The organism is Streptomyces kryoterrae (assembly GCF_054072135.1).
The window spans coordinates 1,603,102-1,718,444 of sequence record NZ_CM133358.1 but is presented as its reverse complement, the minus strand read 5'-3'; the positions used below and the strand labels follow the sequence as shown (position 1 = coordinate 1,718,444).

General features: G+C 70.6%; 97 protein-coding genes, 1 tRNA gene and 6 pseudogenes (2 of these 104 only partly in view). 68 read left to right on the top strand and 36 right to left on the bottom strand.

What is annotated here, in order from left to right; all coding sequences use genetic code 11:
• The 4 genes in view from ACW4TU_RS07105 to ACW4TU_RS07090 are tightly spaced (each overlapping or abutting the next) and all read left to right on the top strand, a layout consistent with a single transcriptional unit that may run on beyond the window.
• Positions 1-813 carry the 3' portion of an ABC transporter ATP-binding protein gene (locus tag ACW4TU_RS07105; RefSeq protein WP_457425727.1) on the top strand. Its footprint begins 3 nt before the window's first position, so 813 of the gene's 816 nt are visible here — the last part of the coding sequence; its start codon lies beyond the left edge, outside the window; it ends in the stop codon at positions 811-813.
• Complete coding sequence (locus ACW4TU_RS07100; protein WP_457425725.1) at positions 810-1,700, top strand: branched-chain amino acid ABC transporter permease; 891 nt, start codon at positions 810-812, stop codon at positions 1,698-1,700. The genes ACW4TU_RS07105 and ACW4TU_RS07100 overlap by 4 nt, the downstream gene beginning before the upstream one ends.
• Positions 1,693-2,799: a branched-chain amino acid ABC transporter permease gene (locus tag ACW4TU_RS07095; protein ID WP_457425723.1), complete on the top strand. Its 1,107-nt coding sequence runs from the start codon at positions 1,693-1,695 to the stop codon at positions 2,797-2,799. Before ACW4TU_RS07100 ends, ACW4TU_RS07095 begins: the two co-directional genes overlap by 8 nt.
• Entirely contained in the window at positions 2,796-4,067 is a 1,272-nt protein-coding gene (locus ACW4TU_RS07090; protein WP_457425721.1) for an ABC transporter substrate-binding protein, read from the top strand. The genes ACW4TU_RS07095 and ACW4TU_RS07090 overlap by 4 nt, the downstream gene beginning before the upstream one ends.
• Positions 4,068-4,160: 93 nt before the next feature.
• On the opposite strand, the gene pssA is transcribed toward ACW4TU_RS07090, so the two are convergent.
• From pssA to ACW4TU_RS07045, 9 genes are all read right to left on the bottom strand, one after another.
• Positions 4,161-4,982: a CDP-diacylglycerol--serine O-phosphatidyltransferase gene (gene pssA, locus ACW4TU_RS07085; protein ID WP_164415860.1), complete on the bottom strand. Its 822-nt coding sequence runs from the start codon at positions 4,980-4,982 to the stop codon at positions 4,161-4,163.
• A gap of 16 nt (positions 4,983-4,998) precedes the next feature.
• A complete protein-coding gene (locus tag ACW4TU_RS07080) occupies positions 4,999-5,655 on the bottom strand; it encodes a phosphatidylserine decarboxylase (protein ID WP_457425719.1) in 657 nt (218 codons plus the stop codon).
• Positions 5,656-5,824: 169 nt separating this feature from the next.
• Positions 5,825-7,030 (bottom strand): acyl-CoA dehydrogenase family protein, encoded by a 1,206-nt coding sequence (locus ACW4TU_RS07075; RefSeq protein WP_457425717.1) that lies wholly within the window; start codon positions 7,028-7,030, stop codon positions 5,825-5,827.
• 2 nt (positions 7,031-7,032) lie between these two features.
• Positions 7,033-7,545: a MaoC family dehydratase gene (locus ACW4TU_RS07070; RefSeq protein ID WP_457425715.1), complete on the bottom strand. Its 513-nt coding sequence runs from the start codon at positions 7,543-7,545 to the stop codon at positions 7,033-7,035.
• A 5-nt stretch (positions 7,546-7,550) separates the two neighbouring features.
• Positions 7,551-8,516, bottom strand: coding sequence for an HpcH/HpaI aldolase/citrate lyase family protein (locus ACW4TU_RS07065; RefSeq protein WP_457425713.1), 966 nt, complete (start codon positions 8,514-8,516; stop codon positions 7,551-7,553).
• Positions 8,513-10,561, bottom strand: coding sequence for a protein meaA (locus tag ACW4TU_RS07060; protein ID WP_457425711.1), 2,049 nt, complete (start codon positions 10,559-10,561; stop codon positions 8,513-8,515). Before ACW4TU_RS07060 ends, ACW4TU_RS07065 begins: the two co-directional genes overlap by 4 nt.
• A 15-nt stretch (positions 10,562-10,576) precedes the next feature.
• Entirely contained in the window at positions 10,577-11,920 is a 1,344-nt protein-coding gene (gene ccrA, locus ACW4TU_RS07055; RefSeq protein ID WP_457425709.1) for a crotonyl-CoA carboxylase/reductase, read from the bottom strand.
• A gap of 415 nt (positions 11,921-12,335) precedes the next feature.
• Positions 12,336-13,148: a TetR/AcrR family transcriptional regulator gene (locus ACW4TU_RS07050; RefSeq protein ID WP_457429960.1), complete on the bottom strand. Its 813-nt coding sequence runs from the start codon at positions 13,146-13,148 to the stop codon at positions 12,336-12,338.
• Positions 13,149-13,320: 172 nt separating this feature from the next.
• On the bottom strand, positions 13,321-15,126 hold the full coding sequence (locus tag ACW4TU_RS07045; RefSeq protein WP_457425707.1) for a 3-hydroxyacyl-CoA dehydrogenase family protein: 1,806 nt from the start codon (positions 15,124-15,126) through the stop codon (positions 13,321-13,323).
• Positions 15,127-15,533: 407 nt separating this feature from the next.
• Between ACW4TU_RS07045 and ACW4TU_RS07040 the strand changes: the two genes are divergently transcribed.
• Positions 15,534-16,115, top strand: a complete 582-nt coding sequence (locus ACW4TU_RS07040) for an adenylosuccinate lyase (RefSeq protein WP_457425705.1) — start codon at positions 15,534-15,536, stop codon at positions 16,113-16,115.
• A 13-nt stretch (positions 16,116-16,128) separates the two neighbouring features.
• Here the strand turns inward: ACW4TU_RS07040 and ACW4TU_RS07035 are convergent, their stop codons facing one another.
• Together ACW4TU_RS07035 and ACW4TU_RS07030 are read right to left on the bottom strand one after the other, a co-directional pair.
• A complete protein-coding gene (locus tag ACW4TU_RS07035) occupies positions 16,129-16,656 on the bottom strand; it encodes a GNAT family N-acetyltransferase (protein WP_457425703.1) in 528 nt (175 codons plus the stop codon).
• Positions 16,657-16,668: 12 nt separating this feature from the next.
• The gene (locus tag ACW4TU_RS07030) at positions 16,669-17,721 is read right to left on the bottom strand and encodes an Rv2578c family radical SAM protein (protein WP_457425701.1); all 1,053 of its coding nucleotides are present in this window, start codon (positions 17,719-17,721) and stop codon (positions 16,669-16,671) included.
• Positions 17,722-17,892: 171 nt separating this feature from the next.
• Here ACW4TU_RS07030 and ACW4TU_RS07025 point away from each other — a divergent pair, with 171 nt between their 5' ends.
• The 11 genes from ACW4TU_RS07025 to ACW4TU_RS06975 all read left to right on the top strand — a co-directional run bounded on the left by ACW4TU_RS07025 (position 17,893) and on the right by ACW4TU_RS06975 (position 31,809).
• Positions 17,893-18,336 carry an SRPBCC family protein gene (locus ACW4TU_RS07025; RefSeq protein WP_457425699.1) on the top strand — a complete coding sequence of 148 codons (444 nt, stop codon included), beginning with the start codon at positions 17,893-17,895 and terminating at the stop codon, positions 18,334-18,336.
• A gap of 164 nt (positions 18,337-18,500) precedes the next feature.
• Entirely contained in the window at positions 18,501-20,918 is a 2,418-nt protein-coding gene (locus ACW4TU_RS07020; protein ID WP_457425697.1) for an MFS transporter, read from the top strand.
• A gap of 142 nt (positions 20,919-21,060) precedes the next feature.
• Positions 21,061-23,538 carry an ATP-binding SpoIIE family protein phosphatase gene (locus tag ACW4TU_RS07015; protein WP_457425695.1) on the top strand — a complete coding sequence of 826 codons (2,478 nt, stop codon included), beginning with the start codon at positions 21,061-21,063 and terminating at the stop codon, positions 23,536-23,538.
• A 203-nt stretch (positions 23,539-23,741) separates the two neighbouring features.
• Complete coding sequence (locus ACW4TU_RS07010) at positions 23,742-24,467, top strand: class I SAM-dependent methyltransferase (RefSeq protein ID WP_457425693.1); 726 nt, start codon at positions 23,742-23,744, stop codon at positions 24,465-24,467.
• Positions 24,468-24,705: 238 nt separating this feature from the next.
• Positions 24,706-25,626 carry a hypothetical protein gene (locus ACW4TU_RS07005; RefSeq protein WP_457425692.1) on the top strand — a complete coding sequence of 307 codons (921 nt, stop codon included), beginning with the start codon at positions 24,706-24,708 and terminating at the stop codon, positions 25,624-25,626.
• A gap of 220 nt (positions 25,627-25,846) precedes the next feature.
• Complete coding sequence (locus tag ACW4TU_RS07000) at positions 25,847-26,680, top strand: M55 family metallopeptidase (RefSeq protein WP_457425690.1); 834 nt, start codon at positions 25,847-25,849, stop codon at positions 26,678-26,680.
• Positions 26,673-27,977: a M20/M25/M40 family metallo-hydrolase gene (locus ACW4TU_RS06995; protein WP_457425688.1), complete on the top strand. Its 1,305-nt coding sequence runs from the start codon at positions 26,673-26,675 to the stop codon at positions 27,975-27,977. The genes ACW4TU_RS07000 and ACW4TU_RS06995 overlap by 8 nt, the downstream gene beginning before the upstream one ends.
• A 14-nt stretch (positions 27,978-27,991) precedes the next feature.
• A complete protein-coding gene (locus tag ACW4TU_RS06990) occupies positions 27,992-29,950 on the top strand; it encodes a dipeptidyl-peptidase 5 (protein WP_457425686.1) in 1,959 nt (652 codons plus the stop codon).
• Positions 29,947-30,873 carry a S66 peptidase family protein gene (locus tag ACW4TU_RS06985; protein WP_457425684.1) on the top strand — a complete coding sequence of 309 codons (927 nt, stop codon included), beginning with the start codon at positions 29,947-29,949 and terminating at the stop codon, positions 30,871-30,873. Before ACW4TU_RS06990 ends, ACW4TU_RS06985 begins: the two co-directional genes overlap by 4 nt.
• 88 nt (positions 30,874-30,961) lie before the next feature.
• Positions 30,962-31,216 carry a LapA family protein gene (locus ACW4TU_RS06980; RefSeq protein ID WP_457425682.1) on the top strand — a complete coding sequence of 85 codons (255 nt, stop codon included), beginning with the start codon at positions 30,962-30,964 and terminating at the stop codon, positions 31,214-31,216.
• A gap of 26 nt (positions 31,217-31,242) precedes the next feature.
• On the top strand, positions 31,243-31,809 hold the full coding sequence (locus ACW4TU_RS06975; RefSeq protein ID WP_457425680.1) for a GNAT family N-acetyltransferase: 567 nt from the start codon (positions 31,243-31,245) through the stop codon (positions 31,807-31,809).
• 22 nt (positions 31,810-31,831) lie between these two features.
• Here ACW4TU_RS06975 and ACW4TU_RS06970 read toward each other — a convergent pair whose 3' ends face one another.
• Entirely contained in the window at positions 31,832-32,791 is a 960-nt protein-coding gene (locus ACW4TU_RS06970; RefSeq protein WP_457425678.1) for an LLM class F420-dependent oxidoreductase, read from the bottom strand.
• Between the two features lie 224 nt (positions 32,792-33,015).
• Here ACW4TU_RS06970 and ACW4TU_RS06965 point away from each other — a divergent pair, with 224 nt between their 5' ends.
• The 5 genes from ACW4TU_RS06965 to ACW4TU_RS06945 all read left to right on the top strand — a co-directional run bounded on the left by ACW4TU_RS06965 (position 33,016) and on the right by ACW4TU_RS06945 (position 37,738).
• A complete protein-coding gene (locus ACW4TU_RS06965) occupies positions 33,016-34,410 on the top strand; it encodes an NAD(P)/FAD-dependent oxidoreductase (protein WP_457425676.1) in 1,395 nt (464 codons plus the stop codon).
• The gene (locus ACW4TU_RS06960; RefSeq protein WP_457425674.1) at positions 34,407-36,281 is read left to right on the top strand and encodes a transketolase; all 1,875 of its coding nucleotides are present in this window, start codon (positions 34,407-34,409) and stop codon (positions 36,279-36,281) included. Before ACW4TU_RS06965 ends, ACW4TU_RS06960 begins: the two co-directional genes overlap by 4 nt.
• Before the next feature lie 46 nt (positions 36,282-36,327).
• Positions 36,328-36,564, top strand: coding sequence for a hypothetical protein (locus tag ACW4TU_RS06955; protein WP_457425672.1), 237 nt, complete (start codon positions 36,328-36,330; stop codon positions 36,562-36,564).
• A 113-nt stretch (positions 36,565-36,677) separates the two neighbouring features.
• Positions 36,678-37,463: a GvpL/GvpF family gas vesicle protein gene (locus ACW4TU_RS06950; RefSeq protein ID WP_457429958.1), complete on the top strand. Its 786-nt coding sequence runs from the start codon at positions 36,678-36,680 to the stop codon at positions 37,461-37,463.
• Between the two features lie 5 nt (positions 37,464-37,468).
• On the top strand, positions 37,469-37,738 hold the full coding sequence (locus ACW4TU_RS06945) for a hypothetical protein (RefSeq protein ID WP_457425670.1): 270 nt from the start codon (positions 37,469-37,471) through the stop codon (positions 37,736-37,738).
• An 83-nt stretch (positions 37,739-37,821) separates the two neighbouring features.
• Here the strand turns inward: ACW4TU_RS06945 and ACW4TU_RS06940 are convergent, their stop codons facing one another.
• From ACW4TU_RS06940 to ACW4TU_RS06930, 3 genes and pseudogenes are all read right to left on the bottom strand, one after another.
• Complete coding sequence (locus tag ACW4TU_RS06940) at positions 37,822-37,992, bottom strand: hydrophobic protein (protein WP_164319181.1); 171 nt, start codon at positions 37,990-37,992, stop codon at positions 37,822-37,824.
• Positions 37,993-38,052: 60 nt separating this feature from the next.
• Positions 38,053-38,880 carry a methyltransferase domain-containing protein gene (locus ACW4TU_RS06935; RefSeq protein ID WP_457425668.1) on the bottom strand — a complete coding sequence of 276 codons (828 nt, stop codon included), beginning with the start codon at positions 38,878-38,880 and terminating at the stop codon, positions 38,053-38,055.
• A gap of 148 nt (positions 38,881-39,028) precedes the next feature.
• A pseudogene (locus tag ACW4TU_RS06930) lies at positions 39,029-39,631 on the bottom strand (phosphatase PAP2 family protein); the annotation flags it as partial.
• A 90-nt stretch (positions 39,632-39,721) separates the two neighbouring features.
• Here ACW4TU_RS06930 and ACW4TU_RS06925 point away from each other — a divergent pair.
• The 3 genes from ACW4TU_RS06925 to ACW4TU_RS06915 all read left to right on the top strand — a co-directional run bounded on the left by ACW4TU_RS06925 (position 39,722) and on the right by ACW4TU_RS06915 (position 42,372).
• On the top strand, positions 39,722-40,378 hold the full coding sequence (locus ACW4TU_RS06925) for a histidine phosphatase family protein (protein ID WP_457425666.1): 657 nt from the start codon (positions 39,722-39,724) through the stop codon (positions 40,376-40,378).
• Between the two features lie 69 nt (positions 40,379-40,447).
• Positions 40,448-42,067, top strand: a complete 1,620-nt coding sequence (locus tag ACW4TU_RS06920) for an ABC-F family ATP-binding cassette domain-containing protein (RefSeq protein WP_457425664.1) — start codon at positions 40,448-40,450, stop codon at positions 42,065-42,067.
• Positions 42,068-42,138: 71 nt separating this feature from the next.
• Positions 42,139-42,372 carry a DUF6158 family protein gene (locus tag ACW4TU_RS06915; RefSeq protein WP_457425662.1) on the top strand — a complete coding sequence of 78 codons (234 nt, stop codon included), beginning with the start codon at positions 42,139-42,141 and terminating at the stop codon, positions 42,370-42,372.
• A 172-nt stretch (positions 42,373-42,544) separates the two neighbouring features.
• Here ACW4TU_RS06915 and ACW4TU_RS06910 read toward each other — a convergent pair whose 3' ends face one another.
• Both ACW4TU_RS06910 and ACW4TU_RS06905 read right to left on the bottom strand, forming a co-directional pair.
• Positions 42,545-43,087, bottom strand: coding sequence for a type 1 glutamine amidotransferase domain-containing protein (locus tag ACW4TU_RS06910; protein WP_457425660.1), 543 nt, complete (start codon positions 43,085-43,087; stop codon positions 42,545-42,547).
• Positions 43,088-43,169: 82 nt separating this feature from the next.
• Positions 43,170-43,637 (bottom strand): winged helix-turn-helix transcriptional regulator, encoded by a 468-nt coding sequence (locus ACW4TU_RS06905; RefSeq protein ID WP_457425658.1) that lies wholly within the window; start codon positions 43,635-43,637, stop codon positions 43,170-43,172.
• 93 nt (positions 43,638-43,730) lie between these two features.
• On the opposite strand from ACW4TU_RS06905, the gene ACW4TU_RS06900 reads away from it, so the two are divergent.
• The 6 genes and pseudogenes from ACW4TU_RS06900 (at position 43,731) to ACW4TU_RS06875 (ending at position 49,442) form a co-directional block, all read left to right on the top strand.
• On the top strand, positions 43,731-44,231 hold the full coding sequence (locus ACW4TU_RS06900; protein ID WP_457425656.1) for a PaaI family thioesterase: 501 nt from the start codon (positions 43,731-43,733) through the stop codon (positions 44,229-44,231).
• 44 nt (positions 44,232-44,275) lie between these two features.
• Positions 44,276-44,590: pseudogene (locus tag ACW4TU_RS06895) on the top strand (DsbA family protein); the annotation flags it as partial.
• A gap of 442 nt (positions 44,591-45,032) precedes the next feature.
• Positions 45,033-45,827, top strand: a complete 795-nt coding sequence (locus ACW4TU_RS06890; protein WP_457425654.1) for an RNA polymerase sigma factor SigF — start codon at positions 45,033-45,035, stop codon at positions 45,825-45,827.
• A gap of 509 nt (positions 45,828-46,336) precedes the next feature.
• A complete protein-coding gene (locus tag ACW4TU_RS06885) occupies positions 46,337-47,023 on the top strand; it encodes a hypothetical protein (RefSeq protein WP_457425652.1) in 687 nt (228 codons plus the stop codon).
• 128 nt (positions 47,024-47,151) lie between these two features.
• A complete protein-coding gene (locus ACW4TU_RS06880; RefSeq protein ID WP_457425650.1) occupies positions 47,152-48,399 on the top strand; it encodes an aminotransferase class I/II-fold pyridoxal phosphate-dependent enzyme in 1,248 nt (415 codons plus the stop codon).
• Positions 48,396-49,442 (top strand): MBL fold metallo-hydrolase, encoded by a 1,047-nt coding sequence (locus ACW4TU_RS06875; protein WP_457425648.1) that lies wholly within the window; start codon positions 48,396-48,398, stop codon positions 49,440-49,442. Before ACW4TU_RS06880 ends, ACW4TU_RS06875 begins: the two co-directional genes overlap by 4 nt.
• 194 nt (positions 49,443-49,636) lie before the next feature.
• On the opposite strand, the gene ACW4TU_RS06870 is transcribed toward ACW4TU_RS06875, so the two are convergent.
• Positions 49,637-50,254, bottom strand: coding sequence for a DedA family protein (locus ACW4TU_RS06870; protein ID WP_457429956.1), 618 nt, complete (start codon positions 50,252-50,254; stop codon positions 49,637-49,639).
• On the bottom strand, positions 50,254-51,030 hold the full coding sequence (locus ACW4TU_RS06865) for an MBL fold metallo-hydrolase (protein WP_457425646.1): 777 nt from the start codon (positions 51,028-51,030) through the stop codon (positions 50,254-50,256). Before ACW4TU_RS06865 ends, ACW4TU_RS06870 begins: the two co-directional genes overlap by 1 nt.
• Positions 51,031-51,151: 121 nt before the next feature.
• On the opposite strand from ACW4TU_RS06865, the gene ACW4TU_RS06860 reads away from it, so the two are divergent.
• The 5 genes and pseudogenes from ACW4TU_RS06860 to dnaK all read left to right on the top strand — a co-directional run bounded on the left by ACW4TU_RS06860 (position 51,152) and on the right by dnaK (position 56,715).
• Positions 51,152-51,586, top strand: a complete 435-nt coding sequence (locus ACW4TU_RS06860) for a hypothetical protein (RefSeq protein WP_457425644.1) — start codon at positions 51,152-51,154, stop codon at positions 51,584-51,586.
• 87 nt (positions 51,587-51,673) lie between these two features.
• The gene (locus tag ACW4TU_RS06855) at positions 51,674-53,749 is read left to right on the top strand and encodes an alkaline phosphatase family protein (RefSeq protein ID WP_457425642.1); all 2,076 of its coding nucleotides are present in this window, start codon (positions 51,674-51,676) and stop codon (positions 53,747-53,749) included.
• 16 nt (positions 53,750-53,765) lie between these two features.
• Positions 53,766-54,179 (top strand): annotated as a pseudogene (locus tag ACW4TU_RS06850) (DUF2201 family putative metallopeptidase); the annotation flags it as partial.
• A 66-nt stretch (positions 54,180-54,245) separates the two neighbouring features.
• Positions 54,246-54,674, top strand: coding sequence for an OsmC family protein (locus ACW4TU_RS06845; RefSeq protein WP_457425640.1), 429 nt, complete (start codon positions 54,246-54,248; stop codon positions 54,672-54,674).
• 157 nt (positions 54,675-54,831) lie between these two features.
• Entirely contained in the window at positions 54,832-56,715 is a 1,884-nt protein-coding gene (dnaK, locus tag ACW4TU_RS06840) for a molecular chaperone DnaK (RefSeq protein WP_457425638.1), read from the top strand.
• A 123-nt stretch (positions 56,716-56,838) separates the two neighbouring features.
• On the opposite strand, the gene ACW4TU_RS06835 is transcribed toward dnaK, so the two are convergent.
• Both ACW4TU_RS06835 and ACW4TU_RS06830 read right to left on the bottom strand, forming a co-directional pair.
• Positions 56,839-57,654, bottom strand: a complete 816-nt coding sequence (locus ACW4TU_RS06835) for an SAM-dependent methyltransferase (protein ID WP_457425636.1) — start codon at positions 57,652-57,654, stop codon at positions 56,839-56,841.
• A gap of 77 nt (positions 57,655-57,731) precedes the next feature.
• Positions 57,732-58,595, bottom strand: coding sequence for a helix-turn-helix domain-containing protein (locus ACW4TU_RS06830; RefSeq protein WP_457425634.1), 864 nt, complete (start codon positions 58,593-58,595; stop codon positions 57,732-57,734).
• A gap of 233 nt (positions 58,596-58,828) precedes the next feature.
• Here ACW4TU_RS06830 and ACW4TU_RS06825 point away from each other — a divergent pair, with 233 nt between their 5' ends.
• Entirely contained in the window at positions 58,829-59,245 is a 417-nt protein-coding gene (locus ACW4TU_RS06825) for a hypothetical protein (protein WP_457425632.1), read from the top strand.
• A gap of 20 nt (positions 59,246-59,265) precedes the next feature.
• Here ACW4TU_RS06825 and ACW4TU_RS06820 read toward each other — a convergent pair whose 3' ends face one another.
• The gene (locus tag ACW4TU_RS06820) at positions 59,266-60,186 is read right to left on the bottom strand and encodes a helix-turn-helix domain-containing protein (RefSeq protein WP_457425630.1); all 921 of its coding nucleotides are present in this window, start codon (positions 60,184-60,186) and stop codon (positions 59,266-59,268) included.
• Between the two features lie 163 nt (positions 60,187-60,349).
• On the opposite strand from ACW4TU_RS06820, the gene ACW4TU_RS06815 reads away from it, so the two are divergent.
• The 3 genes from ACW4TU_RS06815 to ACW4TU_RS06805 all read left to right on the top strand — a co-directional run bounded on the left by ACW4TU_RS06815 (position 60,350) and on the right by ACW4TU_RS06805 (position 63,436).
• Entirely contained in the window at positions 60,350-60,655 is a 306-nt protein-coding gene (locus ACW4TU_RS06815) for a 4a-hydroxytetrahydrobiopterin dehydratase (protein WP_457425628.1), read from the top strand.
• Between the two features lie 21 nt (positions 60,656-60,676).
• Positions 60,677-61,426: a class I SAM-dependent methyltransferase gene (locus ACW4TU_RS06810; protein WP_457425626.1), complete on the top strand. Its 750-nt coding sequence runs from the start codon at positions 60,677-60,679 to the stop codon at positions 61,424-61,426.
• 117 nt (positions 61,427-61,543) lie between these two features.
• Positions 61,544-63,436 (top strand): rhamnogalacturonan lyase, encoded by a 1,893-nt coding sequence (locus ACW4TU_RS06805; RefSeq protein WP_457425624.1) that lies wholly within the window; start codon positions 61,544-61,546, stop codon positions 63,434-63,436.
• Between the two features lie 43 nt (positions 63,437-63,479).
• Here the strand turns inward: ACW4TU_RS06805 and ACW4TU_RS06800 are convergent, their stop codons facing one another.
• Both ACW4TU_RS06800 and ACW4TU_RS06795 read right to left on the bottom strand, forming a co-directional pair.
• Complete coding sequence (locus ACW4TU_RS06800) at positions 63,480-66,158, bottom strand: cellulose binding domain-containing protein (protein ID WP_457425622.1); 2,679 nt, start codon at positions 66,156-66,158, stop codon at positions 63,480-63,482.
• A gap of 144 nt (positions 66,159-66,302) precedes the next feature.
• Positions 66,303-69,218: a glycoside hydrolase family 48 protein gene (locus tag ACW4TU_RS06795; RefSeq protein WP_457425620.1), complete on the bottom strand. Its 2,916-nt coding sequence runs from the start codon at positions 69,216-69,218 to the stop codon at positions 66,303-66,305.
• Positions 69,219-69,494: 276 nt separating this feature from the next.
• Between ACW4TU_RS06795 and ACW4TU_RS06790 the strand changes: the two genes are divergently transcribed.
• A complete protein-coding gene (locus ACW4TU_RS06790; protein WP_457425618.1) occupies positions 69,495-70,979 on the top strand; it encodes a cellulase family glycosylhydrolase in 1,485 nt (494 codons plus the stop codon).
• A gap of 67 nt (positions 70,980-71,046) precedes the next feature.
• On the top strand, positions 71,047-72,756 hold the full coding sequence (locus ACW4TU_RS06785; protein ID WP_457425616.1) for a glycoside hydrolase family 6 protein: 1,710 nt from the start codon (positions 71,047-71,049) through the stop codon (positions 72,754-72,756).
• Positions 72,757-72,866: 110 nt separating this feature from the next.
• Here the strand turns inward: ACW4TU_RS06785 and ACW4TU_RS06780 are convergent, their stop codons facing one another.
• A complete protein-coding gene (locus tag ACW4TU_RS06780) occupies positions 72,867-73,637 on the bottom strand; it encodes a phytanoyl-CoA dioxygenase family protein (protein ID WP_457425614.1) in 771 nt (256 codons plus the stop codon).
• A 156-nt stretch (positions 73,638-73,793) separates the two neighbouring features.
• On the opposite strand from ACW4TU_RS06780, the gene ACW4TU_RS06775 reads away from it, so the two are divergent.
• Positions 73,794-74,714, top strand: a complete 921-nt coding sequence (locus ACW4TU_RS06775; RefSeq protein ID WP_457425612.1) for a class I SAM-dependent methyltransferase — start codon at positions 73,794-73,796, stop codon at positions 74,712-74,714.
• Positions 74,715-74,740: 26 nt separating this feature from the next.
• On the opposite strand, the gene ACW4TU_RS06770 is transcribed toward ACW4TU_RS06775, so the two are convergent.
• Positions 74,741-75,283, bottom strand: coding sequence for a hypothetical protein (locus ACW4TU_RS06770; protein ID WP_457425610.1), 543 nt, complete (start codon positions 75,281-75,283; stop codon positions 74,741-74,743).
• A 190-nt stretch (positions 75,284-75,473) separates the two neighbouring features.
• Here ACW4TU_RS06770 and ACW4TU_RS06765 point away from each other — a divergent pair, with 190 nt between their 5' ends.
• A complete protein-coding gene (locus tag ACW4TU_RS06765) occupies positions 75,474-76,175 on the top strand; it encodes an SDR family oxidoreductase (RefSeq protein ID WP_457425608.1) in 702 nt (233 codons plus the stop codon).
• A 119-nt stretch (positions 76,176-76,294) separates the two neighbouring features.
• On the opposite strand, the gene ACW4TU_RS06760 is transcribed toward ACW4TU_RS06765, so the two are convergent.
• Positions 76,295-76,990, bottom strand: coding sequence for a glycoside hydrolase family 75 protein (locus ACW4TU_RS06760; protein ID WP_457425606.1), 696 nt, complete (start codon positions 76,988-76,990; stop codon positions 76,295-76,297).
• 386 nt (positions 76,991-77,376) lie between these two features.
• Positions 77,377-78,213 carry an aldo/keto reductase gene (locus ACW4TU_RS06755; protein ID WP_457425604.1) on the bottom strand — a complete coding sequence of 279 codons (837 nt, stop codon included), beginning with the start codon at positions 78,211-78,213 and terminating at the stop codon, positions 77,377-77,379.
• A 397-nt stretch (positions 78,214-78,610) separates the two neighbouring features.
• On the opposite strand from ACW4TU_RS06755, the gene ACW4TU_RS06750 reads away from it, so the two are divergent.
• The 3 genes from ACW4TU_RS06750 (at position 78,611) to ACW4TU_RS06740 (ending at position 82,701) form a co-directional block, all read left to right on the top strand.
• A complete protein-coding gene (locus ACW4TU_RS06750) occupies positions 78,611-79,804 on the top strand; it encodes a glycoside hydrolase family 88/105 protein (RefSeq protein ID WP_457425602.1) in 1,194 nt (397 codons plus the stop codon).
• A 4-nt stretch (positions 79,805-79,808) separates the two neighbouring features.
• On the top strand, positions 79,809-80,600 hold the full coding sequence (locus ACW4TU_RS06745) for a Tat pathway signal sequence domain protein (RefSeq protein ID WP_457425600.1): 792 nt from the start codon (positions 79,809-79,811) through the stop codon (positions 80,598-80,600).
• 70 nt (positions 80,601-80,670) lie between these two features.
• Positions 80,671-82,701: a PQQ-dependent sugar dehydrogenase gene (locus tag ACW4TU_RS06740; RefSeq protein ID WP_457425598.1), complete on the top strand. Its 2,031-nt coding sequence runs from the start codon at positions 80,671-80,673 to the stop codon at positions 82,699-82,701.
• Positions 82,702-82,749: 48 nt separating this feature from the next.
• Here the strand turns inward: ACW4TU_RS06740 and ACW4TU_RS06735 are convergent, their stop codons facing one another.
• Positions 82,750-84,576, bottom strand: a complete 1,827-nt coding sequence (locus ACW4TU_RS06735; protein ID WP_457425596.1) for an AMP-dependent synthetase/ligase — start codon at positions 84,574-84,576, stop codon at positions 82,750-82,752.
• Between the two features lie 258 nt (positions 84,577-84,834).
• The gene (locus tag ACW4TU_RS06730) at positions 84,835-85,698 is read right to left on the bottom strand and encodes a LysR substrate-binding domain-containing protein (protein WP_457425594.1); all 864 of its coding nucleotides are present in this window, start codon (positions 85,696-85,698) and stop codon (positions 84,835-84,837) included.
• A 178-nt stretch (positions 85,699-85,876) separates the two neighbouring features.
• On the opposite strand from ACW4TU_RS06730, the gene ACW4TU_RS06725 reads away from it, so the two are divergent.
• Positions 85,877-86,896, top strand: a complete 1,020-nt coding sequence (locus tag ACW4TU_RS06725; RefSeq protein ID WP_457429954.1) for a bile acid:sodium symporter family protein — start codon at positions 85,877-85,879, stop codon at positions 86,894-86,896.
• 96 nt (positions 86,897-86,992) lie between these two features.
• Here ACW4TU_RS06725 and ACW4TU_RS06720 read toward each other — a convergent pair whose 3' ends face one another.
• Both ACW4TU_RS06720 and ACW4TU_RS06715 read right to left on the bottom strand, forming a co-directional pair.
• A complete protein-coding gene (locus ACW4TU_RS06720; protein ID WP_457425592.1) occupies positions 86,993-88,885 on the bottom strand; it encodes an exo-alpha-sialidase in 1,893 nt (630 codons plus the stop codon).
• Positions 88,886-89,057: 172 nt separating this feature from the next.
• Positions 89,058-89,984, bottom strand: a complete 927-nt coding sequence (locus tag ACW4TU_RS06715) for a quinone oxidoreductase family protein (protein WP_457425590.1) — start codon at positions 89,982-89,984, stop codon at positions 89,058-89,060.
• A gap of 100 nt (positions 89,985-90,084) precedes the next feature.
• On the opposite strand from ACW4TU_RS06715, the gene ACW4TU_RS06710 reads away from it, so the two are divergent.
• Positions 90,085-90,516, top strand: coding sequence for a MarR family winged helix-turn-helix transcriptional regulator (locus ACW4TU_RS06710; protein ID WP_457425588.1), 432 nt, complete (start codon positions 90,085-90,087; stop codon positions 90,514-90,516).
• 112 nt (positions 90,517-90,628) lie between these two features.
• Here the strand turns inward: ACW4TU_RS06710 and fdhD are convergent, their stop codons facing one another.
• Positions 90,629-91,522 carry a formate dehydrogenase accessory sulfurtransferase FdhD gene (gene fdhD, locus ACW4TU_RS06705; protein WP_457425586.1) on the bottom strand — a complete coding sequence of 298 codons (894 nt, stop codon included), beginning with the start codon at positions 91,520-91,522 and terminating at the stop codon, positions 90,629-90,631.
• A 339-nt stretch (positions 91,523-91,861) separates the two neighbouring features.
• Here fdhD and ACW4TU_RS06700 point away from each other — a divergent pair, with 339 nt between their 5' ends.
• The 18 genes and pseudogenes from ACW4TU_RS06700 (at position 91,862) to ACW4TU_RS06615 (ending at position 112,817) form a co-directional block, all read left to right on the top strand.
• Entirely contained in the window at positions 91,862-93,196 is a 1,335-nt protein-coding gene (locus ACW4TU_RS06700; RefSeq protein ID WP_457425584.1) for an OFA family MFS transporter, read from the top strand.
• Complete coding sequence (locus ACW4TU_RS06695) at positions 93,171-93,320, top strand: MFS transporter small subunit (RefSeq protein ID WP_457425582.1); 150 nt, start codon at positions 93,171-93,173, stop codon at positions 93,318-93,320. Before ACW4TU_RS06700 ends, ACW4TU_RS06695 begins: the two co-directional genes overlap by 26 nt.
• Positions 93,321-93,459: 139 nt before the next feature.
• Entirely contained in the window at positions 93,460-94,413 is a 954-nt protein-coding gene (locus ACW4TU_RS06690) for a beta-ketoacyl-ACP synthase III (protein WP_457425580.1), read from the top strand.
• A 197-nt stretch (positions 94,414-94,610) separates the two neighbouring features.
• Positions 94,611-95,792: an ROK family transcriptional regulator gene (locus ACW4TU_RS06685; protein WP_457425578.1), complete on the top strand. Its 1,182-nt coding sequence runs from the start codon at positions 94,611-94,613 to the stop codon at positions 95,790-95,792.
• Between the two features lie 130 nt (positions 95,793-95,922).
• Entirely contained in the window at positions 95,923-97,497 is a 1,575-nt protein-coding gene (locus ACW4TU_RS06680; protein WP_457425576.1) for a sugar ABC transporter ATP-binding protein, read from the top strand.
• Positions 97,494-98,513, top strand: coding sequence for an ABC transporter permease (locus ACW4TU_RS06675; RefSeq protein ID WP_457425574.1), 1,020 nt, complete (start codon positions 97,494-97,496; stop codon positions 98,511-98,513). The genes ACW4TU_RS06680 and ACW4TU_RS06675 overlap by 4 nt, the downstream gene beginning before the upstream one ends.
• 17 nt (positions 98,514-98,530) lie before the next feature.
• The gene (locus ACW4TU_RS06670) at positions 98,531-99,580 is read left to right on the top strand and encodes a substrate-binding domain-containing protein (RefSeq protein WP_457425572.1); all 1,050 of its coding nucleotides are present in this window, start codon (positions 98,531-98,533) and stop codon (positions 99,578-99,580) included.
• Positions 99,581-99,730: 150 nt separating this feature from the next.
• Positions 99,731-100,981 (top strand): Gfo/Idh/MocA family protein, encoded by a 1,251-nt coding sequence (locus ACW4TU_RS06665; RefSeq protein WP_457425570.1) that lies wholly within the window; start codon positions 99,731-99,733, stop codon positions 100,979-100,981.
• A gap of 15 nt (positions 100,982-100,996) precedes the next feature.
• On the top strand, positions 100,997-102,001 hold the full coding sequence (locus ACW4TU_RS06660; RefSeq protein WP_457425568.1) for a sugar phosphate isomerase/epimerase family protein: 1,005 nt from the start codon (positions 100,997-100,999) through the stop codon (positions 101,999-102,001).
• Positions 102,002-102,107: 106 nt separating this feature from the next.
• Positions 102,108-104,621 (top strand): PQQ-dependent sugar dehydrogenase, encoded by a 2,514-nt coding sequence (locus ACW4TU_RS06655; protein WP_457425566.1) that lies wholly within the window; start codon positions 102,108-102,110, stop codon positions 104,619-104,621.
• Positions 104,622-104,633: 12 nt separating this feature from the next.
• Positions 104,634-105,992, top strand: coding sequence for a ThuA domain-containing protein (locus ACW4TU_RS06650; RefSeq protein ID WP_457425564.1), 1,359 nt, complete (start codon positions 104,634-104,636; stop codon positions 105,990-105,992).
• A gap of 105 nt (positions 105,993-106,097) precedes the next feature.
• Positions 106,098-107,414: an inositol-3-phosphate synthase gene (locus ACW4TU_RS06645; protein ID WP_457425562.1), complete on the top strand. Its 1,317-nt coding sequence runs from the start codon at positions 106,098-106,100 to the stop codon at positions 107,412-107,414.
• Positions 107,415-107,482: 68 nt separating this feature from the next.
• A complete protein-coding gene (locus ACW4TU_RS06640; RefSeq protein WP_457429952.1) occupies positions 107,483-108,541 on the top strand; it encodes a sugar phosphate isomerase/epimerase family protein in 1,059 nt (352 codons plus the stop codon).
• Positions 108,538-109,206 (top strand): EboA domain-containing protein, encoded by a 669-nt coding sequence (locus ACW4TU_RS06635; RefSeq protein ID WP_457425560.1) that lies wholly within the window; start codon positions 108,538-108,540, stop codon positions 109,204-109,206. The genes ACW4TU_RS06640 and ACW4TU_RS06635 overlap by 4 nt, the downstream gene beginning before the upstream one ends.
• Entirely contained in the window at positions 109,206-110,054 is an 849-nt protein-coding gene (locus tag ACW4TU_RS06630) for a TatD family hydrolase (RefSeq protein ID WP_457425558.1), read from the top strand. Before ACW4TU_RS06635 ends, ACW4TU_RS06630 begins: the two co-directional genes overlap by 1 nt.
• Positions 110,055-110,057: 3 nt before the next feature.
• Complete coding sequence (eboE, locus tag ACW4TU_RS06625; protein ID WP_457425556.1) at positions 110,058-111,227, top strand: metabolite traffic protein EboE; 1,170 nt, start codon at positions 110,058-110,060, stop codon at positions 111,225-111,227.
• Positions 111,228-111,256: 29 nt separating this feature from the next.
• A pseudogene (locus tag ACW4TU_RS06620) lies at positions 111,257-111,701 on the top strand (alkaline phosphatase family protein); the annotation flags it as partial.
• A gap of 57 nt (positions 111,702-111,758) precedes the next feature.
• Positions 111,759-112,817: a sugar phosphate isomerase/epimerase family protein gene (locus ACW4TU_RS06615; protein WP_457425554.1), complete on the top strand. Its 1,059-nt coding sequence runs from the start codon at positions 111,759-111,761 to the stop codon at positions 112,815-112,817.
• Positions 112,818-112,914: 97 nt separating this feature from the next.
• On the opposite strand, the pseudogene ACW4TU_RS06610 reads toward ACW4TU_RS06615, so the two are convergent.
• Both ACW4TU_RS06610 and ACW4TU_RS06600 read right to left on the bottom strand, forming a co-directional pair.
• A pseudogene (locus ACW4TU_RS06610) lies at positions 112,915-113,166 on the bottom strand (MFS transporter); the annotation flags it as partial.
• Positions 113,167-113,369: 203 nt separating this feature from the next.
• A pseudogene (locus ACW4TU_RS06600) lies at positions 113,370-113,493 on the bottom strand (2-dehydropantoate 2-reductase N-terminal domain-containing protein); the annotation flags it as partial.
• 188 nt (positions 113,494-113,681) lie between these two features.
• On the opposite strand from ACW4TU_RS06600, the gene ACW4TU_RS06595 reads away from it, so the two are divergent.
• Entirely contained in the window at positions 113,682-114,359 is a 678-nt protein-coding gene (locus ACW4TU_RS06595; RefSeq protein ID WP_457425552.1) for a GntR family transcriptional regulator, read from the top strand.
• Between the two features lie 143 nt (positions 114,360-114,502).
• Positions 114,503-114,587, top strand: a tRNA-Leu gene (locus ACW4TU_RS06590).
• A 324-nt stretch (positions 114,588-114,911) separates the two neighbouring features.
• On the opposite strand, the gene sthA is transcribed toward ACW4TU_RS06590, so the two are convergent.
• A protein-coding gene (gene sthA, locus ACW4TU_RS06585) for a Si-specific NAD(P)(+) transhydrogenase (protein WP_457425550.1) crosses the window boundary here: on the bottom strand, positions 114,912-115,343 show its final stretch. The gene runs 972 nt beyond the window's last position; 432 of the gene's 1,404 nt are visible here — the last part of the coding sequence; the start codon falls outside the window, past its right edge; its stop codon occupies positions 114,912-114,914.

Genomic DNA, 115,343 nt, shown 5'->3' with positions numbered 1-115,343 from the left:
ACCAGAGTTGACAAACCGTCGTCCACCCTTGATGCCCACCCCGTACCGTCCCTCAACGTTGATCACCTCACCGTCCGTTTCGCCGGTCTCCTCGCCCTCGACGACGTCACCTTCACCGTCCGCCCCGGCACTGTCCACGCCCTGATCGGCCCCAACGGCGCGGGCAAGTCCACCTGCTTCAACGTCCTGTCCGGTGTCTACCGGGCCACCTCGGGCAGCGTCCGCTTCGGTGAGCACGAGCTGACCGGCATGCCCCCGCACCGCATCGCCGGCCTGGGCGTCGCCCGTATCTTCCAGAACCTCGCCCTGCCGCCCCACGCCACCGTCGAGGACAGTCTGCTGCTCGGCCGCCACCGGCTGACCAGGACCGGCTTCGTCGCCGCCGGACTCCGGCTGCCGTCGGCGGCACACGAGGAACGCCGGCACCGCGCGCGCGTGCGGGAGATCGCCGGGTTCGTCGGCCTGGAGGGGCACCTGGGACGCCCCGCCGGCTCCCTGCCCTACGGGCAGCAGAAGCTCGCGGAACTCGCCAGGGCCCTGTGCATGGAGCCACGGCTGCTGCTCCTCGACGAACCGGTGGCCGGGATGACCGCCGACGAACGGCGCCGGGTCGCGGCCGTCATCGCCGGGGTCCGCGACAGCCTCGGCATCTCGATCGTCCTGGTGGAGCACGACATGGGGGTGGTGATGAGACTCGCGGACACGGTCACGGTCCTGGACTTCGGCCGGCTGATCGCGGACGGGGCCCCGGCGGACGTACAGAACGACCCGGACGTCGTACGGGCCTATCTCGGTGCGGAGGCCACCCCGTGAGCACCTTCGCCGAACTCCTCCTCAACGGCATCTCCATGGGCTCCGTCTACGCCCTCATCGCCCTCGGTTTCGTCGTGATCTTCCGGGCCACGGAGGTCGTCAACTTCGCGCACGCCTCGCTGCTGCTCGCCGGGGGCTACGTCACCGCCTCCCTCCACGACGACGTCGGCTTCTGGCCGGCGCTGCTCGCGGGAATCGCCGGCGCCGCACTAGTCGGCGCGGCCGTCGAGTTCCTGGTGATGCGCCGCGCCCGGGGCGGCGACCACAGTGTGCTGGCCATCGTCACCATCGGCGTCGACATCCTGCTGACCACCGAACTCACCCGCCGCCTCGGTACGGACGTCCTCGCGCTCGGCGACCCCTGGGGCGACGCCGTCCTCACTCTCGGCCCGATCTCGCTCGCGCACACCCGGATCGCCGCCTTCGCCGCCGCGGCCCTGCTCATCACGGCCTTCCTGCTCGCCTTCCGCTACACCAGCTGGGGCGTGGCGATGCGGGCGGCGGCCGAGAGCCCGGAGACGGCCGCCCTGATGGGCGTCAGGCTGGGCCGGGTCTCGCTCGGCGCCTGGGCCGTCGCGGGCGGACTCGCGGCCGTCGCCGCCCTGTTCCTCACCGTCTTCCCGACCCCGGGTCTCGAACGGGCCACCTCGCTCGCCGCGTTCAAGGCGTTCCCGGCCGCCATCCTCGGCGGCCTCGACTCCACGACCGGCGCCCTCGTCGGCGGCCTGGTCGTCGGCGTCACGGAGTCCCTCGCCACCGGCTACCAGAGCGACCTGGCCTTCATGGGCCGGGGCCTCGGCGACCTCGCGCCCTATCTGGTCATGGTCGCGATCCTGCTCGTCCGGCCCGCCGGGCTCTTCGGCACGAAGGAGCCGGCCCGTGTCTGACGTCCTCGCCGACCCGGCCGCCAAGCCCCGAAGCGTGCTCCGCCGGCCGCACGCGTGTACGTACACGGCCGCCGCGGGCGCCCTTCTGCTGCTCGCCCTCCCGTTCTACCTGGACCGCTTCTGGCTCCAGGCCGGCCTGTTCGCCATGGCCGCAGGGATCGGCGCCATCGGGATCAACCTCCTCACCGGCGCCACCGGCCAGCTCTCCATGGGCCACGCCTTCTTCCTCGCGGTCGGCGCCTACGCCTACTGCGTGTTCGCCGCCGACGGGGGCGACGGGCTGACCGGGCTCGGGCTGCCCACCTGGCTCGCTGTCGTGCTGGCCACGCTCGTCGCGGGCGTCGCGGGCGGCCTGTTCAGCCCGATCGCGGGGCGCCTGCGCGGCCCCTACCTCGGTATCGCCACCATCGCCCTGATCTTCATCGGCCAGCACGTGCTGTTCAACGCCCGTGACCTCACCGGCGGCTTCAACGGCCGTGACGTACCGCCGCTGAGCCTCTTCGGCCTCACCTTCGACGACCGCGAACTCCTGGTCGCCAACGTGCCGTTCGGCTCCGCCGAGAAGCTCTGGTACGCCGGACTCGTCCTCCTGCTCGGGGGCGCCCTGTTCGCCCGTGGCGTCCTGCGCGGGCGGCCGGGGCGGGCCATGAACGCCGTCCGTGACCACCGCGTCGCCGCCGGGGTGATCGGCGTGCCCGTGGCCCGCTACCGTGCCGCCGTCTTCGTCCTGTCCTCGATGTACGCGGGGCTCGCCGGCGTCCTGCTCGCCCTCGTCTTCCAGCGGACCGTGCCCGACTACTACGGCATCACGCTCTCGCTGGAGTACCTCGCCATGATCGTCATCGGAGGGCTCGGCTCGGTCTCCGGGGCGGTGGTCGGCGCGGCGTTCGTCTCGCTGCTGCCGCAGCTGCTGACCCGCTACAGCGACGCCCTGCCCCTGGTCTCCGCCCCGGGCACGGGCGGGATCGCACCGGGCGAGGCGTCCCGGTACCTGTACGGCGCCGCCGTCGTGGCGGTGGTGCTCTTCCTGCCGGGCGGGCTGGTCGGACTGGGCGCCGCCCGGCGCCGCTTCGGACGTAATCCAGGGGAGGAACGATGACCACGAGATACGCGGCCCGAGCCGCCGCGGGCGCGCTCGCCGTGCTGCTCGCACTGGCCGGGTGCAGCTCGAAGACCAAGGACGACGACGGGGGCGGCAACGGCTCGGCGTCGGCGGGCGGTGTCAAGACCGACGTGGGTGTGTCGGCCAAGACGATCACGCTCGGCGCGCTCACGGACATGACCGGGGTCTACGCGACCCTCGGCAAGAGCGTCACCCAGGCCCAGCAGCTGTACGTGAAGCAGCTGAACGCGGCCGGAGGGGTCTGCGGCCGACAGGTGGCCCTGACCGTCCGTGACCACGGCTACGACCCGCAGAAGGCCGTCTCCGGCTACACGGAGCTGGCGCCGAAGGTGCTGGGCTTCGCCCAGTTCATCGGCTCGCCGTTCGTCGCGGCGGTGAAACAGCGCATCGACGGCCAGGACAAGGTCCTGGTGCTGCCACAGGCGTGGGCGGCCTCGCTGCTCGGCAGCCCATACATACGCGTGATCGGGTCAACGTACGACATTGAGACGATCAACGCGGTCGACTTCTTGATCAATGAGAAAGGGATCAAGAAGGGCGACAAGATCGGTCATGTCTACTTCGAGGGGGACTACGGGGAGAGTGCCCTGGCCGGTGCCAAGTACATGGCGGAGAAGTCGGGGCTGACGGTCGTCGAGCAGAAGATCAAGCCGACCGACAACGACATGACCGCCCAGGTCGCCGCGTTGAAACAGGCGGGCGTCAAGGCGATCGTGATCAGCGCGGGCCCGCGTCAGGCCGCCTCACTGGTCGGAGTGGCCGCGGCCGGCGGGTTCGACGTCCCCGTCATCGGCAACAACTCGGCCTTTGCCCCGCAGCTCCTGGCCACCCAGGCGGGGGCGGCCCTGTCCAAGAACTACTGGGTCGCCTCACCGGCTCTGCCCATCGGGGCGGACACCCCGCAGGCGCAGAAACTCGTGGCCGACTACCAGGCGGCGTACCCGAGTGACTCGCTGGACAACGGTGTGGTGGCCGGCTGGACGGCGGTCTCCGTCTTCGGCGAGGCACTGAAGAAGGCCTGCGCGAACAAGGACCTCACCCGCGCGGGCGTGGACAGGGCCCTGCTGACGATCAACGCGTTCGACGTCGGCTTCGGCAGCCCGCAGGACTTCACGGACCCCAAGGCACCCTCGTCCAAGGAGAGCGTGATCCTCCAGCCCGACAAGGGCGTGACCGGAGGCATGAAGGTCGTACGGGAGTCCGAGGCGTCGTCCGTCGCGGAGGGCTACTCGCCGGGCGCGTGAGCCCCGGCGTGGGCGCGGAGAACTCCGCACACAACGCGGAGGCCCCCGAACCGTCCGGTTCGGGGGCCTCCGTACAAGCGCGTCGCGCGACCGCTACGGCAGCTGTGCCGCGCGTGCCTCGCGGCGGGTGCCGCGGAAGTTGTTCACACGGCGGGCCGTGGCGAAGAGCGGGATCACCGCGCCCAGGACGAGCTGCAGGGCGCAGCCGGTCTGGAGGAGGAGCTGGCCACCGGGGGCGTCGAAGGCCCAGGCCGCCAGGAGGCCCATTCCGGAGACGATCCAGGCGATCATCGCGATCGCGAGCGGACCCCGCGGCTTCGGGTACTCGACCCGGCTCACCATCAGCCAGGCGGTGCCGACGATGGCCATGAGCGTGGCCACGAACGGCAGTTCCAGGAGCACGATCGAGACGACCGTCAGGGCGCCGAAGGGGCTCGGCATGCCCTGGAAGGTGCCGTCCTTCACCGTCACGCACGAGAATCTCGCGAGCCTCAGCACCACGGCGAGCAGGACGACGATCGCGCCGACCGCGGCCACCTTCTGGTAGGCGTCGTCCGCGACCATGCCGTACACCAGCACGAAGTACGCCGGTGCGAGACCGAAACTGATCAGGTCGGAGAGGTTGTCCAGCTCGGCGCCCATGGGGGAGGAGCGCAGCTTGCGGGCGACCAGACCGTCGAAGAGGTCGAAGACCGCCGCGCAGAGCATCAGGATCACCGCGGTCGCCGCCGAGTGACGGGCCATGCCCGACTCGTCACTGCCGGTGAGGTGCGGGATCAGGATGCCCGTGGTGGTGAAGTACACCGCCATGAAGCCACAGGTGGCGTTGCCGAGGGTGAGGGTGTCCGCTATTGAGAGGCGGAGAGAAAGAGGCATCTCCTCCTCGTCGTCACCCACCTCGTCGGCCTCCGGCACCCACTGGGTCTCGGGATCAATCACGGTCAATGCGAGTCACCCCTGCCACCGTCTTCTGGCCGACCTCGACCGCGACCTCGACACCCTCGGGGAGATAGATGTCGACGCGCGAGCCGAAACGGATCAGGCCGATCCGGTCGCCCTGCTCGACCTTCGTGCTCTGCGGGACGTACGGGACGATGCGGCGAGCGACCGCACCGGCGATCTGGATCATCTCGATGTCACCGAGCTCGGTGTCGAAGTGCCAGACAACTCTCTCGTTGTTCTCGCTCTCCTTGTTGAACGCCGGAACGAACCCGCCGGGGATGTGCTCCACGGACGTCACTGTGCCGGACAGGGGCGCGCGGTTGACGTGTACGTTGAGCGGGCTCATGAAGATCGCGACGCGGGTGCGGCCGTCCTTCCAGGGCATGATGCTCTGGACCACGCCGTCGGCGGGGGAGATGACCCGGCCCTGGGCGATCTCGCGCTCGGGGTCGCGGAAGAACCACAGCATGCCCGCCGCCAGTGCGGTGACGGGTACGGCCACGGCCTTGGCGGCGCCGGACTTGCGCGCGCGTACCAGGCTGAGGGCTGCGGTGGCGACGGTCGGGAGGAGCCACGGCGATGCTCCGCGCGCCAGGCGTACGCCTGCCAGGCTGTCGCGAGGTGCAGAGGTTTGGCTGTGGGGCATGGATGACCTTCGTAGCGGATGATGCCGCGCTGTATCAGGGGACGGCGGCTTTCCGTCGATCGTAGCGGCTCACGACCACAACTGGGTAAGCCAGGAAGCGGAGTCGGCGGCTGAGGAGTGCTGACGGGGTGTGACCTTCTTCTCCAAGAAAACACCCCGAAGCGGACAATCAGCCCTGGAATTTGTACTCTTCGAGCAACCTGCGCCCGATGATCATTTTCTGGATCTCGGCGGTCCCTTCGCCGATCAGCAGCATCGGGGCCTCCCGGTAGAGGCGCTCGATCTCGTACTCCTTGGAGAAGCCGTAGCCGCCGTGGATCCGGAAGGCGTCTTCCACGACCTCCTTGCAGTACTCGGAGGCGAGGTACTTCGCCATCCCTGCTTCGAGGTCGTTTCGCTCACCGGAGTCCTTTTTGCGTGCCGCGTTCACCATCATCGCATGGGCGGCCTCGACCTTGGTAGCCATCTCGGCCAGCTTGAACTGGATCGCCTGGTGCTGGGCGATCGGTTTGCCGAAGGTGTGCCGTTGCTGGGCATACGAGACGCCGAGTTCGAACGCACGCTGAGCGACACCGCAGCCACGCGCCGCCACATTGACGCGCCCCACCTCGACACCGTCCATCATTTGGTAAAAACCCCGGCCGGTGGTGCCACCGAGAACGCGATTGGCCGGAATCCGCAGTCCGTCCATGATGAGTTCGGTGGTATCGACGCCCTTGTAGCCCATCTTGTCGATCTTCCCCGGGATGGTGAGACCGGGCCGGACCTCACCGAAGCCCGGCTCCTTCTCGACCAGGAAGGTCGTCATCGACTTGTGGGGAGCGGTCCCCTCCGGGTGTCCTTCGTCACTTCGGACGAGCACGGCGACCAGGTTGGACGTTCCGCCGTTCGTCAGCCACATCTTCTGGCCGTTGAGGACGTACTCGTCGCCGTCCCGGACCGCCTTCGAGGTGATGGCCGACACGTCCGAGCCGAGCGCCGGCTCCGACATCGAGAAGGCGCCGCGGACGTCGCCGGCCGCCATCCTCGGCAGGAAGTGGTCCTTCTGCTCCTGCGTGCCGTGCTGCTTGAGCATGTACGCCACGATGAAGTGCGTGTTGATGATCCCGGAGACCGACATCCAGCCGCGCGCGATCTCCTCGACGCAGAGCGCGTACGTCAGGAGCGACTCGCCAAGGCCGCCGTACTCCTCGGGGATCATCAGGCCGAACAGACCCAACTCCTTGAGGCCGTCGACGATCGCTTGCGGATACTCGTCGCGGTGCTCCAGCCCGGTCGCGACCGGGATGATCTCCTTGTCCACGAAGTCCCGGACCGTGGACAGGATTTCCTGCTGGATGTCGGTCAGACCGGCGGTCTGGGCGAGTCGCGCCATGGCTACTTCTCCTGCTCCCTGAGCTGGGGGCGGCCGGGCTGCTCGCCGCCGCGCTCCTTGATGTACGTCTCGGTCGGCACCATCACCTTGCGGCGGAACACACAGACCAGCGTGCCGTCCTGCTTGTAGCCCTTGGTCTCCACGTAGACGATCCCGCGGTCGTTCTTCGACCGGGAGGGCGTCTTGTCGAGGACCGTCGTCTCGCCGTAGATCGTGTCGCCGTGGAAGGTCGGCGCCACGTGCTTGAGCGACTCGACCTCCAGGTTCGCGATCGCCTTGCCCGACACGTCCGGCACGGACATGCCCAGCAGGAGGGAGTAGATGTAGTTCCCCACGACGACGTTCTTGCCGAAGTCGGTCGTGTTCTCCGCGTAGTTGGCGTCCATGTGGAGCGGGTGGTGGTTCATCGTCAGGAGGCAGAACAGGTGGTCGTCGTACTCCGTGACGGTCTTTCCGGGCCAGTGCTTGTAGACCGCCCCGACCTCGAACTCCTCGTAGGTGCGTCCGAACTGCATGGTGCTCAGGCCTCCGGGGCTTCGAACTTGGAGGTGCGCCGCAGGCCGGCCGCGCGGCCCTTGCCCGAGATGACCAGGGCCATCTTGCGGCTCGCCTCGTCGATCATCTCGTCGCCGATCATCGCGGAGCCCTTCTTGCCGCCCGCCTCGGACGTGTAGTACTCGTACGCGTCCAGGATCAGCTCGGCATGGTCGAAGTCCTCCTGGGACGGCGAGAAGATCTCGTTGGACGCCTCGACCTGTCCCGGGTGCAGTACCCACTTGCCGTCGAAACCTAGGGCGGCGGCACGCCGGGCGACCTCCCGGTACCCGTCGACGTTGCGGATCTGCAGGTAGGGGCCGTCGATCGCCTGGAGGTTGTTGGCGCGGGCGGCCATCAGGATCTTCATCAGGATGTAGTGGTAGGCGTCCGCCGGGTAGCCGGGCGGCTGCTCACCCACGACAAGCGACTTCATGTTGATCGACGCCATGAAGTCGGCCGGGCCGAAGATGATCGTCTCGACGCGCGGGGAGGCCGTCGCGATCTCGTTGACGTTGTTGAGGCCCTGGGCGTTCTCGATCTGCGCCTCGATGCCGATCCTGCCGACCTCGAAGCCCATCGTCTTCTCGATCTGGGTGAGGAGGAGATCCAGCGCGACGACCTGCTGGGCGGTCTGCACCTTCGGCAGCATGATGCAGTCGAGATTCGGGCCCGCGCCCTCGACCACCGTCACGACATCGCGGTACGTCCACTCGGTCGTCCAGTCGTTGACGCGCACGACCCTGGTCTTGCCCGTCCAGTCACCCTCGTTGAGGAACTTGACGATGGTGTGCCGCGCCTCGGGTTTGGCCAGCGGGGCGCACGCGTCCTCCAGGTCCAGGAAGACCTGGTCGGCCGGCAGCCCCTGGGCCTTCTCCAGGAAACGGGGGTTGCTCCCGGGGACCGCGAGACAGGAGCGTCGCGGACGCAGTCGGTTGACGGGCGTGGTCATGCGGGGACCTCCAGGGGGTCGAGCTTGTTCGCTTTCCGGATCTCGTCGACGATGCGGCCGATGATTCCGGTGATGTCGAAGTCCTTCGGGGTGAAGACCGCGGCCACGCCCGCAGCCCTGAGCTTTTCGGCGTCACCATGGGGGATGATCCCACCGGCGATGACAGGTACGTCTGTGGCACCGGCCACACGGAGCCGTTCCACCACGTCCGGCACCAGCTGGGCGTGCGATCCGGACAGGATGGACAGGCCGACTCCGTGCACGTCCTCGGCGATCGCCGCGTCCACGATCTGCTCCGGGGTGAGCCGGATGCCCTGGTAGACCACCTCGAACCCGGCGTCCCGGGCCCGCACGGCGATCTGCTCGGCGCCGTTGGAGTGCCCGTCCAGACCCGGCTTGCCGACCAGGAAACGCAGCTTGCCGACGCCCATCTCCCGCGCGGTGATCTCCACCTTGCGGCGGACCAGCGCCAGCCCGGTGCCCTCGGCGGCGGCCATCGCGACCGGGGCGGACGAGACACCGGTCGGCGCCCGGAACTCCCCGAACACCTCACGCAGGGCCCCGGCCCACTCGCCGGTCGTGACGCCGGCGCGGGCGCACTCCAAGGTGGCCTCCATGAGGTTGTCGGTGCCCTTCGCGGCCTCCTTGAGCCGCTCCAGGGCCTTGCAGGGGCGCGGGTGGTTGAAGGGGGGCTGGTAGCGCGTGTCGCGCCAGCCCTGGAGCGCCGACGTCACCTGGGCCTCGACGGCCGGATCGACCGTCTGGATCGCCGCGTCGAGGTCGGCCGTGAGCGGGTTCGGCTCGGTCGACTCGAAGATGTTGACGCCCACGATCTTGTCCTGGCCGGACTCGATACGAGCCCGGCGCTCGGCGTGCGAGGCGACGAGGTTCGACTTCAGATAGCCCGACTCGACGGCGGCCATCGCGCCGCCCATCTCCTCGATACGGGCGATCTCGGCGAGCGACTCCTCGACCAGCTCGGCGACCTTCGCCTCGACGACGTGCGACCCGGCGAAGATGTCCTCGTACTCCAGCAGGTCGCTCTCGTAGGCGAGCACCTGCTGCATCCGCAGGGACCACTGCTGGTCCCAGGGCCGGGGCAGCCCCAGGGCCTCGTTCCACGCCGGGAGCTGAACGGCACGCGCGCGTGCGTCCTTCGAGAGCGTCACCGCCAGCATCTCGAGCACGATCCGCTGGACGTTGTTCTCCGGCTGCGCCTCGGTCAGCCCGAGGGAGTTGACCTGTACGCCGTACCGGAAGCGCCGCTGCTTGGGGTTCTCGATGCCGTACCGCTCGCGCGTGATCTGGTCCCAGATCCGCCCGAACGCCCGCAGCTTGCACATCTCCTCGATGAACCGGACACCCGCGTTGACGAAGAAGGAGATACGGGCGACGACGTCACCGAACTTCTCGGCGGGCACCTGCCCCGAGTCCCGTACGGCGTCCAGCACCGCGACGGCCGTCGACATGGCGTACGCGATCTCCTGGACCGGGGTCGCCCCCGCCTCCTGGAGGTGATAGCTGCATATGTTGATCGGGTTCCACTTGGGGATGTGGTTGACCGTGTAGCAGATCATGTCGGTCGTCAGCCGGAGCGAGGGTGTCGGCGGGAACACGTGGGTGCCCCGGGACAGGTACTCCTTGACGATGTCGTTCTGGGTCGTCCCCTGGAGCGTGGTGATGTCGACACCCTGCTCCTCGGCGACGACCTGGTAGAGCGCCAGCAGCCACATGGCGGTGGCGTTGATCGTCATCGAGGTGTTCATCTGGTCCAGGGGGATGTCCTGGAACAGCCGGCGCATGTCACCGAGGTGCGAGACGGGGACGCCGACCCGGCCGACCTCGCCGCGGGCGAGGATGTGGTCGGGGTCGTACCCGGTCTGGGTCGGCAGGTCGAAGGCCACCGACAGACCTGTCTGGCCCTTGGCGAGGTTGCGCCGGTACAGCTCGTTGGACGCCTCGGCCGTGGAGTGACCGGCGTACGTGCGCATGAGCCACGGCCGGTCCTTCTCCCGCTTGCCTTCGGCGGGCTGACGCTCAGTCATCGGTGACCTCCGGTCTCAGATGTTCCGGAAGCGGTTGATGGCGTCGATGTGCTGGGCGCGCTTCTCCTGGTCGCGCACACCGAGGCCTTCCTCGGGGGCGAGGCACAGGACGCCGACCTTGCCCTGGTGGGCGTTGCGGTGGACGTCGTGGGCGGCCTGCCCGGTCTCCTCCAGGGAGTACACCTTGGAGAGCGTCGGGTGGATCTTGCCCTTGGCGACCAGCCGGTTGGCCTCCCAGGCCTCGCGGTAGTTGGCGAAGTGCGAGCCGATGATGCGCTTGAGGGACATCCACAGGTAGCGGTTGTCGTACTCGTGGTTGAAGCCCGAGGTGGAGGCGCAGGTGACGATCGTGCCGCCCTTGCGGGTGACGTAGACGGACGCGCCGAAGGTCTCGCGGCCGGGGTGCTCGAAGACGATGTCGACGTCCTCGCCGCCGGTCAGCTCGCGGATGCGCTTGCCGAAGCGCTTCCACTCGCGCGGGTCCTGGTGGTGCTCGTCCGCCCAGAACCTGTAGTCCTCGGCGTTGCGGTCGATGATCGCGTCGGCGCCCATCGCCCGGCAGATGTCCGCCTTCTGCTCGCTGGAGACGACACAGATGGGGTTGGCGCCGCCGGCCAGCGCGAACTGCGTGGCGTACGAGCCCAGGCCGCCGCTCGCGCCCCAGATGAGGACGTTGTCGCCCTGCTTCATCCCGGCGCCGTTGCGCGACACCAGCTGGCGGTACGCGGTGGAGTTGACCAGCCCGGGTGCGGCGGCCTCCTCCCAGCTCAGGTGGTCCGGCTTGGGCATCAGCTGGTTGGACTTGACGAGGGCGATCTCCGCGAGGCCGCCGAAGTTCGTCTCGAAGCCCCAGATGCGCTGTTCCGGGTCGAGCATCGTGTCGTTGTGCCCGTCCGAGGACTCCAGCTCCACCGACAGGCAGTGCGCGACGACCTCGTCTCCGGGCTTCCAGGAGTTGACGCCGGGGCCGGTGCGCAGGACGACGCCCGCGAGGTCGGAGCCGATGATGTGGTACGGCAGGTCGTGGCGCTTGGTGAGCTCGCTGAGCCTGCCGTAACGCTCCAGGAAGCCGAAGGTCGACAGCGGCTCGAAGATCGACGTCCAGACCGAGTTGTAGTTGACCGAGGAGGCCATGACGGCCACCAGGGCCTCGCCCGGGCCGAGTTCCGGCACCGGGACGTCGTCCAGGTGGATCGACTTTCGGGGGTCCTTGTCGCGGGTTTCGAGGCCCGCGAACATGTCCGTCTCGTCTTTGTGCACGGTGATCGCACGGTACGACTCGGGGAGCGGGAGAGCGGCGAAATCGGCCGGAGTCGACTCCGGCGACTGGATCGCGTCCAGGATGTCCTTCACGGTCACGGTGTTGCCTCCGGCGAATGGCGTCCTGAGGGAGGACGCTGAGGGTTACGTCGGTGCTGCTGAGGGTTGGGTGTGAGACGTGCCGTCGGTTCGGCGGGTGGTGCTTCGGCAGCGCGTGGTGGCGCGGGAGGTTGCCTGTGACGCAGGCGTCCGGGCGCGCAAACACGTGGGTTTGCGGGGACAGCCGACGTACGAATGGTCTCTGCACGCCGGCCGCCCGGACACCTTCAAGGTATGACACCCCGTGTCAGGTGACAAGGCACTGAGTGCCAGAAAATGGCCTCAGATGAAATCTTTACGTAACAAATGAGCGATGATCGATCAAAGGCTACTGAGGAGTAGCCCTCGCCGGACGCAGAAGAGGCGGGCCGCAGCAACTGCGACCCGCCTGTTCCGTACGTACGGCTCCTATGTCCTACGACCGTTCCTTCAGCGCCTGTTCGATGGTGCGCATCACCTCGTCGAGCGGCGCGTCGGTCCGCGCCACCGCCACCAGCACCTCGCCCTGTGAGGCCACCGAGGCCGGAACGCTCCGGGCGGCGGTGTCACGCCCGGCCACGATGCCCGTGACGAAGGTCTTCCGTACGATCCCGAACGCGTGGTCGAGCTGTGCCTCGACGTCGCCCTGGCCGCCCGCCCGCAGCCAGCGCCGCAGGACGTGATTGTGGGCGGTGACCACGGCCGACGCGGCCACCTCGGCCAGCAGCGGATCGTCGTTCGCGTCGTCGTCGTGGGCGTGCTCGTCGAAGTGGCCCAGGAGATAGCGGGTGAAGAGGCGTTCGTAGCGGGCCACCGACGCGATCTCCGCCTCCCGCAGGGTCGGGACCTCGCGCGTCAGCTTGTAGCGGGCCACCGAGATCTCCGGCCGGGCCGCGTACATCTTCATGACTTCCTTGATGCCGCGGCACACGGTGTCGAGCGGATGCTCGTGCGCCGGCGCCGCGTTGAGAACCGCCTCGGCCCGGGTCAACGTGTCGTCGTGGTCCGGGAAGATCGCCTCTTCCTTGGAACGGAAGTGCCGGAAGAAGGTGCGGCGGGCCACGCCGGCCCGCGCCGCGATCTCGTCGACGGTGGTGCCTTCGTAGCCCTTGGCCGAGAACAGCTCCATCGCAGCCGCCGCCAGTTCTCGGCGCATCTTGAGCCGCTGGGCGGCGGCGCGACCGCCCGCGGCACTCTCCGGCGCGTCGGGCGTGGCTGGGGTACGGGAGGACTTGGCGGGCTGGGACATGACCCGAACGTACTGCATCTGCGCAGGGTGGCGCGCCCGTCCGGGATCACCCCCGCCCAGGGCGGGCGGGGGCACAGAGGCCGGGTCGAGGAGGCCGCCCCAGTCCTCGTCATGCCCGGGGGCGCGCCCGAACCCCTGCCCGAAGTCGGGCCCGGACCAGTCGCCGGCCCCGTCAGCGGCGGGCATATTCGCGGAAGCCGCGGCCCGTCTTGCGGCCGAGGCAGCCCGCGGCCACCAGGTGCTCCAGGAGCGGTGCGGGGGCCAGCCCCGGGTCACGGAACTCGCGGTGCAGGACCTTCTCGATGGCCAGGGAGACGTCCAGCCCGACCACGTCCAGCAGTTCGAACGGACCCATCGGGTAGCCGCCGCCCAGCTTCATCGCCGCGTCAATGTCGTCAAGAGACGCATAGTGCTCCTGCACCATCTTGATCGCGTTGTTGAGATACGGGAAAAGCAACGCGTTGACGATGAACCCGGCCCGGTCGCCGCAGTCGACGGCATGCTTCTTGATCCTGACGCAGACCTCACGGACCGTCGAGTGGACGTCGTCGGCCGTCAGCACCGTACGGACGACCTCGACCAGCTTCATCGCCGGTGCCGGGTTGAAGAAGTGCATGCCGATCACGTCCTCGGGACGCGAGGTGGCGCGGGCGCACGCGACGACGGGCAGCGAGGAGGTGGTGGTGGCCAGCACCGCGCCCGGCTTGCAGACCTTGTCCAGTGTCGCGAACAGCTGCTGCTTGACCTCCAGGTCCTCGGCGACGGCCTCGACGGCCAGATCGACGTCAGCGAAGGCGTCGTACGAGCCCGCCGCGGTGATCCGGTCGAGGGTCTGCGCGGCGGCCTCAGCGGTCAGGCGGCCCTTGTCGACGGAGCGGGCCAGCGACGTGCCGATCCTGGCCTTGGCGGTCTGGGCCTTCTCCTCGCTGCGGGCGGCGAGGACCACCGCGTACCCGGCCTTCGCGAAGACCTCGGCGATACCGGAGGCCATCGTGCCGGAGCCGGCGACACCCACGGAGCGGACGACGCGGCCGGGGGTCTCGGGAGCGTCGGCGAGTGGCGTGAGCGCGTCCGCCACGACCGTCGAGCCGCCGGGCGCCTCGTAGGAGTAGAAGCCGCGCCCGGTCTTCCTGCCGGTCAGGCCGGCCTCGCTGAGCTGCTTGAGGACGGGCGCCGGGGCGTGCAGCCGGTCGTGGGACTCGGAGTACATGGCCTCCAGGACCGTGCGGGCCGTGTCGATGCCGATCAGGTCGAGCAGGGCGAGCGGACCCATGGGCAGACCGCAGCCCAGCCGCATCGCCGCGTCGATGTCCTCGCGGGAGGCGTACTTCGCCTCGTACATCGCGGCGGCCTGGTTGAGATAGCCGAACAGCAGCCCGTCGGCGACGAATCCGGGCCGGTCGCCGACCGCGACGGGCTCCTTGCCGAGCTCGATCGCCAGATCGGTGACCGCGGCGACGGCCTGCGGCGCGGTCAGCACCGACGAGACCACCTCGACCAGCTTCATCGCCGGGGCCGGGTTGAAGAAGTGCAGGCCCAGCACGCGCTCGGGACGCGCCGAGTCGGCGGCCAGGCGGGTGACGGAGAGGGCGTTGGTGCCGGTCGCGAGGATCGTCTCCGGGCGCACGATGTCGTCGAGGGCACGGAAGATCTGGTGCTTGACCTCGTACGACTCCGGCGCCACCTCGATGACCAGATCGGCGTCGGCCGCCTCGCGCAGGTCGGTGGAGGTGCGGAAGCGGGCGAGGACGTCCGCGCGCTCCTGTTCGGTGAGCCGGCCGCGCACCACGGCACGGGCGGTCGAGGTCTCCAGGGTGGCGACGGCCTTCGCGGCCGTGGCCTCGCTGATGTCGATGCCGACGACCTCGCGGCCGGCGCGGGTGAGGACCTCGGCGATGCCGGTGCCCATCGTGCCGAGGCCGACCACGGCGACGGTCCTGAGCGGGGACAGAGAGGTGTCGGACAGGGGAGTGGCCATCGCGGGACTCCAGGAATGAGGGTGACGACTGGGAGCGCGCCCGGGTGCGCCAATAGGGAGCCCCTGCGAACAGGGAAGCCCCGTGAACGGCGCACCGGGTGCGAGGAAAGGAGCGCGGAATGCTGAGTGCGGGTGATGCCGGGCTGCGAAGCGCACACGCCCGGTGCCGTGGTCGCGGGCGTGCACACGCCCGGAGAACGGTGAGGTCCGACCGGCCCTGTCCCAAGCCGTGTCGCACTCACGACGGCTGCGTCACCAGGCCGTCGTCAGCATGTATTGCAAGCGAGTGGGTAACTCGCTCGTCTGAGCTTAACCGGTGGGTAACGAGCGCGCCAGCCCCCGGTTTTGTGATGTACGTCCCCGGATCCTGCCCACGCGCCCCCGCTCCCGCACCTAATCTCGGCATCATGGACGAAGAGTTGCGATCACTCACGGAGCGCTTACGGGCCGAGGCCGGAGCGGACACCTCGGAGGCGTACGAACACCTGGTGGCGACCGGCGACCCCGACGAGCTGGCCGATGTCCTCACCGCCCCCGGACAGCCGCTGTGGGCCAGGGAGTTGGCCGCCTTCCGGCTGGGGCTCACGGGGGACCGGCGAGCCTTCGAGGCACTCGTCCTCCTCCTCAACCACCGTGACCCGCAGCGCTGCGCCTCCGCCGCGTACGCCCTGGCCCGCCTCGGCGATCCGCGCACGGCCCGCGCGGCGGCCGCTCTCGCGACCAACGAACTGCGCGTCGCCTACGCCCTGCACCCGGTCCGGCTGCTGGGCCGGCTGCGCGCCCCGGAGTCCGTACCCGCGCTGATCACCACGCTGGCCCGCCGTCTGAAACCGCACGATCCGCACCGGCAGGTGGCGCTCGCCTGTGTGGAGGCGCTGGGCACGCTGGGGGACCGGCGCGCGGCGCCGGTCCTGAACGAGGCCCTCGCGCACCCGGCCCTCGCCGAGGCGGCGGTGCACGCGCTGGCGCGCATCCCCGGACAGAGATGAACCCGAGGAACCGTCAGCCGAGCGGTTCCCGCACGTACCGCACCTCCGGTACGGCGATCCCGTCCACGTCGAAGGGCTCCTCGGCGCCGTCGGCCGCGAACCCCGCCCGCTCGTAGAACCGCCGGGCGCGTTCGTTGCCCTTGAGAACCCACAGGAGCATGCGCGGGTGCCTGGCATCGGCGCACCGGCGGACCGCCTCCCGCAGCAGCGCCTGCCCGACTCCGGTGCCGAACCGCCCGGCGTCCACGTAGATCGCGTACAACTCGGCGTCGTCGGTGCGGATCTCGCCGTCCCGGTACGGGCCGTGACAGGCCCAGCCGACGACCTCGCCGGCTTGTTCCGCGACCAGGTCGACGACCTCCGACCCGGCCCGCACGAAGAACATCCGCCGCCGCTCGGCGTCCTCCGGCACGCTGAGGGCGTCGAGGTACGGCTGCGGCATCAGACCCTGGTAGGCGTGCTGCCAGCCCCGGATACGGATTTCGGAGACACGCTCGCAGTCGTCGAGGGTCATCTCGCGCACGAGGATCGGGTCGTTCATGGCGGCACCCTTTCAGAGAAGGGTCAGCTGGACCGGCTCGGGTGCCCCGGTGCCGGGTCCGGTGGGATCGGTCTCGACGGGTTGCGGAATCCTGCGGGGCATCCCCGCGCGCGTGGGACCCATTCCGTACTCCTGGGCCAGCTCGTGTACCTGGCGGGTGATCCGGCGCTGGTACCACTTGGGGGCGTAGGCGCCCTCCGCGTACAACCGCTCGTACCGGCGCACCAGATGCGGGTGGTGATGCCCGAGCCAGGCCATGTACCACTCGCGGGCACCGGGACGCAGGTGCAGCACCAGCGGGGTCACGGAGGTCGCCCCGGATGCGGCGATCGCCCGCACGGTGGCCCGCAGTTGGGCAGGGTGGTCACTGAGGAAGGGCAGCACCGGTGCCATCAGCACCCCGCAGCCGATGCCGTGCTCGCCCAGTGCCCGTACGACGTCCAGGCGCCGTTCCGGAGCGGGGGTGCCCGGCTCTACCGTGCGCCACAGGTCGGGGTCGGTGAAGCCGACGGAGACGGAGATCCCGACATCCGTGACCTGGGAGGCCTGCACCAGCAGGTCGAGGTCGCGCAGGATCAGTGTGCCCTTCGTCAGGATCGAGAAGGGGTTCGCGTGGTCGCGCAGGGCGGCGAGGATGCCCGGCATCAGCCGGTAGCGGCCCTCCGCGCGCTGGTAGCAGTCGACGTTGGTGCCCATCGCGATGTGCTCGCCGAGCCAGCGGCGTGAGCCGAGCTGGCGGCGCAGCAGCTCTGGGGCGTTCACCTTGACGACGATCTGGGAGTCGAAGCCGAGACCGGTGTCGAGGTCCAGATAACTGTGCGTCCTGCGCGCGAAGCAGTACACGCACGCGTGTGTGCAGCCCCGATAGGGGTTCACCGTCCATTCGAACGGCATGCGAGAGGCCCCGGGGACCCTGTTGATGATCGAACGGGCCCGGATCTCGTGGAAGGTGATCCCGCGGAACTCGGGGGAGTCGAAGGTACGGGTGGTCACCGCGTCCGCGCCGAACAACGCGGCGTCGGCCGGGCCGGAGCCGGACTCCACAGTGAGGTTCTCCCAGCGCATGACACCTCCTCGGTAGCACTGACCACAGAATAGAACACATGTTCCCTTGATCGTGCGATCGTATGTTCGAGTGTTGTGAAGCTCCTTGTCGGGACCCCGATTTGGGCGGCCGGGCGGCGGGGTGGTTGGCTGAGTGCGACCCCCCGAAGAACCAGCTGCTGGAGGAACGCAATGGCGCAGGTCGAGGCCACCACGGAGCGCATCGTCGCGGCGGACGCGGAGACGGTGTTCGACGCCCTCGCCGAATACAACGGCACGCGCGCGAAGGTGATGCCGGAGCAGTTCAGTGAGTACGAGGTGCGCGAGGGCGGCGACGGCGAGGGCACCCTCGTCCACTGGAAGCTCCAGGCCACCAAGAAGCGCGTCCGGGACTGTCTGCTGGAGGTCAGCGAGCCCACCGACGGCGAGCTCGTCGAGAAGGACCGCAACTCCTCGATGGTCACCACCTGGCGCGTCACCCCGGCCGGCGAGGGCAAGTCACGGGTCGTCGTCACCAGTGTCTGGAACGGCGCCGGCGGCATCGGCGGCTTCTTCGAGCGGACCTTCGCGCCCAAGGGCCTCGCCCGCATCTACGACGCAGTCCTCGACAACCTCGCCACCGAGGTGGAGAAGTAGCCCAAGGGGCAACCTCTCCTGGGGCGTTGGCTCCCGCCCCTGCGCACCTCACCGGTTCGAGTGGATCTCCGCCCCGTGCACCTTTACGCCGTAACTCGTCGTGCTTGCTCACAGTTGTCGCCCAAAGCGGGAATTGTCGGTAGGCGCGACGAGGGGAGCGGTACGTGGGCGGGATCACTCTGGTGCAGGACGAACCGGCGACCGCGCTCGCGCCACCCCCGCCCGAGCCTGTGCAACTCGGCCCGCGCCAGGTCCGGTTGGTGTTCTTCGGGCTCATGCTCGCGCTGCTGCTCGCCGCCCTGGAGCAGATGATCGTCGCCACCGCGCTCCCGAAGATCGTCGGGGAGCTGCACGGCCTGGACAGGATGTCCTGGGCGATCACCGCGTACCTGCTCACCGCCACCGTCGGACTGCCGGTCTACGGCAAACTCGGCGATCTGCTCGGCCGCAAGGGCGTCTTCCAGTTCGCGATCGTCGTCTTCGTCGTCGGCTCGGCGTTGGCCGGTCGGTCGCAGACCATGGACCAGCTCATCGCCTTCCGCGCTCTCCAGGGCGTCGGCGCGGGCGGGTTGATGACCGGTGTCCAGGCGATCATCGCGGACATCGTGCCGCCGCGTGAACGCGGGCGCTTCATGGGCCTGATCGGCGCCGCGTTCGGCCTGGCCTCGGTCGCAGGGCCCCTCCTGGGCGGCTACTTCACCGACCATCTCTCCTGGCGGTGGTGCTTCTGGTTCAACGTGCCGTTCGGTCTGCTGACGCTGGCCGTCGTCACCGCAGTACTGAAGCTGCCCAAGCCCAAGGCCAGGGCCCGGCTCGACCTCCTCGGGGCGCTGCTGCTCGCCGTGGCCTCGACCTGTCTGGTGCTGCTGACCAGTTGGGGCGGCACCGAGTACGCGTGGGGCTCGCGCGAGATCCTCGGACTCGGCGCCGGAGCGCTCGTGGCCGCCGTGCTCTTCGTCGTCGCCGAGCACTTCGCACCCGAACCCCTCATCCCTCTGCGGCTGTTCAGGGACTCCGTCTTCAACGTCACCGGCCTGGTGGGCCTGGTGATCGGCGTGGCGCTCTTCGGTGCCGCCAGCTATCTGCCGACCTTCCTGCAGATGGTCGACGGCGCCAGCGCCACCGAGTCCGGGCTGCTGATGCTGCCCATGATGGCCGGGATCGTCGGCGCGTCGATCCTCTCCGGGCAGCTCATCAGCCACACCGGCCGCTACAAGGTCTGGCCGGTCCTGGGCGGCGCCCTGTCCGTGCTCGGCATGTGGCTGCTGTCCCGCCTCGAGGTGGACACGCCCCGGCTGCACTACAGCCTCTGGATGGCCGTCCTCGGTACCGGCATCGGCATGGTGATGCCGGTCCTGGTCCTCGCCGTGCAGAACTCCGTGCGCCCCGCCGACCTCGGCACCGCGACCAGCGCCAACAACTACTTCCGGCAGATCGGCGGCAGCGTCGGCGCCGCGATCTTCGGCACCCTCTTCGCGAACCGGCTCGCCGAGTCCCTGCGCGAAAGCCTCCCCACGCGCGCGGGAGCCCGTCTCCCCGACCCCGACTCGATCACCCCGCAGCTCGTCCACGCGCTTCCCCCGGCGCTGCGCGACAGCTACATCAGGGCGTACGCCGACGCCATGCCGCGCGTTTTCCTGTACCTCGTGCCGGTGCTGGTCCTCGGCCTGCTCGTCGCCCTCTTCCTGAAGGAGAAACCGCTGGTGTCCCACCACACCGCCCCCGTCGACTCCGCGGGACCCACGACCACCCTGGCGGTCCCGGCGACCTTCCCCCACCCTTCGGTCGGGGGGACCCCCGTCCCGCTTCGCTCGCCGTACGCCGCCGGAATCCCGGTGTGCGGCACCGTGCAGCACCCCGACGGGACCGTCGTACCGCGCGCGGCGCTCACCCTCATCGACGTCACGGGCGCGCAGATCGGGCGCGGCGCGAGCGCCGAGGACGGGCGGTACGCGCTGTCCACGCCCGGCTCCGGCGCTTACGTCCTGATCGCCGCGGCGGGCGGCCACCAGCCGCAGGCGGTCACCGTGACCGTCGGCGAGCGGCCCGTCGAACTGGACCTCGTCCTCGGCGGCGCGGGCCGCCTGGCAGGCCGGGTACGGACCGGGGACGGCACTCCGGTCCCGGACGCCACCGTCACGCTCACCAACGTGCACGGCGAGGTCGTCGCCACCACCCGCAGCGGACCCGAGGGCGGGTACGTCATCACCGAACTGGTGGCCGGCGAGTACACCCTCGCCGCCGGCGCGCCCGCGTTCCGCCCGGCCGCCCTTCCCGTCACCGTGCGGGCGTCCCGCGAGACCCGCCAGGACGTCGAACTCGCGGGCGGCGCCGTCCTGAAGGGCACCGTGCGGGCCGGGGGCGGACGGCCTGTCGAGGACGCGCGGGTGACCCTGCTCGACGTGGCCGGCAACGTCGTGGACACGCTCACCACCCCGGCCGACGGAACGTTCCGGTTCGCGGACCTGTCGTCCGGCGAGTACACGGTCGTCGCCTCCGGTTACCCGCCGGTCGCCACCGTCCTCCAGATGGCCGGCGGCGGCCGTACGGAACGCGACCTTCAGCTCGGGCACGAGGACTGAGCGCGCGGGGCGCGTGCCTGTGTGCCGGAGCGGACCGGCCAAGAGCAATTACCGGATTGCCACACATCGCGACCGACCGGCGCCGTACGGTGGTGAGGACGGCACAGATCTTGCGGAGCCGGGGGAAGAAGGGGCCTGCGCCATGGACCGTGGCACCGAGACGGGCGCACCTCCCAGCCGCGGAGCCGGGGAGAGCGCGCCTGCGGAGCACGCCGGGGCGGGCCGTATCCCGCTGGCCGTGGTCGTGGTCGACCGCGAAGGTCTGGTCTCGCACTGGAGCCGGGGCGCGCGGCGTCTGTTCGGCGCCTCCAAGGAGGAAGCCCTCGGCCGGCCCGCCGTCGACCTGCTGCCCGTCTCGGGCGCCCTCCCCGACACCGACGACGATGACGATGACTCGACGCCGTTCGGGTCGTACGCGGCCTACGACGGCCTCGGACCCGACCTGGAGTCCTCTCTCGACGGCCGGCTGTCCTACCCGGCCTCGGGCCGCGCCCGCCTCACGGTGCCCGGCCGCGACGCCGACCGCGTCGATGTGCTCTGGTGGGCCTACCCCCTGGTGGGACCGGGCCACGAGCGCCTCCTGGTACTGGCCGCCGACACCGACGTACTGCGCCAGGAGGACGACGAGGTCCCGGTCGAGCGCGTCGCGCCCGGATTCGCCCTGCACACGAACTTCCCCGGCGCCGACGAACTCGCCCGCAGACTTCCCGAGATCCTGCCCAGCATGAGCGTCGGGGAAGGTGCCCGCATCGTCTCCCAGATCCTCGAACTGGGCTATCCGGTCCTGGAGTTCAGCCAGAACGACCTGGTCCCGGTCACCCCCGACTGGGGCGTGCCCCGGCGCGCCGAGCGCAAGGCCCGCCGGGAACGGGCGGCCCGGGCGGCGCAGGCCGGCCGGCCCCTGCCCGAGGACCTCCAGGACGACGTCGAGGACCTCGAGTACGCGGCGGTGCGCGAGCGGCTGGAGTTCCTCAACGACGTCAGCGGGCGCATCGGCACCTCGCTCGACCTGTCCCGCACGATCATCGAGGTCAGCAAGGCCGTCGTCCCCCGCTTCACGGACGTGGCGGGCACCTATCTGCGCGAACAGGTCGTCGCGGGTGAGGGGTTCCCCGAAGGGGTGCCCGACACGACGACGATGTGGCACCGCGTTGCCCTCGAACACACCGACGAACCGGGCCGCTGGGACGACGTCGTACCGGTCGGCGAGGCCATGCCGTTCCCGGCACACACCCCGTTCTTCCAGTGCATGACCAGCGGTCAGCCCGTCCTCGTGCCGCGCATCAGCGAACAGATGGGGCACATGATCGCCTCGCAGTTCGAGAAGCGTGACATCAGGCCGCTGATCACGGGCCGTTCCATGCTGGTCGTACCGCTGAAGGCCCGCAACGTCGTCCTCGGCTTCATGATCCTGCTGCGCCATCCGGAGCGCGTCGAGTTCAACGACATGGACCGCGTCACCGGCGCCGAACTCGCCGCCCGCGCGGGCCTCGTGCTCGACAACGCGCGCATGTACACCTACCAGGAGAGTGTCGCCGAGACCCTCCAGGACAGCATGCTGCCGCAGATCCCGCCGCGCATGGCGGGCTGCGACATCGCCACCCGCTATCTGCCCGGCACGCTGCTGGGCCGCGTCGGTGGCGACTGGTTCGACTCGGTGAAACTGCCGGGCGCCCGCACCGCCCTGGTCGTCGGTGACGTCATGGGGCACGGCCTCAACTCGGCCGCGATGATGGGCCAGTTGCGTACGGCCGTCCAGACCATGGCCGCCCTCGACCTGCCGCCCGCCCAGCTCCTGCGCAACCTCGACGACCTCGCCCAGCGCCTCGGCGACACCTACCTCGCGACCTGCCTCTACGCCGTCTACGACCCGATCGTCGGCGAGCTGCACCTCGCCAACGCGGGCCACATCCCGCCCGTGCTGGTCCGCGCGGTGGACGGCCGGAGCGAGCTGCTCGACCTGCCCACCGGCGCGCCCATCGGTGTCGGCGGAGTGCCCTTCGAGGCGGTACGCGTGCGTGTGGAGCCCGGCGACCGGCTCGTGATGTGCACCGACGGACTGGTCGAGGTGCGCGGGGAGGACATCGGCGTGGGCCTGGCCACGCTCTGCGAGTCCGCCGCCCACCCGGCCGCCTCCATGGACGACGCCTGCGACACGATCATCCGCACCCTGAACGTACGCGGGGGCCGCAAGGACGACGTGGCGCTGCTGATGACCAGACTCAACGGCATCGAACCGGACGACGTCGCCGAATGGCGGCTCGCCCCCGGCCCGGCCGAGGTCGGCCGGGCCCGTGCCGTGGTCCGCGAACAGCTCCACGACTGGGGCCTGGCGCGGCTGGTGGACACCGCCGAGCTGCTGGTCGGCGAACTCGTCACCAACGCCGTACGCCACTCGCACGGGCGCCCCGTCGAGCTGCGGCTCGTGCGCGGCGAGACACTGCTGTGCGAGGTGGACGACGACGACCACACCCTGCCCACGCTGCTCAGCGCCGAGCCCACCGCCGAGGCCGGCCGCGGGCTGCGCGTGGTGAGCACGCTGGCCCGGGAATGGGGCGCCAGCCGTACGGGGGCGGGCAAGACCGTGTGGTTCGAACTCACGTTGCCGCGCCGACGCTGACGCCCCGCCGTCGATGCCGGTGCCCTGTGCTTGGATTGCTGTTGCCGCGGGGCCGGGGAGGCGTGCGAGGCGCACACCGGCGTACACCACTCGAACGAGCCGTGAAGGTATACGCGGTGCGCTTGTGGGCGTAACCGGGGCACGGTAGACCGAACTGCCCCGTCCCCTCGGACGGGCAGCCGTCGCACCCTGGGGAGTTGGGCATGAGCGTGACGAGTCGGTACAGGCAGGCCTGGGAGGGCTTCTGGCGCGACGCCCCCCACGGGCAGGGGGCCGTCTTCTGGGACGCGGAGCCCGTGCTGACCGTCGGCCTCCACCTCGCCGTCTTCGAACCGCACCTCGACGACTTCGAGTTGCCCCTGCTGGACCTCGGGTGCGGAAACGGCACCCAGACCCGGTTCCTCACCGACCGGTTCACCCGGGTCGTCGGCGCCGACCTCTCGCCCGCGGCACTCGAGCGCGCCCGCCAGGCCGACCCGGAGGGCGCCGCCGAGTACGAACTGCTCGACTGCGCCGAGAAGACCGAGGTCGAGGCACTGCACGGAAAGCTCGGCGACACCAACGTGTACATGCGCGGGGTGCTCCACCAGTGCGACGCCGACGACCGGCAGACCCTCGTCGACGGCATCGCGACCCTCATCGGGCAGCGCGGCCGGGCCTTCCTGGTCGAGCTGTCGCAGGACGCGCGCCCCATCCTGATGGGCCTGGCCCAGAGCCCCGAGGGCCCGCCGCCCAAGCTGCGCCCGGTCCTCGAGCACGGCATCGCACCCGGCGAGGTGGCGGACTCGGCGGTCCCCGTCTATCTGAGCGCGGCGGGCCTGGAGGTCCTCGGGAGCGGCGAACTCCCGCTCACCACCACGGAGTACACGGCGGACGGAACCCGCATAGTGCTGCCCTCGAAGTGGGTCGTCGTGGCGCAGCAGCGCTGAGAACCGCGGCGGCCTGGGACATGACGCCGGAGGCCGCCGTGATCAAGTCGGAATGTGGAGAACTCGTGGAGGATTGACGGGAGTCGCCGAACGTGGCGAGAATGCGGATCACTTCGCTGGGCCTGAAGCGAGCGGAGTGACGCGAGTGACCTGGTCGCGCACGCCTTCGGGTGTCCGTCCGCGCCGGTCGCATGCGCTCGACACACCTCCCACACATTTCGATCCACAGAGGCTCATTTTGTCGCGTTCGCATCAGTCCAGAACTCTGACTGTCCTCGCCGCAACCGCTTTCGCCGCCGCTGTCGTACCCGTACTCGGGGCGGGCACCGCGAGCGCGACCACGGGCGGATCCTGCCAGTCCGCCACCGTCCAGTACCGCATCGACGGCGGCGACTGGACCTCGCAGGGCGGGTTCCACGCCTGGGACAGCGCTCCCGGCTCCGTCGAGGTGCGGCTGGCCCCGGGCCAGAGCGTCGGGGAGGGCTGCAAGTACCCCGTGTCCCTGGCCGAGTACACGACCGAGGGCCCGAACTGGAACACCTCCGGCCACCAGACCTTCGTCGACAAGGACACCGTCTACCTCACCTCCGCGGACGTCGCCGACGCCGGTGGTGCGGAGCACGCCTGGCAGAAGCTGAGCGTGAAGTCCCCGGACTGCTACGGGCAGATCGACCTGTACGGCGACGACATCGCGTACGACGGCCAGTCGGGGGAGGGCCACGGCCCCGCCCCCTACCAGCCCGACGGCGTGGTCACGCCCTACCACCTCATAGCGGCCTGGAACGGCGGGGACAAGGCGTGCGACACCGGCGCCTCCGTGCCGCCCGCCCCCACGCCGTCGGAGCCCGCGCCGAGCACCCCGGCCACCCCGACCACGCCCGCGACTCCCACGACGCCCGCGAGCAGCGAGCCGCCCGCCGAGGAGACGACCCCGCCGAGCACCCCCGACACCTCCACCACGCCGCCCACCACCCCGGACGTGCCCCCGGCCGAGTCGACGCCGCCCACCAGCCCGGAGCCCTCGCCCAGCGAGAGCACCCCGCCGCTGGCGGAGACCGGCGCCGGCGCGCCGGTCGGCACGATCGCCGGTGCTGCGGCCGTGGTGGTCGCCCTCGGCGCCGGCGCGCTCTTCCTGGGCCGCCGCGCCCGCCGCTCCTGACCGGGAGTCCAGGGACCGCAGTCGTCCCGTAGCGCGACAGCGCGACAGCCCCGTCTCCGCAGGGAGGCGGGGCTGTCGCCGCGTTCCGGCTACCGAACGGTCCGGTGCGGAGATCCGTGGGTTCACCCGGGAGGTCGAAGCGGTGCTTCCTGGCCGGGACCGCGCCCGGCGCGTAACGTTCGGACAGCGAGCCGCTGACCTGCGACGGGACTGTCCCACCATGAAGATCCTCATCAGCGCCGACATGGAGGGCGCCACCGGCGTCACCTGGCCGGCCGACGTGCTGCCGGGCACCCCGCAGTGGGAGCGGTGCCGTTCGATGTTCACCTCGGACGTCAACGCCGCCGTGCTCGGCTTCTTCGACGGCGGCGCCGACGAGGTGCTGGTCAACGAGGCCCACTGGACCATGCGCAACCTGCTCCTCGAACGGCTGGACGAGCGGGTGGAGATGCTCACCGGGCGCCACAAGTCGCTGTCCATGGTGGAGGGCGTGCAGCACGGCGACGTGGACGGCATCGCCTTCGTCGGGTATCACGCGGGCGCCGGCATGGAGGGCGTCCTCGCGCACACCTACCTCGCCAACTCCATCACCGGCGTGTGGGTGAACGACGTACGGGCCAGTGAAGGGCTCCTCAACTCCCGTGTGGTCGCCGAGTACGGCGTTCCCGTCGTGCTCGTCACCGGCGACGACCTCGCCTGCGAGGACGCGCTCGGATACGCGCCCGAGGCGCTGAAGGTCGCCGTCAAGGACCATGTGTCGCGGTACGCCGCCGTGTGCCGGACGCCCGCCAGGACCGCCGCCGACATCCGGGCCGCCGCGAAGGAGGCCGCCGCGCTGGCCGTGCGGCACGAGCCCGTCGTCGGCGGGCCGTTCACCGTCGCCCTCGAGTTCGACGCCGAGCATCTCGCCATGGCCGCCACCGTGGTGCCCGGCGTCGCGCGGACCGGGGAACGGAAGGTCGCGTACACGGGCGGCACAATGTACGAGGGCATTCGTACCTTCAAGGCGGTCACGACGATCGTCTCGGCCGCGGTGGAGGAGCAGTATGGCTGAGCAGCAGGCGCTCGACGAGGTGGTGTCGTTCACCTCCGATCTCATCCGGATCGACACGGCCAACCACGGCGGCGGCGACTGCCAGGAGCGGCCCGCGGCCGAGTACGCCGCCGCCCTGCTCGCCGAGGCAGGCCTGGAGCCCACACTCCTTGAGCGGACCAGGGGGCGCACCAACGTCGTCGCCCGGATCGAGGGCACCGACCCCGCCGCCGACGCCCTGCTCCTGCACGGGCACCTGGACGTCGTGCCCGCACGCGCCGACGACTGGAGCGTGCACCCGTTCTCCGGGGAGATCCGCGACGGCGTCGTCTGGGGGCGGGGCGCCGTCGACATGAAGAACATGGACGCGATGATCCTCGCCGTCGTGCGCCACTGGGCCCGCGAGGGCGTCCGGCCCCGGCGCGACATCGTGATCGCGTTCACCGCCGACGAGGAGGACAGCGCCGCGGACGGCGCCGGGTTCCTGGCCGCCGAGCACCCGGGGTTGTTCGAGGGATGCACCGAAGGGGTCGGCGAGTCCGGGGCGTTCACCTTCCACGACGGCGCCGGACACCGGCTGTACCCCATCGCCGCCGGTGAACGCGGCACCGGCTGGCTCAAGTTGACCGCCAGGGGACGCGCCGGACACGGCTCGAAGGTCAATCACAGCAACGCCGTCACCCGCCTCGCCGCCGCCGTCGCGCGCATCGGCGCGTACGAGTGGCCACTTCGCCTCACTCCCACCGTCCGGGCCGCCCTCACCGAACTCGCCGCCCTCTACGGCGTCGTGCCCGACCTGGACGACGTCGACGGGCTGCTCACCAAGCTCGGACCCGCCGCCCGGCTCGTCGAGGCGACCGTCCGCAACAGCGCCAACCCGACCATGCTGAACGCCGGTTACAAGGTCAACGTGATCCCCGGCGAGGCCGTCGCATATGTCGACGGGCGCTTCCTGTACGGCTGCGAGGACGAGTTCCGTACGACCCTCGACGAACTCACCGGCCCCGACGTCACCTGGGAGTTCCACCATCGCTCGGGGGCCCTGCAGGCTCCGGTGGACTCACCCACGTACGCCCGGATGCGCGCCGCCGTCGAGGAGTTCGCGCCCGAGGGGCTCGTGGTGCCCTACTGCATGTCCGGTGGGACCGACGCCAAGCAGTTCTCGCGGCTCGGCATCACCGGGTACGGATTCGCGCCCCTGAAGCTGCCCGAGGGCTTCGACTACCAGGCGCTCTTCCACGGTGTGGACGAGCGCGTCCCGGTCGAGGCGCTGCACTTCGGAGTCCGGGTACTCGACCGGTTCCTGCGCACGGCCTAGGAGTGGGGAAGACAGTGCAGACACTGCCGTACGGATCATGGCTCTCGCCCATCGACGCGGAACTCGCCGCCGAGCACGACGGGTCACCCGAGCACGTGGGGTTCGTCGGCGACGAGGCCTGGTGGACCGAGCCCCGGCCCACCGAGGGCGGCCGGCGCACCCTGGTACGACGGCACGCCGACGGCACCCAGGAGTCGGTCCTGGACGCGCCGTGGAACGTGCGCAGCCGCGTCATGGAGTACGGCGGTCACCCGTGGGCCGGCGCCGTGCGCGACGGCGGTCCGCTGGTCGTGTTCGTCAACTTCGCCGACCAGCGGCTGTACCGCCTGACGGAGGGACAGGAACCGCGCCCGCTCACCCCGTTGTCCCCGGTCGGTGGCGGACTGCGCTGGGTGCAGCCGCAGTTGCGGCTCGAACTCGGCGAAGTCTGGTGCGTGCTGGAGGAGTTCACCGGCGAAGGACCCACCGACGTGCGGCGCGTGCTCGCCGCCGTGCCGCTGGACGGATCGGCCGCCGAGGACCGTGGCGCCGTACGCGAACTCACCGACGACGGGCACCGGTTCGTCACCGGACCCCGGATCTCGCCCGACGGCCGACGCGCGGCCTGGCTCGCCTGGGACCATCCGCGGATGCCCTGGGACGGCACGGAACTGGTGGTCGCGGAGATGGGCGCCGACGGCACGCTGAACGGTGCCCGGACGGTCGCCGGAGGGCCCGAGGAGTCGATCGCGCAGGTGGACTGGGCGGGCGACGGAGCGCTGCTGTACGTCAGCGACCGCTCCGGCTGGTGGAACCTCTACCGCGACGACACGCCCGTGTGCCCCCGCCCGGAGGAGTTCGGCGGGGCGCTCTGGAAGGTCGGGCAGCGCTGGTTCGCACCCCTGGAGGGCGGTCCCGTCGCGGTCGTGCACGGGCGCGGGGCGACCTCGCTGGGGATCCTGGACCCCGAGACCGGCGACGTCGTCGACACATGCGGCCCCTGGACCGAGTTCGCGGCCACCCTCGCCGTGCACGGGGACCGGGTGCTCGCCGTCGGGGCCAGCCCGCGCAGCGCCTACGAGGTCGTCGAGCTGGACACCCGCACGGGACGGGCCCGGGTCATCGGCGCCGCACACCAGGACCCGGTCGACCCCGTGCACTACCCCGAGCCGCAGATCCGCACCTTCACCGGCCCGGAGGGCCGGGACATCCACGCGCACATCTACCCGCCGCACCACCCCGGGTACACGGCGCCCGGCGACGAGCTGCCCCCGTACGTCGTGTGGGCGCACGGTGGGCCGACGGGGCGGGCGCCGCTCGTACTCGACCTGGAGATCGCCTACTTCACCTCGCGGGGCATCGGCGTCGCCGAGGTCAACTACGGCGGCTCGACCGGGTACGGGCGCGAGTACCGCGACCGGCTGCGCGAACAGTGGGGCGTCGTCGACGTCGAGGACTGCGCGGCCGTCGCGCTCGCCCTCGCCGACGAGGGCACCGCCGACCGTGCCCGGCTCGCCGTCCGGGGCGGCAGCGCGGGCGGCTGGACCGCGGCGGCCTCCCTCACCGGCACCGACGTCTACGCCTGCGGCACGATCCTCTACCCGATCCTCGACCTGGCCGGCTGGGGCTCGGGGGAGACCCACGACTTCGAGTCGCGGTACCTGGAGTCCCTGGTCGGCCCGCTCGCCGAGGTCCCGGGCCGCTATCTGGAGCGCTCGCCCGTCGAGCACGCCGCCGACATCACCGCGCCCTTCCTGCTGCTGCAGGGGCTGGACGACGTCATCTGCCCGCCCGTGCAGTGCGACCGGTTCCTCGCCCGGCTCGCGATGGAGGGACAGCGCGTGCCGCACCGCTACATCGCGTTCGAGGGGGAGGGGCACGGATTCCGGCGGGCGGACACGACAGTGCGCGTCCTGGAGGCCGAACTCTCCCTGTACGCACAGGCCTTCGGGCTCACCCCGCCCGGCATCCCGACCCTGGAACTCGTCAAGTGAAGCCCCTGACAAGGCCGTCGCGGCTCGCGCCGGGTGCCCGCGTGGCCGTCGTCGCGCCCAGCGGGCCCGTCCGCGAGGAGCGGCTGCAGGCCGGGCTCGACATCCTGCGCGGCTGGGACCTGGACCCCGTCGTCGCACCCCATGTCCTGGACCGGCACGGTGAGTTCGACTACCTCGCGGGTACGGACGCCGACCGTGCCGCCGACTTCCAGGCCGCATGGTGCGACCCCACGGTCGACGCGGTGCTGTGCGCCCGCGGCGGTTACGGGGCGCAGCGCATGGTCGACCTGCTCGACTGGGACGCGCTGCGGGCGGCCGGGCCCAAGGTGCTCGTCGGCTACAGCGACGCCACCGCGCTGCACGAGGCGTTCGCGGTCCGGCTGCGACTCGCCACGCTGCACGGGCCGATGACGTCCGCCGTCGACTTCCTCAAGAACGCGCGGGCGCAGGAGCATCTGCGGGCCACGCTGTTCGATCCGGAGTTGGTACGGGTCGTCGACGCCGCAGCGGGTTCCGCACTGGTGCCCGGGCGGGCCCGGGGCGTCACCCTCGGCGGCTGTCTGGCCCTGCTCGCCACCGAACAGGGCACCCCGCACGCCAGGCCCGGTGCGCGCGGCGGGCTGCTCATGATCGAGGACGTCGGCGAGAGCGCGTACCGCATCGACCGGACCCTCACCCAGCTGCTGCGCACCGGCTGGCTCGACGGCGTCGCCGGGATCGCGCTCGGCTCGTGGGAGCGATGCGGTCCCTACGAGGTGCTGCGTGCCGTGTTCACCGACCGGCTCGGCGGGCTCGGGGTGCCGGTGGTGGAGGGGTTCGGGTTCGGGCACCGCGACGGGGCGCTGACGATCCCGTTCGGGGTGGCCGCCGAACTGGACGCCGACGCGGGGACACTGACGCTGGAGGAACCGGCGCTGCGGTGAGGGCGGTGCGGGCCGGCCCTCGGTGCCGTCACCCGTCCGGCCTACCTCCGGGCGCGCGGGAAGCCCCCGCTCGGCCCATGCCGGCCCCATGAGCACGAAGACCTCCGAGAGCGGTGGCAGCACCGGTGGCGGGACCGGTGGTGCGCGGGGGCTGCTGACGCCCGCCCGGGTCGCCGTCGGGGCACTCGCCCTGCTCGCCCTGATCTTCATCTTCGAGAACACCCGCGCCACCAGGATCCGGCTGCTGATCCCCGAAGTGACCATGCCGTTGTGGATGGCGCTGCTCGGCACGGCGGTCATCGGCGCGCTCTGCGGGGCCTATTTCATGCGCCGCCGCAGGTGAACGAGGGCCGCGCGTAGGGTGGCCGAGTGTCTGAGCACCGTGGATATCTTGCCGAAGGGCCCCGCGTGGGCATACGTCCGTTCACCTACGAGGACGGTGCCGAGTTCATCGACCGGGTGCGGGAGAGCAAGGCCCTGCATCACCCCTGGCTGGCTCCGCCGGCGAGCCCGGACGCCTATGCGTCGTACGCCGGGCGGCTGATCGAGGATCCGACGAAGGCCGGGTTCCTCGTGTGCGAGAAGGGCGACGGCCCGGGCGTCGAGGGTGGCGCCGTCGCCGGGTTCATCAACATCAACAACATCGTCCAGGGCGGCTTTCTGTGCGGTGCCCTCGGGTACGGGGCGTTCGCGCACGCGGCCGGACGGGGGCTGATGGGCGAAGGGCTCGATCTGGTCGTCCGGTACGCCCTCGGGCCGCCGCTGCGGCTGCACCGGCTGGAGATCAACGTGCAGCCCGGCAACACCGCCTCGATCGCCCTCGCCCGGCGCTGCGGCTTCCGGCTGGAGGGCTTCTCACCGGGCTTCCTCCACATCGACGGCGCCTGGCGGGACCACGAACGATGGGCGATCACCTCGGAGATGCTGAAGGGGTAGGGCCCTGATCGGTTCGCCCGCTTCAGCGGCCCGGCAGCTGGGGGAGCACCTTCGTGCGGTAGAAGTCGAAGAAGCCGCGCTGGTCGGGGCCGATCTGGCTGACGTAGACCCGGTCGAAGCCCGCGTCGGCGAAGGCGGACAGGGCCGAGACGTGTTCGTCCACGTCGGGGCCGCAGACCGTCCTCTCGCTCACCATGGACTCGGTGACCAGCGGCTCCAGTTGCTCGAAGTGGCGCGGCGTGGGCAGGATCTGCGCCATCTCGCCGGGCAGCAGCTGGTTGGACCACAGCGTGCGCACCGTACGGACGGCCTCCTCGCGGTCGGGGCCGTAGCAGACCTTCGTACCGCCGCTGACGAGCCCCGAGCCCCCGCCGCCCTTGCGGAACTGGGTCGTGAGGTCCTCGTCGGGCCCCATGGTGATGTAGCCGTCGCCCACCCGGGCCGCGAGCGCCGTCGCCTGGGGGCCGAAGCCGGAGACGTCGATCGGGACGGGCTCGTCCGGGACGGTGTACAGGCGGGCGTTCTCGACGGTGTAGTGGGGGCCGCGGTGGTTGACCTCCTCGCCGGTGAAGAGGCGGCGCATCACCTGGATCGCTTCCTCCAGCATCTCCAGGCGGGTGTGTGCGGGCGGCCACTGGTCACCGAGGATGTGTTCGTTCAGCGCCTCGCCGGAGCCGACGCCGAGCCGGAACCGTCCGTCCGTCATCACCGCGCTCGTCGCCGCGGCCTGCGCCACCACCGCCGGGTGCGTCCGCACGGTCGGACACGTCACAGCCGTCTGGATGGGCAGCGACACCGCCTGCGACAGCGCGCCGATCACCGACCACACGAAGGGACTCTGGCCCTGGGCGTCGTTCCACGGGTGATAGTGGTCCGAGATCCACAGCGCCTGGAACCCGGCCTGCTCGGCCTGCCTCGCCTGTTCGACGAGTTCCGCCGGGCCGAACTCCTCGCACGCGAGGAAGTAGCCGTATTCGGGCATGGGGAAGCACCTCCGGGAAAAGGGCGGGTCGGGGTGTGCTCCGGGTACCCAGTGGGCGGCGGGGAAACCGGCGCGGGAGGGCGGACCGCGGATGGCCGACCGGGCCCGACGGACGTTTGGGCGCCCTGACCAGGGGGACGCGGATAGTTCCGTACCTCGTCCATGACGGCGTACCTACGGCTGACCGAAGGTTCTGTACGCGCGACCTCGCCGGAGGCGAAAACGTGAGTCGACCCCGCATCCTGATCGTCGGCGCGGGCTTCGCCGGGTACCGGACGGCCCGCACCCTGGCCCGGCTGACCCGGCACAAGGCCGACATCACCCTGCTGAACCCGACCGACCACTTTCTGTATCTGCCCCTGCTGCCCCAGGTCGCCGCCGGTGTCCTGGAACCGCGCCGTATCACCGTCTCCCTCCCCGGCACCCTGCCCCAGGTGCGTCTGGTGCTCGGCGAGGCCGAGGACGACGGCATCGACCTCGACGCGCGCACCGTCCGTTACACGGACCCCGAGGGCGAGAGCGGGACCCTCGGTTACGACCGGCTCGTCCTCGCCGTCGGCAGCGTCAACAAGCTGCTGCCCGTGCCAGGTGTCGCCGAGAACGCCCACGGTTTCCGCGGTCTGCCCGAGGCGCTGTACCACCGCGACCACGTGATCCGGCAGATCGAACTGGCGGCTGCCGCCGACGACCCCAAGAGCTGCGCCGCCCGCTGTACCTTCGTCGTGGTCGGCGCCGGCTACACCGGTACCGAAGTCGCCGCGCAGGGGCAGCTGCTCACCGACGCGCTGGTCCGCGAACAGCCCCTTCGCGAAGGCATCCGGCCACGCTGGCTGCTGCTGGACACCGCGCCGCGCGTCCTGCCCCAGCTGGACGAGAAACTGGCACGCACCGCCGACCGGGTGCTGCGCGAACGGGGAGTCGACGTCCGCACGGGAACCTCCGTGAAGGAGGCGACCCCCGGCGGAGTCCTGTTGTCCGACGGGGAGTTCGTCGCGTCGCGCACCCTGGTGTGGTGTGTCGGCGTCCGCCCCGATCCCCTGGTCGAGGGCATCGGACGGCCCCTGGAGCACGGGCGGCTCGTCGTCGACCCGTTCCTCCAGGTGCCGGGCCACCCCGAGGTGTTCGCGTGCGGGGACGCCGCCGCTGTCCCCGACCTGAACAAGCCCGGGGAGTTCACCGGGATGACCGCGCAGCACGCCTGGCGGCAGGGCAAGGTCGCGGCCCGCAACGTCGCCGCCTCGCTGGGTATCTGCTCCCGCCGCGCCTACCGCCACCGTGACCTGGGGTTCGTCGTCGACCTGGGCGGGGCCAAGGCCGCAGCCAACCCGCTCGGCGTCTCACTGTCCGGGCCGCTCGCCGGCGCGGTCACCCGCGGCTACCACCTCGCCGCGATGCCCGGAAACCGGGTGCGGGTCGCGGCCGACTGGCTGCTGGACGCCGTACTGCCGCGCCAGGGCGTGCAGTTGGGGCTCGTCCGGTCCTGGTCGGTCCCCCTGGACACGTCGTCGCCGGAGTTGGCGCGCGTGCCGGGCGGCGAGCGGCAGTCCCCGGCACGGGTTCCGAGACAGTCCCCGCGACAGGCCGCGGAACAGTCCACCCGATCGGAAGGAGAGTCGTGAACACCGCCGGACCCCTGCACAACACCGCCGAACTCGCCGAGCTGGGCCAGCAGTTGCGCGTCGACAGCATCCGGGCCTCGGCCGCCGCGAACTCCGGGCATCCGACCTCGTCCATGTCCGCCGCCGACCTGATGGCCGTACTCCTGGCCCGCCACTTCCGCTACGACTTCGACCGCCCGACCCACCCCGGCAACGACCGCTTCGTGCTCTCCAAGGGGCATGCCTCGCCGCTGCTCTACGCCGCCTACAAGGCCGTCGGCGCCATCGACGACGCCGAGCTGCTCACCTACCGCCAACTGGGCAGCAGGCTCGAAGGGCATCCGACACCCCGGCGGCTGCCATGGGTCGAGACGGCCACCGGATCGCTCGGCCAGGGACTGCCCGTGGCCGTCGGTATCGCGCTGGCAGGCAAGCGGCTCGACCGCACCGGGTACCGGGTGTGGGTGCTGTGCGGGGACAGCGAGCTGGCCGAGGGGTCCGTCTGGGAGGCCGCCGAGCACGCCTCGTACGAGCATCTCGACAATCTCGTCCTCGTCGTCGACGTCAACCGGCTGGGCCAGCGCGGACCGACCCGGCACGGGCACGATCTCGACGCCTACGCCCGCCGGTTCAAGGCCTTCGGCTGGCACACCGTCCAGATCGACGGGCACGACGTCGACGCCATCGACCGTGCCTACGGCGAGGCCGAGTCCACGACCGGGCAGCCCGTCGTCGTCCTCGCCCGCACCCTCAAGGGCAAGGGCGTCGCGGCCGTCGAGGACCGCGAGGGAATGCACGGCAAACCGCTGCCGGACGCCGACGAGGCGATCGCCGAACTCGGCGGCCCCCGCGACCTCCGCGTCCGGCCGCCCGAGCCGCACGCCGCCCGGGCGCTGCACTCCGTACGGGCCGGAAACCTCGAACTGCCCCGCTGGGACGGGGGGGAGGAGATCCCCACCCGGGACGCCTACGGGCAGGCGCTCGCCGCGCTCGGCAACGCCCGGCCGGATGTCGTGGCCCTCGACGGGGAGGTGAGCGACTCGACGCGCGCCGAGGCCTTCGCCAAGGAATACCCCGACCGGTTCTTCGAGTGCTACATCGCCGAACAGCAACTGGTCGCCGCCGCAGTGGGGTTGGCGGCACGCGGCTGGGTCCCGTACGCGTCGACGTTCGCGGCCTTCATGACCCGCGCACACGACTTCCTGCGCATGGCGGCGGTCAGCGGGGCCGGCCTCAACCTCGTCGGCTCGCACGCGGGCGTCGCGATCGGCCAGGACGGGCCCTCCCAGATGGGCCTGGAGGACCTGGCGATGTTCCGCGCGCTGCACGGCTCGACCGTGCTGTATCCGTGCGACCCCCACCAGACCGCGCGGCTCGTCGCCACGATGGCCGGCCTCGACGGCATCAGGTATCTGCGCACCTCGCGTGGCGGGGCACCGCTGCTGTACGGGCCCGACGAGGAGTTTCCCGTCGGCGGCAGCAAGGTGCTGCGCACCGCCGGGAGCGAGGACCGGCTGACGGTGGTCGCGGCGGGCGTGACCGTCCACGAGGCACTGGCCGCCGCCGACGCGCTCGACGCCCAGGGCATCCCGGTGCGGGTCATCGACCTGTACTCCGTCAAGCCCGTCGACCGGCTCACGCTGCGCCGGGCCGCCGAGGAGACCGGCTGTCTGCTCACCGTCGAGGACCACCGGGAGGAGGGCGGCATCGGGGACGCGGTCCTCGACGCCTTCCTCGACGGACGGCCACTTCCCCGGATGGCGCGCCTCGCCGTCCGTACGATGCCCGGCTCGGCGAGCCCCGACGAGCAGCTGCACGCCGCGGGCATCGACGCCGAGGCGATCATGGCGGCGGGCCGGCTGCTCGCGGAGGAGGTGATCGCGCCCGGCTGACCACCGGGCCCGCAAGAAGGAGCGCGGCGACCGGCTCTACCCCGACGTGCGGTGCAACGCGTACGCGCAGACCGCGGTCGCGCCGTACTCCGTCCGGGCCGAACCCGGGGGCACCCGTGGCCGTCCCCGTCGGCTCGGACCGGCTGGACGACCCGGACCTGACCGCCCGTCGCTGACCGGTCGCGGACGCGGTCGAACAGGCGCGTACCCACTCGTGGGGCGAACCGCTGCGGCGCTTGCGGGCGCCGGGTCGGCGCGGCGAAGGCTCGAAGCGACGGGCTGAAGCTGGACCACATCGACAGACGTACCTCAAGAGGAGCAGGAGTGAGCACGAACAGCGGCACAGACACGAACAGCGGTACGAACGCGGGCGAAGAAGCGGGCATCGAGACGAGTATCGGTACGTACGTCTACGGCGTCACCGCCGCCGATCATCCCCAACTGCGTTCTTTCGCCGAGGAGTTGCGTGGCGTCGGCGATCCGCCGCGTTCCGTGCGCGTCCTGACGGAGGGCGCCCTGGCGGCGATCGTCAGCGACGCACCCGAGGAACTCCGCCCCAGGGGCGAGGATCTGCTCGCCCACCAGCACGTACTGGAGGAGGCGGGCGCGGCCGGGTGTGTGCTGCCCATGCCGTTCGGCAGCGTCGCACCGGACGACGACGCGGTCACCTCGGTGCTGGCCGAACGCGTCGAGCACTACGTGGAACGGCTCGGAGTCCTCGACGGCAACGTCGAGTACAAGGTCGAGGTGAGCCACGAGGAGGAAGCGGTGCTGCACCGTGTGCTGGCGGAGAGCCCGGAGCTCCGGGCTCTCACCGAGGCCAACAGGCAAGCGGGCGGCGGCAGTCACGAGGACAGGGTGAGCCTCGGTGAGATGGTGGTGGCCGCGGTGCGGGCCCGGGAGGCCGAGGACGCCGTCGAGATGCGGCGGACGCTGGAGCCGTCCTCGGTGGCGGTGAGCGTGGGCGCCGAGTCGGCCGAACGGCCCGCCGACGTGTCGTTCCTGGTGGCCCGGGACTCGGCGGAGGTGTTCCGCACCGCGATCGAGCAGCTCCGCAAGGCGCGTCCGTACCTGGAAGTGCGGGTCCAGGGGCCGCTGCCGCCGTACAGCTTCGTCGAACCGGGCCCGGCCGGGCCCGCGGATTCCACGACGGGCACCGACAACGGGACGGGACGAGGATGAACCGAGTGGAACTGGGCCTCGCGGTAGGGGCCGGATACGTCCTTGGACGTACGAAGAAACTGAAACTGGTCGTTGCTGTCGGCGCCGTAATGGCCGCCAGGCGGATGCAGCTGAGCCCGCAGGCGATCGTGGACCTGCTGTCCGGGCAACTGCGCGACAATCCGCAGTTGAAGGAGATCGTCGACCGACTGAGCGAGGACCTGCGGGACCTCGGTAAAGCGGATCGCACCGCCCGCGTTGGGAATCAACGGGCGTTCAAGGAAGACGGTGAGTGAATTGTCGCGGCCCGAGGACCAGAATCTGGTCCTCGGGCCGCGAAGCCCCTGTTCTCCAGGGGTTGATCACCTGCTGACGCCGGCTACCAGCGGTACCACCGGCCCCTTGATCCGCTCGCGCTCGTGCCCCGCACCAGGAAGCCCAGTAGCCAGACGACGAGCACGATCAGTGCGATCCACCAGAGTATTTTCACCGCGAATCCGGCACCGAAGAGAATCAGAGCCAGAAGCAGTACGAGCAGAATGGGAACCATTGTGAACCTCCTGGACTCCGAGTTTCCCGGAATCGGCGTCTCATTCATCCGTGGAGGGAATCAGTCGCCCTTTCGGCAGAGAATCTCCGCGTGCGGGACGATGAACCAGGCGTCCTCCCGCCGTCCCCACTCCCGCCAGGCCTCCGAGACCGCCCGCAGCTGCTCCGGGGTCGCCAGGCCGCCTTCCGTGGCCCGGTCCGCGTACGCCGACGCGAGTGTCCGGTCCGCCCACAGGCCGCTCCACCAGGCGAGCTCGGCGCTGTCCGCGAACGTCCAGGTGCTGGACGTGGCCCTGATGTCCGTGAGCCCGGCCCGTAGCGCCCAGGACTTCAGCCGGCGCCCGGCGTCCGGCTCGCCCCCGTTGGCCCGGGCCACCCGCCGGTACAGGTCCAGCCAGTCGTCCATGCCCTCCGACGCCGGATACCAGGCCATGGCCTGGTAGTCCCCCTCGCGGACGGCGACGTACCCGCCCGGCTTGGTGACCCGGTGCATTTCGCTCAGTGCCCGCACCGGGTCACCCACGTGCTGGAGCACCTGATGGGCGTGGACCACGCAGAACGTGTCGTCCGGGAAGTCCAGCGCGTGGATGTCCGCGACCGCGAACTCGACGTTGCCCAGGCCCCGTTCGGCGGCCGTGGCCCTGGCCTGGTCCAGGATGCCCGGCGCCCGGTCGACGCCGGTGACCTGCCCGTCGGGGACCAGTTCGGCCAGGTCCGCGGTGATCGTGCCCGGGCCGCAGCCGATGTCCAGGATCCTCATGTGCGGCTTCAGCGAACCGAGGAGGTACGCCGCCGAGTTGGCGGCGGTGCGCCAGGTGTGCGAGCGGAGCACGGACTCGGGGTGCCCGTGCGTGTAGACGGCGGTCTCCTGCGGCTGCGGTTTGGACATGACCGTGCCCCTTCTCGTCTTCTCGAACGACCCGCTTCGAACGACTCGCTCATCACCGTACGCAGCCGTGCCGAATAATGAGACCCTCGTCTTGGGATGTGGACACCGCCCGTCAACAGCCGGAAGCCGGGGGTCAGTTCCCGTCGAGCGGCCGAACCGGGGGCGCGGACCGGTCGCGGGGCGGCACGAGCTTCCGTACGGCGAACGCGGCGCCCGCGCCCAGGGCCGCGCCCGCCAGTACGTCACTGGGGAAGTGGACGCCGGTGTAGACGCGGGACATAGCCACCGAGAAGGCGATCGGCGCCACCACCGCGCCCAGACCCCGGGACTCCAGGGCGACACCGGTCGCGAAGGCGGCCGCCGACGCCGCGTGACCGGACGGGAACGACGTGGTGATCGGCTGCCGCTTCAGCTGCCTGACCCGCGGCACGGCGTCCAGCACGGGGCGTGGGCGGCGTACCGAGCGCTTGCCGACCGTGTTGATCGTCGCGGAGGCCACGGCGAGGGAGGCGAGGCCCCGGACGGCGGCCCGGCGGGCCCGGGGGCTCCCGGTGGCCGCGAGGGCGGCGGCCGTCGCGAACCACAGGACGCCGTGGTTCGCGCTGCGGCTCAGCCTCGGCAGGACGCGCTCGGCGCCCGGCCAGTGCCGGGTGGCGGCGGTATCGAACAACTGGAAGTCGAGTTTCAGCAGGTTCTCGCGCAGGGCGTGACGGCCGAGCTGTGGAACGGTGAGGTCGATGTCTGCGGTCATGACCCTCTGGGTACCCTGAAGAGAGCCTTTTTGTCTTGTCGTGCACGTCACGGGGCTTGTCGCGGGATCGTAGGGCGAGAGGGAATCCATATGCGTCTGCTGCTCATCCGGCACGGTCAGACCCCGTCGAACGTGAAATTCCTGCTGGACACCGCGGTTCCGGGGCCCGGACTGACCGAGCTGGGGGAGCGGCAGGCAGCGGCCCTGCCGGAGGCGCTCGCGGGCGAGGACATCGACGCGCTGTACGCCTCCACGCTGACCCGTGCGCAGTTGACCGCCGCTCCGCTGGCCGTGGCGCGTGGCCTCGACGTACGGGTGCGGGACGGGATCCGTGAGGTGGCCGCCGGGGACCTGGAGATGCGGGGCGACTCCGAGGCCGCGCACACCTACATGACCACCCTGTTCGCGTGGGCGGCCGGTGACACGGAGCTGCGGATGCCGGGCGGGGAGAACGGGGTCGAGGCGCTCGGGCGGTTCGACGCGGTCGTCGCGGAGGCCGCCGGCAGCGGGGCCGGCGCGGTCGCCATGGTCAGCCACGGCGCCGCGATCCGGATGTGGGCAGCGGCCCGCGCGGACAACGTCGATGTGCCCTTCGCCGCCGAGCACCGGCTCGACAACACCGGTGTGGTCGTCCTGGAGGGGGCACCGGCGGACGGCTGGAAGGTGGTGTCCTGGGCGGGCGCGGTCCTCGCGACGACAGGGCCGGGCACCGGCGGCGGGCCGGCGGGAGAGGCCCTGCACGGCTAGCGGGTCGCGACCACGGGTGTGCGCTTATCGGTTTGCCCGGGGTCGTGGTCGGCCCGCAGAATGCGCCTCATGGGACACCTCGAAGCAGCGCACCTTGAGTACTACCTTCCCGACGGGAGGGCGCTGCTCGGCGATGTGTCGTTCCGGGTGGGCGAAGGGGCCGTCGTGGCCCTCGTGGGGCCCAACGGCGCCGGGAAGACGACCCTGCTGCGGCTGATCTCCGGCGAGCTGAAACCGCACGGCGGCACCGTCAACGTGAGCGGCGGGCTCGGCGTGATGCGCCAGTTCGTGGGCTCCGTACGGGACGAGACGACCGTCCGGGACCTGCTCGTGTCGGTCGCCACCCCGCGGATCCAGGAGGCCGCCAAGGCGGTCGACCTCGCCGAGCACGGCATGCTGACCGTCGACGACGAGGCGGCCCAGCTCCAGTACGCGCAGGCCCTCTCCGACTGGGCCGAGGCGCGCGGCTACGAGGCCGAGACCCTGTGGGACATGTGCACCACGGCCGCGCTCGGGATGCCGTACGAGAAGGCACAGTGGCGGCTGGTGCGCACGCTGTCCGGCGGTGAGCAGAAGCGGCTGGTGCTGGAGGCGCTGCTGCGCGGCACGGACGAGGTGCTGCTGCTCGACGAGCCCGACAACTATCTCGACGTTCCCGGCAAGCGTTGGCTGGAGGAGCGGCTCGCGGAGACCCGCAAGACGGTTCTCTTCGTCTCCCACGACCGGGAGCTGCTCTCCCGTTCCGCGCAGAAGATCGTGTCCGTCGAACCCGGTCCCGCCGGCGCGGACGCGTGGGTGCACGGCGCCGGGTTCGCCACCTATCACGAGGCGCGGGCCGAACGGTTCGCGCGCTTCGAGGAGTTGCGCCGGCGCTGGGACGAGAAGCACGCCCAGTTGAAGAAACTGGTGCTGAACCTCCGTCAGGCGGCCTCCATCAGCCATGAGTTGGCGTCCCGCTACCAGGCGGCGCAGACCAGGCTGCGAAAGTTCGAGGAGGCGGGGCCGCCGCCCGAGCCGCCGCGCGAGCAGGACATCACCATGCGGCTCAAGGGCGGCCGTACCGGCGTAAGGGCCGTCACCTGCAAGGGACTTGAGCTGACCGGGCTGATGAAACCCTTCGACCTGGAGGTGTTCTACGGCGAACGGGTCGCCGTGCTCGGCTCCAACGGCTCCGGCAAGTCGCACTTCCTGCGGCTGCTCGCCGGTGACACGGTGAACCACACGGGCGAGTGGAAGCTCGGCGCGCGGGTCGTGCCCGGGCACTTCGCCCAGACGCATGCCCACCCCGAGCTGGAGGGCCGCCCGCTCCTCGACATCCTGTGGACCGTGCACTCACAGGACCGGGGCGCGGCCATGTCCCGGCTGCGCCGCTACGAGCTGACCGCCCAGGCCGAGCAGCGCTTCGAGCGACTCTCCGGGGGCCAGCAGGCGCGCTTCCAGATCCTGCTCCTGGAACTGGAGGGTGTCACGGCGCTGCTGCTGGACGAGCCGACGGACAACCTCGACCTGGAGTCCGCCGAGGCACTCCAGGAAGGGCTGGAGGCGTTCGAGGGCACGGTCCTGGCCGTCACGCACGACCGCTGGTTCGCTCGTTCGTTTGACCGGTATCTGGTCTTCGGCAGCGACGGGCGGGTCCGTGAGACCCCGGAGCCGGTGTGGGACGAGCGGCGGGTGGAGCGGGCCCGGTAAGGCGGGGCTTCGCCTGTGCGGCTACGGGTACCCGGGACCGTACGGAAGAAATCGACGACTGGGGTGCCACCATGAACGGAGTCGACCCGGGCCGGTTGGACGACCAGCAGCTGATGAAGGAGCTGGAGACGATCCACCGCACCCGGCACGACACGCTGCTGCACGCGTCGAACGACGCGTTGCGCGCCCACAACGACCGTATGGCGCAGCTGGAGGGCGAGTACCTGCGCCGCCACCCGCGCCGCCCGGTCGCCACCGGCCGCACCCGCGAGGGCGCCCGGGACCGGGACTGCGCGCAGGAGTGACGAACGGTGCCGCTGCCCGGGGCCCGAGGGCTCCCGGCAGCGGCACGGGCCGCAGCGGTGGATCTCAGCGGCGCACCGGGGGAGAATCCCAGTGCCGATGGGCCGCGACCGCCGCGACGAAGGCGGGTTGTCGGTGGCCGGCCGGTGGTGGCCGTCCAGTGGTCCAAGGCGATCAGGCGGCCTTCTTGTCGAACTCGGACACGAGCGCGTCGCAGAACGCCTTCAGGTCGTCCGGTTTGCGACTGGTGATCAGGATGTTGGGCCCGTGGTCGCAGATCCGCACCTGCTCGTCGACCCAGTCACCGCCCGCGTTGCGGATGTCGGTACGCAGGCTCGGCCACGAGGTGAGCACCCGGCCGCGGACGACGTCCGCCTCGATGAGGGTCCACGGGGCGTGGCAGATCGCGGCGACCGGACGGCCCTGGTCGAAGAAGTCCCGCACGAACGCGACGGCGCGCTCGTCACCGCGCAGAAGGTCCGGGTTGGCCACCCCGCCGGGCAGCACGAGTCCGTCGAAGGACTCGGCCGACACCTCGCCGACGACCTCCTGCACGGGAAACGTGTCCGCCTTGTCGAGATGGTCGAAGGCCTGTACCCGGCCCTGCTCCGTCGACACGAGCACGGGTTCGCCGCCCGCGTCGGCCACCGCCTGCCAGGGCTCGGTGAGTTCGATCTGTTCGACGCCCTCGGGGGCGGTCAGAAACGCGATACGCATGAGTTCCTCCAGACTTCGGGGGTGCTCGCCGCGTACCCGGCGATCCGCTGTCGACACACATCAGCGGTGCTTCATCGGCAGGTCATGTCCGGAGGCGGGCGCCTGTTCCCATCCGGGCGGTGACGTCACGGGGGGTGAGGGCGGCGTGTTCCGCGGAGCACTCGACGACGACGCGGACCGGGGCGTCGCAGTCGGTGTGGCGGACGTCCAGCATCGGGCCCTCGGAGCCGACCGCGTACGCCTCGCCCCACTGGGTCAGGGCCATCAGGACGGGCCACAGGTCCCAGCCCTTGCGGGTCAGGCGGTATTCGTTGCGGGAGCGGCTGCCCGGCTCCCGGTAGGGGACGGTCTTCATCACGCCGGCCGAGGTCAGCTTGCGGAGGCGGTCGCTGAGGACGGCCTCCGAGAGGCCGATGTGGCGGTGGAAGTCGTCGAAGCGGCGGACGCCGTTGACGGCGTCACGCAGGATCAGCAGCGTCCATTTCTCCCCGATCACGTCGAGCGTGCGCTGGACGGGGCAGTTCTCCGTGCTCGCCTCAAGCCACTCCATCCCGCCATCGTACGGCCCTGGCTTCGTCATTGACAGTCAGGTGGACCGGCCGCTAGCTTCACTTGTAAAAGTCAGATGGGGAGGCGCTCGGCCGTGGGACGAACACGTACGTATCAATGGGAGGACCCCGCGATCCTGGCGGAGGCCGCCGGACGCATGGCCGGCCTCGACTTCCTGCGCGAACTGCAGGCGGGACGCCTGCCGGCGCCGCCTGTCAACCACACCGTCGACTTCACCCTGATCGAGGTGGAACCCGGCAGGGCGGTCTTCTCGCTGACGCCGGGGGAGGAGCACTACAACCCGATCGGCAGCGTGCACGGCGGCATCTTCGCCACCCTGCTCGACTCGGCGGCGGGGTGCGCCGTCCAGTCGACCCTCCCGCAGGGCATGGCGTACACCTCGCTGGACCTGACGGTGAAGTTCCTGCGGCGGATCACCGTGGACACGGGCACGGTGCGCGCCATCGGCACGCTTCTCAACAAGGGCCGCCAGACCGCCCTGGCCCAAGCCCAGTTGGTCGACGTGAACGACCGTCTCCTCGCCCACGCCACCAGCAGCTGCCTGCTCTTCCCGGTGCCGCCCACCCAGGGGTGACCGGCGGGCGGCTGCCGGGGTGACCCGGTCGGTCGACTCGGCTGCCCGCCCGTGCGGCGGAACCGGCCGGCGCGTCGCAGCATGCCTTCTATGTCGAGGGCCTCAGCCTTTCCGGACCGGCGACCTACCGGAAGGTCGCCGGGGCGGCCGGTCTGGACGCCGACGCGGTGGTGGCCGCCTTCGAGGGTCCCGGGGTGCGGGTCGCGGCCGGGGCCGACTTCCACCGGGCCGCCTCGCTGGGCGTCACCGGATTCCCGACCCTCCTGGCCGTCGACGGCGACCGGGTCACCGTGCCGGCCAGGGGCCACGCCACCGCCGACGAGGTCGACCAGCGGCTCGCGCCCCTCCGTACCCCCTGAACCTCCCTGTCCCCACCCCACTCGCCGAGCAAGGGAACCGCCACGCCCGGCCCGGCAGGAACTCCGGCCGGGCTAACTCGATGCCGATCGCGTACGGGGCCCAGCGGCCCATCGTGGCCGCGCGCGCTCCTGGACGGCTGCCGACGCTTGCGTGACCGACCGCTTCGAACGCGGTCATTTCCTCGTGCCGGGGTCGGCTCCAGGCGGCGAACAGGCTGGTAGCGCCGCCGCAAGGACAGCCGAAGCCCTCGTCACCGGACGGCACTCTCGAAAACCTGTTTGGCACGGATAGTGCGGGGCAGGCGCAGCAACAGTGCTTCGGACAGGAGGCACGTCCGTGGGAGCGGTGGATCACCGACCCGGGTGTGTCCGTCCCGTGTTGTGCGCACCCTCCCGCGGGGACCCGTCCAATCCGAGCACTCCTAGGGAGTTGCGACGCACCATGCGAACTCACACGAGTCCGAAGCGCCACCCCCACGACGACGCCCCCGACACCGCGGAGGCGTTCCGCAGGCTTTCCGCGCTCCCCCCTGGCCAGCAGCGCGACACACTCCGGGCGAAGATCGTCGAGGCCTGGCTGCCCATGGCCGACCGGCTCGCGGGCCGTTTCCGGAACAGGGGCGAAGGTCTCGACGACCTGCGTCAGGTGGCCGCGTTGGGCCTGGTCAAGGCCGTCGACCGCTACGACCCCGAGCTCGGCAACGCCTTCGAGAGCTACGCCGTCCCCACGGTCACCGGTGAGATAAAGCGCCACTTCCGTGACCACATGTGGACCCTGCACGTGCCTCGCCGGGTCCAGGACCTGCGCAACCGCGTACGGTTCGCCGCCCAGGACCTGTCGCAGACCATCTCGGGCCGCAGGCCCACCGTCGCCGAGATAGCCAAGCACGCCAACATGACCGAGGAGGACGTCAAGGTCGGCCTGGAGGCGCTGGAGAGCTTCACCGCGCTCTCCCTCGACGCCGAACTGCCCGGCAGCGAGGACGGCTACTCCCTCAGCGACGCCCTCGGCGCACCCGACCCGGCCCTCGACATCGTCATCGACCGCGAGGCCGTCAAGCCCCGGTTGCAGGCGCTGCCCGAGCGTGAACGCGCCATCCTCTACATGCGGTTCTTCGGGGACATGACCCAGAGCTGCATCGCCGAGGAGCTCGGCATCTCCCAGATGCACGTCTCCCGCCTGATCAGCCGCTCCTGCAACCGGCTCCGGGACCAGGTCATGAGGGACGCCGCCTAGACCGGCCCGGACGGACCGGCCCAGGGTCCCTCCCTCTCCCGACTCGCCCACGATGAACGCATGGTGACGGTTCAAGTTTCACGGCCTGCGCCTGCGCCTCCGCCATCGGGAGACGGTGGCCGCGAGGCGCTCCGGGAACAGGGGTGAGCACAGCGTGTACGACACCGTCGCCGGCCGGCGGTAGGCACAGCAGGGACGTCTCGTGGACCAGGACCGGGGCGCCGGTGGCGTCGTGGCCGAAGTCGTCCGGGTCCTCGGGACCCACCCGTGGCGTGGGGGAGCCACCCCGTGCCGCCCCGACGACCACCGCCCTGCGTACCCGGCCCGGCGTCGACCAGACGTGCGGCACCGTCATGTACGTCCTTCCGACACGGGCGGCGTCACCCGCTCGGGCGTGTCCGTCCCGCGAATGGTGCCCGGCCGCGCGCGCCGCGCCGCCGGGCGGGCTGTCATGGGGTGCGGGGCATCACCCGACGTGCCCCGCAGCCGCCGCTCGAAGGAGCCCAGCCATGCGCCGCACCGCCCGTGTCCTGTCCGCCGCCGCCCTGGCCGGTGCCGTCCTGGGCGCCGCCGCCTCGGCCGTGTCCGCGGACGCCGCCGGGGAGGTCAGCCCAGTTACCGTCGGCCCCGGCGGCACCGTCACCGTCTCCGTGGCCTGCGACGCGACCGGCGGGACCCCGCCCGCGTCCATCGACGCGCACTCGCAGAGCTTCGAGCAGGGCACCGTCCAGCTCCAGCAGGTCCCCGGCAACGACGACCAGGTGACCGGCCCCGCCTACAGCGGCACCGCGAAGATCGCGCCGGCCTGGAGTTTCGAGGGCGACCAGAACGCGAGCGCCCCGGCCGCCGAATGGTCCGCCGACGGTACGTGTCCCGGGCAGGCGGGAGGCCAGGGCAAGGAATGGAAGGCGATGTTCACGGTGACCCGCGACGGCACCGGCACCTGCGCCACCGACTCGCACGGCGGCGACTCCCGGAGCGGCGACTTCCAGGACGTGTCCGCCTGCCCGACGTACACCTCCGCGCACACCGCCGAGCCCACGCCCGCGCCGGTGCAGCGCGGGGTCCAGGCCGGTCAGGGCGGCGCCTTCACCGACTCGGTGCCCGCCCTCGTCGCCGGGGGAGTGCTGATCGCGGGCGCGGCCGGGGCCGCCGTACACCGGCTGCGCCGCAGGGGAACGGCCACACGCGGCTGACCCGGGGTGCGGCCCCGGTGCAGGGAAGCAACCCGGGCGGGCTCCCACGGGTCCCTGTGACCGTGGGTACTCCCAGCCGTAGCCACAGCAGGTACAGACACCGCACCAGCAACCCCGCGGAGGTACGCATGCGGCGGACGGATCCCCAGGGGCACGGCCCCGTCCGCTACGGCCCGCCGTTCCCCGGCGACGGACTCCCCGTACTGCCCGAACTCACCGCCGTGCTCGCCGCCGCGGCCGGTCGCCCCGACGCCCAGCCGACCGGCGGCGGCCCCGCGCTCCTCGACGCCGCCTGCGGCTACTGGGCCCGGCGCGGACTGCCCGCCGAGCCCGACCGGGTGGCCGCAGCGCCGGGCGCCCCCGCCCTGCTGCACGCGCTGACCGCCGCGATCGGCGGAGACGTCCTGGTGCCCCGGCCCTGCGCGGCCTGGTGGGCGCCCCAGGCACGGGCGTTGGGCAGATCCGTGTTCCACGTGGCCACACCGGCCGAATGCGGGGGCGTGCCCGACCCGTACGCCCTGCTGGAAACCGTACGGAGGGTGCGCGCCGAGGGCGGTGAACCCCGGCTGCTCGTACTGTCCGTGGCGGACGATCCGACGGCCACCGTCGCGCCGCCCGAACTCCTGCACGAGACCGTCGAGGCCGCCGCCGGAGAAGGGCTCCACCTGGTCAGCGACGAGACCTGGCGCGACACCCTGCACCGGCCGCACGACACCGTGCTGCTCAGTCCGGCCGAGATGCTGCCCGACAGGGTCACCGTCGTCACCGACCTGTGCGGCGCGCTGCTGCCGCCGGGCTGGCCCGCCGCCCTCGCCCGCTTCCCCGCGAACCCCTCCGGCGACGCCCTACGCGCACGCGTGCTCGACGTGCTCACCGCGCTCGGCGCCCGGATCGCCGATCCGGTCGCCGCCGCGGCCGGGTACGCGCTCGGCGAGCCCGAAGCCGTCACCGAACGGCTCACCGCCGCCGTACGCCTGCACGCGCGCGTGGCCACCGCCGTGCACCGCGCGGTCGTCGCCGCGGGCTGTCTGGCCCGGCCACCGAGGGCCGGCCGCCATCTGTACGTCGACCTCGGCCCCCTGCGGACCGCGCTCGCCGCCCACGGCGTCGGCGACGCCCAGGAACTGGAGGACCACCTCACCGCACGGCTCGGGATGCCCACGCCCGGCGGTCACCGGTTCGGGGACGACCTCGCTGCACTGCGCGTCCGGCTGGACACGGGCGCGCTGCTCGGCGACACGCCCGGGGAACGCGCCCAGTCGCTCACATCACCCGAACCACTGGAACTGCCACACGTGCGAAGCGCGTTGACCCTGGTGGGATCGATCTTCGACGATCTCTGTGACGACGCTCAGCGACGGGAGCCTCCTCGATGACGCAGCAGTCCGAGTCGACCACGAGCACCAGCACGAGCACCAGCATGAGCACCAGCATGAGCACGAGCGCGACCCCGACGACCGAGGCGCTTCGGCCGCCGCACGGGAACCGGGTGTGGCCCCGTTCCTTCGCCGATCGGCTCACCACCCCGCTGCCCGGTCTCCGAGGCATGGCCAGATTCGCCAGAGAGGGCGCGGTACGGCCGACCCCGGAAGGCCTCGCCGACATCCCGCGGCTGCCCTTCGAACCCGGCCCGCTGCCCCGCGTCGACGCGCGTACGGTCGCCGTCTCCTGGGCGGGGCACGCCAGTTGGGTGGTGAGGATCGGCGGGCTCACCGTCCTCACCGACCCGGTCTGGTCCCGCCGCATCCTCGGCACACCGGCCCGGATCACCCCCGTGGGCGTCGCCTGGAGCGCGCTGCCGCACGTCGACGCCGTCGTCATCAGCCACAACCACTACGACCACCTGGACGCCCCGACCCTGCGCAGACTCCCGCGCGACACCCCGGTGTTCGTGCCCGCCGGGCTCGGCCGCTGGTTCCGGCGGCGCCGGTTCACCCACGTCACCGAGCTGGACTGGTGGGAGGCGGCCGAACTGGACGGGGTCCGCTTCGACTTCGTGCCGGCCCACCACTGGTCCAAGCGCGGCCTCACCGACACCTGCCGCACCCTCTGGGGCGGCTGGGTGCTCACCGACCTGGACGGGCAGCGCGTCTACTTCGCGGGCGACACCGGGTACGGCCACTGGTTCGCCCGCATCGGACAGCGCTACCCGGGCATCGACCTCGCGCTGCTTCCGATCGGCGCGTACGACCCGCGGTGGTGGCTCAGCGACGTGCACTGCGACCCGGAGGAGGCGGTACAGGCCGCCATGGACCTCGGTGCGCGCCGGATGGCGCCGATGCACTGGGCGACCTTCGTCCTGTCGGCCGAGCCGGTCCTCGAACCGCTGATCCGGGTGCGGGCCGCCTGGGAGAAGGCAGGCCTGGCCCGCGAGGAACTGTGGGACCTGCCGGTGGGGGGTTCACGGGTGCTGGGCTGAGGTGTTCTCGCCCCCGCCGCCCCTACCCGTCCCGTCCTCGGGGGCTCCGCCCCCGAACCCCCGGTCGCGCTGAAGGCGCTCGTCCTCAAACTCCCCCAGAGGGGGTACCCCCAGACGGGCTGAAATGGCTGGGCTCGCCTCTCTTGGTGTCCGAGGAATGCCGTAGCCCGCGGGCCCCGGCCCGGCCCTCCCGCTCAGGTCGCCCCGCGTATCCGCCGCCACGCACCGGGCGCCGCGCTGATCGTCAGGGTCAGCGCGACCGCCGCCGCCACGCCCTGCCAGGGCTCGTCGAAGAGTGAACCCCCGAGGACCCCGATCAGCTGGTACGTCGCGGCCCACGCGAGGCAGGCCGGGACGTCACCGCGGGCGAAGCGGCGCACCGGCCACCTCGCCATCAGACAGGCCAGCATCACCGGGATGCGTCCGGCGGGCACCAGCCGGGACAGCACCAGGACCGCCACCCCGTGCTCGCTCAGCTTCTCCTGGGCCTGCGCGAGACGGTCCTCCGGCGCCCGGTTGCGGATCGCCGCCAGCCAGCGCGAGCCGTTCCTCGAGTCCATGCCGCGCCGGCCCAGCCAGTACAGCGCCACATCGCCGAGGAACGCGGCCAGTGAGGCCACCGCGAACACCAGGACCATGGCGAGCGGCGCGGTCTGGTGAAAGGCCACCACGGCGGCCGAACTCACCAGCGCCCCCGTGGGCACCACCGGCACCAGCGCCCCGATCAGCACCAGCAGGAACAGTGTCGGATAGCCGATCGCCTGCCCCGCCGACCCCTGCCCCGACGTCGAGGCGGCAGCCAGGACCACGATCACCGTGCGACTCCCAGGCGCACGCTCTCCCCGTGCTCCAGCCGGTACACGTCGACCGCGGGCGCACGCGCCGCCGCGAGCCGTACGAACTCCTCGCCCGGCGCGTGGAACTCATGGGGGCGCACGGCGTCCATTCCGATCGGCCAGTACGTGCCGTAGTGCACCGGCACCGCGCTGCGCGGCGCCAACCGGGCCAGCGCCTCCGCCGCCCGCTCCGCGTTCAGATGCCCCTCGCCGAGATACGGCCCCCAGCCGCCGACCGGCAGCAGCGCCGCGTCGACCGGCCCGACCTCCTCGGCCATCGACGCGAACAGGCCCGTGTCCCCGGCGAAATACGTCCGGGTCTCGCCCTCGATCACATAGCCGAGCGCGGGAGCCCGCTGAGGTCCGACGTTCAGCCGCCGCCCGTCGTGCCGCGCGGAAACGGCCCGGACGACCAGGTCACCGACCTTTGCGTGGTCCCCGGCGACCACCTCCGTGATCCGGAGATGTGCCAGCCGGCGCGACAGGCCAGGTACCGCTTTCACCGCGCCCCGGGGCACGATCAGGCGCACGCCCGGCGCGAGGCGCGCGAGGGAGGGCACATGGAGGTGGTCGGAGTGCAGATGGGAGACGAGCGCCACGTCCGCGCGCCATGCGCCGGGCGGGGGCAACTCGCCCCGGCGACGGCGCAGATGGGCGAGCCGGCGCACGAACAGGGGGTCGGTGAGCACGCGTACGCCCGAGTCCTCGACCGTACAGGTGGCGTGACCCCACCACGTGATCTCCACCGGCACCCCTTTGCCTCCTTCGCGCGACTCCCCGAAGACTACGGGCAGGAGTAGGGTCGGCGGGAAACCCGGGGCGAGTGGGGAAACCCCGAGGTGAACGGGGAAGCCCGGAGCTTAGGGGGACGCCATGGGACACGCGCACGCCGCCGTCGGCCTGCCCGGTCCGGTACCGCGGGTCACCGCGATCGCCAGCCTGACGCCGCTCGAGGAACTCGACGAGGAGCCGTTCCTCGTCGACTCCCGCAGCCAGCACGCGATGTGCGCCCGCTGGGCCGCCGAGCAGGGCTACGTCGTCACCCGGGAGCTGCTCGTACGGGGGCTGCGCCCCGACCACGGTGCCCTGTGGGACGGTGTCGAGCCGGGCCTCGACCTCTTCGTGGCGCCCAGCCAGCGGGTCCTGGAGCAGGCGCTGACCTCGGTCGACGAGTTCACCGCCGAGTGCGAGCGGCGCGGGGTGCGGGTCGAGACGGTGGGCCACGCGGAACCGTCGTACGACGCCCAGATGAAGGCCCGGGTCCACCGCCGCCTCTCGATGCCGACCGCCGGGTACGACGGCCGCTGAACCCGCACGGGGCACCCGGGGGCTCCGCCCGCCCGTTGTGACAGGGTGTGCACAGGCCCGCCGTGGGGACGGGCCGGGACGTGAGGTGTGCGGGACGTGGGTGCGGGGCGTTGGCGGCGGATCGTCAGCCAGATCGGGCGGAGCGTCGCGGTGTGGGCCGTGTCCACGCTGACGATGCTGGTGCTGGCCGGCATCCTGCCGGACTTCCAGATCCGGTCCGGTGACGGCGACAGCGCCACCCGGATCGCGGTCGCCGCGGCCATCGGCGCCGGCGCCTTCGGTCTGCTGTCGGCCCTGGTCTGGCCGGTGCTGGTCCGGCTGCTGCTGCTCGTGCCCGCCCTCGTACTCGGCCTGCTGGTCTTCTTCCTGAACGGCGGACTGCTGCTCGTCGCCCTGCGGCTGACCCCGGCCGACCGCCCCGAGGCGGCCCCGGAGACGGCGGTGGTGGTCGCCGCGGTGATGTCCGCCGTGGCCTCGGCGACGGGCGCGGCACTGGCCGTACGCGACGACGACGCCTACCGAAGGCGGCTCTACCGGCTCGCCGACCGACGCGGCATCGCACGGCGGTTCGAGGGCCCCACGACGCCCGGCGTGGTGTTCCTGCAGCTCGACGGCGTCGGCCACGACGTCCTGGTGCGGGCGGTGGAGAAGGGGCTCATGCCGACCGTGGCGAGCTGGCTGGGTGCCTCGCACCGGCTCACCCCCTGGCGCACCGACTGGTCCAGTCAGACCGGCGCCAGCCAGCTCGGCATCCTGCACGGCACCAACCACGACATCCCGGCCTTCCGCTGGTACGAGAAGGACACCGGGGAGGTCGTGGTCTGCAACCGGCCCACCAGCGCCGCCGAACTCCAGCGCCGGGCCGTCGAACGCACCGGCGACGGCGGACTGCTCACCGTCGACGGGGCCAGCCGGGGCAACCTCTTCAGCGGCGGCGCCGAGGAGCAGGCCCTCGTGCTGTCCATCGCGGGGCGGCGGCGTGGCCGGGGGAACCGTTCCCGCGCGGGCTACTTCTCCTACTTCTCCGACCCCGCCAACGCCGTCCGCACCGCCCTGTCCTTCTTCGCCGAGGTCGGCCGCGAGGTCGGCCAGTCGACCGTGGCCCGGATGCGCGAACGGCGCCCGCAGGTCGCGCGCGGCGGCCTCTACCCCTTCATCCGTGCCTTCGCGACCGTCGTCGAGCGGGACGTGGTCGTCGCCGCCGTGATGGGCGACATGCTCGCCGGCCGCACCGCCGTCTACGCCGACCTCGTCGCCTACGACGAGGTCGCCCACCACTCCGGGCCGCACAGCCGGGACGCCGAGAAGGTCCTCCAACGCCTCGACCGTTCCGCCGCGTTGATCGCGCAGATCGCCGAGCACGCACCCCGCCCGTACCGGATCGTCCTCCTCTCCGACCACGGGCAGAGTCCCGGCGAGACCTTCCGGGGGCGGTACGGGCTCGGCCTCGGCGACCTGGTCCGGGCCGGCTGCGGACTGCCCGTACCGCGCAAGGCGCGGCGCACCCACAGCGGGGCCGAGGCGCGGGCCGCCGTGCGCGCCGCGCTGCACAGGCCCGTCGAGGAGGACGACGGGCGGTACGTGCCCCCGGGCCGCCACTCCGAACCGCTGGTGCTCGCCTCCGGCAACCTCGGGCTCATCTCCTTCCCCGACGTGCATCACCGCATGACCAAGGAGGAGATCGACGCCCGCCATCCGGCGCTGCTCACCACTCTCGCGAACCATCCCGGCGTCGGCTTCGTCCTCGTCCGCAGCGAGGAGCACGGCGGGGTGGTGCTGGGCGCGCACGGCGCGGAGATCCCGGTGGACGCTCTGGACGACGAACACAGCGGTCCGCTGGCCGACTTCGGGCCCGGCGCGGCGAGCGCGGTGCGCCGTACACACTCCTTCCCGCACACCGCCGACATCATGGTCAACTCCTGGTACGACCCGGCCGAGGGTGAGGTGCTCGCCTTCGAGGAGCAGATCGGCTCGCACGGAGGGCTCGGCGGCGACCAGGGCAAACCCTTTCTGATGGCGCCCCTCGGGCTGTCGGCGGCGGTCGAGGAGGGGGAGGAGCTGGTCGGCGCCGAGCACATCCACCGCGTACTGCGGCGCTGGCTGCGCGAGTGCAACGGGCCGCAGGTGCCCCTGGGGGTTCCCGGGGACCACCGGGTCGCCTGAACACGGGCCGCCGGACCATCCGCCGCTGCCCTTGGACGCCCAACTCGCCCGCTGGTTGCACGAGTTCGTGCCCCGCCCGGAGCCCGTACGGTCGTACGCGCGCCCCTCGCGCCGTCAGTCGTTACCCCCGACATCCCGCGCGCGGGGCGGTACTTCCCGCCCGAGGAGTTCGCCCGCTGTACGTTCGGCGTGGTCCTGGACACCTCCGGGTCGACGGACCGGACGCTGCTCGGGAAGGCGCAGGGCGCGATCACCTCGTACGCCGGAGCACGGAACGTACCGGCGGCGCGGGTCGTGTTCCGCGATGCCGCCGCACACGGCGCGGGCTGTCCGCCGGTCACCGAGATCGACGGACGGGTCCGGATGCACGGGCGGCGGGACCGTGCTCCAGCCGTTCACCGCACGGGGGCCGGTCTTTCGCGTGCAGTGAGCCGGAGTGTGATCGGATGGGGCATACGGAACCCCGGCTTCGGGACCACACGCGAAAGGAAGAACCGTGGCTACCACGCGCTCTGCACACACCGTCTGGGAAGGCAACCTGCTGGAGGGCAACGGCGTTGTCACCTTCGACTCCTCAGGTGCCATCGCCGCGCAGCCCGTGACGTGGGCCTCGCGCGCCCAGGACGCGAACGGGAAGACCAGCCCCGAGGAGCTGATCGCCGCCGCCCACTCCAGCTGCTTCTCCATGGCGTTCTCGCACGCCCTGGCCGGCGCCGGAACCCCGGCCACCAAGCTGACGACCTCGGCCGACGTCGTCTTCCAGCCGGGTGAGGGCATCACCGGCATCCACCTCACCGTGGAGGGCACCGTGCCGGGCATCGACGAGGACGCCTTCGTCGCCGCCGCCGAGAGCGCCAAGGAGAACTGCCCGGTCAGCAAGGCTCTGACCGGTACGACGATCACCCTGTCGGCGAAGCTCGCCTGACGTTCGCCCACGCACCCTGCCGCGCCCCTTGCTCCGAGGGGGCGCGGCATCGTCGTTTCCGGGGTACCCCAAAGGAGGGGCCCGGAGAAAGGATTGAGAAGAAGCCGCTCAAGTTTGTGCTGGAGGGCGGGAAGCGTCCTGGCGGAAGGGGACAGCTGTGGCACGTGCGGTCGGGATCGATCTCGGGACCACGAACTCGGTGGTGGCCGTGTTGGAGGGCGGTGAGCCCACCGTCGTCGCGAACGCCGAGGGGGCGAGGACCACACCGTCCGTCGTGGCCTTTGCGAAGAACGGGGAGGTGCTCGTCGGTGAGGTCGCCAAGCGGCAGGCCGTGACGAACGTGGAGCGTACGGCCCGCTCCGTCAAGCGTCATATGGGCGACGGCGATTGGCGGTTCCCCGGGCAGGGGTCCGTCGACGGAACCCGCTACCGCGCCCAGGAACTCTCCGCGCGCGTGCTGCAGAAACTGAAGCGGGACGCGGAGTCGTATCTCGGCGAGGACGTCTCGGACGCGGTGATCACCGTGCCGGCGTACTTCGACGACTCCCAGCGGCAGGCCACCAAGGAGGCCGGGGAGATCGCCGGCCTGAAGGTGCTGCGGATCATCAACGAACCGACCGCCGCCGCCCTCGCGTACGGCCTCGACCGGGGCGAGGAGCAGACCGTGCTCGTCTTCGACCTGGGCGGCGGCACCTTCGACGTGTCGCTCCTGGAGATGGGCGACGGCGTCATCGAGGTCAAGGCGACCAACGGCGACACCCAGCTCGGCGGCGACGACTGGGACCAGCGGATCGTCGACCACCTCGTCAAACGCTTCAAGGGGCAGTACGGCATCGACCTCGCGGGCGACAAGATGGCGCTGCAACGGCTGCGCGAGGGCGCCGAGAAGGCGAAGATCGAGCTGTCGAGTGCGTCGGAGACGACGATCAACCTGCCCTACGTCACCGCCTCCGCCGACGGGCCGCTGCACCTTGAGGAGAAACTGACGCGCGCCCAGTTCCAGGAGCTCACCGCCGGCCTGCTCGACCGCTGCAAGAAGCCCTTCAGCCAGGCGATCAAGGACGCGGGCGTGCAACTCGCCGTGATCGACCATGTGATCCTGGTCGGCGGTTCGACCCGGATGCCCGCCGTCACCGAACTGGTGAAGGAACTCACCGGCAAGGAACCGCACAAGGGCGTCAACCCGGACGAGGTGGTCGCCCTCGGAGCCACCCTCCAGGCGGGCGTCATCCGCGGTGACGTGAAGGACGTCCTGCTGCTCGACGTCACCCCGCTGTCCCTCGGCATCGAGACCAAGGGCGGCATCATGACCAAGCTCATCGAGCGCAACACCACGATCCCGACCCGGCGTTCGGAGATCTTCACGACGGCCGCCGACAACCAGCCTTCCGTGGGCATCCAGGTCTACCAGGGCGAACGTGAAATCGCCGCGTACAACAAGAAGTTGGGCGTCTTCGACCTCACCGGGCTGCCGCCGGCCCCGCGAGGCGTGCCACAGGTCGAGGTCGCCTTCGACATCGACGCCAACGGGATCATGCACGTCTCGGCGAAGGACCTCGCCACCGGCCGGGAACAGAAGATGACCGTCACGGGCGGCTCGGCGCTGCACAAGGACGACATCGACCGCATGATGCGCGAGGCCGAGCAGTACGCCGACGAGGACCGCAGGCGCCGGGAGGCGGCCGAGACGCGCAACCAGGCCGAGCAACTCGTCTACCAGACCGAGAAGTTCGTGCGGGACAACGAGGAACGGGTGCCGGAGGAGGCGAAGTCCGAGGTCGCGGCGGCCGTCGCGGAGGTGAAGGGACTGCTGTCCGAGGAGACCGACATCGGTGCGCTGCGGGCGGGGGCCGAGAAGCTGGCCACCGTCAGCCAGCGAATGGGCGCGGCGATGTATTCGCAGGCCCAGCAGGAGCCTCCGGCAGAGGGACGCGGCACCCGTGACTCCGCCTCGGCGCCGGAGGACGAGGGTGTGGTGGAGGCGGAGATCGTTGATGACGAGCGGGAGGACGGGGGTGACGGGAGGGAGAGGGGGGCGTAGGCGGTTCGCGGGCCGCGGGCGCGTTGTGGCTGATCGCGCCCACGCGGCGGAGCCGCACATGGATAGCCCCGCCGCCCCTGAAGGCAGGTCCCCGCGCCCCTGGAGGGGCGCGAGGCGCCTCCTTCAGGGCTTGCGTGCCACTCCCGCGTACACCGGGACGATGCCCTCTGCCTGGGCCGCCACGTCCTCCGGGTCCGGGCGCCAGCCGTAGACGGGGATCACGCCGGGGCCCAGCAGGTCCAGGCCGTCGAAGAAGCGGTGGAACTCCGCGAGAGGGCGGGGGAAGAAGGGCGTGCCGCTGCGCCGGAAGTGCTCGGCCGCCTTCTCGATGGCCTCGGGGCTGAGGTCCGGGGTGACCTGGGAGAGGATCAGGTAGCTGCCGGGCGCGAGCGCGTCGACGTACTTCTCCAGCAGACCGTGCACGTCGTCGCCCTCGGGCTCGGCACCGAGGTAGTGGGTCAGCGCGACCAGCGACAGCGCGACGGGCCGGCTGAAGTCCAGGGACTCGCCGGCCAGGCGCAGGATCGTCTCCGGGTCGCGGGCGTCGGCGTGCACGTAATCGGTCGTACCCTCGGCCGTCCCGTGCAGCAGGGCCTGTGCGTGCCGCAGGACGATCGGGTCGTTGTCCGCGTACACCACCTTGGCGTCGGGGGCGACGCTCTGGGCGACCTGATGCAGGTTCGGCTCGGTGGGGATGCCCGTGCCGATGTCCAGGAACTGGCGGATGCCGGCCTCGGCGGCGGTCTGCGTCGCGCGTTGCATGAACCGGCGGTTGGCGCGTGCGCCGCGCAGCACCGTGCCGTCGACGGCGAGGATCTTGCGGGCCAGCTCCTCGTCCACCGGGTAGTTGTCCTTGCCGCCGAGCCACCAGTCGTAGACCCGGGCGGGGTGAGGTCTGCTCGTGTCTATGCGGGTGGGCGCGCCCTCGGGTGCGGTCATGCGGTGTGTGCTCCTCAAATGCCGTGGGTTCGTTCGGTGAGTCCTGTGGCCGGTTCTGTGGATCGGCGGGTCCGGGATCAGTAGCCGTCGCGGTACTCGGCGATGATCTCCTTGGTGCGCTGGGCCGACGCGGCACCCGCCGTCATGTGGTCCAGGACCTCCAGGTGCGAGGCCACCTCCCGGCGGGAGTCCAGATAGAGCGCACCGGTCAGGTACTCGGTGTAGACCATGTCGGGCAGTTCCGGCTCGGCGAAGCGGAACAGCTCGAAGGGCGCCGACGTGCCCGGATGCGGGCCGTCCAGGAACTCGGCGACCTGGATGGTGACATGGCCGCTCTCCGACGCGTCGAGGAGCCGGTCCAACTGGTCGCGCATGACCTGGCCGTCGATGCTCACGGGCCTTCGCAGCACGGTCTCGTCGATGATCACCCAAAGGTGGGGCGGGTGTTCGCGGGTCAGCAGCTTCTGCCGGGCCATGCGCAGCGACACATGCCGCTCGACCGCCTCGGGGCCCGTGTGCCCGATCGTCCCGGCTTCCATGACGGCGCGCGCGTACTCCGGGGTCTGCAACAGGCCGGGCACGAAGTGGGGTTCGTAGGAGCGGATCAGCCGGGCGGAGCCCTCCAGGCTCACATGCATGCTGAACCAGTCCGGCAGGACGTCGGAGAACCGCTGCCACCAGCCGGGCTCGTTCGCCTCCTCGGCCAGGTCCACGAACATGGAGACTTCGCCTTCGGGTACGCCGTACGCAGTCAACAGCACGTGTACGTACGGGATTTTGAGGGAGACCTCGGCCATCTCCATCCGCCGTACGGTCGCCGGGGCCACCCGCAGGACCCGCGCGGCCTCTTCCCGTTTCAGCCCGGCGGCCTCGCGCAGCTCCTGGAGCCGTCTCCCGAGCACCACTTGGCCCACGGTGGGCGCAGCCCGCCGCTCACTCACGCCACGCCTCCCCTACGCGCCGAAGTAACGCGAGCAGTGTGTCACGTTCCGCTGTCGGCCTGACAGGTCGGAGGCCCGGAGATTACCCGGGAGGTAATCGACCCCGGTGGGCCCGCGCGGGAGAGTGGTGGCAACGGGTTCCGGGGCGGCGCACTCCGGTCCGGAACCCGGTTCCGGTTCTGCCTCGACTTCTGCTTCGACTTCCGCCTCGACCTCGATGGAGGGGATCCGCCATGTCCGCGACCCAGTTCGCCGCGCTCGCCGCCCGGTCCACCGAACCGCCCGTGATGCTGCGCCGCTTCCTGGCGCTGGACGCCCTGGTGACCGGAGCGAACGCGGTCGCCTATCTGGTGGCGGCCGGCCCGCTCGCCCGTTTCCTCGGCGTCGGCTCGGGGCTGCTGCTCGAACTCGGCCTGGTCCTGGCCGTGTACGCCGGGGCCGTCGGATGGCTGGCCTCGCGCGGGCAGCCGGCCGTACTGGCGGTGCGGGCCGTGATCGAGGTCAACCTCGCCTGGGCAGCGGTCAGTTGCGTCGCGCTGGCGCTGTGGCTCACCCCGAGCACCGCGGGGGCGGTCTGGGCGGTGTTGCAGGCGGCCGTGGTCGCGGGATTCGCCGTGCTGCAGTACGTGTCGCTGCGGGCGAATCACTGAGAGGTCGCTTCGGCCGACTCTCAACTCATCATCGTGTGGAGGTACTTGACCGTTGCCGGGTCGGCCGGGAGGAGTGTCTCGATGGCCAGCTCGGCGACGGTGATGTCCATCGGGGTGTTGAAGGTGGAGATCGACGAGACGAAGGAGAGCACTCGGCCCTCGTGCTCGATCCGCATCGGCAGGGCGAACGCGAACGCGGATTCGGATGCGGATTCGGATGTGAACGCTGAGTCGGCCGTCCGGTCCGGCGGGCTCTCCCGTCCCTCCGGTACCGGGTACGCGGCGACCTCCTCGTACAGCGCGCGCAGCGGCTCCGAGCGGTGCAGGGCGATCTGGCGTTCCATCTGGGCGAGCAGGTGCCCGCGCCACTCCGGAAGGTTACGGATGCGCGGGGCCAGACCCTCCGGATGCAGGGTCAGGCGCATAGCGTTCAGCGGTGGTGCCAGTACGGACTCGGAGACACCGTCGAGGAGCATCAGGATGCCCCGGTTGGCGGCCAGGACGTCGTACGTGGCGTCCACCACGAACGCCGGGTAGGGCTCGTAGCCCTGGATCAACCGCTCGATGCCCTCGCGCAGGGAGTCCAGTGCCGGGTCGTCGAGCGGGGTCTGGCGGTAGCGCGGGGCGTAACCTGCCGCCAGGAGAAGGGCGTTGCGGTCCCGGACCGGGACGGCCAGGTGTTCCGCGAGCCGAAGCAGCAGTTCCTCGCTCGGGCGGGAGCGGCCCGTCTCGACGAAGCTGATGTGGCGGGCGGACGAGTCGGCCCGCAGGGCCAGTTCGAGCTGGCTGACGCGCCGCCGCTCCCGCCAGACCCGCAGCAGCGGGCCGACTCCCTCGTGGGCCCCGTGAGCCCTGAGAGCGCCGTGAGCTCTGTGGGCCTTGTGGGCCTTGTCCGCGCGAGTGAGGGGGCGGGCCGCACCGCCGGTCGGGACCGTGGTCATACGACGACCGTAGCCGAGGCGCGGCGGAGAGTGGGCGGACGAACACGCGGCCGGCCGGTCCCCGACGTGCGAAACGGGCGGCGGGCACCCTCCTGACCAGGGCCGGAAGGCCCGGCCTGTGGCACGCTGGGAGGGCACCCCACATCAGGGAAGGAGCGTGGCCATGCCCGTCGAACCGCTGTCGCAGAAGGTGATCGAGGACCGGCTGGCGCGGCTGCCCGGCTGGTCGCTCGACGGGGACCGTATCGCCCGTTCCTATCGCCTCGGCTCGCACTTCGCCGCGACGGCACTGGTCATCCACATCGCGCAGGTCCAGGAGGAACTGGGCCACCACTCCGATCTCACCCTCGGCTACAACACGGTCTCACTCACCGTGAACACCCACAGTGCGGGCGGCGCCGTCACGGACCTCGACTTCCAGCTCGCCCGCAGAGTCGAGGCCCTCGCACCGGGCCACGGGGCGAGCTGACCGGGCCGAGGGAACGCGATCGTGCTGGACTACAGCCAGGAGGCGGAGCGGTACGACGCCTCGCGCGGCGGCGAGCCCAGGGCGGCGGCCGCCGCGGAGGCCGTGCTGAGCCTCGTACCCGAAGCGACGCGCAGCCTGCTCGACGTGGCGTGCGGCACGGGCATCGTGACCCGGCGGCTCGCTGCGGCGCGGGCCGGGACCGGGGTGGTGGGCGTCGACCTGACCGACGCGATGGCGAGACGGGCCGCCGCCCGGCTGCCGGGGGCCGTCGTACTCGCCGACAGCCGTCAACTTCCCTTTCTGGACGGCCGGTTGGAGGCGGTGACCAGTGTGTGGCTGCTGCATCTCGCCGGGCGGGCCGAGGACGTCAGAGCCATCGTCGGGGAGTGCGCGCGGGTGCTGCGGCCGGGCGGGGTGTACGTCACCACCGTCGACAAGGGCGCCTCGCACAACGTGGGCAGTGACATCGACGCAGTCCTCGCCTCGCGCCCTTGGCGTGCGGCACTGGACGCGGCGGCTGTCGTCGAGGCGCATGCTGTCGGCCACGGGCTGGTTCCGGCCGGTGAGGCGCGCTTCCGGGGGTATGGGCAGGGGCGCAGTCCCCGGCGGGCCGTCGCGGACCTGAGACGCGGATGGTTCATGACGTTACCGCCGGGCGACCCGCTCGCCGACGGCTTCGCCGCCCGGCTGGAGGCGCTGCCCGACCAGGACCGCCCCCGCCCGGACCCGGTGTTCACGCTGCGGGCGTTCCGGAAGCCGTATTCATCCTGAGGGCGGCGACACAACTCGCTTCGGGACAAGCAGACGTGGCGCATCGGGGCGGCAACTCCCGTGCGGGCGGCGGCGACTGGGAAGTGGAACCCGTCCGCCCCACAGGAGGTAGGTACCGTGCAGCACCCGCAGCCGCATGCCCAGCCCCATCCCCCCACCCGCATCAGACGCCGGACCCTGCTGTCCGCCGTGACCGCCGGAGCGCTCGCCGCCGCAGGGCTGGTGTCGCTCTCCGCGGCACCAGCCGAGGCCGCCACCGCCCGGCAGGTCGAGGCGCTCGACCGGGGTGTCGTCAGCGTGCACACCGACAGCGGCAACCTGGTCGGCTGGCGCTGGCTCGGCACCGACCCGAACGACGTGTCCTTCAACGTCTACCGGGCCGGCGCGAAGGTCAACTCGACGCCGGTGACCGGCTCCACGAACTACTTCCACGCGGGCGCCCCCGCCCAGGCCGACTACACGGTCCGGGCGGTCGTCGGCGGCGTGGAACAGGCCGACTCCGTCCACGCGATCCAGTTCCGTACCGGATACAAGGACGTCCCGATCACCCCGCCCGCCGGCGGCACGACTCCCGACGGGGTCGCCTACACCTACGAGGCGAACGACGCCTCGGTCGGCGACCTGGACGGGGACGGCGCGCTCGACTTCGTACTGAAGTGGCAGCCCACCAATGCCAAGGACAACTCCCAGTCCGGGTACACCGGCAACACGATCGTCGACGGGATCAAGCTCGACGGTACCCGGTTGTGGCGTATCGACCTGGGCCGCAACATCCGTTCGGGCGCGCACTACACGCAGTTCCAGGTGTACGACTACGACGGCGACCGGAAGGCCGAGGTCGCCATGAGGACGGCGGACGCGACGGTCGACGGGACGGGCGCAGTCATCGGCAACTCCGCGTCGGACTACCGGAATTCGAGCGGGTACGTGCTCTCCGGGCCCGAGTACCTGACCATGTTCAACGGGCAGACCGGCAAGGCGATGGGTACGGTCGACTACGTCCCGGCGCGCGGCACCGTCTCGTCGTGGGGCGACTCCTACGGCAACCGGGTCGACCGGTTCCTCGCCGGTACCGCCTATCTGGACGGCGCCCGGCCCTCCCTGATCATGGCGCGCGGCTACTACACGCGTACCGTGCTCGCGGCCTGGGACTGGCGGAACGGGGCGTTCACGCGCCGCTGGACCTTCGACTCCAGTTCCTCCACCAACAGCGGCAAGGGATTCGACGGGCAGGGCTCGCACAGCCTGTCCGTCGGGGATGTCGACGGTGACGGCAAGGACGAGATCGTCTACGGCGCGATGGCCGTCGACGACAACGGCAACGGGCTGTGGACGACGAAGACGGGCCACGGCGACGCCCAGCACCTGGGCGATCTGGACCCGGGCCACGCGGGCCTGGAGTACTTCAAGGTGTCCGAGTCGAGCTCCCAGCCGGCCGAACTGTACATCAACCCGGCGAACGGCACGGTCGACTGGAGCATCGCGGCCTGCTGCGACAACGGCAGGGGAGTCGCCGGGGACATCTGGGCGGGCAATGACGGAGCGGAGGTCTGGTCGGCTTCGGACTCCTCGATCCGCGACGAGGCCGGCGCCACCAAGGGCCGCGAACCGTCCTCCGTCAACTTCCTCTCCTGGTGGGACGCCGACCCGGTCCGGGAACTCCTCGACGGCACGCACATCGACAAGTACGGCACGTCCGCCGACACCCGCCTGCTGACCGGCGCGTCCGTCCACTCCAACAACAGCACGAAGGCCACCCCGGCGCTCTCCGGGGACCTCTTCGGCGACTGGCGCGAGGAGGTCGTCTGGGCGACGAGCGACAACACGGCTCTGCGCATCTACTCGACGCCGATCGAAACGACGACGAAGATCACGACCCTGCTGCACGACACGATGTACCGCACGGGCATCGCCTGGCAGAACACGGCGTACAACCAGCCCCCACACCCCAGCTTCTTCATCGGCAACGGCATGCCGACGGCCCCGAGGCCGACCGTCTACACACCGTGAACGACGGTGGGTGCGTGTCCCGCCGGACACGCACCCACCGATCTCAGGCGACCGTGCAGCTCTGGTCGCCCAGCTTGAACGCGGTCGGTTTTCCGTTCGTGGCCGACCAGTTGCCCGTGAATCCGAAGCTCACCGACGATCCGGCCGCCACGTTCGCGTTCCAGTTCACGTTCTTCGCCGTCACCGCGGCACCCGACTGGGTGTACTCGGCGTTCCAGAGCTGGGAGACGGTCTGGCCGTTCGGGAAGGACCAGCCAAGTGACCAGCCGTTCCAGGCGGTTGTGCCGGTGTTGGCGAGCTTCACGTCAGCCTGGAAGCCGCCCGACCACTCGCTGGTGACCTTGTACGTCACCGTGCAGGCGCCCGTGGGCGTCGGTGTCGGCGTGGGCGTGGGCGTCGGATCCGTGCCGCCTCCGCCGCCGCTCGCGTCCGACGACTCGCCGTAGACGACACCGCGCCCGTTCGTCGACACATACACGCGCCCGTACACCCTCGGGTCACCGGTGATCGCCGCGCCCGTCCAACCCCACTGGTGGGCGTCGTCGTTGATGCGCGTCCAGGTCGCGCCCTTGTCCGTGGAGCGGAAGATGCCGCGTACGCCGCCGATCTTCGCGCTCGTGTAGAGCGTCTGGTAGGTCGCTCCCGTCGCCGCCTTGCCGAAGCCGATCGTGTCGGCCTGGTCGACGTTGGACAGCTTGGTGAACGTCGTACCGCCGTTCGTCGAGTGCCACAGGCCGTACGCGCCGTCCGTCGCGCCGCCCGCCAGCCAGACGTCGCCCTTCGTGCCCGGCAGCGCCTTGAAACGCACGCTGTCGCCGGCCGGGAGGCCGGTTGCCGCCGACGCCGTGAAGGTGGCTCCGCCGTCCGAACTTACGTAGAACTTCCCTGACTTGAAGCCGTAGAACGTCTTCGGGTCCACCCGGTCGGACTCGACGATCGCGCCCGCCGGGATGCCCGACGACGCCGACCACGACGTACCGAAGCCCGTCGCGTACTGCACGCCCGTGCCCGCCGGACTCCACACGAACCGGCTGCCGTCCGACGCCGACGCGATCGTGCCGCCGCCCGAGACGCCCGAAGGGTCCGTCCCCGCGAACCAGTTGGCGCCGTTGTCCGTCGAGAACGCGACATGCGGGCCCGAGTCCAGGTCGCCGACGCGGGCCACGATCCCCGGGTTCGTCTCGGCGTAGTCCAGGCTCGTGGTGGTGGTGAAGTTCGGTGAAGTGAACATCATCGAGGGGACCTTGGTGAGATCCGTGTGCCGGAAACCGCCGATGTCGCCCAGGGCGCTCAGCAGCACGGCCCCGCCCGACGGGGGAGCGGCCAGGTCGAGGACCGCCGTTTCCTCCAGGCCCTGGACCATCGGCTTGATGCTGAACTGGCTGCCGCTGTCCCAGTTGGTGAGGTTCTCGGTGCCGTAGACCGTCGCGCCCGTTCCGTACATCATGCGGTTCGAGTTGAACGGGTCGATCTCCAGCGACTCCGTCATCCACCCCAGTTTCGGGCTCTGTTCGGGCGGCGAGGGGTTCGCGCCGAAGGTCAGCCACGGGGAGGACGAGACGTCCATCGTGAAGCGGTTCGCGCGAGTGGGATACGAGGTGTAGTCCCAGGCCTTCGTCCAGGTGCCGCCGCTGTCCGTGGAGCGGAAGAGTTGTGTGTCCGGCCACCACGAGCTGTACGCCGTCGCCATCACCGTGCCCGGTTTCTGCCGGTCGATGGTCAGCCCGCTGAAGCCGTAGTAGGTGTCCGCCTCCGCGACCGGGCTGATGTTCGTCCAGGTGCCGGTGGCCGTCGCGTACCGCCACAACTGGCCCTTGCCGCCGTCGTACGGGCCGCCCTTGTCGCTGTACGGCAGGTACAGATAGCCGTTCTTCGCGTCCAGTACGCCCTTGTGGGCCAGATAGCCGGTGGGCTGCCCGGCCAGCCGCGACCAGGTCGCGCCCGCGTCCGTCGAGCGGTACACCGCGTTGTCCTTGTCGGCGACACCGACGTAGATCGTGCGGGTCGCGGTACCCGACGTACCCGTGGACTCGTCGAAGGTGACCCAGACGATGCCCTGGTTGTCGCTCCCGTATCCGCTGGTGTCGGTCGGATCCTGCGCGTAGTTCCCGACGTTGGGGAAGTTCGCCACCTGAGCCCAGGTCGCCCCCGAGTCCGTCGACCGCCACAGCCCCTTGCCGCTGGGCGCGCCCAGATACAGCACGCTGTTCCTGTTCGGGTCGACGGCGAGACGCTCACCCATGCCCCGGCCGGGCATGTTTCCGCCCAACTTGAAGGGAAGATCGGCCCGTTGCCAGCTCGCTCCCCGGTCACCGGACCGCAGCACTGCGCCGTTTCCCGGGTCCCAGCTGTTCGTGTACGTGCCGACAGCCGCGTACACCTTGTTCGGGTCCACGGCGTCGGAGGCGAGGCTGACCACTCCGGTGTGGCCCCAGCGGTCCCAGCCGACCGAGTCCGTCAGCGGGGTCCACGTCTTCGTCGACTCCTGCCAGCGGTAGGCGCCGCCGATGTCCGTACGGGCGTACGCCAGGTTCTTCTCGGTGCGGTTGAAGACGATGCCGGGGACGAAGCCGCCGCCGTCGATCCGGGCGTTCTTCCAGGTGTACGTGTCTGCCGCGAGCTTCACCTCCGCGGCGGACGGGGCGGCCAGCGCGAGTGAACTGCCCGTCAACAGGCCTGCGGTCAGGGCCAGTACGGCCGTGAGGATACGGGTTCTTCGCATGGGGGGGTCCTCTCAGCAAGAGGTCTCTGGGGAGAGCGAGGGGGTGTGGGGGAGCGAAGTGCGCGACGCCGGGCGGCCCCCAGTGCGGGAAGGGGCCGCCCGGCGCGGTACGCGGAGCTCAGGTCCTGTTGGACCCGGCGGGGGCTATTCGAGTAGCTCCGCGTACGAACCCATGGCGAGGGCTATGTCCGCCTGGGCCCAGAACCGGTGATAGGTGAACGAGGGCGCGGCGCCACCGGCCAAGTACGCCTCGATCTTCGACCAGTTGGGGTCGTTCTTGTAGAAGGAGCGGAGCGAGATGAAGGTCGACGACGAGTTGACCGTGTCGCCGTTCGGCATCTTCCCCGTCCAGCCCGACGGCACGTAGACGGCGTCGTCGAAACGGTTGTAGTCCGTGCGGGTCTCCGGGACGGCGATGCCCAGGGTGTCCTGGTAGTTGGTCCACATGCCGTCCAGCAGCGCCTTCGCCGTCGTCGCCGCCTCGGTGTCACCGGAGCGGTCGGCGTAGTACGTCAGCGTCTTGGCGTACGCCGCCGCCACGCCCACGTCGTTGGTGTAGTCGGCGACGGTGACGTGAAGTCCCGTGTTGGCACCCGGAGTTGTGGCGTTCCAGGTGTCGGGGGCACCCGACCACTGGAGCGTCGACGGGATGCGGTAGGTGCCGTCGGGGTTGACGGTCGTCTTGGACAGGGCCCAGTCGACCCACTTGTCCAGGACGGTCTTCGCCGCCGCGTTGCCCGTCTGCTGGTAGTACTCGGCGACCCGCTCCATGGACCACGCCTGGAAGCCGAACCACTGGTTGGACGGCGGGTCGTGGTACACGGGCGCTTCGTCGTAGTACATGCCGTAGAAGGTCGGCGTACCGGTCGGCGGGGTCGCGTAGCGGCCCGCCCAGCTGTTGGTCGCGCCGCCCGCGATGGCGCCCTCGTTGGACTGGAGCCAGCGGTAGAACTCGACCTGCCGCTGCAGCGACTTCGTCCAGTCCGCCTGCCCTGTCGCCGACTTGGGCTTCAGGTCGGCGTACGAGCTGAGCGCGTAGGCGGCCAGGGGGTTCTGGTAGCCGCCGTGCGTGTGGCTGGAGCCGATGCGCCAGGCCCAGCCGGCCGAGGTGTCGGTGGCGCCGCCCCACGCGTAGTACCAGGACATCAGATAGTGCGAGGCGTCCTTGCCGGTACCGGCGGCGCAGGCCGTCGGGCCGACACAGTTGCCGATCTTCTTGAAGTACTTGTCGTACATCGAGTACCGCAGATAGTCGCCCATCTTGGCGGCCTTGCCGACGGTCGTCGAGACGTCACCGCCCTTGCCCTGCTGCTTCGCCCAGACGTCCGCCCAGTACGCGGCCTGCACGGCGCGCGCGTCGGCGTCCGGGGCGTCGGTGTACTTCCACTGCTTGGCGTACGACGCGTCGCCGGTGAACAGGTCCAGGTACCCGTTCGTCCCGCCGTACTTGAAGGCGTCGCAGGTCGGCTGCGGAACGGTCTCCCACACCGACTCCTGCGGTCCGCGCTGGAAGGTGTTGATGTAGGAGGGACCGGTGTCCGTCGGGCCCGCCTCGCACTTGCCGGGCGCGTTGCCGTAGCCGTACACGTTGTCGACGTCCTGGAGCCAGTGCATACCGTAGACGTCGTCCGTGCCGTACGCGGTCTTCAGCTCGGCCGCGATCGGGTCCGTGCCGACCGAGACGGCGGTGTCCAGCTTGGCCGGGTACTGGCTCGGCAGGTCCCACTCGGGGGCGTACGTCGCCGGCTTGGACGCGTTGTAGAAGGAGTTGGTCGGCTGGTCGGCGTGGGTGGGGATCATGTACTGCTCCATGATCGACCAGGCGCCGTTGAACTTGGTCCAGTCGCCCGTCACCTTGCCGTACATGGCCTGGAGCCACAGGAGGTAGCTGTACGCCTCCGACGTGGTCTCGTGGCCCTGGTCCGGCGCCTCGACGATCAGCGTCTCCACCGAGTGGTAGGGGATGCCCTCGGGGGAGAAGTAGCCGCTGGCCGGGTTGGTGATCTTGCCGTAGAGGTCCAGGAAGCGGGCGTCGTACACCTTCGAGGCCGCCAGCTCCGTGACGGTGACCGTCGCCTTGGCGTGGCCGGTGGCCGTCGAGTCGAAGGCCGCCGATCCGGTGCCCGTCGCGTTGGCGGTGATCGTCACCTTCTGGGCCGTGTTCCAGTTCGACGGTGTGAAGGTGAGCGAGGCGCCGCCCGTCACCGACAGGCCGGTGTTGCCGCTCGCACGGGCCGTCGTCACGGTCACGTTCGCGCTCGGCTGTGTCGACAGCTTCACGTCGTACGTGCCCGTCTTGCCCTGTTGGACGCCGAGTTGGGTCGGTACGGCGACCACGGCGGGACCCGAGGCGACCGTGATGCCGACCGGCGTGGACGGTGCCGAGGCACCCAGGCTGTCGTACGCCTTCGCCAGCAGCGAATGACTGCCCACGGCCAGTCCGGTGGCCGAGTACGTGTACGGCGCGGTCGTGTCCGTGCCGAGCAGCGTGGTGTCGTCGTAGAACTCGATCTTCGTGATCGTCGCGCTGTCCGCCGCAGCCGCCGTGGCGGCCATCGGCACCGCGTCACCCTGCGAGTAGACCGCGCCCGCGGCCGGACTGGTCAGCACCGCGACCGGCGGCTGGTGGGCCCCGGCGCAGGTTGTCCCGTTGATCGCGAACGAGGTCGGCGCGGCGTTGGTGCCGCTGTACGTGAACTGTCCACCGGTGCTGACGGCGGCGCCGGCGGCGATCGTCGCGTTGTACGTCGCGTTCTGCACGGTGACCGTCTGGCCGGACTGGGACCAGGTGCCGTTCCAGCCGTTGCTGAGCTTCTGGTTGCCCGCGTAGGCGTACGTCAGTGTCCAGCCGTTGATGACGTCCGTACCGCGGTTGGTGATCGTCAGGTCCGCGGTGAAACCGGAACCCCAGTCGTTCGCCTTGTAGTCGACGCTGCACTGAACTGCCGCCGCCTGAGCGGGAGTTGTGCCCGTCGCAAGCATGGTCAGGGGGAGGGCGAGGACCGCCACGGCAGCGGTCCAGAACCGCCGCGCGCTGCGGCGTCTGTGTCGGGGGTGCATGGTGCTGGTTCCTCCTAGCGGGCTCGGAGGTGCTCGTGGAGATGTGGGGAGGAGCAACAAGCCTTGAACCAGTGGGAGCGCTCCCATATTGGGGACAGGCGTGTCAAGGGTCAAGGTGTTTGAAGACTCGAATTGATTCGACGACGACATCTGATGGAAACACGGCAACCCCTCTGTCCTTTGCCGTCACTTGGCGCTAACTTCGTTGACACCAGTGGGAGCGATTCCGTCAGTCGACGCGTCCGAGCGACGCGCCCGATCTGCAAGGAGTCGCTCATGCGACACCCTCCGCGTTCAGGTCTTTTAGTCGTACTCGGCGCTGCCGTCGCCCTTGTGGGCACCGCGGTCGCACCGGTTTTCACAGCGTCGGGAGCCACCCCCGCGTGCACGGTGGAGTACTCGGTCACCAGTACGTGGGACGCCGGCTTCCAGGGCTCCGTCAGGATCACCAACAACCAGACGACGCTCAGCAGTTGGAGTCTGACCTTCGACTTCGGCGCAGGTCAGAAGCTCACCCAGGGCTGGAACGCCAAGTGGTCCCAGGCCGGCACCACCGTCACCGCGGCCAACGAGAGCTACAACGGCTCGCTGGGCACGGGTGCGAGCGTCAGCGCGGGGTTCATCGCCTCACGGTCCGGGAGCAATCCCGTACCGGCGTCGTTCAAGCTCAACGGGACGACGTGCAACATGGATTCGGAGCCGACCCCGACCCCGACTCCATCGCCCACCGTTCCACCGGTTCCCGAGGCCGGGGCACCCGCCCTGCACGTGTCCGGCAACAAACTCGTCGACTCCGGCGGCGCCACCCGGCGGCTGCTCGGCGTCAACCGCTCCGGCGGCGAGTTCGGTTGCGTCCAGGGCACCGGCATCTGGGACGGACCGGTCGACGACGCCTCGGTCAAGGCGATCGCCGACTGGAAGGTCAACACCGTACGCATCCCGCTGAACGAGGAGTGCTGGCTCGGCCTGTCCAACATCAAACCCGAGTACGCGGGCGCCAACTACATCGCCGCCGTCAAGGACCTGGTGGCGAAGGTGAAGGCGCACGGCATGACACCGCTGGTCGAACTGCACTGGTCCTGGGGCCAGTACACGGGCAACTCGGCCGGCTGCTCCGACGTGCACGCCAGCTGCCAGAAGCCGATGCCCGACATGCAGTACTCGCCCGCCTTCTGGACCTCGGTCGCGAACACCTTCAAGGGTGACCAGGCCGTCGTGTTCGACCTGTTCAACGAGCCCTACCCGGACCGTGCCACCTCCACGGCGGCCCAGGCCTGGACCTGCTGGCGGGACGGCGGCACCTGCCCCGGCATCGGGTACGAGGTCGCCGGTATGCAGGATCTGATCGACGCGGTCCGTGCCACCGGCGCCAAGAACGTGATCCTGGCCGGCGGGCTCGCGTACTCGAACGACCTCGGCCAGTGGCTGACGTACAGGCCGGCCGACCCGGCGGGCAATCTCGCCGCCGCCTGGCACATCTACAACTTCAACTCGTGCTCCAGCGAGAGCTGCTGGGACTCGACACTCGCGCCGGTCGCCGCCCAGGTTCCCCTGGTGGCGGGCGAGATCGGCGAGAACACCTGCGCGCACTCCTTCGTCGACCGGGTCATGAAGTGGTTCGACGACCGCTCCCTGTCGTACCTCGGCTGGACCTGGAACACCTGGAACTGCGCCACCGGCCCGTCCCTGATCTCCGGTTACGACGGCACACCCACAGCCTTCGGAATCGGTCTGCGCGACCACTTGCGGGCCATCGGTTAGCGCATCAACTCCCCATCACAGCAAGGCGCTTCTCACCCCACAGGAAAACGAGAGGACATCCGCACTCATGAGCCGTACCAGAACAGCGATCCTCGCCTCCATGGCGCTGGTCGCCGGTGCCACGGGCGCCGCGGCAGCCGCGTCGCAGGCCGGCGCCGGCATCGCGGCGATTCCCTGCACCGTCACCTACACGGTGCAGAACCAGTGGTCCACCGGCTTCACCGCCGCCGTCAACGTCACCAACAACAGTGCGGCCAAGTCGAGTTGGGCCGTGAAGTGGTCGTACGCCGGCAACCAGCAGGTCACCAGCGGCTGGAACGCGAAGTTCAGCCAGAGCGGCACCGCCGTGACCGCCGCCAACGAGACCTACAACGGGACGCTCGCCACCGGTGGTTCGGTGAGCTTCGGCTTCAACGGCAGCTACAGCGGCACCAACGCGCTCCCGACCACGTTCACCCTCGACGGCGTCACCTGCAATGTCGACGGCGGGACCGGCCCCACGAACCCGCCGGACCCCGGCACCGGTACGAGAGTCGACAACCCGTACGCCGGCGCCAAGGTGTACGTGAACCCGGAGTGGTCGGCGAAGGCCGCCGCGGAGACGGGCGGCAGCCGGATCTCCAGCCAGCCCACCGGCGTGTGGCTGGACCGGATCGCGGCGATCAACGGGGTCAACGGCGGGATGGGTCTGCGTGCCCACCTCGACGCGGCCCTCCAGCAGAAGGGCACCGGCGAACTCGTCGTCCAGCTGGTCATCTACGACCTGCCCGGCCGCGACTGCGCCGCCCTCTCCTCCAACGGCGAACTCGGCCCGACGGAGATCGACAAGTACAAGACCCAGTACATCGACCCGATCGCGGCGATCCTCGCGGACACCAAGTACGCGGGCCTGCGCATCGTCACGACCGTCGAGATCGACTCGCTGCCCAACCTCGTCACCAACACCGGCAGCCGGGTCACGGCAACGCCCGCGTGCGACGTGATGAAGGCCAACGGCAACTACGTCAAGGGTGTCGGCTACGCGCTCAACAAGCTCGGTGACGTGCCGAACGTCTACAACTACGTCGACGCCGGCCACCACGGCTGGATCGGCTGGGACGACAACTTCGGTGCCTCCGCCGACCTGTTCAAGCAGGCGGCCACCGCCGAGGGCGCGACGGTCAACGACGTGCACGGGTTCATCTCCAACACGGCGAACTACAGCGCCCTGAAGGAGAACAACTTCACCATCAACGACACCGTGGCCGGCAAGTCCGTCCGCGAGTCGAAGTGGGTGGACTGGAACCGGTACACCGACGAACTCTCCTTCGCCCAGGCCTTCCGCAACCAGCTGGTCACGGTCGGCTTCCCGTCCACCATCGGCATGCTGATCGACACGTCCAGGAACGGCTGGGGCGGCACCGCTCGGCCCACCGGCCCGGGCGCGACGACCACTGTCGACACGTACGTCGACGGCGGACGCTACGACCGGCGCTTCCAGACCGGCAACTGGTGCAACCAGTCCGGCGCGGGCCTGGGCGAGCGTCCGAAGGCCGCTCCGGCGACCGGGATCGACGCGTACGTGTGGATGAAGCCTCCGGGCGAGTCCGACGGCTCCAGCTCGGCGATCCCGAACGACGAGGGCAAGGGCTTCGACCGGATGTGCGACCCGACGTACACCGGTAACCCGCGGAACAACAACAACATGTCGGGCGCGCTGCCGAACGCGCCTGTCTCCGGGCACTGGTTCTCGGCGCAGTTCCAGGAGCTCATGAAGAACGCCTACCCGGCGCTTTAGGCTCCGCTGGATCGGCGGTCTGTTCGGTGCGGGTTCGGTGGGGGTTCGTCGCGCGGTTCCCCGCGCCCCTGAAGGGGCACGGGTGAGCGGCCGACCTCCGCCGGGCCCGCTCAGGCGGTTTCTCTCAGGCCGCGGCGGATGGCGAGTTCCACCGGGGAGTAGTTCCCGTCGGCGCGCTCCAACTCGTGCGGCACCGCCGGATGCAGTGGTGGCTGGGCCATGAAGCGTGGTCGGGTGCCGTGGTGTGGCTGTGCTGCGTGCACCAGGAAGGGGTGGCAGAGGTATACGTCGCCCGGGCGGCCGGTAGCGTGGGCGAGCGGTCGGTGTGCCGAGGCTGTGACCAGCGCTGGGGCGATTTCCAGGCCCGACACGCCCTCCTCGCCGTACGGTTCCAGGAGTGGGGGTACGTCCAGATGCGAACCCACCCGGATACGTGTCGGGGCGTCCGTCTCGCCGACCTCGCTGAACAGGAACAGCATCAGCAGGGACCGGTTCCGGGAGCGGAGGTTCGTGTACGGCCAGGTCGCGCCCTCGGGGGAGTAACTGCCCTCGATGTGCCAGCCCGCGTCGTCCGGTTCCTCCTCGTGCGGGAACCGCAGCGGAAAACTCCCCAGCGAATAGCGTGACGCCCAGCGGCCCTCGCCCACCAGCGCGTCGAACGCCTCATGCAGCACAGAGGTGTTGGCCGCGGCGGCGAACGGGCCCTGCGCCATGTCCGACACCCGGTGCACGGGCTTCGTCCAGGTGCCCGGGTCGTCCGGGTCGCAGCCCGTCTCCCGCCACAGCAGCCGTGCGCAGTGCTCGGCGACGCGGGGCGGGAAGGCGCCCTCGATCCTCACGAACCCGTCTTCGAGGAAACGCTCCACCAGCTCATCGTCCATGGGGACATCGTGGGAGAGCGGGGCGGGCCCGCGCATCCGGTTTTTGCCGAGGGTGAGTGTGCGGTAGATCCCTGTTTGCCGTTACGGCAACAGAACTGGCCCGGTCGGCGGTGTCGGAGCAGGCTGGTGCCAACGACAACGGGAGGCCCGTACACCATGGCCCATCAGCACCGGCACAACCATGATCACGACCAGGCGTCTGCTCAGGCCCACAACCATTCCCACAACCACGCCGACATCGACTTCGCCAAGATGATCCCCCATCTGGAGGGGCAGGCAGAACTGTTCGCGCCGCTCTACGCCGAGGCCCTGGCGTGGCTGCGGCGGCAGCAGCCGGAACCGGGGCTGATCGTCGACGCGGGCAGTGGCCCCGGCATCATCTCGGGCTTCTTCGCGGAGGCGTTCCCCGAGGCGCGCGTCGTCGCGGCGGACAGTTCGGCGGCGCTCCTGGAGCGGGCCCGCGAGAACGCCGAACGACTCGGCACCGCCGACCGCTTCAGCACCGTGGAAGCCGAACTCCCGGACGGGCTGCGCGAGTTGGAGTATCCCGCCGACCTGGTGTGGTCGAGCCGGGCCGTCCACCACGTCGGCGACCAGCGGGCCGCGCTCACCGCACTCGCGGCCGTACTCGCCCCGGGCGGCACGCTCGCCGTGCTGGAGGGCGGCCTCCCCGAGCGGAACCTGCCGCGCGACCTCGGCTTCGGGCGGCCAGGCCTGGAGGCACGGCTCGACGTGATCGAGCAGGGCTGGTTCACCGGGATGCGCACCAGCCTGCCCGGCCACGTACGCGAGACCGAGGACTGGCAGGCCCTGCTCACCGCCGCCGGCCTGCGCCCCTCCGGCACCCGCTCCTTCACGCTCGACCTCCCCGCCCCGCTCACGGACGCGGCCTGCGCCTACGTGATCGGTGTCTTCGACCGGTGCCGCACGATGTTCGCGGACGAGCTCGACGCCGAGGACCGCGCCACCCTCGACCGCCTCGTCGACCCCGACGACAAGGCGGGCCTGTATCACCGGCCCGACGTCTTCGTCCTGGCCACGTACACCGTGTACACGGGTACCAAGCCGAACGAATAGCACCCGGGCGCCCAGGGGCCGGCGAGTCAGCAGCGGCCCGGCCGTGCGAACACCGTGACCAGCGCCCCCTTCACCTGCCGTGTCCCGCACTCCTCGAAGTGCGTGGCCGGCATCTCCCGCTCGACCGCCTCCCGCGCGGGCTCACGAGCGGACGGGGCGCGGACCGCTGGAGCGGGGGCGCCTTCGTCCCGTGCGGCGTGTGCGGGCGGATCGGGCGGACCGGGCAGGCCGCCGGGGCGAGGTCGCGCAGCCCCCGGAGGGAGCCCGGACCGGCCGGCGACCACACCCGGCGCCGGTACGGCATGTCGCAGGACACCGTCACCGTTTGCCCCCAGTTGACGGCCCGATTGGGCGACGGCGCTCACGTCGTCCACGCTGCCGGCCGGGCCGCCCTGCTGAACGGACAACGGGCGACCGCGAGGACGGCGGTCCCGGGTGCCGACGAGCAGGGCGGTCCCCGTCCGGCCGAACAGCACGTGACGATCGACGGACAACGGCTTGACCAGCGACAACAGCAGGAACGCCGGCGCGGGTGGCAGGAGGGCGAGCCCGAGGGCCGGTAGGTCCACCTGGCGCCGGTGGCTCGGAGCGGTCCTCGCGGGCAGCCCGGGCACACACGAACCCCGGAGCCGGCATCGCGACGAGGCCGACGATCCCGTCCCCGGACCTTCTCGGCCCCAACCTCCTTGACTTGAAGAGCACTTCAAGTGGTGGACTCTCCGCCGTCACGACACGTGCACGGCTCACACAGGGGGAACCATGACCGACTCGCCCGTCGCACTCATCACCGGTGGCGCCAGCGGCATCGGCGCGGCCGTCGCGCGGCGGCTGCTCGACGCCGGCCACCGGGTCACCGTCACCGGCCGGGGCGAGGAACGGCTGAACGGATTCGCCGAGGAACTCGGGCGCCCCGAGGTCCTGTTGACGATTCCCGGCAACGCCGCCGAGTACGACCAGGTCCGTGGCGCCGTCGAGACCACGCTGAAGGAATTCGGACGGCTGGACACGGTCGTCGCCAACGCCGGGTTCGCCACCCACGACACGGTCGCCGACGGCGACCCGGCGGGCTGGCCGGAGATGGTGCTGACCAACGTGCTCGGGCCCGCGCTGCTCATCAGGGCCTCCATCGACGCGCTGAAGGAGACCCGGGGCCGGATCGTGCTGGTCGGCAGCGTCGCCGGGTTCGTCCACACGCCGGGCAACATCTACGGGGCGACCAAGTGGGCGGTGACCGGCCTCGCCGAGAACACCCGCCGCCAGGTGACGGAGTTCGGCGTCGGCGTGACGCTGGTGGCCCCCGGGCGCGTCGAAACCCCGTTCTGGGACAGCTACGGCAGCCTGCCCCCGGGCCATCTGCTGACGGCCGACCAGCTGGCCGACTCGATCGTCTGGGCGATCCGGCAGCCGGAGGGAGTCGACGTCAACACCGTGGTCGTGCGGCCGATCGGTCAGCCCAACTGACCTGTCCATAGCCCGAGTTGACGGCCCGGGGCCCGGCGCCCGATGTCGCGTATGTCGACGCGGCACCGGGCTGCCCGCCCCCCCCGGCTCCGTGGCCTCGTTGTCCCGTAGCCGCGGACTCAGTTGTCGCGGAGGAACTGCTTGGCCAGCTGATCACCCAAAGAGACCGCCGCGCTGTGGCTCTCTATGGGTGATACCTGCGAGTTCTTGAACAGGATGTACGTCACGCCGGAGTCCGTGCCGCCGCTCTCCGGGTTGGGATCGATACCGAGGGCCTGAGCGGTGGCGTACGAGGCCTCGCCGATGATCTTCGTGGGGCCGGTGTCGCCGACGACCGCGTACTCGACCTTGTTGTTGTAGATCACGGCGACCACGCCACCGCCCTTGATGCCGGCGCCGGAGTAGTTCCAGATGCTGCTGGTGCTGGGCACGACGACGTACGGCAGTGAATCGGCCTTGAGGGGCTTGCCGTTGGACTGGTGGAACGCCGTGTCGTCCTGGTACCAGGGGTCGGTGGTCTCGCTGCACTTCGACGTGCGCTGTCCGTCGCAGTCGATGTCCATGTCGGCCTTCCAGAACACGGCGCCGTTCTTGCCGCACACGGGTATCGAGGCCGAGGTCTCGTCGTCGGTCCTGTACTTGCCGCTGGAGAGCTGGGAGCAGGACGTCACCTTGGCGAGCAGGTTGGCCGCGCTGACCGAGCCCTCCTTGGTGGACGCCGGCCGGGGCGTGCCGGAGGCGTACGAGGGGAGCGCGGCGGTGGCGAGCAGGGCTGCGGCGGCGGCCGCGGTGAGGGTCAGTGTTCGAGAGCGCACTGTGGGGGGACCCTTCTGTTAGGAAAGTTTCCTTACCGGGTGCGATCCAAGGTGGACCTGTTTGCATGGCTGCGTCAACCCTGTCGACCGGGGTTCGACGCGGTCCGGTCGGCTTTGTTCCACGGGCAGTTGGACGCGGCGGAGGCCGGGCGGGAGCCGCCCTCGGGCGGGGCGCCAGGTCGGTTCAGGGGGAGTGCGGGTGGTGGCAGCGGTGCGCGTGGGATGACGTGTGCCCGGGGCGAGGGGCAGAGGAGGCCGGCCGGGGCGACGTCCCGGCCGCACCGGAGGTCCGCGTCACCACGCCGGGAAACCTGCCCGAGGGCAGACGAAACGCCCCGGAGCCGCGACCGGATTCGGGGCGGACCGGGGCGTTGGCCAGACCGTCGTCAGCCCACCTCGAACGTGGCCGGGTCCGGGCCCAGTCGGCGGCTCTCGTCCAGCGCGCTGATCGCCGCGAGGTCCTCCGTGTCCAGGCTGAACCCGAAGACCTCGATGTTCTCCTTGATCCGGGACGGCGTCACGGACTTGGGGATCACCACGTTGCCCAGCTGGAGGTGCCAGCGCAGGACGACCTGGGCCGGGGTGCGGTCGTGCTTCCGGGCGATGGCCACGATCGCCGGGACCTCCAGCAGGCCCTTGCCGGAGCCGAGCGGGGACCAGGCCTCCGTGGCGATGCCGTGCTTCGCGTGGTACTCACGGGACTCGTGCTGCTGGAGTTGCGGGTGCAGCTCGATCTGGTTGACCGCCGGGACGACCGAGGTCTCGGCGAGGAGCCGGTCGAGGTGCTCCGGAAGGAAGTTGGAGACTCCGATGGTGCGGGCGCGGCCGTCCGCGTGGAGCTTCTCGAACGCCTTGTACGTGTCGACGAACGCGCCCTTGGCCGGCTGCGGCCAGTGGATCAGATACAGGTCCACGTACTCCAGGCCGAGCTTCTCCAGCGAGGCGTCGAAGGCGCGCAGGGTGGAGTCGTACCCCTGGTCGCTGTTCCAGAGCTTGGTGGTGACGAAGAGGTCCTCGCGGGGGACACCGGATGCGGCGACGGCCTTGCCGGTGCCCTCTTCGTTGCCGTAGATCGCGGCTGTGTCGATGCTGCGGTACCCGCTCTCCAAGGCGGTGGTGACCGCCTGCTCCGCCTCGTCGTCGGGCACCTGCCAGACGCCGAAGCCCAGCTGGGGCATCTCGACGCCGTTGTTCAGAGTGATCGGGGGGACCTTGCTGCTCACGAGCTCTCGATCCTTCAGTCGTCGGTTGGGTACTCCCATCGTCAACGAGCACGAGCCGTGCCGCATTCCTGACCGGGAGGATCCGCGCGACCGGCCGTCGGCTCGATGCCGGTGGCGAGAATGGCCGGAAATGCATCCGAGGTCATCGGTCCGGACCATTGACCGCAGCCTGTCATACCGCGACGCTGTATGGCGCCGTCGAACAAGTTGCTGAACTTTGTGCAGCCATGTGAACAATCGACTGGCCTGGGCTTTCCTTCCCCCACTCGTCCGGAAAGCAGGTACGCGCCCATGAACGAGCCTGTGATGCCTCCCGCCCCAGGTGGAGGGCTCTCTTCGCGAGACATCGGATGAAAAGGATCGGCAAAGGCCCTGACTCCTATCGAAGGGGACGAACATGAGACACCGGTGCCTGTCCACGGTCCTCACGGCCGTCGCGCTCACCGCCGTCACCCTGTCCGCCCTGCCGGCGGCCGTCCCGCAACCGGCCGAGGCCGCGAGCGCCTGGTCCGTACCCCGCCCGGCCGAGGCCCCCGACCGGTCCCTGGCCGTCGTCGACTCCACCATGGCCCGCTACACCCCGAGCACCATCGGCGGCTGGTCCTACCCGGTCGGTCTCTACCTCTACGGCCAGTACCTCACCTACCGGCGCACCCACGACGCCCGTCAACTCACGTACATCAAGGACTACGTCGACCGCTTCGTGAAGAGCGACGGCTCCATCGACCAGGCCTTCAACAACCTGGACAGCATGCAGGCCGGCCGGCTCCTGGTGATCCTGCACCACGAGACGGGTGAGGACCGCTACCGCAAGGCGGCCGGGAAGATCCGCGACCGCCTGAACACCTATCCCCGCACGGCCGACGGCGGCTTCTGGCACGCGGACACCGCCAGTCGTGCCCATCAACTCTGGGCGGACGGCGTCTACATGGTGAACCCGTTCCTCGTCGAGTACGGCAAGGAGTTCGGCGACAGCGTGTACGCCCACGACGAGGCGGCGAAGCAGCTGGCCGTCTACGGCGGCCATCTGCAGGTCGCGAACGGGCTGCTCAGACACGCCTACGACGAGTCGAAGAGCGTCAGTTGGGCCGATCCGGAGACCGGACTCGCCCCCGAGCACTGGTGCCGTGCGGTCGGCTGGTACTCCATGGCGATCGTCAACGTCCTGGACGCGATCCCCGTGAACCACCCGCGCCGTCCGCAACTCCTCAATATCTTCCGCAAGTTGGCGGCGGGACTGGAGAAGTACCAGGACCCGGCGACCGGTCGCTGGTTCCAGGTGATCGACAAGGGCGGACAGGGCGACAACTGGACCGAGACGTCCTGCTCCAGCATGTTCACCTACGCCCTCTCGCGCGGCGCCCAACGCGGCTACCTGGACCCGCACTTCAAGGCCGTGGCCCAGCGCGGTTACCAGGGTGTGCTGGCGAGGTTCTCGACCGGCGCGGACGGCCGGACCGAGCTCGCCGACATCTCCGTCGGCACGAACGTCGGCGACTACGCGTACTACATCGCCCGCACCCGGGCCACCAACGACTTCCACGGCCTGGGTGCCTTCCTGATCATGAACGAACAACTGCGAGGTGATTAGTGTCATGAGCACATCCAGAAGGGCACTGCTGGGTGCCGCCCTCGGCGGAGCCGCCGGAGCGGCCGTCGGTCTGCCGGCCGCCACCACCGCCCACGCCGCCTCCTGGCAGCAGAAGTGGGCCCCGTCGGCGAGCGCGGACGGCCTCGGCGCCTTCGAGACCGTCGAGGACGACCGTGCGGACTCCCACACCGCCGCACACCCGCACATCTACGCCACCGGCAACAACTGGCGCTTCAACATGCACACCGTCGACCGCGACACCTCGACCGACCGCCAGCGTCAGGAGGTCACAGGCCTGCGCAACGGAAGCGGCGGCGACTACCTCAAGTGGACGGAGGGCCAGACCTGGCGGGTCACCTACTCGATGTACATCCCGAGCTCGCTCAAGGCGACCACCACCTTCACCCACATCATGCAGATGAAGCAGCCGGGCAACGGCACCTCGCCGCTCATCGTGCAGTCGCTGCGCCGGGTGAACGGCGTGCAGACCATCGAACTCAAACAGGCCATCGACAACGTCCTGATCGGCCGCGTGAACCTGGACCCGCTGCACGACAAATGGACCGACGTCGACTTCCAGATCAAGGTCGGCGACGGCTCGGCGGGCACCGTCCGCTGGATCCTCAAGTCCGGCGGCTCGACCGTGATCGACGCCTCGAAGACGGGTGTCGACACCTTCCTGGCCGACCGCGTGCGCCCGAAGTGGGGCATCTACCGTTCCCTCGGCGACACCTCCGGGTCCCTGCAGGACACCTACCTGCTGCTCACTAACCTCCGCGGCTACCAACTCGTCTGAGGAGCCGTCACATACGCCCCCCGGCGCCCGCGACCACCCCTGCGGTAGTACACGGGTTGAGAGGACAGCGATGAAACTCAAGCGAACACTGCCGTGGGGGCTGTCACTCGCCCTCGCCGTCCCGCTCGGCGGCCTGGCCGGCTCCGCCGCCCGGGCCGCCACCGACTACCAGGCCGAGGACGCCACCGTCGTCCAGGGCGAGGTGGCCACCGACCACACCGGCTACACGGGCACCGGCTTCGTCAACTACGCCAACGTGACCGGCTCGTATGTGGAGTTCGAGGTGAGCGCCGGTTCCGCCGGAACCTCCTCGGTCGTCCTCCGGTACGCCAACGGCACCGCCGCCGACCGCCCGATGGACATCGCCGTCGATGGAACCGTGGTGGCCTCCGGTGTCTCCTTCCCGGCCACCGCCGACTGGAACACCTGGGGCACCAAGACGGTCAACGTCCCGCTGACCGCGGGCTCCAACAAGATCCGCGTGACCGCCACCACCGCGGGCGGCGGCCCCAACCTCGACCGCATCAGCGTCGCGGCGGCGGCCGACACCCAGGCCCCGACCCGCCCCGGTCAACCGAGCTGCCCGGACATCGGCGAGAACGGTCTCACCCTCGCCTGGGGTGCCTCGACCGACAACGCGGCCGTGACGGCGTACGACCTCTACGAGCACGGCAACAAGATCGGTGAGGCGTCCGGGAGTTCGACCTCGAAGGTGCTGACCGGTCTGACGCCCGCCACCACCTACAACCTGACCGTCATCGCCCGTGACGCGGCCGGCAACACCTCCGCCGCCAGCCCCGTCGTCGACTGCACCACCAAACCGAGCTCCGACACCACCGCGCCCACCAAGCCCGGCACCCTCTCCGCCGCCAACGTCACGGCGAACACTGCCGAGTTGAGCTGGGGCGCCGCGACGGACAACCGGGCGGTCGTCGCGTACGACGTGCGCAGCGGCACCACCGTCTACAAGTCCGTCACCAACGGCACCGCGACCACCCTCACCGGCCTCGCCTGTGACAGCCCGTACACGCTGAACGTCGTCGCGCGCGACGCGGCCGGCAATGTCTCCGAGCAGAGCAACACGGTCGCCCTCACCACCAAGGCCTGTGCCACCGACGGCGGCGTCCCCTCCTCCGTCGCCACGCTGTCCACGGGCTGGACGATCCCGTGGGGCACGTACTGGATGCCCGACGGCCAGAGCGCGCTGATCACCGAGCGGGACGACTTCGGGGTCTGGAAACTCGCCAAGGACGGGACTCGCACCCACGTCGGCACCGTCCCCGAGGCCGTCACCACCAACGGTGAGGGCGGACTGCTCGGCGTCGCCGTCGACCCCAAGTGGGCGACCAACCACTACGTCTACTTCATGCACACCGCGTCCGAGGGCAACCGGGTCGTCCGCATGACGTACGACGGCACGAAGCTGAGCGACTACAAGGTCCTGCTCCAGGGCATCAAGAAGAACCGCTACCACAACGGCGGCCGTCTCGCCTTCGGCCCCGACGGCTATCTGTACGTCTCCACCGGCGAGGCGCAGACGCCCGACCTCGCGCAGGACAAGACCTCCCTCAACGGCAAGATCCTTCGTATGACGGCCGACGGGAAGGCGGCCCCCGGCAACCCGTTCGGCAACTACGTCTACAGTCTCGGCCACCGCAACCCACAGGGCCTCGCCTTCGACCGCAACGGCCGTTTGTGGGAAGCGGAGTTCGGCAACAGCTCCAAGGACGAGCTGAACCTCATCAAGCCGGGCGCCAACTACGGCTGGCCCACCTGCGAGGGCACCTGCAGTGTCTCCGGGATGACCAACCCCAAGGCCACCTGGAACGTCGCCGACGCCTCGCCCAGCGGCATCGCCATCGTCCGCAACGTCGTCTACATGGCGTCCCTGCGCGGTGAGCGGTTGTGGCGCGTCCCCATCAACGGCGACAACGAGAGCGTGGGCACGCCGACCGCGTACTACGTCGGGACCTATGGCCGGCTGCGCACGGTGACCAAGGTGCCGGGCGCCGACCAGCTGTGGCTGTCCACCACCAACAGCGACAACAACGGAGGCGAGCCGGACGGAGCCGACAAGATCTTCCGCGTGAACATCGGTTAGGCCCGGTGAGGCGCCGGGCCCGGTGAGAGGAGCCGTGCCCGGTGGGGGTCAGGCCTTGTACAGGGCCTCGACCTCCTTCACGTACGCGTCCTCGATCGCCTTGCGCTTCAGCTTCAGGGACGGGGTCAGCAGACCGTGTTCCTCGGTGAACGGCTGGGCCAGGATGCGGAACGTACGGATCGACTCGGGCTTGGAGACCAGGGTGTTCGCGGCGACCACCGCACGCCGTACCTCCTTCTCCAGGTCCGGGTCGCGGACCAGTTCCGTCGAGGTCAGCTGCGGTTTGCCGCGCATCGTGAGCCAGTGCTCGACCGCTTCCCGGTCCAGGGTGATCAGGGCCGCGATGTACGGACGGTCGTTGCCGACCACGATGCACTGGGCGACCAGGGGATGGTCCCGGACGCGTTCCTCCAGGCCACCCGGGGAGACGCTCTTGCCGCCCGAGGTCACCAGGATCTCCTTCTTGCGGCCGGTGATCGTGAGGAAGCCGTCCTCGTCGAGGGAGCCCAGGTCGCCGGTGGCCAGCCAGCCGTCGTGCAGGGTCGCGTCCGTCGCCTTCTGGTTGTTCAGATAGCCCTGGAAGACGTTGTCACCGCGCAGCCAGATCTCGCCGTCGTCCGCGATGTGGACGGTCGTGCCCGGGATGGCCTGGCCGACCGTGCCGTACCGGGTGCGCTCGGGCGGGTTGGCGGTGGCCGCCGCCGTCGTCTCCGTCAGGCCGTAACCCTCGTAGATGTGGACGCCCGCGCCCGCGAAGAACAGGCCGAGCCGCCGGTCCATCCCCGAACCGCCCGTCATGGCGTGCCGTACGCGCCCGCCCATCGCGGCCCGGATCTTGGAGTACACGAGCTTCTCGAAGAGCTGGTGCTGCATCCGCAGGGCCGCCGACGGGCCGGGTCCCAGGTCCCAGGCCTTCTCCTCCACCGCCTCCGCGTACCGCACCGCGACCTCGACGGCCTTCTCGAAGGGCCCGTCCCTGCCCTCCCGCTCGGCCTTGCGGCGGGCCGCGTTGAAGACCTTCTCGAAGATGTACGGCACACCGAGGAAGAACGTCGGCCTGAACGTGGCGAGGTCGGGCAGCAGGGCCGCCGCGTTCAGCTGCGGCTGGTGGCCGAAACGCACCCCGCCGCGGATCGCGGCCACCTGCACCATCCGGCCGAAGACATGGGCGAGGGGGAGGAAGAGGAGGGTCGCCGCCTCGTCGCCCTTCCTGGAGTGGAACACCGGTTCCCAGCGCTCGATGACGGTGTCAGCCTCGAACATGAAGTTCGCGTGGGTGATGACACAGCCCTTGGGACGGCCCGTGGTGCCCGACGTGTAGATGATCGTCGCGGTCGACTCGGGCGTGACCGCGAGCCGGTGGCGGTGCACCACGTCGTCGTCGAGGTGCGCGCCGGACTCGTACAGCTCCTGCACTACACCGACGTCGAGCTGCCACAGGCGGCGCAGCTCGGGCAGCCGGTCGATGACCGTGGCGATGGTCATCGCGTGGTCCTCGTGCTCGACCATCGCCGCCGTCACCTCGGCGTCGTACAGCATCCAGAAGACCTGCTCGGCCGAGGACGTCGGATAGACGGGCACCACCTGCGCGCCGATCGTCCACAGCGCGTAGTCGAAGAGCGTCCACTCGTAGCGCGTACGGGACATGATCGCGACCCGGTCGCCGAACCTGATGCCCTGCGAGAGCAGGCCCTTGGCGAGGGCGAGGACCTCGTCGCGGAACTCGCCCGCGTTCACGTCCCGCCACCGGCCGGCGTCGTCCTTGCGGCCGAGCGAGACATGGAGGGGGTCTTCCTGGGCACGTTCGAACACCACGTCGGCCAGTCCGCCCACGGGCGGTGCCAACGCCAACGCAGGGTTGGTGTATTCGCGCAAACCCGCTCCTAGTGACGCCTTGCACAGCGCCGTGAAAGCTACCCCACGCCTTCACATCGCGGGAGGGGTTCCAAGCCGAGCGGTGTTCAGCTTCCGTGTCGTCCCGGGGCGGAAAATACGTCTGTATGGGTAGGGGACGGACAGAACCTCCTCCGTCGGAGGAGATCCCGGTTCGGTAATCTCCACGGAATCCGACCGACCCGCTCACCGCCCGTGCCAGCCCTCTTGGGGCGGTCTTTAAGGTTCCGGAGGCGGTCGTCAACGTCGGTGCAGCCGGTCCCCGCTCGTCAGGATCGCCGCCGCCAGCGCGTCCGCCGCGCTCTGGGCCGACGTACGGCGGTGGCCGTGGACCAGGACGAAGTCGACCCGGCCCAGCTCCGGCAGCCCCGCGCGGTCGGGTACGCGGACCAGGCCGGGCGGGATCATCCCGCGCGAGTGGGCCATCACGCCGAGGCCCGCCCGGGCCGCCGCGATCAGGCCGTTGAGGCTGCCGCTGGTGCACACGACGCGCCACGCGCGGCCCTGCCGCTCCAGGGCCTCCATGGCGAGGGCGCGGGTGATGCCCGGCGGCGGGTACACGATCAGCGGCACCGGGCGGTCGGGGTCGAGCCGGAGCCGCTCCGCGCCGATCCACACCAGCTCGTCGTGCCAGACCGGCTCGCCGCGCGGATCCTCGGGGCGCCGCTTGGCCAGGACGAGGTCCAGTTTCCCGGCGGCCAGCTGCTCGTGCAGGGTGCCCGACAGCTCGACCGTCAGTTCCAGATCGACCTCGGGATGGTCGTACCGGAAGGCCTCCAGGATCTCCGGCAGCCTGGTCAGCACGAAGTCCTCCGACGCGCCGAACCGCAGCCGGCCGCGCAGCCGTGTGCCCGTGAAGAAGGCCGTCGCCTGCTCGTGCACCTCCAGGATGCGGCGGGCGAAACCGAGCATCACCTCGCCGTCCTCGGTCAGCTCCACGGAGTGGGTGTCCCGGGAGAACAGCTGCCGGCCGGCCGCGTCCTCCAGGCGCCGCACATGCTGACTGACCGTCGACTGCCGCAGCCCGAGCCGACGGGCGGCCTGCGTGAAGCTGAGCGTCTGGGCCACGGTCAGAAAGGTCCGCAGCTGGGAGGAGTCGTACACCCCTCCACGCTATCCCGTTATCGAGAAACGTGATGACAGTCAGAGCGGTGTACGGGATTCCCGATCACGGACCCGAGGAGGACGATGGAGAAGGCACGACCGTCCCCGCACCCGACGCCCCTGTCGTCCCAGTTCCGAGTAGTGGAGCACCGTGAAACGCCTGAAGTGGCCGAGCTGGATGCCGATCGACCCCTACATCCTCCTGCTGCTCGCAATGGTGGGCCTCGCGGCGCTCCTCCCGGCGCGCGGGACGGGCGCCGACGTCGCCTCGGGCGCCTCCACGGCAGCCATCGCCTTCCTCTTCTTCCTCTACGGCGCCCGCCTCTCCACCCGCGAGGCGCTGGCAGGGCTGAAACACTGGCGGCTGCACGCCACGGTCCTCGCCTGCACGTTCGTCGTCTTCCCGCTGCTCGGCCTGGCCGCCCGCGGACTCGAACCGGTGTTCCTGACCCACGACCTCTACACCGGCCTGCTCTTCCTCACCCTCGTCCCGTCCACCATCCAGTCGTCGATAGCCTTCACCTCGATGGCCCGGGGCAACGTGCCCGCCGCGATCTGTGCGGGCTCCTTCTCCTCCCTCGTCGGCATCGTCGTCACCCCGCTGCTCGCGGCCACCCTGCTCGGCAGCACCGGCGGCGGCTTCTCCCTCGACTCGCTCCTGGAGATCGTGCTCCAGCTGCTGGTGCCGTTCCTCGCCGGGCAGGTGCTCCGGCGCTGGATCGGAGGCTTCGTCACCCGGCACAAGAAGGCGCTGGGGCTGGTCGACCGCGGCTCGATCCTCCTCGTCGTCTACACCGCGTTCGGCGAGGGCATGGCCGAGGGCATCTGGCACCAGGTCAGCCCTGCCCGGCTCGGCGGACTCCTGGTCGTGGAGGCCGTACTGCTCGCGCTGATGCTGGCCCTCACCTGGTACGGGGGCAAGGCGCTCGGCTTCGACCGCGAGGACCGGATCACGGTCCAGTTCGCCGGTTCGAAGAAGTCCCTGGCGGCCGGACTGCCCATGGCGAGCGTCCTGTTCGGCGCCCAGGCCTCGCTGGCCGTGCTGCCGCTGATGCTCTTCCACCAGATGCAGCTGATGGTGTGCGCGGTGATCGCCAAGCGCCGCTCGCAGGACCCGGAGGCAGACCCGGGCGTCACCGGGCGGGCCACGGCCGTACCGTCCCGCATCACGGCCGCTACGGCGGCGCGGCGCCGCTGAACCGCGGACCAGGGACGCCGGGTGCGCACCGCGCCCCGGAAGGGGCGCGCGGAACCGCGCGACCGGCCCCCACCGGGCCTGCGGCCGACGCACTGTCTAGCGGCTCGAGTTCACCTGATCCATGGGCAGCCACAAAACCGTGCTGCTCGTGGCCGTGGCCGCGTCGGCGGTGGCCGACACGGAAGCCGCGGACAGTTCGGACGTGCCCAACGCCCGGTCCCAGACCCGGACATCGTCGATCGCGCCGCTGAACTGCTGCAGACTGTCCACCCGTTGTCCGACGTGCACCCCGAACACCGAGTTGCGGCTGACGGATCCGGTCACGTCCGCCACGCTGACCGCCGTACCGTCGACGAAGAGCGTGAACTGGCCGCCGCCACGGCGCAGGGCCGCGAAGTGCCACTGGCCGTCGTTGTAGGTGCCCACGGAGGTCGCGGACGCGGTCCGGACGGCCGACGCGCCGTCCCGGACGGTCATCAGGCCCCGTACCCGGTTGGTCGCGGGCTCGGCGCGGAGCCAGACCTGCGGCTGGGTGGAGCCGACCCCGCCCATCCACAGCAGCGGCCGGTCACCGGTCGTCGCCGTGGTGCGGAACCAGAGGGCCACGGTGAAGTCCTTGGTGCCGAGCGGCAGCCGGTCGCTGTACGGGAGGCGCACGGCGTCGTCCACGCCGTCGAACTCCAGCGCGCCGCCACCGAACACCCCGGTGGTCGCCGTGGCGCCACCCAGGACGGCGGCCGGGCGGGCCTGCGGGGCCAGGTCACGGGTGGTCGGGTCGGGGCCGCGCGCCGGTGCCAGCCAGTCCTCGGTGAAGCGGGCGAAGCGGATCTCGTCACGTGCGTCCACGGTGCCGCCCTCGTACATCAGGCCCACCGTCTCGCTGTCGATCTTCACCAGGTCGGAGTAGCCCGACCAGTCCCGGGTGACGACCGTGCCCCGGTCCACGCTGTCCCAGGTGCGTCCGCCGTCGTACGAGGAGCGGATCATCATCGTCCGGCGCCGGTCGGGATCGCCCGGGCAGGCCAGCAGCACCCGGGCGCCGAAGCCCACGGTGGAGCACTGGACCTGGGGTGCGTAGAGATCCGGGAGGGCGCGGAAGGGGGTGAGGAAGCTGCTGCCGCCGTCCGCGCTGAAAGCCTGGGTGCGGTGGCCGAGATCGGTACCGTCCTGCTCCCGGCCGCTGACCAGGATCACTCCGTCCGAGCGCTCCGTGAGCGTCACCTCGGACGGTTTCTGCCGGAAGGTGCCGTCCGCCGCGATCGGCCAGGTGTCGGTGGCGCCGACCTTCCAGTGGTCCCCGCCGTCGTCGCTGATGATCAGCGCGGCGTGGTTGGCGCTGATCCGACTGCCGTCCCACGACTCGGTGTTGACACCGAAGACAAGCCGGCCCGCGTACTCGCCCCGGGTGAGCTGGATGCCGTGGACGGGGCCCGTCGCATACCAGGAGTTCCACTCGGGCGGCATGATCTCGGCGCTCAGGTCGCGCGGCTCGGACCAGGTCAGCCCGTCGTCGTCGCTGTACCGCAGATGGGGGGTGCGGTCGCACGGCACCGGGCAGTTGCCGCCGCCCCGGCCCGTGTTCCAGCTCTCCGCGAGGAGGATGCGGCCGGTCTCCCGGTCCACGATCGGCGCCGGGTTGCCGTGGGTGTCGGCCCCGCCGTCGTCGACGACCTGGACCGGGCCCCAGGTGCGCCCGTCGTCCGTCGACCGCTTGACGACGATATCGATGTCACCGGCGTCCCCGCAGTTGTCCTTCCGTCCCTCGGAGAAGGCCAGCAGCGTGCCCTTCAGGGTCCGGACGATCGCGGGGATCCGGTAGCAGGCGTAACCGGGGTCCTGGGAGGCCCGGAAGAGCACCTGCTGCTCGAACGTGGCTGCCTTGGTGGCCTGTTCGGCGCCTGCGGGGCCGGGCATCGCGAGCAGCAGAGCGGCCGTGGTGAACACGGCCGTGAGGGTGGATCTGAATCGTGCGCGAAGACTTGACGGCATGTACGGCCCTGCCCTTCAACGTCTGGACTTCATGCGTCTGGACTTCCAGGTTCGTGACTTCAGAGGTCTGGACATCTGAACAATCGGGCATCCGAAAATCTGGACATCCTACGTCCAACGTGCGCGCATCAGACGGTAGTTGGATGCTCAGCCGCCCCACAAGAACCGTGTGTCAGGGGATCAGGACAACCTTGCCGAGGTTGGTCCGGGACTCGATGACCCGGTGTGCGCCGGCCGCGTCCGCCAGTGCGAACTCCCCGTGCACCACCGGTCGTACGGCTCCTTCGGTGAACAGCCGCCACAGCTCGCGACGCCACCGCTCGTACAACTCCGGCCGCTCGCGAGCTATTCGGCGCAGCTGGAACCCGATGACGGTCGTGGCGCCCACCAGCAGGTCGTACGCCTGGATCGTGCCGCCGCCCGAGCTGTACGCGACGAGCCGCCCGCCGGGGGCGAGGGTGGCCAGTGCCGGGCTGAGCAGCGCACCCCCGACCGCGTCCAGGACGTAGTCCACGGACGCGAACCCGCCGTGCGGGCCCATCCGGTCGTACGGGACGACCTCGTCGGCTCCCAGAGAGCGAACGAAGTCGGCCTTGGCCGGGTCGGAGACGGCGCCGACGACCCGGGACGCGCCGCGTGTCCGTGCGAGCTGCACCGCGAGATGCCCGACGCCGCTCGCCGCCCCTGTGATCAGCGCTGTTTCACCCGGCGCGGGGCGGGCGGCGGACAGCGCGCCGAGAGCGACCAGCCCGCTGCGGACGAGCGCGACCGCGTCGACCGGCGAGGCGCCCTCGGGCACGGGTGAGGCCATCGCCTCCAGGAGGACCGCGAAGTCGGCGTAACCGTGGCCGAAACAGAGCCCGGTCACCCGGTCGCCTGGTCGGAGGCCGGACGCTCCGGCGCCCACCGACACGACCTCTCCGGCGATCTCGCCACCCAGCGGGACCGGTTCGGCGGCCTCGGTCACCTTGCGGACGACGGGGAGGGTGACGCCGATCGCCTCGCAGCGCACGAGGAGTTCACCGGGCCCGGGCGCGGGCACGGCGGCCTCTTCCAGGAACAGGGGACCACCTGTGTGCCCGTACCGAACACGGCGCATCCGCACCTCTTAACCTCACACCTCTGGGAAACCGTTGGGAGCCCCAACGATAAACGTATAACCATTGGGAGGTCCAATGATTATTGGTTAGTCTTTCCGCATGTCTGTCGAACTTCGTTCCATACGCGTCCTCCCCAGCTGGATCCTGGGGAGGGCCGCCGACCGCGGGCGGGCGCTGGTCGCCGCCGCGCTGGCCGACGAGGGGCTGAAGATGTGGCATCACGTGGTGCTCTCCGCCGTCGCGGAGCTGGGCCCGGTCGCGCAGGCCGAACTGGTGCGCGGGGTGGGGCTCGACGCCAAGGACATGGTCGGCGTTCTCAACGACCTTCAGGACGCCTCACTGGTCGTGCGCGCACCCGATCCGCACGACCGGCGCAAGAACGCGGTGACGGTCACGGCGGACGGGCGGCGGCTGCTGGCCCGCTGCGAGCGGGCCGCGCGAAAGGCCAACGACGAGCTGCTGGCGCCGCTCACGGGCGTGGAACGCGAGCTGTTCATGGGCCTGCTCACCCGGGTTTCGGGCACGACATAGCGGCAGGCAGGCAGGCAGGCAGGCAGTCGGAGAGGTAGGGGCGGGGCCCCACCGGGCGCAGGGGGCGCTCCCCGCTGTTCGAGGCCCCGCCGCCGTGCCGCGGGGAAGCCGGTCAGCCCTGGGGGGCCGTGGCCCGCAGGGCGATACGGTCCTCGCCCGCGTACACGTTCATGTTGGCGCCCCGGAGGAACCCCACCAGGGTCAGCCCCGACTCGGCCGCCAGGTCGACGGCGAGCGACGAGGGCGCCGATACGGCCGCCAGCACCGGAATCCCGGCCATGACCGCCTTCTGTGCCAGTTCGAACGAGGCCCGGCCGGAGACCAGGAGGATCACGCGGGACAGGGGCAGGTCGCCGTTCTGCAGTGCCCGGCCGACCAGCTTGTCGACCGCGTTGTGCCGGCCCACGTCCTCCCGGATGTCGAGCAGCTCGCCCTCCTCCGTGAACAGGGCCGCCGCGTGCAGCCCCCCGGTCCGGTCGAACACCCGTTGGGACGCGCGGAGCCGGTCGGGGAGGCTCGCGAGCAGTTCGGGTGCCAACCGGAGCGGGGGAGCGTCGGGGCCGTCATCGATGGGCCAGCGGGCCGTCGTACGGACCGCGTCCAGACTCGCCTTGCCGCACAGACCGCACGAGGACGTCGTGTACACGTTCCGCTCCAGCGTGATGTCGGGCAGCACCACGTCCGGAGCCGTCCGCACGTCCACCACGTTGTACGTGTTCGAGCCTCCCCCACTCTCGGCTTCGCTCGAGCGGGAGGTGCCCCCACCCGTGGCACCCGCGCAGTACACGATGTTCTGCAGGTCGCGCCGCTCGGCCAGCACGCCCTCGCTCACCAGGAAGCCGGCGGCGAGGGCGAAGTCGTCGCCCGGTGTCCGCATGGTGATGGCGATCGGCTTGCCGTTCAGCCGGATCTCCATGGGTTCCTCGGCGACGAGCGTGTCCGGACGGGTGGAGATCGCCCCGTCCCGGATCCGGATCACCCTGCGTCGTTCCGTGACTCGTCCCATGTCGTGATCAGCCCCGGTTCTGTACGTGCTGGTAGTGACCTTCTCGTTCTCATTGTCCTGCACGCACGAGGTGACACCGCGGTCCACGGAGCTCTGTTGCCGCAAGGGAACGGGTTGACGACATATTGTCTACAGTATGTAAGGTCAGGCGGCAACGGATGCGGCGCTGAGGGGAACGTGGTGGCCGCGGCCCGGAAGCGGCGCTCCGTACGACCGGGCTGCCGTTCGTCCGGTCCGAACGACCGTTCGGCGCAGCCCGGATACCGTTCACCGCATACGGTCGGCGAGTTCGACCGGCCGCCTTCCCAACCGAGCGGCCGGTTCCTATCGTCCGGGATCATGAGTCCCCCTGTCGCACCCCCCGGCTGGAGCCGCTGGCTCGTACCTCCGGCCGCCCTCTCCGTCCACCTCTCCATCGGGCAGGCCTACGCCTGGAGCGTCTTCAAGCCGCCGCTGGAATCCGCGCTCGGCCTCAGTGGCACCCAGAGCGCGCTGCCCTTCCAGCTCGGCATCGTCATGCTCGGCCTGTCCGCCGCGTTCGGCGGCACCCTCGTCGAGCGCAACGGGCCGCGCTGGGCCATGACCGTCGCCCTGGTCTGCTTCTCCTCCGGCTTCCTGATCGCCTCGCTCGGCGCCGCCACCGAGCAGTACTGGCTGATCGTCTTCGGCTACGGTTTCGTCGGCGGCATAGGCCTCGGCATCGGCTACATCTCGCCCGTCTCCACCCTCATCAAGTGGTTCCCGGACCGGCCGGGCATGGCCACCGGCATCGCGATCATGGGCTTCGGCGGCGGCGCGCTCATCGCCTCGCCCTGGTCGGCGCAGATGCTGGAGTCGTTCGGCTCCGACAGCTCCGGGATCGCGCTCGCCTTCCTCGTGCACGGACTGACGTACGCCGTGTTCATGTCGCTCGGGGTGCTCCTGGTGCGGGTGCCGCGCAGCGAGAAGCCCGCCGCCGGCGGGGCCGACGGGCCGAGCGCCCTCACGGGCGTCCAGGTCTCCGCGCGCAGCGCCGTGCGGACCCCGCAGTTCTGGTGTCTGTGGGTCATCCTCTGCATGAACGTGACCGCGGGCATCGGCATCCTGGAGAAGGCCGCGCCTATGATCAAGGACTTCTTCGCGGACAGCTCCACCCCGGTCTCGGTGTCGGCGGCGGCCGGTTTCGTCGCGCTGCTGTCGGCGGCCAACATGGCGGGCCGGATCGGCTGGTCGTCCACCTCCGACCTGATCGGCCGCAAGAACATCTACCGCGTCTACCTGGGCGTGGGCGCGCTGATGTACGCGTCGATCGCCTGGTTCGGGGACTCCTCCAAGCCGCTGTTCATCCTGTGCGCGCTGGTGATCCTCTCCTTCTACGGCGGCGGGTTCGCCACCGTCCCCGCCTATCTGAAGGACCTCTTCGGGACCTACCAGGTCGGCGCCATCCACGGGCGGCTGCTCACCGCCTGGTCCACGGCCGGTGTCCTCGGCCCGCTGATCGTCAACTGGATCGCCGACCGGCAGGAGGAGGCCGGCAAGCACGGCTCGGCGCTCTACGGCATGTCGTTCTACATCATGATCGGACTGCTCGCCGTCGGCTTCGTCGCCAACGAACTCGTCCGCCCCGTCGACCCCCGTCACCACATCCCCGCACCGAAGGAGACCGCCGATGGCCGGCGACAGCAGTCCGTCTGAGACCTCGGGCCCGCCGCCCGACCGCCGGCCCCTGATCGCGTTCGCCTGGCTGTGGGTGGGGGCGCCGCTCTGTTACGGCGTGTACGAGCTGGTGCAGAAGGCGACACAGCTGTTCACAGGGTAGGTGTTCGGACACTCCTGACGCTGATAGAAGCCGACAACCCGGCCGCGTTAATCCTGTGGCATCGCGTGCCGTCGTACTGGTGAGTCACTGATCAGACTGGTGGATCCCGCTACCCAAAAGCAGCAAGGGGGACCCACCCATGAACGGCTCGCGCATCGCCGCCGTCGGTCACTACCAGCCCGCCAAGGTGCTCACCAACGAGGATCTGGCGGGTCTGGTCGACACCAACGACGAGTGGATCAGAAGCCGGGTGGGCATCCGTACGCGCCACATCGCCGGCCCCGAGGAGCCCGTCGACGAGCTGGCCGCGCACGCCGCCGCCAAGGCGCTCGCCGCGGCGGGCCTGGCCGCGAGCGACATCGACCTCGTCCTCGTCGCCACCTCGACCGCCGTCGACCGCTCCCCGAACATGGCCGCCCGCGTCGCGAACCGGCTCGGCATGCCCTCGCCGGCCACGATGGACCTCAACGTCGTGTGCGCCGGCTTCACCCACGCCCTGGCCACGGCTGACCACGCGGTACGGGCCGGAGGATCGGTACGGGCCCTCGTCATCGGCGCCGACAAGATGTCCGCGGTGGCGGACTGGACCGACCGCACGACCTGCGTACTCGTCGGGGACGGTGCGGGCGCGGCGGTCGTCGAAGCCTGTCCGGCGGACACGCCGGGACCCGCCGGTATCGGGCCCGTGCTGTGGGGCTCGGTGCCCGAGATGGGAAACGCGGTACGGATCGAGGGCACGCCCTCGCGGTTCGCGCAGGAGGGGCAGAGCGTCTACCGCTGGGCCACCACCCAGCTGCCGCGCATGGCCCGCCAGGCCTGCGAGCGTGCGGGCCTGGCCCCCGAGGAGCTCGCCGCCGTCGTCCTGCACCAGGCCAACCTGCGCATCATCGAGCCGCTGGCGGCGAAGATCGGCGCGGTGAACGCCGTCGTGGCACGCGATGTCATCGAGTCCGGCAACACCTCGGCCGCCAGCATCCCGCTCGCCTTCTCGAAGCTGGTCGAGCGCGGCGAGATCTCCACCGGCGACCCGGTCCTGCTGTTCGGCTTCGGCGGCAACCTCTCGTACGCGGGACAGGTCGTCCGCTGCCCCTGAGCCGAACGGGTGGGCCGATCCGCGGCCCATCCCGATTCCTTCTTTGTCCTCTCAGTGGAAGAAGTGGACGGCAATCTGTGCCCAACTTCTTCCCAGCCCCGGCGGTCACTGCTACGTTCCACTCGAAAGCCCGGCGAAGTGGCCGGAAAAAGTGGCTGGTTGGTGCCTGACTAGGCGGGGAGGGGCTTGTGAGACGTATGACCGCTCGACCCGCGAACGCCCACCAGGCCCGGCTGCTGCGCCTGTTGCGTGACGGCGGGCCCAACTCCCGGGCCCAGCTGGGGGATCAGATCGACCTGTCACGGTCCAAGCTGGCCGTGGAGGTGGACCGGCTCCTGGAGACGGGCCTGGTCGTGGCCGACGGACTCGCCGCCTCGCGCGGCGGTCGCCGCTCCCACAACATCCGGCTCGCCCCCGCCCTGCGCTTCCTCGGCGTCGACATCGGCGCGACCTCGATCGACATCGCGGTCACCAACGCCGAACTGGAAGTGCTGGGACACCTCAACCAGCCCATGGACGTACGCGAGGGCCCGGTCGCGGTCTTCGAGCAAGTCCTCGCCATGGCGGCCAAGTTGAGAGCATCCGGGCTCGCGGAGGGGTTCGACGGTGCCGGCATCGGCGTCCCGGGCCCGGTCCGCTTCCCCGAGGGCGTACCGGTCGCCCCGCCGATCATGCCCGGCTGGGACGGCTTCCCCGTACGGGAGGCGCTCAGCCAGGAACTGGGCTGCCCGGTGATGGTCGACAACGACGTGAACCTGATGGCCATGGGGGAGCAGCACGCGGGCGTCGCCCGTTCCGTGGGCGACTTCCTCTGCGTCAAGATCGGCACCGGAATCGGCTGCGGCATCGTCGTCGGCGGTGAGGTCCACCGAGGGGTGACGGGCAGCGCCGGCGACATCGGGCACATCCAGGCGGTGCCCGACGGGCGCCCCTGCGCCTGCGGCAACCGGGGTTGCCTGGAAGCCCACTTCAGCGGCGCCGCTCTCGCCCGCGACGCCAAAGAGGCGGCCCAGCAGGGGCGTTCGGCCGAACTCGCGGCCCGGTGGGAGGCGAACGGCGCCCTCAGCGCCGTCGACGTGGCCGCCGCCGCTGCCGCCGGGGACGCCACCTCGCTCGACCTGATCCGCGAGGGCGGCAACCGCACCGGCCAGGTCATCGCCGGTCTCGTCAGCTTCTTCAACCCCGGCCTGGTCGTGATCGGCGGCGGGGTGACCGGCCTCGGCCACACCCTCCTCGCCGCGATCAGAACCCAGGTCTACCGCCAGTCGCTGCCCCTGGCGACCGGCAACCTGCCCATCGTGCTGGGGGAGTTGGGCCCCACCGCCGGAGTCATCGGCGCGGCCCGCCTCATCAGCGACCACCTGTTCTCACCCGCGTAGGCCGAATCCGAACCCGCGTCACCCGACGCACACCATCACAGCACAGCGCCCTGCTCTGCCCTGCGCAAACGCCTGCCCAGCAAGCGATCCACCCTGCAACCGGCCCGCACGCCCGCCAAGGGGAACCGTCATGGCACCAGAACCACCGCTGCTCAGCATGTCCGGCATCACCAAGTCGTTCCCCGGCGTCCGGGCCCTCGACGGCGTCGACCTCGACGTCCAGGCCGGTGAAGTGCACTGTCTGCTCGGCCAGAACGGGGCCGGAAAGTCCACCCTCATCAAGGTCCTCGCCGGCGCCCACCAGCCCGACGACGGCACGATCAACTGGCGCGGCGAGCCGGTCACCCTGCGCTCGCCCATCGCCGCCATGCGCCTCGGCATCGCCACCATCTACCAGGAACTCGACCTGGTGGAGGGCCTGTCGGTGGCCGAGAACGTCCACCTCGGCCATGAACCCACGGCCGCCGGATTCGTCGTACGGGGAAAGGCCGCCAAAGCATCGACTGCCGCGCTGCTCAAACGACTCGGTCACCCGGAGGTCGATCCCGGCCGCCTGGTCGGGGAGTTGTCGGCGGCGCAACGGCAGATCGTGTCGATGGCGCGGGCGCTCTCCCACGACGTACGGCTGATCGTCATGGACGAGCCGTCCGCCGCGCTCGACCCGGAGGAGGTCGACAACCTCTTCCGGATCGTCGGCGACCTGACCGCCGAAGGGGTCGCCGTCGTCTACATCTCGCACCGCCTGGAGGAGATCCGCCGCATCGGCGACCGCGTGACCGTGCTCAAGGACGGCCGGGCGGTGGCCGGCGGCCTCCCCGCCAAGTCCACACCGACCCGCGAGGTCGTCGCCCTGATGACCGGCCGCAACGTCGAGTACGTCTTCCCGGAGCGCCCGGCGACACCGGGGGACGCGGGCGTCGCACCGGTCCTCGAAGTACAAGGGCTGGCCAGGGAAGGCGAGTTCGAGCCCGTCGACCTCACCGTGCGACCCGGCGAGATCGTCGGCCTTGCCGGACTGGTCGGGTCGGGGCGTTCGGAGATCCTGGAGACGATCTACGGCGCCCGCAAACCGACAGCCGGTCACGTTCTCGTCGACGGGAGGGCGTTGAGGCCCGGCAGCGTACGGGCCGCTGTGCGCGCCGGACTCGGGCTCGCCCCCGAGGAACGCAAGGCGCAGGCCCTGCTGATGCTGGAGTCCGTCACCCGCAATGTGTCGGTCTCCTCCATGTCCCGCTTCGCACGCGGCGGTTGGATCGACCGGGGCGCCGAACTGGGCGCCGCCCGCGCCGCCACCCGCGAGCTGTCGCTGCGGCCCGACAATCCCTCCGTGCCCGTCCGTACCCTCTCCGGCGGAAACCAGCAGAAGGCGGTCCTCGCCCGCTGGCTGTTGCGCGGCTGCCGCGTCCTGCTCCTCGACGAGCCCACCCGGGGCGTCGACGTCGGCGCCCGCGCCGAGCTGTACGCGGTGATCCGCCGCCTCGCCGACCAGGGCCTCGCCGTCCTGCTGGTCTCCAGCGAAGTACCCGAGGTGCTCGGCCTCGCCGACCGCGTCCTGGTCCTGCGCGAGGGCCGGGTCGTCCACACGGCACCCGCCCACGAACTCGACGAACACCGCGTGCTCGACCTCGTCATGGAAGGAGCCCCTGTGGCCAGCTCAAGCTCTGCGGCCAGCCCCGCGGCCGGTGAAAGGGGCCCCGCATCATGACGCAGCCCGTGTCCCCGCCGCGCACCAGCACCGACAAGGTCCCGTCGACCGGCCAACTCCCGTCCTGGCGAACCATGGTGGCCCGCGCCGACCTCCGCACCCTCTCCCTCCTCGGCGTGCTCGCCGCACTGATCGTCGTCGGCGGGATCACCAAGCCCGACGAGTTCCTCGACACCCGCAATCTCCAGCTCGTCCTCACCCAGGGCTCGGTGATCGGCGTCGTCACCGTCGGGATGACCTTCGTCATCATGTCGGGCGGCATCGACCTGTCGGTCGGCGCGATCGTGGCCCTCTCCTCGGTGTGGGCGACCACCGTCGCCACCCAGGAGTACGGCTTCGCGGGCATCCTCTTCACCGCGGTGCTCGTCGGACTGGGCTGCGGACTGGTCAACGGGCTGCTCATCGCGTACGGCGGGATGGTCCCGTTCATCGCCACGCTCGCCATGCTGGCCTCGGCGCGCGGACTCGCCCTCCAGATCACGGACGGTTCCACGCAGATCGTCACGATCGGCAGCGTCCTCGACCTCGGCGAGCGCGACGCGTACATCCTCGGTATCCCGCCACTGGTGCTGGTCTTCGCGGTTGTGACGATCATCGGCTGGTTGATCCTGAACCGCACCACCTTCGGCCGCCGCACGGTCGCCGTGGGCGGCAACGCGGAGGCGGCCCGCCTGGCCGGCATCGACGTACGCCGCCAGCGCCTCTACCTCTACCTCCTGTCCGGACTGTGCTGCGGGATCGCCGCCTTCCTGCTGATCATCCTGTCCGGCTCGGGCCAGAACACCAACGGAAACCTGTACGAGCTGGACGCCATCGCCGCCGCGATCATCGGCGGAACCCTGCTCAGCGGGGGTCGCGGCACCATCGTCGGCTCCGTGCTGGGCGTCCTGATCTTCACCACGATCACCAACATCTTCGCCCTGAACAACCTGCAGAGCGATGTGCAGCAGATCGCCAAGGGCGCGATCATCGTCGCCGCCGTGCTCGTCCAGCGCCGTACCGCAAGCACGACCTGAGGGAAGGGTTCACCGCCATGCCAGAGCCGACGCCTTTCACAAGCCGCAGAGGACTGCTCTTCGGAACCGCCGCCGTCGGGGCAGGAGTCCTGCTTGCCGGTTGCACGAGCAACGAGCCTGACGGTGAGCCCGCCGCGAACGACGATCAGCCGGCCGCCGCCGACACCCCCGGCAAGGCCGTCACCATCGGCTTCGCCGGACCGCAGGCCGACCACGGCTGGCTCAACGCGATCAACGACAACGCCAAGAGCCGGGCGAAGAAGTACTCCGACGTGACGCTGGAGATCACCGAGGGCTCGAACGACACCGCCGCGCAGATCGGCCAGATCGAGACGCTGATCAACAAGAAGGTCGACGTGCTGGTGATCCTGCCCGCCGACGGCAAGGCCCTCACTCAGGTCGGCCTGAAGGCGATGCGCGCCGGCATCCCCGTCGTCAACCTGGACCGGGTCTTCAACACCCCGCAGGCGTACCGCTGTTGGATAGGCGGCGACAACTACGGCATGGGCCTCAACGCCGGTCACTACATCGGCGAGCAGCTCAAGGACGTGGACGACGCCAAGGTCATCGAACTCGCAGGCCTCGACAACCTGGAACTGACCAAGCAGCGCACCCAGGGCTTCGACGACGCCCTGAAGAACTACCCGAACATCAAGAAGGTCGCCCGCCAGGCCGCGGAGTTCACGGTCGAGTCGGGCCAGGCCAAGATGGCCCAACTTCTGCAGGCTCAGCGGAAGTTCAACGCCCTGTGGAACCACGACGACGATCAGGGCGTGGGTGCGCTGCGGGCGATCGAACAGGCCGGCCGCGACGACTTCCTGATGGTCGGCGGCGCGGGCGCCCTCTCCGCCTTCCAGGCCATCAAGCAGGACAACGGTGTCCTGAAGGCGACGGTGCTCTATCCGCCCACGATGGCCGCGTCGGCGATCGACCTGGCCCGCGCGCTGGGCCAGGGCAAGGGGGTCGGCGGCCTCTCCGAGTTCGAGATCCCGTCCTCCCTGACGCTCTACTCGGCGGTCGTCGACAAGGACAACGTCGACCAGTACATGCCGACCGGCTTCAAGTAGAGGGACCTGGGCCAGGGGCCCGCGGGGCGAAGTTTCAGGCGTGCGGTTCTGCCGCGCCCTTCAGGGGCGCGGGGAACCGCACGACCAGCCACAACGCACCCGCAGACAACACGCTCCCCGCAGCGCCACCACCACGAGGAGGACAACCGCATGGGACAGCCGCAGGCAGACGCCGCCGAGACCGGCAAGCCGGTCCTGGGCGTCGGCATGGTCGGATACGCGTTCATGGGCGCAGCCCACTCCCAGGGCTGGCGCACCGTGGGCCACGTCTTCGACCTGCCCCGGCGCCCGGCCCTCGCCGCGATCTGCGGCCGGGACGCCGGTGCCGTCCGAGCGGCAGCGGACCGCCACGGCTGGGCGGCGGCCGAGACCGACTGGCGTGCCCTGATCGAACGGGACGACGTCGACCTCGTCGACATCTGCACCCCCGGCGACAGCCACGCCGAGATCGCCCTCGCCGCCCTCGCCGCGGGCAAACACGTACTGTGCGAGAAACCCCTCGCGAACACCGTCGAAGAAGCCATGGCGATGACGGCGGCGGCCGAAGAGGCGGCGCGGCACGGCCAGTTGGCCATGGTCGGCTTCAACTACCGTCGGCTGCCCGCCACCGCGCTGGCCCGTTCCATGGTCGCCGAGGGCAGGCTCGGCAGCCTGCGGCACGTACGGGTGACGTATCTTCAGGACTGGCTGGTGGACCCGGAGTTCCCGCTCACCTGGCGGCTGCGCAAGGAGACGGCAGGGTCGGGCGCGCTCGGCGACCTGGGTGCCCACATCGTCGACCTCGCCCAGTACCTCGTGGGAGAGCCCCTCGCCGGAGTCTCCGCCCTCACCGAAACCTTCGTACGGGAACGCCCGTTGCCCGGCGGCCCGACCAGCGGCCTGACCGCCACCGCGACCGCCGGCGCCGGCCAGGTCACCGTGGACGACGCCGCCGTCTTCACCGGCCGCTTCGCCTCGGGCGCCCTCGCGTCCTTCGAGGCCACCCGGTACGCGACCGGCCGCAAGAACGCCCTGCGTATCGAACTCAACGGTGAACGCGGCTCGTTGGCCTTCGACCTGGAACGCCTCAACGAGCTCGCCTACCACGACGGCACCGAACCCGGCACCCACGCGGGCTTCCGCCGCATCCTCGTCACCGAACCCGACCACCCCTACCTGGACGCCTGGTGGCCGCCGGGTCACGGCCTCGGCTACGAGCACTCCTTCGTCCACCAGGCCCGCGATCTCGTCCTCGCGATAGCCGAGGGCAGTCGGCCCCGGCCGTCCTTCGCGGAGGGACTCCAGGTGCAACGCGTCCTGGCGGCGGTGGAGGAGAGCGCGGAGAAGAACTCCGTCTACACACCCATAGCGGGCTCACCCGCATCGGTCCCGCCCGTATCGACTTCACCCCTGTCGGACTGAGGAGGCTCGACGAGAATGCCGCGCGACTTCACACTCTTCACCGGCCAGTGGGCCGACCTGCCTCTCGAAGAGGTCTGCCGCCTCGCCCGTGACTTCGGCTACGACGGACTCGAACTCGCCTGCTGGGGCGACCACTTCGAGGTCGACAAGGCCCTCGCGGACCCCGCCTATCTGGCGGGTCGCCACCAACTCCTCGACAAGTACGGCCTCAAGTGCTGGGCGATCTCCAACCACCTGGTCGGCCAGGCCGTCTGCGACGCCATCATCGACGAACGGCACCAGGCGATCCTGCCCACCCGAATCTGGGGCGACGGCGACGCGGAGGGCGTACGGCAGCGTGCGGCGGCCGAGATCGCCGACACCGCGCGGGCCGCCGCAGCCTTCGGAGTCGACACGGTCATCGGCTTCACCGGCTCCGCGATCTGGCACCTGGTCGCGATGTTCCCGCCCGCCCCCGAGTCGATGATCGACCGCGGCTACCAGGACTTCGCCGACCGCTGGAACCCGATCCTCGACGTCTTCGACGCCCAGGGCGTGCGGTTCGCACACGAGGTCCACCCGAGCGAGATCGCCTACGACTACTGGACAACCCAGCGCGCTCTGGAGGCGGTTGACCACCGGCCCGCCTTCGGTCTGAACTTCGACCCCTCGCACTTCGTGTGGCAGGACCTCGACCCGGTCGGCTTCCTGTGGGACTTCCGCGACCGGATCTACCACGTCGACTGCAAGGAGGCCCGCAAACGGCTCGACGGCCGCAACGGCCGCCTCGGCTCGCATCTGCCCTGGGGCGACCCGCGGCGCGGCTGGGACTTCGTGTCGGCCGGCCATGGCGACGTCCCCTGGGAGGACGTCTTCCGCATGCTGCGCTCCATCGACTACCGGGGGCCCATCTCCGTGGAGTGGGAGGACGCCGGCATGGACCGGCTCCAGGGCGCCCCCGAGGCACTGACCCGCCTCAAGGTGTACGACTTCGACCCGCCGTCGGCCTCGTTCGACGCGGCGTTCGGCAGCAACGACTGAGCCGCTCCTGAAGGTTCCACCGAGCTGCTTCTGACTGTTCCGGGGTGACGGCGCACCCCGGCGTATCGCACCCGCATGTACCACGAGCTCCATTCTGGAGGCATTCGTGCACGCGAAAGACGGCCCCACCCGCACCGGAAGAATCGCGAGTCGCAGACGACACCCCCAAGTCCGCAGAACGCTCGCCCTGATCACGGGCGCGCTGCTCGCGGGAGCGTCACTGACCCTGGTCGCACCCCAGGCCGGCGCAGCCGTCGCCGACCCGGCGGCTGCCCCCGCCGCGGCTGCCGCCGAGGACTTCCAGCAGGTCACCCTGGCCAAGGGCGAACCGGAGGTCGGCGAGCCCATGTCACTCGCCGTCCTCCCGGACCGCTCGGTCCTGCACACCTCGCGCGACGGCGAACTCCGCATCACCGACGCCGCCGGAAACACCCGGCTCGCCGGCAAGCTCGACGTCTACTCCCACGACGAAGAGGGCCTCCAAGGCATCGGCGTGGACCCCCGGTTCAGCACCAACCGCTTCATCTACCTCTACTACGCACCCCCGTTGAACACCCCGGCGGGCGACGCCCCCGAGACGGGCACAGCGGCCGACTTCGCGCCCTTCGACGGCGTCAACCGGCTCTCCCGCTTCGTCCTCAACGCCGACGGCACCCTGAACAAGGCCAGCGAGACGAAGGTCCTCGACGTCCCGGCCTCACGCGGCTTGTGCTGCCATGTCGGCGGCGACATCGACTTCGACGCGGCGGGCAACCTGTACCTGTCGACGGGCGACGACACCAACCCCTTCCAGTCCGACGGGTTCACGCCCATCGACGAGCGCGCGAACCGCAACCCGGCCTTCGACGCCCAGCGTTCGGCCGGCAACACCAACGACCTGCGCGGCAAGATCCTGCGCGTCAAGGTCGAGGCCGACGGTTCGTACACCGTCCCGGCCGGCAACCTGTTCACGCCCGGCACGGACAGGACACGCCCCGAGATCTACGCGATGGGCTTCCGCAACCCGTTCCGCTTCAGCGTCGACAAAGCGACCGGCATTCTCTACATCGGCGAGTACGGTCCCGACGCGGGCGCGGCCGACCCGGCCCGAGGCCCCGCGGGCCAGGTCGAGTTCGCCCGTGTCACCGGCCCCGGCAACTTCGGCTGGCCCTACTGCACCGGCGCCAACGACCCTTACGTGGACTACGACTTCGCGACCGGCACATCAGGTGCGGCCTTCGACTGCGCCGCCCCGAAGAACAACTCGCCCCACAACACCGGCCTGACCGACCTTCCCCCGGCCCAGGCCGCCTGGATCCCCTACAACGGCGCGTCCGTACCGGAGTTCGGCGACGGCTCCGAGTCACCCATGGGCGGCCCGGTCTACCACTACGACGCCTCGCTCGACTCCCCGGTCAAGTTCCCGGAGGCCTACGACGGCGACTTCTTCGCCGGCGAGTTCGGCCGCCGCTGGATCAAGCGGATCACCAGCGACGGCGACGGGACCGTCCAGTCCGTCAACGACATTCCGTGGACCGGCACCCAGGTGATGGACATGGCCTTCGGGCCGGACGGCGCACTGTACGTCCTCGACTACGGCATCTCGTGGTTCGGCGGCGACGAGCACTCCGCCCTGTACCGCATCGAGAACGCCACCGACGGCCACTCCCCGGTCGCGCAGGCCGCCGCCGACGTCACCTCCGGCCAGGCCCCGCTGAAGGTGAGGTTCTCCTCCGCCGGCACCACCGACCAGGACGGCGACGCCCTCACGTACAGCTGGGACTTCGGCGACGGCGGTACGTCGACCGCCGCGAACCCCTCCCACAAGTACAGGAAGAACGGGACGTACACGGCGACGGTGACCGCCAAGGACACCACCGGCCGCACCGGCGGCGCGAGCGTCCAGGTCGTGGTCGGCAACACCGCACCCAAGGTGGTCCTCCAACTCCCGCAGGACGGGCAGCTGTTCGCGTTCGGCGACGCGATCCCGTTCAAGGTGAAGGTCACCGACCGTGAGGACGGCCGGACCATCGACTGCACCAAGGTCCAGGTCACCTTCATCCTCGGCCACGACAGCCACGGCCACCCGCAGACCTCGGCGAACGGCTGCTCCGGCATCATCCAGACCAGCGCCGACGGCGGCCACGACCCGGACGCCAACATCTTCGGGGTCTTCGACGCCCAGTACACCGACCTCGGAGGCGGCGGCCAGGCACCCCTGACCACCCACGACCAGAACGTCGTCCAGCCTATCCACCGCCAGGCCGAGCACTTCAACAACTCCTCTGGCACAGCGGTGAGTTCACGGGAGGCGGCGAACGGCGGCAAGGCGGTCGGCGACATCGACAACGGCGACTGGATCGCCTTCACGCCGTACGTCCTGAGCAACGCCAGGTCGCTCACGGCACGCGTCGCCTCGGCCGGCCCGGGCGGCAGGCTGGAGATCCGCGGGGGTTCCGCGTCCGGCAAGGTGCTGGGCCGTGCCACCGTACCGGCGACCGGCGGCTGGGACACCTACCAGGACGTCACCGCCACCCTGTCCCATGCGCCCAAGGGCACGACCGCGCTCTATCTGGTCTTCAAGGGAGCCGTGAGCGGCGACCTGTTCGAGGTGGACGACTTCGCCTTCACCACGGGCTGAGGGGTGTGCGCCATGCGATCAACAGGACGTACCGTCACCGCTGTTGTGGGCACGGCACTTCTCCTCGGAGGGGTGTCGACCCCGGCAGCCTCCAAGCCCGCACCACGGCACGCCGACCGGGTGCTGGTCTTCTCCAAGACAGCGGCCTTCAGGCACGACTCCATCCCCGACGGCATCACGGCACTCAAGGAAATCGGCGCGAGCGCCGGCTTCCGGGTCGACGCGACGGAGGACGCGGCGGCGTTCACCCCGGCGAACCTCCGCCGGTACGCGGCCGTCGTCTTCCTCTCGACGACCGGCGATGTCCTGACGAACCGTCAACAGGCCTCGTTCGAGAGCTACATCCACCACGGCGGCGGCTATGTGGGCATCCACGCGGCGGCCGACACCGAGTACGACTGGGCGTTCTACGGCGGCCTCGTCGGCGCCTACTTCCAGGGGCACCCGGCGATCCAGCCGGCCCGGACGGTGGTGGAGGACCGCGCCCACCCGGCGACCGCCACCCTGGGCGCGGACTGGAACCGTACCGACGAGTGGTACAACTACCGCTCCAATCCACGGAGTTCGGTACACGTCCTGGCCTCCCTCGACGAGTCGTCGTACACCGGCGGCACGATGAACGGCGACCACCCGATCGCCTGGTGTCAGAACTACGCGGGCGGACGTTCCTTCTACACCGGCGTCGGCCACCTGTCGTCCGCGTACACCGAACCGGCGCTCCGGCAGCACCTGTTGGGCGGACTCCGCTGGGCCACCGGCAAGGCCCAGGCCGACTGCCGCCCGGAGAACGGCTACCAGCCGCTCTTCGACGGCACCTCACGGGAAGGGTGGAATCAGGCGGGCCCCGGCGCCTTCACCGTCTCCGACGACGGCACGCTGACGTCGTCGGGCGGCATGGGCCTGCTCTGGTACGCCGGCCGGAGCTTCGGCGCCTACTCGCTGAAGCTGGACTGGAAGGCCCGCGGAGACGACAACTCCGGTGTGTTCGTGGGCTTCCCGCCCTCGGACGACCCGTGGTCGGCGGTCGACAAGGGCTACGAGATCCAGATCGACGCGACCGACGCCCCCGACCGCACCACCGGGGCCGTGTACGGCTTCCGCTCCGCGGACCTGCGTAAGCGCGACCGGGCGCTGAATCCGCCCGGGGAGTGGAACACGTACGAGATCCGCGTGGAGGGCGAACGCCTCCGCGTCTGGCTCAACGGCGTGCGGATCAACGATTTCACCAACACCGATCCGGCCCGCAGCCTGCGGGACGGTCATGTCGGCATCCAGAACCACGGAACCGACGACCAGGTGTCCTTCCGTGACATCCGGATCAGGGAACTGCCCGCGAACGCGCCGGCGAGCCCGGCCGCCACGGGCGACTGAGCGGCGGCGGGCGGGGGACGCCGGACCTCCGCCCGCCGCTTTCCCTCCCCCCTCTCGGCCTTCCGCCGGAGGGTGTGAACACCGTGAACGACAAGGAGGCTGCCCATGTCCACGTCGTCGTCCCATCCTCGAACTCGTCGAACTCGTACAGGGGTATGGCTGATCGGAGCCCGCGGCTCCGTCGCCACCACCGTCGTCGCGGGCTGCGCCGCCGTGACAGCGGGACTGCACCGCCCCACGGGCATGGTCACCGAGACACCCCCGTTCACGGACTGCGGCCTCCCACCCCTGGCCGCGCTCGTCTTCGGCGGCCACGACACCGTGGACTGCCCGCTGCCCAAACGCGCCGAGGCACTGACTGCGGCAGGCGTCCTGCCGTACGGCCTCACGTCGGCCATCGCCTCCGAACTGGCCGCCGCGGACCGGGAGATCAGACCCGGCGGCCCAGCCCCGGGCGACACCACCCGAACCCCGGACGACCTGGTAGTGGCCTTCGCCGCTGACATCCAGGACTTCGTACGACGCCACGACCTGGCCCGAGCCGTGGTGGTGAACCTCGCCTCCACGGAGCCGGCCCCGACCGGCACCACCCTCCCGCCGAGCTCGCTGTACGCGGCGGCCGCCCTGCGCGCCGGCTGCCCGTACGTCAACTTCACGCCGTCGACAGGGCTGCACCACCCGGCGCTCGCCCACACGTCCGCGACCAGCGGCCTGCCCTACGCCGGCCGGGACGGCAAGACCGGTCAGACCCTGCTCAGGTCGGTCCTCGGCCCGATGTTCACCCAACGGGCACTGGAGGTCCGCGCCTGGTCGGGCACCAACCTCCTCGGCGGGGGAGACGGAGCGTCCCTCGCAGACCCCTCCGCGGCGGCGGCGAAGAACGCCGGCAAGGAACGCGTCCTCACCGACACCCTCGGTACGACACCGGAGGGCGTGGTCCACATCGACGACGTCCCGTCCCTCGGCGACTGGAAAACCGCGTGGGACCACATCGCCTTCGACGGCTTCCTCGGCACCCGCATGATCCTCCAGACCACCTGGCAGGGCTGCGACTCGGCCCTGGCGGCCCCCCTGATCCTCGACCTGGCCCGCCTCACCGCCCGCGCCCACGACGCCGGCCTCTCCGGTCCTCTGAGCGAACTCGGCTTCTACTTCAAGGACCCGATGGGCGAATGCCCGCCAGGACTGGGTGAGCAGTACGCGCAGCTCGTGGAGTTCGCGGCGCGGCTGCGGGGCGGGGGAAAGGCGGCGGGACCGGGTCCGGCCGGGCCACCGGGACCGGCGGCCCCGGTGGAGTCACCGGGATCGGCAGGGCCGGCGGGTGACGGGTCAAGCGTGGACGAGGGCGCCGGGACAGAGGGGCGCCGTCCGAGCGGGCCCCTGGGCGAGCCATCTGCCGACGGCGGGAGGGAACGCCGATGAGCGCCCCACCCGGCCCGGCGCCCCGAGGCTATGCACAGGACCGGGCCAACCAGGGACGCGCCCGGTCCATGGCTCCGTACGACTCCTCCACCACCCCCCTCCACTTCGGCTACGGAACAAACGGCCTCACCGACCTCCGACTCGACGACGCCCTCGGCCTGCTGGCCGACCTCGGCTATGACGGCGTCGGCCTGACCCTCGACCACATGCACCTCGACCCGCTCGCCCCCGACCTCCCCGCCCGCACCCGCCAACTCGCCCGCCGCCTGAACACCCTCGGTCTCGGCGTCACCGTGGAAACCGGCGCCCGCTACGTACTCGACCCCCGCAGCAAACACGGCCCCTCCCTCCTCGACCCGGACCCGGACGACCGCTCACGACGCGTCGACCTCCTGCTCAGGGCAGTGCGAGTCGCCGCGGACCTGGGCGCCCACGCCGTGCACTGCTTCAGCGGCATCACCCCCGCCGACACGGACCCGGACACCGCCTGGCACCGCCTGACCGAAGCCCTCGCCCCCGTCCTGGACGCGGCCACCGCGGCCGGCGTCCCACTCGCCGTCGAACCCGAACCCGGCCATCTCCTCGCCACCATCGCGGACTTCCACCACCTCCGCCACGCACTCGACGACCCCGGAGCCCTCGGCCTCACCCTCGACATCGGTCACTGCCAGTGCCTCGAACCACTCCCTCCCGCCGACTGCGTCCGCGCCGCCGCGCCCTGGCTGCGCCACGTCCAGATCGAGGACATGCGCCGCGGGATCCACGAACACCTCCCGTTCGGCGACGGAGAGATCGACTTCCCGCCCGTGCTCGCCGCGCTGGCCGCCACCGGCTACCAGGGTCTGACCGTCGTGGAACTCCCCCGCCACTCCCACGCGGGCCCCCACCACGCCGAACACTCCCTCCGCTTCCTCCACGATGCGGTCCGGGCCACCCCGGCCCCTCCCGTCGGCTCCTCCGATGCAGCAGAGCCGACCGCCACGGCACCCCGGCCCACCAGAGCCCCGCACACCACCCCTCCGCATGCCGTCACCTCGATCGCCGCAACCCCGACGGCCACTTCCGGCACCTCCCTCACCCCTCCGGCCCAGCACTCCGCCACCCCCGCCGAAGGGAGCACCCCATGACCCAGCCCCACCCCGGCCCGGGCACCCCGGCGGCCGACATCCCCCTCTCCCGCACCCCGCTGGACGACCTCCGCGCCCAGCTCACCGCCCACCTCGACGAAGCCGCCCGCACCTGGCTCGCCCTCGCCCTGGACGAGGCAGCCGCCCGCTCCGGCACCCACGGCCCCATCTCCGCCTGGGAGTTGCGCCTCGCGGAAGCCGGCCGCCGCTGCGGCACCGACCACGCGGACGCCGTACGCGTCCTGATCCTGCACGCCGCCCACGCCGACCCGGACGCCCTCACCCGGGTATACCGGCAGGGCACCGCCGCCGAACGCCGAGCCGTCCTGCACGCCCTGCCCCACCTGGTCACCGGCCCCGACGCCCTCCCCCTGGTCGAGGACGCCCTGCGCACCAACGACACCAGCCTTGTCGCCGCCGCCGTCGGCCCGTACGCCGCCCGTCACCTGGACGCCCACAACTGGCGCCACGCCGTGCTGAAGTGCCTGTTCACCGGAGTGCCCGTCGACGCGGTGGCCGACCTCCACCACCGGGCCCGTGCCGACACGGAACTCGCCCGCATGCTCGACGACTACGCCGCCGAACGAGCCGCCGCCGGCCGCCCCGTCCCCGAGGACCTGCATCGCGTCCTGGCCCTGACGGCGTCCGAAGCGAAGGAGTCCTGATGCGCATCTTCGACCCCCACATCCATATGACGTCACGGACCACCGACGACTACCAGGCCATGTACACCGCAGGCGTCCGCGCCGTCGTCGAACCCTCCTTCTGGCTCGGCCAGCCGCGCACCTCACCCGCCTCGTTCCTCGACTACTTCGACTCCCTCCTGGGGTGGGAACCCTTTCGCGCCGCCCAGCACGGCATCGCCCACCACTGCACGATCGCCCTCAACCCCAAGGAGGCGAACGACCCCCGCTGCGCCCCCGTCCTCGACGAACTGCCCCGGTATCTCGCCAAGGACCGCGTCGTCGCCGTCGGTGAGATCGGCTACGACTCCATGACCCCCGCAGAGGACACCGCCCTCGCCGCCCAGCTCCAGCTCGCCGCAGACCACGGTCTGCCCGCGCTCGTCCACACCCCGCACCGCGACAAGCTCGCCGGCCTGCGCCGCACCCTCGACGCCGTACGGGAGTCCGCCCTGCCCCCGGAGCACGTCCTGGTCGACCATCTCAACGAGACCACCGTCAAGGAGGCCAAGGACGGCGGCTGCTGGCTCGGCTTCTCGGTCTATCCGGAGACCAAGATGGACGAGGAGCGAATGGTCGCGATCCTCCGCGACTACGGCCCTGAACAGGTGCTGGTCAACTCCGCCGCGGACTGGGGCAGAAGCGACCCCCTCAAGACCCGCAAGGTCGGCGACCTGATGCTGGCGGAGGGCTTCACCGAGGACGACGTCGACCGCGTCCTGTGGCGCAACCCGGTCGCCTTCTACGGGCTCAGCGGCAGGCTGGACCTCGACGTCGACACGACCGACGCCACCCACGAGGGCAACTCCGTCCTGCGCGGCGGGGAGTGACCGATGCGCTTCCGCCACCCCGACGGCTCCACCGTCCACCTCGCCTACTGCACCAACGTCCACCCCGCCGAAACCCTCGACGGGGTCCTCGCCCAACTCCGCGACCACTGCGAACCCGTCCGCCGACGCCTCGGCCGCGACCGGCTGGGCATCGGACTGTGGCTGGCCAAGGACGCCGCCCACGCCCTGGTCACCGACCCGTCCGCCCTGCGAGGCCTGCGCACCGAACTCGAACGGCGCGGCCTCGAAGTCGTCACCCTCAACGGCTTCCCGTACGAGGGCTTCGGCGCCGAGGAGGTCAAGTACCGCGTCTACAAGCCGGACTGGGCCGACCCCGAGCGGCTCGCCCACACCACCGACCTGGCCCGGGTCCTCGCCGGTCTCCTCCCCGACGACGTCACCGAAGGCAGCATCTCCACCCTGCCGCTCGCCTGGCGCACCGCCCACCACGGCGAGCGCGCGGCCACTGCTCTGACCGCCCTGGGCACTCTCGCGGAGCGCCTCGACGCCCTCGCCGAACTCACCGGCCGCTCCATCCGCGTGGGACTGGAACCGGAACCCGGCTGCACCGTCGAGACCACCGCCGACGCCATCGCCCCGCTCACCGAGATCGGCCACGACCGCATCGGCGTCTGTGTCGACACCTGCCACCTCGCCACCTCCTTCGAGGATCCGCACACCGCCCTGGACGCGCTCGCACAGGCCCGCGTCCCCGTCGTCAAGTCCCAGCTCTCCGCCGCCCTGCACGCCGAACACCCCCATCTCCCCGAAGTCCGCGAGGCCCTCGCCGCCTTCGACGAACCCCGCTTCCTGCACCAGACCCGCACGGCCACCGCCGCCGGACTGCGCGGCACGGACGACCTCGGCGAGGCCCTCCACGGCGAAGCCCTGCCCGACGCCTCCCCATGGCGCGCCCACTTCCACGTCCCGCTCCACGCGGCCCCCGCCGCACCGCTCACCTCCACGCTCCCCGTACTCAGGGCCGCGCTGACCCGGCTCGTCGGCGGCCCGTACCCCCTCACCCGGCATCTGGAGGTCGAGACCTACACCTGGCAGGCACTCCCACCCGAGCTACGGCCCCGCACCCGTGCCCAGCTCGCCGACGGCATCGCCGCCGAACTCACCCTCGCCCGCGACCTGTTGAGCGACCTGGGCCTGAAGGAGCTGCCATGAGCCCCGGCCCCGCAGGCGAAGTCGACAAAGAGCAACTCCTCGACGACGAGGGCGGAAAGACCCATCGTCCCGGCCACCCGCGCTCCGGCGAACTCGTCGCCGTGGCAGAGCCGGACGCATGGTTCACGTATTACGACCGGCTCGACGACGCACACACAACCGACTTCGCACAGCTCGTCGGGATGCACCGGGGGCCCGGATACGACCCGGCCGCGCTCCTCGTGGATCAGCGCGGCCCGTTGGCCCAGGTCGAGGCGGCCACCGCACCTGGGCATGCCCGCAAGAAACCCGGCCCGCGTTACCGCACGGCGGTCGTGCCCCTGGAACCCTCGCCTATTCGCGGCAGCCACGGACGCCTCCCGGCGAGCGACGACGGTCCGCTCCTCATCTGCTCCACCCCCCCGTGCCGTCGACGGCCGCATCACGGCCACCGATGTGAAGTCTCTCCCGCTCCAACCGACCGGTCTCTCCTGACTGGTCACAAGTGAAGCACTCGCCACTGACAACGGCCTTCCCAACGAGGAGTTCCACATGAGCCGCACACCCCGCCCGACCGGCAGCAGCAAGGCGCACGACCCCGAACTCGCCCACCGCCTCAGCCGAAGAGGCATGCTCGGCGTGGCCGCCGGAGCCACCGCCGCCGCTCTCCTCGGCGCCGCCACCCCCGCCACCGCGGCCACCTCGGCGCAGACCGCCGCCGCGGGCCGGGGCCGTCCCGTCCTGCCGCCCGGCCGGCTCGGCATCCAGCTGTACAGCCTGCGCGACAAGGTCTCCACGCTGGGCTTCGCCCCCGTCTTCGCCGAGCTGAAGAAGTACGGCTACGACGAGGTCGAGTTCGCCGGATACACCCAGGGCTCCGCGGGCCCCATCACCCTCGCCCAGCTCAGGCGACTGGCGCGCGACCACGGCCTGAACCCGATCGGCAGCCACGTCGGCTACTACGCCGACGACCCGAACGCGTACACCTTCGCGCAGAACCTCGACAAGGTCCTCGACGACGCCCAGGCCCTCGGCCTCAAGCACATCGGCACCGCCTCCGGCCCGTTCCGCTACGGCTCCACCGTCGACGCCTGGAAGCGGGCGGCTGAGGAGTTCAACACGTACGGCGCGGCGGCCAGGGCACGCGGCATGAAGTTCTACCAGCACAACCACTCCGAGGAGTTCTCCTTCGCCACCGACAACCCGAAGGTCCGGCTCTACGACGTACTGCTCGCCGAGACCGACCCCAAGCTCGTGTACCTGGAGATGGACATCTTCTGGGCGTACTCGGGCCAGTTCCGCTTCTCGAAGCGGCCCGACGGCACACCGGCGCCCTTCGAGCCCCTCGACTACGTCCTCAGGCAGCCGGACCGCTACCCGCTCTTCCACGTCAAGGACGGCGTGAGCGACCCGGGCAACCAGTACGGCTACCGCATGACCGACGTCGGCGACGGCGACATCGACTACCAGCGGTTCATCTCCGGCGTCACCCGGCTGCACGGCCACCGCCTGGCCCACCACTGGCAGGCCGAGCACGACAACCCGGCCGAGTCCTTCACCTTCGCGCGCCGCTCCAGCGAGCACCTCCACTCGCTGCGCGAGAAGTGCTGACGGGGCCGCGTACCCATGAGGAGGCCCTCCCGGAACGACTAATTCCGGGAGGGCCTCCGCACGCGCGCGTGCCGTCACCCAGCGGGCCGCGGCTCCCCGGTCCGGCGGCCGTGGTGTGACCCGGCTGCCGCAGCAGCAGGGCGATCCCGGCCGCCACCATGGAGACGGCGCCGGCCAGGGCGTACGCGCCGTCGTACCCCCGGGCCGCCACCACCATGGAACCGAGGCCCCCGCCGAACAGGCCGCTGACCAGCTTTCCGCTGTACACCAGCCCGTGGTTTGAGGCGATGTGGTTCTCCCCGAAATAGTCCGGCGTGAGCTCCACGAACAGTGGGTAGAGTGTCAGGCCGTTTCCTTGCTGCCGTGTCAGGCCATGTCCTCGCCGAGCGGCTGGGGATTGGGGGAGACCCGGCGGTCCGTCGTCGGCCTGCCGGGAGCCTTCAGGAACACCGCAAGTACGGCGGAGGCCAGGCCGACGCAGCCGGCCAGGACGAAACGCCCTCGTAGTCCCCGTGGCCGACGACGATCGTGCCCACGCCGGAGCCGACAGGACCGTACGCCGTGTTGCCTCATGGCCGCGAGGTGCGGTCCACGGGCGACGAGATGGACGTCTGCGCCTGTTGGTGCAGGGCCCGGCGCCGACACAGGAGCCGACAGCTCCGGCGCCGAGGGTGGCGCCTTCACTGGGTGGCGCTCCGTTCGGTCGAGGGTGTACCGCGGAACCGTCGAAAACGGCGGCGTCCGGACGGCCACCCGGGCCGCGTGAGCTCAGGTTTCCGGGCGATTGTGCGCCGTAGACTGTAGGCGAAAGCCAATCAATACTGGGCTCACAGGTAGCGACGGTGCTGCAGAGGAGGGGCTGTGATGTTGTCGACGGCAGGACTGCCGCAGGGCGCGGTGCCCAAGCTCGAACGCCCCGGACCGCTGCGCGACCGTGTCTACGAGGCGCTGCTCGAACTGATCACCACCCGCGTCCTGCAGCCCGGGCAGCATCTGGTCGAGAGTGAACTCGCCGGGCACCTCGGGGTCTCCCGGCAGCCGGTTCGCGAGGCGCTGCAGCGGCTCAACACGGACGGTTGGGTCGATCTGCGGCCCGCGCAGGGCGCCTTCGTGCACGAGCCGACAGAGGCGGAGGCGGACCAACTCCTCACCGTCCGCACGCTGTTGGAGACGGAGGCGGCCCGCCTTGCCGCGGCCAACGCGGGTGCCCCGGCCATCGCCGTGCTCGAGGAACTGTGCGCGGAGGGTGAGCGCGCGGTCGCCGCCGACGATGTGGACGCCGCGGTCGCCATGAACGCCCGGCTCCACGCGAAGATCATGGAGCTGGCGGGAAACGCGGTCCTCGCCGAGCTGGCGGGGCAGGTCGACCGCCGGGTCCGCTGGTACTACGCGCCGGTCGCCCGGCAGCGCGGACAGCAGTCCTGGATCGAGCACCGCGAGCTGATCGCGGCGATCGCGGACCGTGACGAGCGGCGCGCGACCGAGATCATGCGGGCGCACACGGAACACACGCGGAGGATGTACCACGAGCGGGAGAGGTAGTCGCCGCGCCCCCCGACACCCCCACCCCCGTAGCCGTCCGGTCGCTCGGGGTGAGAGATATGCAGGTGAAAGCCAGTCCGAAAGCTTGGTATTGTTGGTCATGTCGCCGCCGGGGAACACCCCTGTGGGGCGGCAGACACCTGGTCCGGGTGGCGGAATGGCAGACGCGCTAGCTTGAGGTGCTAGTGCCCTTTATCGGGCGTGGGGGTTCAAGTCCCCCCTCGGACACACACAAGAGGCACCCGCCTCCGGCTACGGCCGGGAGCGGGTGTTTTTGTCGTTCCGTAGGCAGGGGCTCACCTCCGCCCACACCGTCTTGCCGCCCGGTGGATACGGTTCCGTGCCCCAGCGGTCTGCGAGCCCGGCGACCAGAAGCAGGCCCCGGCCCGACCCGCTGTCCACCGGTGTCTCGAAAACCCCTCGCAGCAGAGGGAGTTGCTCCCCGCGTGCGTCGGTGACCGCGACGCGTACCGTGCCGTGCGCGGTGTCCCGTACGGTACGCCGCGCACGGCTGAGCCCATCGGACGGGGCCCAGCCGCACGGCGGGGAGACTCAGTCCCGCAGGCGGTCGATCTGGCGCAACTTGTTCGTCGCGTCCAGCGCCGCCACCTTGTAGGACTCCGCGAGCGTCGGGTAGTTGAAGACCGCGTTGACGAGATAGTCGACGGTGCCGCCGCAGCCCATCACGGACTGGCCGATGTGGATCAGTTCGGTCGCTCCCGTGCCGAAGCAGTGGACGCCGAGGAGTTTGCGGGTCTCGGGGCAGACCAGCAGTTTGAGCATGCCGTGGGAGTCGCCGATGATCTGGCCCCGGGCCAGTTCGCGGTAGCGGGAGACGCCCACCTCGAACGGGATGCTCTCCTCGGTGAGTTGGTCCTCGGTGCGGCCGATGAAGCTGATCTCGGGGATGGTGTAGATGCCGATGGGCTGGAGGTTGTGCATCCCGTCGACCGGCTCGCCGCACGCGTGGTATGCCGCCGCCCT

Coding starts and splice junctions, on each gene's coding strand:
- ACW4TU_RS06905 (WP_457425658.1), bottom strand. CDS start 43,637: ATGGAGTGGCTTGAGGCGAGCACGGAGAACTGCCCCGTCCAGCGCACG.
- ACW4TU_RS06640 (WP_457429952.1), top strand. CDS start 107,483: ATGGCTCCGTACGACTCCTCCACCACCCCCCTCCACTTCGGCTACGGA.
- ACW4TU_RS06820 (WP_457425630.1), bottom strand. CDS start 60,186: ATGACCACGGTCCCGACCGGCGGTGCGGCCCGCCCCCTCACTCGCGCG.
- ACW4TU_RS07050 (WP_457429960.1), bottom strand. CDS start 13,148: ATGTCCCAGCCCGCCAAGTCCTCCCGTACCCCAGCCACGCCCGACGCG.
- ACW4TU_RS06720 (WP_457425592.1), bottom strand. CDS start 88,885: ATGCCGTCAAGTCTTCGCGCACGATTCAGATCCACCCTCACGGCCGTG.
- ACW4TU_RS06970 (WP_457425678.1), bottom strand. CDS start 32,791: ATGCCCGAATACGGCTACTTCCTCGCGTGCGAGGAGTTCGGCCCGGCG.
- ACW4TU_RS06685 (WP_457425578.1), top strand. CDS start 94,611: ATGACCGCTCGACCCGCGAACGCCCACCAGGCCCGGCTGCTGCGCCTG.
- ACW4TU_RS06710 (WP_457425588.1), top strand. CDS start 90,085: ATGTCTGTCGAACTTCGTTCCATACGCGTCCTCCCCAGCTGGATCCTG.
- ACW4TU_RS07065 (WP_457425713.1), bottom strand. CDS start 8,516: ATGACCACGCCCGTCAACCGACTGCGTCCGCGACGCTCCTGTCTCGCG.
- ACW4TU_RS07000 (WP_457425690.1), top strand. CDS start 25,847: ATGAAGATCCTCATCAGCGCCGACATGGAGGGCGCCACCGGCGTCACC.
- ACW4TU_RS06915 (WP_457425662.1), top strand. CDS start 42,139: ATGAACGGAGTCGACCCGGGCCGGTTGGACGACCAGCAGCTGATGAAG.
- ACW4TU_RS06615 (WP_457425554.1), top strand. CDS start 111,759: ATGAGCCGCACACCCCGCCCGACCGGCAGCAGCAAGGCGCACGACCCC.
- ACW4TU_RS06670 (WP_457425572.1), top strand. CDS start 98,531: ATGCCAGAGCCGACGCCTTTCACAAGCCGCAGAGGACTGCTCTTCGGA.
- ACW4TU_RS06860 (WP_457425644.1), top strand. CDS start 51,152: ATGGGACACGCGCACGCCGCCGTCGGCCTGCCCGGTCCGGTACCGCGG.
- ACW4TU_RS06775 (WP_457425612.1), top strand. CDS start 73,794: ATGGCCCATCAGCACCGGCACAACCATGATCACGACCAGGCGTCTGCT.
- ACW4TU_RS06910 (WP_457425660.1), bottom strand. CDS start 43,087: ATGCGTATCGCGTTTCTGACCGCCCCCGAGGGCGTCGAACAGATCGAA.
- ACW4TU_RS06675 (WP_457425574.1), top strand. CDS start 97,494: ATGACGCAGCCCGTGTCCCCGCCGCGCACCAGCACCGACAAGGTCCCG.
- ACW4TU_RS07025 (WP_457425699.1), top strand. CDS start 17,893: ATGGCGCAGGTCGAGGCCACCACGGAGCGCATCGTCGCGGCGGACGCG.
- ACW4TU_RS06745 (WP_457425600.1), top strand. CDS start 79,809: ATGAGCACATCCAGAAGGGCACTGCTGGGTGCCGCCCTCGGCGGAGCC.
- ACW4TU_RS07080 (WP_457425719.1), bottom strand. CDS start 5,655: ATGCCCCACAGCCAAACCTCTGCACCTCGCGACAGCCTGGCAGGCGTA.
- ACW4TU_RS06980 (WP_457425682.1), top strand. CDS start 30,962: ATGAGCACGAAGACCTCCGAGAGCGGTGGCAGCACCGGTGGCGGGACC.
- ACW4TU_RS06725 (WP_457429954.1), top strand. CDS start 85,877: ATGCCGATCGACCCCTACATCCTCCTGCTGCTCGCAATGGTGGGCCTC.
- ACW4TU_RS07035 (WP_457425703.1), bottom strand. CDS start 16,656: ATGAACGACCCGATCCTCGTGCGCGAGATGACCCTCGACGACTGCGAG.
- ACW4TU_RS06885 (WP_457425652.1), top strand. CDS start 46,337: ATGCGCCGCACCGCCCGTGTCCTGTCCGCCGCCGCCCTGGCCGGTGCC.
- ACW4TU_RS06750 (WP_457425602.1), top strand. CDS start 78,611: ATGAGACACCGGTGCCTGTCCACGGTCCTCACGGCCGTCGCGCTCACC.
- ACW4TU_RS06800 (WP_457425622.1), bottom strand. CDS start 66,158: ATGCGAAGAACCCGTATCCTCACGGCCGTACTGGCCCTGACCGCAGGC.
- ACW4TU_RS06690 (WP_457425580.1), top strand. CDS start 93,460: ATGAACGGCTCGCGCATCGCCGCCGTCGGTCACTACCAGCCCGCCAAG.
- ACW4TU_RS06890 (WP_457425654.1), top strand. CDS start 45,033: ATGCGAACTCACACGAGTCCGAAGCGCCACCCCCACGACGACGCCCCC.
- ACW4TU_RS06825 (WP_457425632.1), top strand. CDS start 58,829: ATGTCCGCGACCCAGTTCGCCGCGCTCGCCGCCCGGTCCACCGAACCG.
- ACW4TU_RS06790 (WP_457425618.1), top strand. CDS start 69,495: ATGCGACACCCTCCGCGTTCAGGTCTTTTAGTCGTACTCGGCGCTGCC.
- ACW4TU_RS06925 (WP_457425666.1), top strand. CDS start 39,722: ATGCGTCTGCTGCTCATCCGGCACGGTCAGACCCCGTCGAACGTGAAA.
- ACW4TU_RS06700 (WP_457425584.1), top strand. CDS start 91,862: ATGAGTCCCCCTGTCGCACCCCCCGGCTGGAGCCGCTGGCTCGTACCT.
- ACW4TU_RS07070 (WP_457425715.1), bottom strand. CDS start 7,545: ATGCAGTTCGGACGCACCTACGAGGAGTTCGAGGTCGGGGCGGTCTAC.
- eboE (WP_457425556.1), top strand. CDS start 110,058: ATGCGCTTCCGCCACCCCGACGGCTCCACCGTCCACCTCGCCTACTGC.
- fdhD (WP_457425586.1), bottom strand. CDS start 91,522: ATGGGACGAGTCACGGAACGACGCAGGGTGATCCGGATCCGGGACGGG.
- ACW4TU_RS06815 (WP_457425628.1), top strand. CDS start 60,350: ATGCCCGTCGAACCGCTGTCGCAGAAGGTGATCGAGGACCGGCTGGCG.
- ACW4TU_RS06630 (WP_457425558.1), top strand. CDS start 109,206: ATGCGCATCTTCGACCCCCACATCCATATGACGTCACGGACCACCGAC.
- ACW4TU_RS06785 (WP_457425616.1), top strand. CDS start 71,047: ATGAGCCGTACCAGAACAGCGATCCTCGCCTCCATGGCGCTGGTCGCC.
- ACW4TU_RS07075 (WP_457425717.1), bottom strand. CDS start 7,030: ATGGCGCGACTCGCCCAGACCGCCGGTCTGACCGACATCCAGCAGGAA.
- ACW4TU_RS06995 (WP_457425688.1), top strand. CDS start 26,673: ATGGCTGAGCAGCAGGCGCTCGACGAGGTGGTGTCGTTCACCTCCGAT.
- ACW4TU_RS07010 (WP_457425693.1), top strand. CDS start 23,742: ATGAGCGTGACGAGTCGGTACAGGCAGGCCTGGGAGGGCTTCTGGCGC.
- ACW4TU_RS06650 (WP_457425564.1), top strand. CDS start 104,634: ATGCGATCAACAGGACGTACCGTCACCGCTGTTGTGGGCACGGCACTT.
- ACW4TU_RS06665 (WP_457425570.1), top strand. CDS start 99,731: ATGGGACAGCCGCAGGCAGACGCCGCCGAGACCGGCAAGCCGGTCCTG.
- ACW4TU_RS06715 (WP_457425590.1), bottom strand. CDS start 89,984: ATGCGCCGTGTTCGGTACGGGCACACAGGTGGTCCCCTGTTCCTGGAA.
- ACW4TU_RS06940 (WP_164319181.1), bottom strand. CDS start 37,992: ATGGTTCCCATTCTGCTCGTACTGCTTCTGGCTCTGATTCTCTTCGGT.
- ACW4TU_RS06680 (WP_457425576.1), top strand. CDS start 95,923: ATGGCACCAGAACCACCGCTGCTCAGCATGTCCGGCATCACCAAGTCG.
- ACW4TU_RS07040 (WP_457425705.1), top strand. CDS start 15,534: ATGGACGAAGAGTTGCGATCACTCACGGAGCGCTTACGGGCCGAGGCC.
- ACW4TU_RS07060 (WP_457425711.1), bottom strand. CDS start 10,561: ATGACTGAGCGTCAGCCCGCCGAAGGCAAGCGGGAGAAGGACCGGCCG.
- ACW4TU_RS06645 (WP_457425562.1), top strand. CDS start 106,098: ATGTCCACGTCGTCGTCCCATCCTCGAACTCGTCGAACTCGTACAGGG.
- ACW4TU_RS06875 (WP_457425648.1), top strand. CDS start 48,396: ATGACGCAGCAGTCCGAGTCGACCACGAGCACCAGCACGAGCACCAGC.
- ACW4TU_RS06935 (WP_457425668.1), bottom strand. CDS start 38,880: ATGTCCAAACCGCAGCCGCAGGAGACCGCCGTCTACACGCACGGGCAC.
- ACW4TU_RS06595 (WP_457425552.1), top strand. CDS start 113,682: ATGTTGTCGACGGCAGGACTGCCGCAGGGCGCGGTGCCCAAGCTCGAA.
- ACW4TU_RS06635 (WP_457425560.1), top strand. CDS start 108,538: ATGACCCAGCCCCACCCCGGCCCGGGCACCCCGGCGGCCGACATCCCC.
- ACW4TU_RS06880 (WP_457425650.1), top strand. CDS start 47,152: ATGCGGCGGACGGATCCCCAGGGGCACGGCCCCGTCCGCTACGGCCCG.
- ACW4TU_RS07015 (WP_457425695.1), top strand. CDS start 21,061: ATGGACCGTGGCACCGAGACGGGCGCACCTCCCAGCCGCGGAGCCGGG.
- ACW4TU_RS06660 (WP_457425568.1), top strand. CDS start 100,997: ATGCCGCGCGACTTCACACTCTTCACCGGCCAGTGGGCCGACCTGCCT.
- ACW4TU_RS07045 (WP_457425707.1), bottom strand. CDS start 15,126: ATGGCCACTCCCCTGTCCGACACCTCTCTGTCCCCGCTCAGGACCGTC.
- ACW4TU_RS06780 (WP_457425614.1), bottom strand. CDS start 73,637: ATGGACGATGAGCTGGTGGAGCGTTTCCTCGAAGACGGGTTCGTGAGG.
- ACW4TU_RS06695 (WP_457425582.1), top strand. CDS start 93,171: ATGGCCGGCGACAGCAGTCCGTCTGAGACCTCGGGCCCGCCGCCCGAC.
- ACW4TU_RS06920 (WP_457425664.1), top strand. CDS start 40,448: ATGGGACACCTCGAAGCAGCGCACCTTGAGTACTACCTTCCCGACGGG.
- ACW4TU_RS06765 (WP_457425608.1), top strand. CDS start 75,474: ATGACCGACTCGCCCGTCGCACTCATCACCGGTGGCGCCAGCGGCATC.
- ACW4TU_RS06740 (WP_457425598.1), top strand. CDS start 80,671: ATGAAACTCAAGCGAACACTGCCGTGGGGGCTGTCACTCGCCCTCGCC.
- ACW4TU_RS06795 (WP_457425620.1), bottom strand. CDS start 69,218: ATGCACCCCCGACACAGACGCCGCAGCGCGCGGCGGTTCTGGACCGCT.
- ACW4TU_RS07030 (WP_457425701.1), bottom strand. CDS start 17,721: ATGCGCTGGGAGAACCTCACTGTGGAGTCCGGCTCCGGCCCGGCCGAC.
- ACW4TU_RS07090 (WP_457425721.1), top strand. CDS start 2,796: ATGACCACGAGATACGCGGCCCGAGCCGCCGCGGGCGCGCTCGCCGTG.
- ACW4TU_RS06835 (WP_457425636.1), bottom strand. CDS start 57,654: ATGACCGCACCCGAGGGCGCGCCCACCCGCATAGACACGAGCAGACCT.